The sequence below is a fragment of the Psychrobacter okhotskensis genome (assembly GCF_013248965.1).
In the GTDB taxonomy this organism is placed as follows: Bacteria; Pseudomonadota; Gammaproteobacteria; order Pseudomonadales; family Moraxellaceae; genus Psychrobacter; species Psychrobacter okhotskensis.
In genome coordinates this window covers 57672-173014 of record NZ_JABRVQ010000002.1, presented here as the reverse complement: position 1 = coordinate 173014, position 115343 = coordinate 57672, and the positions used below count along the sequence as shown (strand labels likewise).

General features: G+C 44.4%; 83 protein-coding genes, 3 tRNA genes and 1 pseudogene (1 of these 87 only partly in view). 63 read left to right on the top strand and 24 right to left on the bottom strand.

Features of this window, described 5'->3' with window-relative positions; all coding sequences use genetic code 11:
- From moaA to modB, 8 genes are all read left to right on the top strand, one after another.
- Positions 1-788: the 3' portion of a GTP 3',8-cyclase MoaA gene (gene moaA / locus HQR03_RS02110; RefSeq protein ID WP_173238964.1), read on the top strand. 325 nt of this gene lie to the left of the window's left edge; 788 of the gene's 1113 nt are visible here — the last part of the coding sequence; its start codon lies off the left edge, out of view; the stop codon is at positions 786-788.
- A gap of 57 nt (positions 789-845) precedes the next feature.
- Positions 846-1376 (top strand): molybdenum cofactor biosynthesis protein B, encoded by a 531-nt coding sequence (gene moaB / locus HQR03_RS02105; RefSeq protein WP_025650567.1) that lies wholly within the window; start codon positions 846-848, stop codon positions 1374-1376.
- A 6-nt stretch (positions 1377-1382) separates the two neighbouring features.
- A complete protein-coding gene (mobA, locus tag HQR03_RS02100; RefSeq protein ID WP_173238963.1) occupies positions 1383-2111 on the top strand; it encodes a molybdenum cofactor guanylyltransferase in 729 nt (242 codons plus the stop codon).
- An 88-nt stretch (positions 2112-2199) separates the two neighbouring features.
- Positions 2200-2706 carry a cyclic pyranopterin monophosphate synthase MoaC gene (gene moaC, locus HQR03_RS02095; RefSeq protein ID WP_025650565.1) on the top strand — a complete coding sequence of 169 codons (507 nt, stop codon included), beginning with the start codon at positions 2200-2202 and terminating at the stop codon, positions 2704-2706.
- Between the two features lie 239 nt (positions 2707-2945).
- Complete coding sequence (locus HQR03_RS02090) at positions 2946-3227, top strand: MoaD/ThiS family protein (protein ID WP_173238962.1); 282 nt, start codon at positions 2946-2948, stop codon at positions 3225-3227.
- 50 nt (positions 3228-3277) lie between these two features.
- Positions 3278-3769: a molybdenum cofactor biosynthesis protein MoaE gene (locus tag HQR03_RS02085; protein WP_025650562.1), complete on the top strand. Its 492-nt coding sequence runs from the start codon at positions 3278-3280 to the stop codon at positions 3767-3769.
- 18 nt (positions 3770-3787) lie between these two features.
- The gene (gene modA, locus HQR03_RS02080) at positions 3788-4630 is read left to right on the top strand and encodes a molybdate ABC transporter substrate-binding protein (protein ID WP_173238961.1); all 843 of its coding nucleotides are present in this window, start codon (positions 3788-3790) and stop codon (positions 4628-4630) included.
- 308 nt (positions 4631-4938) lie between these two features.
- A complete protein-coding gene (modB, locus tag HQR03_RS02075; protein WP_173238960.1) occupies positions 4939-5637 on the top strand; it encodes a molybdate ABC transporter permease subunit in 699 nt (232 codons plus the stop codon).
- A 57-nt stretch (positions 5638-5694) separates the two neighbouring features.
- Here the strand turns inward: modB and HQR03_RS02070 are convergent, their stop codons facing one another.
- Positions 5695-6165, bottom strand: a complete 471-nt coding sequence (locus HQR03_RS02070; RefSeq protein WP_173238959.1) for a hemerythrin domain-containing protein — start codon at positions 6163-6165, stop codon at positions 5695-5697.
- 463 nt (positions 6166-6628) lie between these two features.
- On the opposite strand from HQR03_RS02070, the gene HQR03_RS02065 reads away from it, so the two are divergent.
- On the top strand, positions 6629-7537 hold the full coding sequence (locus HQR03_RS02065; protein WP_025650558.1) for a pirin family protein: 909 nt from the start codon (positions 6629-6631) through the stop codon (positions 7535-7537).
- A 113-nt stretch (positions 7538-7650) separates the two neighbouring features.
- On the opposite strand, the gene HQR03_RS02060 is transcribed toward HQR03_RS02065, so the two are convergent.
- From HQR03_RS02060 to HQR03_RS02050, 3 genes are all read right to left on the bottom strand, one after another.
- Positions 7651-8616, bottom strand: a complete 966-nt coding sequence (locus tag HQR03_RS02060; RefSeq protein ID WP_173238958.1) for an acyltransferase — start codon at positions 8614-8616, stop codon at positions 7651-7653.
- Positions 8617-8857: 241 nt separating this feature from the next.
- On the bottom strand, positions 8858-9859 hold the full coding sequence (locus HQR03_RS02055) for a D-cysteine desulfhydrase family protein (RefSeq protein ID WP_173238957.1): 1002 nt from the start codon (positions 9857-9859) through the stop codon (positions 8858-8860).
- Between the two features lie 260 nt (positions 9860-10119).
- Positions 10120-10503, bottom strand: coding sequence for a TehB family protein (locus tag HQR03_RS02050; protein WP_025650555.1), 384 nt, complete (start codon positions 10501-10503; stop codon positions 10120-10122).
- 535 nt (positions 10504-11038) lie between these two features.
- Between HQR03_RS02050 and HQR03_RS02045 the strand changes: the two genes are divergently transcribed.
- Positions 11039-13312 carry a nitric-oxide reductase large subunit gene (locus HQR03_RS02045; protein ID WP_173238956.1) on the top strand — a complete coding sequence of 758 codons (2274 nt, stop codon included), beginning with the start codon at positions 11039-11041 and terminating at the stop codon, positions 13310-13312.
- Between the two features lie 436 nt (positions 13313-13748).
- Here HQR03_RS02045 and HQR03_RS02040 read toward each other — a convergent pair.
- Positions 13749-13825: transfer RNA gene (locus HQR03_RS02040), tRNA-Asp, on the bottom strand.
- A 52-nt stretch (positions 13826-13877) separates the two neighbouring features.
- Positions 13878-13953, bottom strand: a tRNA-Val gene (locus tag HQR03_RS02035).
- A 375-nt stretch (positions 13954-14328) separates the two neighbouring features.
- Here HQR03_RS02035 and HQR03_RS02030 point away from each other — a divergent pair.
- The 7 genes from HQR03_RS02030 to HQR03_RS02000 all read left to right on the top strand — a co-directional run bounded on the left by HQR03_RS02030 (position 14329) and on the right by HQR03_RS02000 (position 24933).
- Positions 14329-15966, top strand: a complete 1638-nt coding sequence (locus tag HQR03_RS02030) for a cardiolipin synthase (RefSeq protein ID WP_173238991.1) — start codon at positions 14329-14331, stop codon at positions 15964-15966.
- A gap of 112 nt (positions 15967-16078) precedes the next feature.
- Positions 16079-17632, top strand: coding sequence for a tetratricopeptide repeat protein (locus HQR03_RS02025; protein ID WP_173238955.1), 1554 nt, complete (start codon positions 16079-16081; stop codon positions 17630-17632).
- A gap of 131 nt (positions 17633-17763) precedes the next feature.
- Positions 17764-19458 (top strand): 3-deoxy-D-manno-octulosonic acid transferase, encoded by a 1695-nt coding sequence (locus tag HQR03_RS02020; RefSeq protein WP_173238954.1) that lies wholly within the window; start codon positions 17764-17766, stop codon positions 19456-19458.
- Complete coding sequence (locus tag HQR03_RS02015) at positions 19455-20231, top strand: 16S rRNA (uracil(1498)-N(3))-methyltransferase (RefSeq protein WP_101211683.1); 777 nt, start codon at positions 19455-19457, stop codon at positions 20229-20231. Before HQR03_RS02020 ends, HQR03_RS02015 begins: the two co-directional genes overlap by 4 nt.
- Positions 20232-20488: 257 nt before the next feature.
- A complete protein-coding gene (locus tag HQR03_RS02010) occupies positions 20489-21613 on the top strand; it encodes an extracellular solute-binding protein (protein WP_101211684.1) in 1125 nt (374 codons plus the stop codon).
- A 158-nt stretch (positions 21614-21771) separates the two neighbouring features.
- Entirely contained in the window at positions 21772-23466 is a 1695-nt protein-coding gene (locus tag HQR03_RS02005) for an ABC transporter permease (protein ID WP_025650548.1), read from the top strand.
- Positions 23467-23592: 126 nt separating this feature from the next.
- Complete coding sequence (locus tag HQR03_RS02000) at positions 23593-24933, top strand: ABC transporter ATP-binding protein (protein WP_025650547.1); 1341 nt, start codon at positions 23593-23595, stop codon at positions 24931-24933.
- A gap of 43 nt (positions 24934-24976) precedes the next feature.
- On the opposite strand, the gene HQR03_RS01995 is transcribed toward HQR03_RS02000, so the two are convergent.
- Positions 24977-25831, bottom strand: a complete 855-nt coding sequence (locus tag HQR03_RS01995) for a methyltransferase domain-containing protein (protein ID WP_413786418.1) — start codon at positions 25829-25831, stop codon at positions 24977-24979.
- A gap of 424 nt (positions 25832-26255) precedes the next feature.
- On the opposite strand from HQR03_RS01995, the gene HQR03_RS01990 reads away from it, so the two are divergent.
- The 8 genes from HQR03_RS01990 (at position 26256) to HQR03_RS01955 (ending at position 36382) form a co-directional block, all read left to right on the top strand.
- Positions 26256-27890 carry an alpha/beta hydrolase family protein gene (locus tag HQR03_RS01990; RefSeq protein WP_025650545.1) on the top strand — a complete coding sequence of 545 codons (1635 nt, stop codon included), beginning with the start codon at positions 26256-26258 and terminating at the stop codon, positions 27888-27890.
- A 79-nt stretch (positions 27891-27969) separates the two neighbouring features.
- The gene (locus tag HQR03_RS01985) at positions 27970-28185 is read left to right on the top strand and encodes a YdcA family protein (protein WP_227502410.1); all 216 of its coding nucleotides are present in this window, start codon (positions 27970-27972) and stop codon (positions 28183-28185) included.
- Between the two features lie 302 nt (positions 28186-28487).
- Positions 28488-31337: a DNA gyrase subunit A gene (gene gyrA, locus HQR03_RS01980; RefSeq protein ID WP_025650543.1), complete on the top strand. Its 2850-nt coding sequence runs from the start codon at positions 28488-28490 to the stop codon at positions 31335-31337.
- A 250-nt stretch (positions 31338-31587) separates the two neighbouring features.
- On the top strand, positions 31588-32658 hold the full coding sequence (rarD, locus tag HQR03_RS01975) for an EamA family transporter RarD (RefSeq protein ID WP_025650542.1): 1071 nt from the start codon (positions 31588-31590) through the stop codon (positions 32656-32658).
- A 273-nt stretch (positions 32659-32931) separates the two neighbouring features.
- Positions 32932-34002 (top strand): EamA family transporter RarD, encoded by a 1071-nt coding sequence (gene rarD / locus HQR03_RS01970; RefSeq protein WP_173238952.1) that lies wholly within the window; start codon positions 32932-32934, stop codon positions 34000-34002.
- A gap of 199 nt (positions 34003-34201) precedes the next feature.
- On the top strand, positions 34202-34870 hold the full coding sequence (locus tag HQR03_RS01965) for a glutathione S-transferase (RefSeq protein WP_025650540.1): 669 nt from the start codon (positions 34202-34204) through the stop codon (positions 34868-34870).
- Positions 34871-34962: 92 nt separating this feature from the next.
- Positions 34963-35226 (top strand): hypothetical protein, encoded by a 264-nt coding sequence (locus tag HQR03_RS01960; RefSeq protein ID WP_025650539.1) that lies wholly within the window; start codon positions 34963-34965, stop codon positions 35224-35226.
- A 43-nt stretch (positions 35227-35269) separates the two neighbouring features.
- Positions 35270-36382, top strand: a complete 1113-nt coding sequence (locus tag HQR03_RS01955) for a ribonuclease Z (protein ID WP_025650538.1) — start codon at positions 35270-35272, stop codon at positions 36380-36382.
- A gap of 26 nt (positions 36383-36408) precedes the next feature.
- Here HQR03_RS01955 and HQR03_RS01950 read toward each other — a convergent pair whose 3' ends face one another.
- The gene (locus HQR03_RS01950; RefSeq protein ID WP_227502409.1) at positions 36409-37407 is read right to left on the bottom strand and encodes an ATP-binding protein; all 999 of its coding nucleotides are present in this window, start codon (positions 37405-37407) and stop codon (positions 36409-36411) included.
- A gap of 67 nt (positions 37408-37474) precedes the next feature.
- On the opposite strand from HQR03_RS01950, the gene HQR03_RS01945 reads away from it, so the two are divergent.
- The gene (locus HQR03_RS01945; RefSeq protein WP_244951955.1) at positions 37475-38485 is read left to right on the top strand and encodes a serine/threonine protein kinase; all 1011 of its coding nucleotides are present in this window, start codon (positions 37475-37477) and stop codon (positions 38483-38485) included.
- An 82-nt stretch (positions 38486-38567) separates the two neighbouring features.
- On the opposite strand, the gene HQR03_RS01940 is transcribed toward HQR03_RS01945, so the two are convergent.
- The 3 genes from HQR03_RS01940 to HQR03_RS01930 form a co-directional block, all read right to left on the bottom strand.
- Positions 38568-38652, bottom strand: a tRNA-Leu gene (locus HQR03_RS01940).
- 218 nt (positions 38653-38870) lie between these two features.
- On the bottom strand, positions 38871-40778 hold the full coding sequence (locus HQR03_RS01935) for a sigma 54-interacting transcriptional regulator (protein ID WP_173238951.1): 1908 nt from the start codon (positions 40776-40778) through the stop codon (positions 38871-38873).
- 57 nt (positions 40779-40835) lie between these two features.
- Complete coding sequence (locus HQR03_RS01930) at positions 40836-42254, bottom strand: two-component system sensor histidine kinase NtrB (RefSeq protein ID WP_173238950.1); 1419 nt, start codon at positions 42252-42254, stop codon at positions 40836-40838.
- Between the two features lie 134 nt (positions 42255-42388).
- On the opposite strand from HQR03_RS01930, the gene rimO reads away from it, so the two are divergent.
- The 12 genes from rimO to HQR03_RS01870 all read left to right on the top strand — a co-directional run bounded on the left by rimO (position 42389) and on the right by HQR03_RS01870 (position 58064).
- The gene (gene rimO / locus HQR03_RS01925; protein WP_173238949.1) at positions 42389-43999 is read left to right on the top strand and encodes a 30S ribosomal protein S12 methylthiotransferase RimO; all 1611 of its coding nucleotides are present in this window, start codon (positions 42389-42391) and stop codon (positions 43997-43999) included.
- 257 nt (positions 44000-44256) lie between these two features.
- On the top strand, positions 44257-44982 hold the full coding sequence (pyrH, locus tag HQR03_RS01920; protein WP_010200240.1) for a UMP kinase: 726 nt from the start codon (positions 44257-44259) through the stop codon (positions 44980-44982).
- Positions 44983-45120: 138 nt separating this feature from the next.
- Positions 45121-45675 (top strand): ribosome recycling factor, encoded by a 555-nt coding sequence (gene frr / locus HQR03_RS01915; protein WP_025650532.1) that lies wholly within the window; start codon positions 45121-45123, stop codon positions 45673-45675.
- Positions 45676-45997: 322 nt separating this feature from the next.
- Positions 45998-46750, top strand: a complete 753-nt coding sequence (gene uppS / locus HQR03_RS01910; RefSeq protein ID WP_173238948.1) for a polyprenyl diphosphate synthase — start codon at positions 45998-46000, stop codon at positions 46748-46750.
- 267 nt (positions 46751-47017) lie between these two features.
- Positions 47018-47827, top strand: coding sequence for a phosphatidate cytidylyltransferase (locus HQR03_RS01905; RefSeq protein ID WP_101211693.1), 810 nt, complete (start codon positions 47018-47020; stop codon positions 47825-47827).
- A gap of 185 nt (positions 47828-48012) precedes the next feature.
- The gene (ispC, locus tag HQR03_RS01900; protein WP_173238947.1) at positions 48013-49221 is read left to right on the top strand and encodes a 1-deoxy-D-xylulose-5-phosphate reductoisomerase; all 1209 of its coding nucleotides are present in this window, start codon (positions 48013-48015) and stop codon (positions 49219-49221) included.
- Between the two features lie 351 nt (positions 49222-49572).
- Positions 49573-50949 (top strand): RIP metalloprotease RseP, encoded by a 1377-nt coding sequence (rseP, locus tag HQR03_RS01895; protein WP_173238946.1) that lies wholly within the window; start codon positions 49573-49575, stop codon positions 50947-50949.
- Between the two features lie 263 nt (positions 50950-51212).
- Complete coding sequence (gene bamA, locus HQR03_RS01890) at positions 51213-53636, top strand: outer membrane protein assembly factor BamA (protein ID WP_173238945.1); 2424 nt, start codon at positions 51213-51215, stop codon at positions 53634-53636.
- Between the two features lie 178 nt (positions 53637-53814).
- Positions 53815-54831: a UDP-3-O-(3-hydroxymyristoyl)glucosamine N-acyltransferase gene (gene lpxD, locus HQR03_RS01885; RefSeq protein WP_173238944.1), complete on the top strand. Its 1017-nt coding sequence runs from the start codon at positions 53815-53817 to the stop codon at positions 54829-54831.
- 98 nt (positions 54832-54929) lie between these two features.
- Positions 54930-55439: a 3-hydroxyacyl-ACP dehydratase FabZ gene (fabZ, locus tag HQR03_RS01880; RefSeq protein WP_173238943.1), complete on the top strand. Its 510-nt coding sequence runs from the start codon at positions 54930-54932 to the stop codon at positions 55437-55439.
- A 175-nt stretch (positions 55440-55614) separates the two neighbouring features.
- Entirely contained in the window at positions 55615-56394 is a 780-nt protein-coding gene (lpxA, locus tag HQR03_RS01875) for an acyl-ACP--UDP-N-acetylglucosamine O-acyltransferase (RefSeq protein ID WP_173238942.1), read from the top strand.
- Between the two features lie 317 nt (positions 56395-56711).
- Positions 56712-58064 carry a sodium-dependent transporter gene (locus tag HQR03_RS01870; RefSeq protein ID WP_025650522.1) on the top strand — a complete coding sequence of 451 codons (1353 nt, stop codon included), beginning with the start codon at positions 56712-56714 and terminating at the stop codon, positions 58062-58064.
- A gap of 231 nt (positions 58065-58295) precedes the next feature.
- On the opposite strand, the gene tgt is transcribed toward HQR03_RS01870, so the two are convergent.
- Positions 58296-59447, bottom strand: coding sequence for a tRNA guanosine(34) transglycosylase Tgt (gene tgt, locus HQR03_RS01865; protein WP_173238941.1), 1152 nt, complete (start codon positions 59445-59447; stop codon positions 58296-58298).
- A 440-nt stretch (positions 59448-59887) separates the two neighbouring features.
- On the opposite strand from tgt, the gene HQR03_RS01860 reads away from it, so the two are divergent.
- Positions 59888-60481: an SOUL family heme-binding protein gene (locus tag HQR03_RS01860; protein WP_173238940.1), complete on the top strand. Its 594-nt coding sequence runs from the start codon at positions 59888-59890 to the stop codon at positions 60479-60481.
- A 79-nt stretch (positions 60482-60560) separates the two neighbouring features.
- Here the strand turns inward: HQR03_RS01860 and asd are convergent, their stop codons facing one another.
- Positions 60561-61694, bottom strand: a complete 1134-nt coding sequence (gene asd, locus HQR03_RS01855; protein ID WP_173238939.1) for an aspartate-semialdehyde dehydrogenase — start codon at positions 61692-61694, stop codon at positions 60561-60563.
- Between the two features lie 437 nt (positions 61695-62131).
- Between asd and HQR03_RS01850 the strand changes: the two genes are divergently transcribed.
- Positions 62132-63253, top strand: coding sequence for an endonuclease/exonuclease/phosphatase family protein (locus HQR03_RS01850; protein ID WP_173238938.1), 1122 nt, complete (start codon positions 62132-62134; stop codon positions 63251-63253).
- Between the two features lie 589 nt (positions 63254-63842).
- Here HQR03_RS01850 and HQR03_RS01845 read toward each other — a convergent pair.
- Both HQR03_RS01845 and HQR03_RS01840 read right to left on the bottom strand, forming a co-directional pair.
- Complete coding sequence (locus tag HQR03_RS01845) at positions 63843-65252, bottom strand: peptidylprolyl isomerase (RefSeq protein ID WP_025650517.1); 1410 nt, start codon at positions 65250-65252, stop codon at positions 63843-63845.
- Between the two features lie 169 nt (positions 65253-65421).
- Positions 65422-68454, bottom strand: coding sequence for an LPS-assembly protein LptD (locus HQR03_RS01840; protein ID WP_173238937.1), 3033 nt, complete (start codon positions 68452-68454; stop codon positions 65422-65424).
- Positions 68455-68828: 374 nt separating this feature from the next.
- Between HQR03_RS01840 and HQR03_RS01835 the strand changes: the two genes are divergently transcribed.
- Positions 68829-69950, top strand: a complete 1122-nt coding sequence (locus HQR03_RS01835) for an aminoglycoside phosphotransferase family protein (protein ID WP_173238936.1) — start codon at positions 68829-68831, stop codon at positions 69948-69950.
- A gap of 56 nt (positions 69951-70006) precedes the next feature.
- On the top strand, positions 70007-70735 hold the full coding sequence (murU, locus tag HQR03_RS01830) for an N-acetylmuramate alpha-1-phosphate uridylyltransferase MurU (RefSeq protein WP_025650514.1): 729 nt from the start codon (positions 70007-70009) through the stop codon (positions 70733-70735).
- Positions 70736-70874: 139 nt separating this feature from the next.
- Here the strand turns inward: murU and HQR03_RS14360 are convergent, their stop codons facing one another.
- From HQR03_RS14360 to HQR03_RS01800, 7 genes are all read right to left on the bottom strand, one after another.
- Positions 70875-70991, bottom strand: coding sequence for a DUF2474 domain-containing protein (locus HQR03_RS14360; protein WP_373299586.1), 117 nt, complete (start codon positions 70989-70991; stop codon positions 70875-70877).
- A gap of 100 nt (positions 70992-71091) precedes the next feature.
- Complete coding sequence (cydB, locus tag HQR03_RS01825; RefSeq protein ID WP_173238935.1) at positions 71092-72108, bottom strand: cytochrome d ubiquinol oxidase subunit II; 1017 nt, start codon at positions 72106-72108, stop codon at positions 71092-71094.
- On the bottom strand, positions 72108-73586 hold the full coding sequence (locus tag HQR03_RS01820) for a cytochrome ubiquinol oxidase subunit I (RefSeq protein WP_227502413.1): 1479 nt from the start codon (positions 73584-73586) through the stop codon (positions 72108-72110). Before HQR03_RS01820 ends, cydB begins: the two co-directional genes overlap by 1 nt.
- A gap of 435 nt (positions 73587-74021) precedes the next feature.
- Positions 74022-76499 carry an esterase/lipase family protein gene (locus HQR03_RS01815; RefSeq protein ID WP_173238934.1) on the bottom strand — a complete coding sequence of 826 codons (2478 nt, stop codon included), beginning with the start codon at positions 76497-76499 and terminating at the stop codon, positions 74022-74024.
- 881 nt (positions 76500-77380) lie between these two features.
- Entirely contained in the window at positions 77381-78571 is a 1191-nt protein-coding gene (locus HQR03_RS01810; protein WP_173238933.1) for a tetratricopeptide repeat protein, read from the bottom strand.
- Between the two features lie 220 nt (positions 78572-78791).
- Positions 78792-79430 (bottom strand): 2-polyprenyl-3-methyl-6-methoxy-1,4-benzoquinone monooxygenase, encoded by a 639-nt coding sequence (gene coq7 / locus HQR03_RS01805; protein ID WP_201606986.1) that lies wholly within the window; start codon positions 79428-79430, stop codon positions 78792-78794.
- 202 nt (positions 79431-79632) lie between these two features.
- The gene (locus HQR03_RS01800) at positions 79633-80973 is read right to left on the bottom strand and encodes an MFS transporter (RefSeq protein ID WP_173238931.1); all 1341 of its coding nucleotides are present in this window, start codon (positions 80971-80973) and stop codon (positions 79633-79635) included.
- 462 nt (positions 80974-81435) lie between these two features.
- On the opposite strand from HQR03_RS01800, the gene HQR03_RS01795 reads away from it, so the two are divergent.
- A complete protein-coding gene (locus tag HQR03_RS01795) occupies positions 81436-85092 on the top strand; it encodes an autotransporter assembly complex protein TamA (RefSeq protein ID WP_173238930.1) in 3657 nt (1218 codons plus the stop codon).
- A gap of 61 nt (positions 85093-85153) precedes the next feature.
- Complete coding sequence (locus HQR03_RS01790; RefSeq protein ID WP_173238989.1) at positions 85154-90148, top strand: translocation/assembly module TamB domain-containing protein; 4995 nt, start codon at positions 85154-85156, stop codon at positions 90146-90148.
- A gap of 153 nt (positions 90149-90301) precedes the next feature.
- On the opposite strand, the gene hemP is transcribed toward HQR03_RS01790, so the two are convergent.
- Positions 90302-90460 carry a hemin uptake protein HemP gene (gene hemP / locus HQR03_RS01785; protein ID WP_227672156.1) on the bottom strand — a complete coding sequence of 53 codons (159 nt, stop codon included), beginning with the start codon at positions 90458-90460 and terminating at the stop codon, positions 90302-90304.
- Between the two features lie 300 nt (positions 90461-90760).
- On the opposite strand from hemP, the gene HQR03_RS01780 reads away from it, so the two are divergent.
- The 19 genes and pseudogenes from HQR03_RS01780 to HQR03_RS01690 all read left to right on the top strand — a co-directional run bounded on the left by HQR03_RS01780 (position 90761) and on the right by HQR03_RS01690 (position 114490).
- Complete coding sequence (locus HQR03_RS01780) at positions 90761-91828, top strand: NUDIX domain-containing protein (RefSeq protein WP_173238929.1); 1068 nt, start codon at positions 90761-90763, stop codon at positions 91826-91828.
- 473 nt (positions 91829-92301) lie between these two features.
- Positions 92302-93561, top strand: a complete 1260-nt coding sequence (locus HQR03_RS01775) for a lipocalin family protein (protein ID WP_173238928.1) — start codon at positions 92302-92304, stop codon at positions 93559-93561.
- Positions 93562-93932: 371 nt separating this feature from the next.
- The gene (locus tag HQR03_RS01770) at positions 93933-95378 is read left to right on the top strand and encodes a glyceraldehyde-3-phosphate dehydrogenase (RefSeq protein ID WP_173238927.1); all 1446 of its coding nucleotides are present in this window, start codon (positions 93933-93935) and stop codon (positions 95376-95378) included.
- Between the two features lie 319 nt (positions 95379-95697).
- On the top strand, positions 95698-96912 hold the full coding sequence (gene cgtA / locus HQR03_RS01765) for an Obg family GTPase CgtA (protein WP_025650501.1): 1215 nt from the start codon (positions 95698-95700) through the stop codon (positions 96910-96912).
- Between the two features lie 79 nt (positions 96913-96991).
- Complete coding sequence (gene proB, locus HQR03_RS01760; RefSeq protein WP_025650500.1) at positions 96992-98164, top strand: glutamate 5-kinase; 1173 nt, start codon at positions 96992-96994, stop codon at positions 98162-98164.
- A 402-nt stretch (positions 98165-98566) separates the two neighbouring features.
- The gene (gene hemE, locus HQR03_RS01755; protein WP_173238926.1) at positions 98567-99703 is read left to right on the top strand and encodes a uroporphyrinogen decarboxylase; all 1137 of its coding nucleotides are present in this window, start codon (positions 98567-98569) and stop codon (positions 99701-99703) included.
- A gap of 134 nt (positions 99704-99837) precedes the next feature.
- Positions 99838-100905 carry an N-acetyl-gamma-glutamyl-phosphate reductase gene (gene argC / locus HQR03_RS01750; protein WP_173238925.1) on the top strand — a complete coding sequence of 356 codons (1068 nt, stop codon included), beginning with the start codon at positions 99838-99840 and terminating at the stop codon, positions 100903-100905.
- A gap of 115 nt (positions 100906-101020) precedes the next feature.
- Positions 101021-101896 (top strand): hypothetical protein, encoded by an 876-nt coding sequence (locus HQR03_RS01745; RefSeq protein ID WP_173238924.1) that lies wholly within the window; start codon positions 101021-101023, stop codon positions 101894-101896.
- Between the two features lie 374 nt (positions 101897-102270).
- Complete coding sequence (locus HQR03_RS01740; RefSeq protein WP_101211709.1) at positions 102271-102666, top strand: ATP-dependent Clp protease adaptor ClpS; 396 nt, start codon at positions 102271-102273, stop codon at positions 102664-102666.
- Positions 102667-103377: 711 nt separating this feature from the next.
- Positions 103378-105781, top strand: a pseudogene (gene clpA / locus HQR03_RS01735) (ATP-dependent Clp protease ATP-binding subunit ClpA); the annotation flags it as partial.
- Between the two features lie 467 nt (positions 105782-106248).
- On the top strand, positions 106249-106986 hold the full coding sequence (locus HQR03_RS01730; protein ID WP_173238922.1) for a uracil-DNA glycosylase: 738 nt from the start codon (positions 106249-106251) through the stop codon (positions 106984-106986).
- Between the two features lie 15 nt (positions 106987-107001).
- Entirely contained in the window at positions 107002-107592 is a 591-nt protein-coding gene (gene tadA / locus HQR03_RS01725) for a tRNA adenosine(34) deaminase TadA (RefSeq protein ID WP_101211752.1), read from the top strand.
- A 226-nt stretch (positions 107593-107818) separates the two neighbouring features.
- Positions 107819-108571 carry a (d)CMP kinase gene (gene cmk / locus HQR03_RS01720; protein ID WP_025653007.1) on the top strand — a complete coding sequence of 251 codons (753 nt, stop codon included), beginning with the start codon at positions 107819-107821 and terminating at the stop codon, positions 108569-108571.
- 288 nt (positions 108572-108859) lie between these two features.
- The gene (gene rpsA, locus HQR03_RS01715) at positions 108860-110548 is read left to right on the top strand and encodes a 30S ribosomal protein S1 (protein WP_025653006.1); all 1689 of its coding nucleotides are present in this window, start codon (positions 108860-108862) and stop codon (positions 110546-110548) included.
- Positions 110549-110882: 334 nt separating this feature from the next.
- Complete coding sequence (locus tag HQR03_RS01710) at positions 110883-111188, top strand: integration host factor subunit beta (protein WP_025653005.1); 306 nt, start codon at positions 110883-110885, stop codon at positions 111186-111188.
- A 98-nt stretch (positions 111189-111286) separates the two neighbouring features.
- On the top strand, positions 111287-111691 hold the full coding sequence (locus HQR03_RS01705; RefSeq protein WP_101211713.1) for a lipopolysaccharide assembly protein LapA domain-containing protein: 405 nt from the start codon (positions 111287-111289) through the stop codon (positions 111689-111691).
- A 73-nt stretch (positions 111692-111764) separates the two neighbouring features.
- Positions 111765-112463 (top strand): orotidine-5'-phosphate decarboxylase, encoded by a 699-nt coding sequence (pyrF, locus tag HQR03_RS01700; RefSeq protein ID WP_025653003.1) that lies wholly within the window; start codon positions 111765-111767, stop codon positions 112461-112463.
- A 231-nt stretch (positions 112464-112694) separates the two neighbouring features.
- Positions 112695-113492: a metallophosphoesterase gene (locus HQR03_RS01695; RefSeq protein ID WP_173238921.1), complete on the top strand. Its 798-nt coding sequence runs from the start codon at positions 112695-112697 to the stop codon at positions 113490-113492.
- Positions 113493-113653: 161 nt separating this feature from the next.
- On the top strand, positions 113654-114490 hold the full coding sequence (locus tag HQR03_RS01690; protein WP_173238988.1) for a histidine phosphatase family protein: 837 nt from the start codon (positions 113654-113656) through the stop codon (positions 114488-114490).
- Positions 114491-114620: 130 nt separating this feature from the next.
- Here HQR03_RS01690 and rpsT read toward each other — a convergent pair whose 3' ends face one another.
- Entirely contained in the window at positions 114621-114887 is a 267-nt protein-coding gene (gene rpsT / locus HQR03_RS01685) for a 30S ribosomal protein S20 (RefSeq protein WP_010200097.1), read from the bottom strand.
- Positions 114888-115343: the final 456 nt, after the last annotated feature.

Below are 115343 nucleotides of genomic sequence, written 5' to 3'. Positions count from 1 at the left end.
TTAGAATCACTGGTGGTGAGCCCTCTATCCGTCGCGATGTCGTCGAGATTATTGAAACCATCAAACAAACTGATGGCATTGAAACGGTGGCGATGACCAGTAATGGTTATAAGCTGGGTAAGCATTTAACCAGTTGGCAAGCAGCTGGGCTCGACCAGTTAAATATCAGCATGGACAGCTTTGATGCCGCTACTTTTCACAAGATGACAGGCTTTGATAGCTTGCCACAACTACTTGCTGACATGGATACGTTGCTGCAAACCACGGATATTAAGCTTAAAATTAATAGTGTGTTGATGGCAGAAACTGCCTTTGAAAATCTGATAGATGCCATCGACTACGTCAAAGATAGGCGAGTGACTTATCGATTTATTGAATTCATGCAGACCAGCGACAATAGCGATCTGTTTTTTGCTCAGCATGCCCAGTCCGATATTATTACCGATTATTTATTAGAGCATGGCTGGCAGCCACATGAGCGCGGCAGTAGTGATGGTCCAGCGGTAGAGTACAGCCATCCTGATTATATGGGACGCATTGGTATGATTGCCCCTTACGCGGCGCATTTCTGTGATACCTGTAATCGCCTGCGGGTGAGCAGTCAAGGCAAAGTGCATCTGTGCTTATTCGATCAAGGCAACTATGATATTCGTCAGCATCTACAGACTAACGATGTGCAAGGTTTAGTCAATGATCTATATAGCTTTATGCCGATTAAACCTGAGCACCATCATTTGCATGATGCCAATAGCGGCATTATGCATAACCTGTCAATCATTGGCGGTTAAATTAATAAGCACGTTACGCTTTTTTAAACATTAACATCACCTTCTCGAGGAAACTCTATGAGCAAACCCGCTACAGCATTTACACCGCTTAATATTACCGTATTAACCGTCTCTGACAGTCGAACACTTGCAGAAGATACCTCAGGACAATACTTGGTAGACAGCTTAACCGAAGCAGGGCATCATTTAGCAGACCGTCAATTGATCTCTGATGATATCTACCAGATAAGAGCGGTGATCAGTGGTTGGATTGCAGATCCAAAGGTTCATGCAGTGATTACGACGGGCGGTACGGGATTTTTTATCAGAGATAGCATGCCAGAAGCGGTAAAAGTACTGTTTGATAAGTCGATCGATGGCTTTGGTGAAATGTTTCGTCTCATCTCAAAAGATGAAATTGGCATGTCTACGGTACAATCACGAGCGGTTGCTGGCATGGCAAATGGCACCGGTATATTTTGCTTACCGGGCTCATCAGGCGCGTGTCGTACTGGCTGGGAAAATATCTTAAAAGAGCAGTTCGATAGCCGTACTCGTCCATGCAATTTTGTGCCGCACTTTTTGGCACAAAATCCTAGCCATGACTGATATTCAATGATGGTTGATACTGCACCACATCTAAATAGCTTGGCAGGCGTAGTCATCTTAGCGGGTGGTGCGTCCAAGCGTATGGGCACGCCCAAAGCGGAGCTCACTCTGTCGACAGGTGAGCGGCTATTAGACTATCATGTGCGTCATGCCCTTGAACTAACAGCGGCTGATTCAAATGCCGCTGATTTCAATATACTGATTATGATTGCAGACAATGAGCGCGGTTTTACGGTTGATTTAGATTTAACTGTTAGTAATATACAATCTCCAATTATGCATATTACTGATTACACTCCTATGAAAGATGACAAACAGAGCGATAATGGCGGGGCTTTGGTTGCTATTGAATCAGCTCTGCAGACATTAGCTAAGCTCACTGATACAACGCCAAACCAAAAATCCGGCTCCTCATGGTTACTCGTTATTAGCTGCGATAGCTTAATACCGGCAACTGATTTGTGGCAAAAATTACAACCAGTGATTAGTCAAGCGGCCGATAAAAAAGTGGTTTGTCTAACCGATGATAGCCATCTATATCCATTATTGGGGCTGTATCAATTAAGTGTTGAGCCTGATCTGAAGGCTTATGTTGATAGCGGTCAACGCCGTGTCATGTCATTTATCAAGCCTCTTACGCAAGCGGTGCCTTTGACAGAAAATTGGCAGCATCTGACCAACTTTAATACCCCTGAAGATTTTCAACGTGCCTGCGCAGTGTTAAGCGATTTATAAAATTTTATCAAGAGACTTTATCAAGAGACTTTATCAAGAGACTTTATCAAGAGACCTTATCAAGAGACCTTATCAAGAGACATTAGCAATGAATAGCAATAATCAGGAAAGCAGACAATCTAGCTTATCGCATCTAGACGGCAACGGCGATATTACCATGGTTGATGTCAGTGGCAAGACGGCAACGACGCGAGAAGCCAATGCAGTCGGACAAGTGCGTTTCCCAAGCGAGATTTATGCGCAAATCAAAGCTGCTGATGGTATGACCAAAAAGGGTAGCATTACTCAGACGGCGCATATCGCCGGTATTATGGCCGCCAAGCGCACCCACGATTTGATTCCACTGTGTCATCCATTGCCGCTAGACAAGATTGGTCTAGCCTTTGCTTATGATGACGACCTAAATGCCATTATCGTCAGCGGCACTGTCAAAGTCACGCATAAAACTGGGGTCGAGATGGAAGCCTTAACCGCCGTTAGCATTGCTTGTTTGACCATCTACGATATGACCAAAGCGCTATCGCATGATATCGTTATTGATAATATTCATTTGGTGACAAAAACAGGTGGAAAATCAGACTATCGTCATGCTTAAAATCACACTTAGAATAATGAAGTTTTTTATAACGATGAGCATTACCAGATAAGCAGTAATATATAGTCAAAATATCCTAAAATCGCTACGGTACTGCTGATATCAATTTTTTGAAGCCTCTGTCTGCGCAGGCATAGCAAGCAAAAAAAATAGATATCAGCAGTGCGTGATGTGTCGATATTACTTTTAACTGACTATAGTTATAAAGCTCGATAGTTTGCACAGAATGGAAGGTTTTTATGAGTAATATTGACGTAGCACCAAACACTGAAGCAACGATGACTATCAACGTCTTGTATTTCGCCAGCTTAGCGGACGAAGCCAATTGCCAAGAGGAAACGGTCAGCGTTGAGCAGTCGACCTCATTGACTGAGCTATACGAACAACTCAGTCAAAAGCATCGCTTTAGTCGCCCGCAGGCAGAGCTACGCGTGGCGGTAAATGATTACTTTGCTAAATGGACAGACCAGATCTATGATGGTGATAGTGTGGTATTTATCACCCCAGTTGCGGGTGGTTAAATTTTAGTAGATCGCTTCCTAATTAAAAAGACAGCAAATAGAGACATCAAATGACAGATAACGTCCACAGCCACTCAATGAGTATCAAGCGTAGTATCGATGAAGCCTACCTAATCGCTGAGCGTGATGGCTTTGCGTTATTAGACGTAGCGATTGATGAAGGTCGACTAAAAAATACCCTCGATGATGATAGCTGCGGTGCTTTTGTTTGCTTTGAAGGCAGAGTGCGTAATCATAATAATGCCACTAGTGTTGAACGCTTGACCTATTATGGTTATGAAGACTTAGCGCTGAATCAAGGTCGCGCAATTATCGAAGAAGCCAAAAAGCGTTTTGAAATCACTCATGCCATTGCCATTCATCGTATCGGTGCTTTAGAGATAGGCGATGTCGCTGTGTGGGTTGGTGTGGTTTCTGCCCATCGTTATCCCGCTTTTGATGCTTGCCGCTGGATACTCGATACAATTAAGGCAGATATTCCGGTTTGGAAGCAAGAATACTACGACAATGATGTTTCCAAGTGGCTTAGTAACAATGGTTAAGAACGAGGATGGTTAGTAATGGCTAAGTTGATGGCGGTGACACCTATCTCTGCGTTTTTACTAGTAGCGTTAAGCGCTTGCACAGCAGAAAATACGGTTGACACGGATTCTGCTAGCCAGACACCTGAGCAAACCCAAACCCTACGTATTGCTGCTGCTGCCAATTTATCGGATGTGTTGCCTCAAATTGTTGATGGTTATAAAGCAGATAAAATCTTAACGGCGCAGGATATCGACGTCACTTATGCCTCGTCAGGCAAGTTATACGCGCAAATAAAAGCAGGCGCACCTTACGATATATTCTTATCTGCCAATCAAGAATTCCCTGCCAAACTGGCGGCTGAAAGAGTCGTAGACAACGATAAAAATAATGAGAGTTATACACCATTTACTTATACGCAAGGTCAATTGGCACTATATAGCGTCACTAAGTCATTGCATGGTCTTGAGCCAGCAGCGGTGAGTGACTTATTAATAAAAGACGCTAATGGTAAGATAGCCATCGCTAATCCTGAGCTTGCCCCTTATGGCGCATCGGCACAAGCCTATCTACAGTCGCAAACTCTATATAACACTTTAAATCAGCAAAAACGCCTGATACAAGCAGAAAATATCGGCCAAGCATTTCAATACGCACATACGGGCAGTGTGGATTATGGCTTTGTTGCACAGTCACAAATCATCGCTATCAAAGCCAAACCCGAACAATTTATCACGTTAGCGCCAGCCTCTTACCCAGCGATTTTGCAAGATGGAATCGTCATTAGTGATGCACTCATTGCCACAGATTTTACAGATTATTTGCGCTCAAAAGCAGGACAACACTATTTCTCGCAAGCGGGCTATTTAATGGTTAAATAACCAAGCATTATCCTTATACCAAACCCAAAAATACGATTAGCTGTGTCAAAATTGCTTGGCCTACAATGCGTAGTACTTATACTCTTTTTCCTTGCTACTCTAATTTTTGTGAATGAGATAGTCAGTGAAAAGTAATATCGAACCATCACGCACTGCTGATAGAAATTTTTCTTGCTTGCTGTGCCTGCGCAGACAGAGGATACAAAAAACTGATATCAGCAATAGCGTCGCGTTTTTAGGATATTTTGACTATATTACTTGTTACGATCAGTAACGGCTAGCAACGACCAAGAAAGAGCAATGACGTTATGATAGCCCAATCTCTTATGGCAGACATGCTCAGTCCATTGTGGGTGAGCATTAAGCTCGCTAGTGTGACTACCTTGTGCTTATTACTGTTTGCCACGCCTATTGCTTATTGGCTTGCCAAGCCCAGCCGTGGCCGCGTACTTGGTCGCTTTAAAGTCTTACTAATGGGCATTATCGCGTTGCCGTTGGTATTACCGCCTACCGTGATTGGTTTTTATTTATTACTGCTATTAAGCCCCAACGTTGGTATCGGTAGATGGCTTGCCGAGCATAACATCAGTCCATTCATTTTTACCTTTGAAGGGCTTGTCATCGGCTCTATTATTTACTCATTGCCTTTTTATATTCAGCCTGTCTACGCTCAGTTTTTGCGCATTCCACCTAGCGTCATTGAAGTTGCACATTTATTAGAAACCAGTCGTCTGAGGCGCTTTATGAAAGTGGCATTGCCACAAGCGCGCGTTGGTATCATTCTTGGCAGCTTAATTAGCTTTGCCCATACCATTGGCGAGTTCGGCGTGGTATTGATGATAGGTGGCAGTATCTCCGGTGAGACCAAAGTCGTCTCGATTGCTATCTATGAGCAAGTCGAGGCACTGAATTATGAAGCTGCACATATGATGTCCGGCATTCTTATTATCATTGGTGTGATCATGGTCGCCTTGATTGCCACTGTCAATAAGCTAAATCAACGCTGATGCTCGATTAACGTCGATAGAAGCGACGCAAACAGCCTTTTTAAAACACTATAATTTCTAGCGATTCTCATCTGAGCGCTTAATACTGTCTGGGCTTGTTTGATAAACAGCATCTAGCTCATCCTCTGTTAGATACTTTTCTACGATAGGATACAGTTCGCGCTCCTCAAAACGAATATGGTCGTATAGTAACGTGCCAAGCTCTCTAACTTGTTCTGTCGTTATAGACTGACTCGCTGTTTTTTGTCCCGTATCTATCAGGGTCTGCAAGCGTTTATGCTGACCAGTAAGCGTCTCTAATACCGATGCTACTTCAGGTTGAGATGCTCGATAAGGCTCTAGGGCGTTGGCAATTAAATTGTCTTCAATCTGAAAATGATATTGCATATCGTCGATATAAGCGGTGAGATTATGCCAGTGCTTGGCAATCTCTGTTGGCGCATCAGTACATTCTTTCGCATGACGAGACAAGTTGAGACCAAGATGATGCTGGCGTGATAATGGCTGTAGTTGATTGGCACGTTTCATAATTGAACCCCTTCATAAGTCTACAAACGATTAGGTAAAATACTTTTGAAACAAAAGCTTTTATTTCAAAAGCTTTTATTTTTAACACTGTCATTCTAAAAATCATGATGCTGTTACTATCAGCATACACAAACATCAAGGCAGGTTGTTATTTCATTTTTATCTCTACTTTTCAAATGAGGACACGCCCTAGAATTATATAAATATAATTGAATTACTATAAAACCAATAGCACTGGTAATATCAGCTTATCGATTTTATGTAAAATTGACTATAGAGTCGTCTTTGCATTGGCTCTATTTTAAAAAGGCCTAATAATTTTGAGAAACTGCTCCAAACGACAAGTATTGTTCTAAAAATAAGAACTTTAATTTGCGTTTACCCCTGTTTATTTGCGGGTCGTCAACACCTATAATAGTGTTATCGAATAAAGACAACCGAGCAAAAACATAGGAAGATGATTATGACTACTACAAATAAAATCAATGATAATCTTACCCCACTACAACACCGTACCGTGATGCATCAACTACCTGGCATGCCAACCTCTGATGGCGCTGGCGTGAAGCTCACGCGTATTATTGGCACGCCGCATCTGGATACGTTGGATCCGTTTTTGATGTTAGATTGCTTTGAGAGCGATGATGCTGATGATTATGTGGCAGGCTTTCCTACCCATCCGCATCGCGGCTTTGAGACCGTGACCTATCTGCTCAATGGTCGTATGCGTCATAAAGACAATGCAGGTAATGAAGGTGTCATCGAGCCGGGCGGTGTGCAGTGGATGAGCGCTGGGCGTGGCATCTTGCATTCAGAGATGCCAGAACAAGAAGAGGGCTTGTTAAAAGGCTTTCAGCTATGGGTCAACTTGCCTGCCAGCGCTAAAATGAGTGAGCCGAATTATCAAGAGTTTCCACCAGAGTCGACGCCACTTGAGCGCCGCGACAATGGCACCGAAATTCGCGTCATCGCTGGTGAGACTAGCGAAGGTACGGTTGGACCTGTTATCAATAACTATACTTATCCGACGTACTTGGATGTTACCTTACCGGCTAATACCAGCTTTGAGCAGGCTTTGGCAAGCGAGCACAATGCCTTTATCTACGTGGTAGAGGGTGAGTTACAAGTACGAGATGCTGAAGGAAATGTCAGCAAAAATAATACGGTACGTGCCAAAAACCTTGCTGTATTAACCAAAGGTGATACTGTTACTGTGGATAGCGCTAATGATGGCGCGCGGTTTTTGTTAATCGCAGGCCAGCCGCTTAACGAGCCAGTCGCTCGCATGGGGCCGTTTGTGATGAATACTGAAGCCGAGCTACATCAGGCGGTCAATGACTTTCACAATGGCAAGTTTGGACAACCTGCTTAAGCGTGATTGTGAGTATCAACGCGTTAATGATAAAGTAGCAAAGCCCGCTAAATTAATTTTAGCGGGCTTCTTTATTGAATACTAAGAATGATAGGGTGGATTATTTACGTTTTTTATTCAGCACTTCCACTAGCAGGAGTTGCTTCAAATTCAGCCAGCATAGCGCTAATGCGCTTGTCTTTTTGCTGCCACATCTCTTCTATCCAAGCAAACATCTGCGCCTTGATGGCCTCATCATTCTCATAACCGCCATTTTTGACCGCATCAAAGAGCGCATCAGGTATCTCGACATGTCGTACGTCGACACCCAAGCGTTTGATATTGCCTTTCCACAGATCACTGTAAGTCGGCACCCCATCAGGATATACGATGGTCATATCCAAGATGCCATCCATCTCTTTACCCAACGCATTAATTGCTAATGATAAACCGCCCGCACGTGGCTTGAGGAGATACTTGTAAGGTGACTGCTGTTTGTCATGCTTGTCTTGGGTAAAGCGCGTGCCTTCTAAATAGTTCAATAAGGTAAAAGGTTTGTCTTTGAGTAGGGCGCATGCGCGTTTGGCTTCTTCGATATCTTTGCCTTGTAAAGCTGGGTTTTTAGCAATTGCCTCTTTAGAATGGCGACGCATCATAGGAAAGTCTAAAAAATAAAACGCTTGACCGATAACAGGAATGTATATCAGCTCAAACTTGGTAAAAAAGCGCGTTAATGGCAAGCGGTTTTCACTAATGTATTGCACGATACTGGTATCTACCCATGACTGATGGTTGCTCATCAGTAGATACTTGCCTTGGGTATTGACGTCGTCAGGTAGGCTGATGCGCCAGTCTTTCTCCGGCAAGATATTATCGATTAAGGCGTTATTACTATTTATCCAATAGTTAGTCACTTTGATCATCGTGTCATCAGCGATCGCGGCACCGGTCACGACTTTAGTAGCACCCATTAGCCATACCGGTAGTGCAACGATTAGGCTGTTACCAGCAAGTACCCCTGTGGCCGTTGCAAGCGAGGCAACTTTGCCAAGTTTAGGGTTGCGTTTGTGCATTTTTTGCATGAATGATGACAGTCGCATATTAAATCCTTTTATTCTACTAACTGATAATGACTCCAGTTCACTGAACGCGCGTTAACCATAGTCGGTTAAATATAATTTGGATACAAGGAAGGCGGGTGAAAGCACTACAAATAGTAGACTAAACGAGCCTGAGACCATATCTGATTTATAGAGGACTGACTATATCTGGTTTTTATGAGCGTATAAACTGGACTTGAGAAGAATTGAGCTATCATTATCCACTTGCTGACGATATTTTCTAGCGTTTTTGAGTAATCTCTAACGCACTTGAGTAAGCGAACAAAGCGGGAGCACCGCCCGTATGCCAAAATAACACACGATCCGTTTGCTTAATTTTACCTGTGCGAATCATATCTATTAACCCGCCCATCGCACGACCCGTATAAACAGGATCTAACAAGATTCCCTCTGTTTGCGCAGTCATCTCAATGGCTTCGTTTTCCAAAGCACCAACCACGCCATAACCGCCGCCTACATAATCAGAGTTAAGTATTAAATCGCTCTCTGAAAATTGATGGTCGGCTGCGATAAGGGCAGCGGTGCTATTGGCAAGCGCGACGGTATACTGATCAAATGGCACTTTGTCTGTTTCGCCTTTATCGATATTGATACCCACGATTTGCGCAGGCGAGTTGAGCATTTTCTTGCCAAGCATCAAGCCGGCTTGTGTCGCACCAGAGCTAGAGGCAAAAACAATATGAGTAAATGAGACGTCCATGCTGGTACGTTGCGACTCTAACTCTTTAAAGGCTTCTACAAAGGCCAAAGCACCCAATTCATTGGAACCACCATAAGGGATGACGTAGGGTTTTTTGCCTTGTGTTTTTAACTGTTCGACGATTTTAGGAATGTCTTCCCCTTTGCGATGAGCGCCTGCCCAATGAATATGACACCCGAAAATCTTATCCAATAATAAATTGCCACTTGCTTGCTCAGGTTCTTCTCCACCTAATACTAAATGGCAGTCAAGTCCCAAGCTTGCAACGGCAGCAGCAGTTTGGCGACAATGATTAGATTGTGCAGCGCCTGCCGTAATCACGCAATCAGCACCCTGAGCAAGGGCGTCACCCATTATAAATTCAAGCTTACGGGTTTTGTTGCCACCCAATGCCAATCCTGTATTGTCATCTCGTTTCATAAAGATAGTAGGGCCGCCGAGTTTGTCACTCAATCTGGTGAGCTCTATCAAAGGGGTGGGGAAGAAGCCTAATGATTGTCTGGGTATGTGGTTATAGTCCATGTGTTATTCGCTTTATGGGTAGAGAAATTATGAGCTTGGAAGTTATCCTATGATAGTAATTATTGAATATTAATACCATACAATATTTAGCCATGAGAATAGCTATTTTTAGAGTATTAAATATATAATTTTGATAGATAAGTCTGCTCATTGATGACACGTCCTAGCCCAAGTTGCCCGTTTCAATCCATAGAGAATAGGCATTAAGTAAAAACACTGTCTTATCTTCAATTTCTAGAAAAATAGTTATCAGACCAATTTTATTCATTTGGCTTATCAAACAAGGCTTCGATAGGTTTGCTGTGAATCTTAGAGGCGTTAAACAGAGATTTATTAGCCGTATCGCCCTCTGTCCAAAAATTAATATTAAACTGAGCATCATCACTCAGCTCCACTCGGTGCCAATACTGTGGTGGACTAACCGCAAACTGTCCCGCTTTAATGACGATGGTTTGTTCTGGTTCGGTGGCTGCTTCATTGGCAAATCCGTAAAAAGTGACCTCTCCTTGCATGACACAAATCTGACCATACACGCCCTCCGCAGTATTGTGGTGAGTGAGTAGGGCTTTGGGTACTTTATCCTTGGTAAAGAAATGGGTAGAGCGTTTTACTTTCCAATGACTGGGGATGATTATATGGTTCATGAGAACTCCTTGATTGAGTAAACAAAGTGATTTTTATCAAATTTTAATAATCATTAAGCTTAGCATTAGCAGATGTAGCATTGACTTGTTTCAACAGTTATACGATCAGCTTGAATAGTTTTTAAAATTAAATCAAATGTTGTTGAGATAAATTATAACATTCATTTAAAATGAATGTTATAATTTATTTTTAAGGCTTTGGTGGACTGCGATTACTGAGACAGCAGTGTTGCTGATTATTGAAATAACCTTAGGTGTTAGCTATTTAACCGCATGACTTATTAGCAGTATAGGAATCATATAGTCAATTCGACATAAAATCGATACGCTAATATTACCAGTGCTACTGGTATAAATTTTACTTGCGTGCTGTGTCTGCGCTGACAGAGGCTGCGCAAAATTCATCCCAGCAGCACTGTATTTTTTTATAGTGATTCAACTATATTTTAAATAAGTGATGCCTTAAAACACTCTTAAACATTCATTATTAATATATTTTTAAGGGTTATGACCTATTTGCAAGGAGGAGCGAGACATGGGTGAGTACAAGAAGTATTGGTTCGGTTTACTGGCCGTGCTAATCGTGACATTTATATTTTTAGGGTGGGGCGGTGTTGAAATCTATCGCACAGCACCACCAATACCAGATCAGTATGTCGATACTACTGGTCAGGTTTTATTAACAGAAGAGGATATCTTAGATGGTCAATCTGCATGGCAGCGCACAGGCGGTCAGCAGCTTGGTTCGGTATTGGGCCATGGTGCTTATCAAGCGCCGGATTGGACCGCGGACTGGCTGCATAGAGAGCTGGTAGCATGGTTGGATATCAGATCACAAGAGCTATATGGCAGTAATTTTTCTGACGCATCTGATGATCAAAAAGCGGTATTGAACGCGCAGCTGAAAAAAGAATATCGTGGTAGCGTGGTCAATGATAGCGAGCAAGTCGTGCTATCAGACACGCGGATTGCCGCTATCAATCAGATAGCGCCTTATTATATGAGCTTGTATGGTGATGACCCTGCATTGCAAGAGTCTCGAGAGAACTTTGCGATGAAGAACAACACCATAATGGATGCTGCTGATAGACAAAAACTGACCAATTTTTTCTTTTGGACCGCGTGGATTGCTTCTGCTGAACGTCCCGGTACTGGTGCTACCTATACGAATAACTGGCCGCATGAGCCGCTTATCGATAACGTACCGACCTCAGAAAATATCATGTGGTCTATCGCCAGTATTGTCTTTTTAATCGCTGGGGTAGGGTTTCTGATTTGGGGCTGGTCTTTCTTACGTCAAGAAGAAGAGGTTAAACAAATCACGCCAGACGTTGATCCATTAACCAAAGTTGCTTTGACCCCTTCTCAAAAGGCACTCGCAAAATACGGCTTTTTAGTGGTGGCACTGTTTGTATTTCAGGTGTTTATCGGCGGTTTTGTCGCGCATTATACGGTCGAAGGTCAAGAGTTTTATGGTATTCCGGTTGCAGACTTTTTCCCCTATGCGCTAGTGCGTACTTGGCATATTCAGTCGGCCTTATTTTGGATTGCCACTGCGTTTTTGATGGCAGGGCTATTTTTGACACCGCTTATCAATGGCGGGAAAGATCCTAAATATCAAAAACTAGGTGTCGATATATTATGGTTTTCATTAATTATCGTGGTAGTGGGATCCTTCGCCGGTCAGTATTTTGCTTTAGCGGATATATTGCCCGCAAAATATAACTTTTGGTTTGGACATCAAGGCTATGAGTATATTGACCTAGGCAGATTTTGGCAGATTTTAAAATGGGTTGCCGTACTGTTTTGGCTGTTATTAATGACCCGTGGTTGTTTACCTGCCTTTAAAGAACAAGGTGATAAGAACTTACTCGCTATCTTTTTTGCCTCCGTTGTTTGTGTTGGCTTATTTTATGGTGCAGGCTTGTTCTATGGTGAGCGCACTCACTTAACGATCATGGAATACTGGCGCTGGTGGGTGGTGCATTTATGGGTAGAAGGTTTCTTTGAAGTATTCGCTACGGTCTCGCTTGCTTTTATTTTTTATAACTTGGGCTTGGTGAATAAGAAAATCGCCACAGCCAGCTCTATTGCCTCTGCCGCGCTATTTTTGCTGGGCGGTGTACCAGGCACATTCCATCATTTGTATTATTCCGGCACGACCACACCGGTGATGGCAATCGGTGCATCATTCAGTGCGTTAGAAGTGGTGCCATTAGTGGTCTTAGGTTATGAAGGCTATGAGCATTGGTCTATGCAGCGTCAAGCGCCATGGATGAATAAATTAAAATGGCCTATCATGTGCTTCGTCGCGGTCGCCTTCTGGAATATGTTAGGGGCTGGGGTGTTTGGCTTTATGATTAATCCACCGGTATCATTATTCTACCTACAAGGATTAAATACCACTGCCGTGCATTCACATGCTGCACTGTTCGGGGTATATGGATTTTTAGCGATTGGTTTTGTATTACTGGTAATGCGATATATTCGTCCAGACTATATTTTTAGTGAAAAGCTCATCAAAACTGGCTTTTGGGCATTAAATATAGGCTTGGTATTGATGATTGCGACCAGCTTGCTACCCATCGGTATCTTCCAAGCGCATGCTTCCATGACCGAAGGTTTATGGTACGCGCGTAGTGAGGGCTTCTTACAACAAGACTTGTTACAAACGTTACGTTGGGTCCGTACCTTTGCCGATGTCATCTTTATCATTGGTGCTATTTGTGTGGCATTGCAGGTGGTCAAACTGGCGTTTGCAAAACCGTCACACTCTAATTATCAGCCGAACAAACCAGTGAACGATTGATGATAGGGCGTAGGTATTGAAGATAGTGTTTGAGTAAAAATCCCTGCCTAGTAGCGGGGATTTTTATTATTTTGAAACTGGTTTTTAGAAGGGTTTTATCACGAAGTTATGGATTTTTCACTAAACCTCTTCATACATAGATTTGCTAAATTAAGGGTCACTACCACCAAACTTTAACCATCATGGTCACAAAATGGTCACCGTTTGGTCCCTGAGAAATTGGTCACCGACTTCCACAAGATAGAGTGGATGTGCAAAAACTTATCATTCATGCATTTTTGAAGAGTAGATTTTTTGGTAAAGGTGAAAAGAGAGAAAGCATCCAACCCTTATAAAGAAAAGGTTTAAGTGGAAATTCAGACACAAAAAAACCTCAAACAAAGTTATGTTTGAGGCGAAACTTGCTCAGATTTAACATCCGAATTCGTTTTAAATATGGCGCAGCGGACGGGACTCGAACCCGCGACCCCCGGCGTGACAGGCCGGTATTCTAACCAACTGAACTACCGCTGCTTAGGTCGTTTTTAGCATCTTCTCTTATTACAGAGACACTCGCTAAAAAGAGTGGTGGGTGATGACGGATTCGAACCGCCGACATTCTGCGTGTAAGGCAGACGCTCTACCAACTGAGCTAATCACCCTGAGAAGCGTATAAAAATTGCACTGCAATTTTAGCTTCGCAAGAGAAATCCTTTAAATAGGATTTCTTAAAAGTTCTACTATCTAAAGGTGTCACGCTCTAGAATCATAAAAACTTTCAATAACATAGAACTTAATTAAAGCCCCTTGCTGTGGGTGTGTATTATATAGATTTACACCTGCCTGTCAAATATTATTTTAAGTATTTTATAAATTGATGATTATCCTAGTTTTATGGTCGTCATTGTAGCGCTTGTTTAGCCCATATAGTGGCTACGCAGTTACCTATTGTGTGTGTGCTAAAAGCTATTATACTGATAATGCTTTGTGGCACGTGCATGTATTGAATTATTTGATTGGTATTAATTGATTGGTTGATGGAGGCGGGCATAGACACTTTTGCTATTGAAAAGTACTTTACGACATGGTCTTTTGGCGACTTTGCAGAATTGGGACTGATATTACATGTCGTGCTCATGATATTAATGACGCTACGGATTGTATCGGTACAGCGCAATATTGGTGTATCGATTGCTTGGGTTGCCGTGCTTTATACCTTGCCTGTGGTAGGATTTATTGCCTATATATTGCTGGGTGAGCCAATGATCGGACGCCGCTATCGTGAACGCGTGGATCAAGCCAGCCTGCTGATGAATGATATGGCAAAGCGGGAGCATTTGGTCTTTGACAAAGGGCAAGATTTGTTGCCCGACAACTATCGCGGTGTCAGCCAAATAGGGACGCGCTGGACAGGCTTTGGGGTGTTCCCCGATCATCAGATGCAGCTATTAACCGCGCCCAATGCTATTTTTAAGCGTTTGATCGATGATATTGAGTCAGCAAAGAGCATCATCTTGATGGAGTTTTATATTATCTATCCGAAGGGGCAGGTGGTAGAGGTGATAGAGGCATTGGTCGCTGCCGTACAGCGCGGGGTCGAGTGTCATATATTGGCGGATAGTGTTGGCAGTTTCAGCTTTTTTAACAGCAATGAGCACCGAATGTTAGAGCGCGTGGGTGCCTTTGTCCATCAGTCGCTACCAGTAGGCTTGTTCAAGACCTTATTTAAACGTTCAGATCTGCGTAACCACCGCAAGATGGTGGTCATTGATGAATACATTGGTTATATCGGCAGCTTTAATTTAGTCGATCCTAAGTTTTTTAAACAAAACAAAAACGTCGGACAGTGGATCGATGTGGCGATACGTAGCGTTAGCCATCGTACCATTAGTATAGCGACGGCGATGGCCAAGGTGGTGGTTACCGATATCGGTGCTGAAAACAAAAACAATCTAGACGAGCTAAACCAGCGGATAAATAACTATACCCGTAAACTATATGTGATGGATCCGACCATCAATGACATCAATAGCCGGGTGAAGTTCTTAGGTGATAGTATCGCCGCTGATGAGCCGCTACATACGGGCTCAACGTCGATAGTCATACCTCAGATGCCTATAATAGAAGGCGTGGTCGCGCAGTTGATACCTTCTGCACCACAGGTGACGGCGCATGTTATTTACAATACATTGGTGACGGTTATTCATCGCGCCAACAAACGTATTTGTATTACCACGCCGTACTTTGTGCCTGATGAGGCGCTATCAAGTGCGCTGACGATCGCGGCTAAGCGCGGGGTAGAGGTGACGATTATCGTTCCCGAAAAGGTTGATTCGTTTTTAGTACAGCATGCATCCCAAGCGTATTATGAGGAGTTACTAGAGGCAGGTGTGACCATTGCGCTATTTAAAGGCGGGCTGCTGCATGCTAAAACTGTGGTCATCGATGATGATTACTGTTTGTTCGGTACGGTAAATATCGATATGCGCAGCTTTTATCTCAATATGGAAGTCAGCTTGGCGATTTATACCCCAGAAATGGTCGCTCAAATCACTGACTGCCAAGAGACTTATCTGCAAAGCTGTCATTTTTTGACTTTAGCCGAATGGCAGCAGCGTGCAGGTTATGAGCGTTTGTTCGATAATGTGGTACGCTTGTTTAGTCCTTTATTGTAGCGCCTTAACTTTTAGGTTAAGGTAAACTATCTACACATTGCATTACTGTCGCCATCATAACGATGTCATCCTATTCATGACCTATTGAACTGTAAAAGGACACGCTTGCCTTATGTCTGCATCGCCTTTAACGCCACTTGATTATATCGCCGCAGGCTATTGGCAAGATTTCTTAGCGAATCGTCCGGTCGCAGGCGGCATTGCCTACGAAACTCAGCTACGTGATTGCGTTTTGGATGAGTCGCTGGCAAGCTTGCAACGGATAGACACCTTGCTGTCGCAGATACGTCGCGATTTGATTAAAGCGGGTCATTGGGATGAAGAGACGCTGCTAACGGATGAACGTTATCGCAATTTCATGATGTTTTTAGCGTTTTATGCAGGCCAAGTATTGGCACGGCACTGGCAAACCACAGCGCATTGGTATGGTCAGTTCGAGCTGCGCAAACGCTATCCAACATGGTCACTGAGCGCCGATGACTTTTATCAGCATATGGCAGTACTGTATGGCGACAATAACAATGCCAATATTAATGACAGTGTCAACTCACCGATATTTTTTGCCCTAGAACCAGTAGGGTTGCGTTTGTTCGGTCATATTGACCGGCCGTTTGTCGCTGTACAAGGCGGGCAAGTTGCTAGTGGCTTGTATCAAGCGGTCAGTGCCAGATTGCCAAGCGCTGGCAATAATCACACGTCTGCAACGAGCCATCAGAATAATAAAGCTGATATTACGTCCCATACAGCTTCGAATCCCAATACAAATTTAAAAGCAGGTTTAAGCCCGATTCGCATGAAGAGTAGTTCTCAGACAGTCGCTACTAGTGAACACTCTTTAGTAAAGCAGAATATAACGGCTACATCAGCAGATGCTTTAAATAGAGCTGATTTGAATAAAAATGCTTTGAATGAAGCTACTGCTCCACAAATATTGGATCGACTAAGCAATAAAGACTTATCGAATGAACAACAAGGTGAGATAAAGCCTGAGCTGTCTAAATTGGAACCGGCATTAACGCAAACCAAGTCAGATCGCTCGCCGTCAGTCCCTGTCAAACCTTCGCCAACCCCAGAAATTTTTAGCCAGTTATTGATAGAATTAGATGAGATTGAACAGCCACAAACTGCTGGTAATGCTGAATACCAGCAAGCTTGTAAAGTGCTAGAGCAGTTTGAACAGCACATTGCCAAGCAAAGCAAACCACGTGCACAAGTTAGTTTTTCAGAGCGTCATTTGGCAGCAAAAGAGCAAGCGTTGTTAAAACTACGAGAAGCCGCGCATGCTGGTAATACCGCTGCTATGCTACGTCTAGCGATGTATGAGCTACTCGGTGAAGGGTTAGCTACGGATAAAATCACTGGCACAGAGACAGGTGTTGAATGGGTTAAGCAGGCCGCCAGCAAAGACGACAGCCGAGCGCAGCGCTTACTCAGTAGGATGTATTACCAGGGGGTTGGTATAGTGCAAGATATCAATAATGGTAAGTATTGGCTAGAGCAAGCTGCCCAAAATGGTCACGTAGAAGCAGCCAGCTTGGTGGCGCAGTGGCAGCAAGCGCAAGCGTTGATAACGACACAAAAGCAAGAACAACACAGTATCAAGCGCTATCAGCTGTTGCTGGCGATAGTCACAATAATGGCAGTGCTAATATTAATTATTGTCTAAACGATTTTTGTTAGCTCATACTGCGTAAAAGCTTATTATTAAGCAGAAAATTCAGGTAGAATTGTCGCGTTTTTTACCATCAGTTTTTTGAGAATGGTATTATCTGATTCATTACTAATCTGGGCTGTTCTATGCCATCTTCTCCTACGCCATCCAAGCCTTCTACTACCGCGTCTCCATCTAACGCGTTATCCAGTCGAGCTGTGTATCAACCACCCTTTTATTATCAATGTATCATTGGCTTACTCAAGCCGCTATATCGTCTGCAAGTCTGGCGACGCTCACACAAGCGCGATAACTATCAGCAAGAAGTGGCGCAGCGTTTTGGCAAGCACTATCCTGCAGCGCCAACAGCGGATATCAAAGCTGAAATGCACCATAAAGCTGAGATGGATAATAACGTTATCTGGTGCCACGCGGTGTCTTTAGGTGAAACCAATACAGTAGCGCCGTTGCTTGACATGCTGTTGGCGCAGGGTTATCAGATTTGGCTGACCAATACCACGCAGACAGGTTTTGCCCGCGGTGCCAGCCGTTTCGCTGCTGACATTGCTCAAGGTCGGCTTAGCCATAGCTATGTACCTGTAGATAGCCCTGCTGTTATTGAGACGTTTTTAGCGCATGTGCAGCCAGTCGCGGCCTTATTTGTAGAGACCGAACTGTGGGCGAATATTTTAGCCAAGCTATCCGAGCATTGTATTCCGAGCATCTTAGTCAATGGTCGTCTATCAGCCAGTTCATTTACAAGCTATCAAAAAATCGCTGCTGTCAGCGCCAGTATGATGAAAAATCTGACGTTAATTATTGCGCAAGACAATGAGTCTGCCAAACGCTTTCGCCAGCTGGGTGCTCATAGTGCGCAAATTCGGGTGGCGGGCTCACTCAAGTGGGTCATTAATAGACCAATGCTTAATAATGAAACGATTGATAGCAAAACTGATGATGTACAAGCGATTGATAGCAGCGCTGCTAAGAAAGAACATGAGCGTGCCACTATACAAAAGCAAAAGAGCGGTATTGCCGTCGAGTTGGGCATAGCTGATCGTCCTATTTGGGTCGCGGCCAGCACCCATAGCGGTGAAGAAAGCATCGCTCTGTCATTACAGCAGCAGCTATTGTCCAACCCAGCGCTGGCAGATACGCTATTGATTATCGTGCCCAGACATCCTGAACGCTTCGATGAAGTAGCGACACTTATCCAAAACAGCACGTTGATAATGGCACGGCGCAGTAACGAAGAAGTAATCAATGCGGACACGCAAGTCTATTTGGCAGATAGCATGAGCGAGCTGATGACATGGTATGCATTGGCGGATGTGGCGTTGGTGGGCGGTTCTTTGGTCGATGTAGGCGGACACAACCCAGTTGAGCCAGCGAGTGTGGCAACGCCAGTGCTAATGGGACGCCAAACCCAATCGTGTCAAAGTGTGGTCGATAAGCTGGCGAGTGTCGGCGCGTTATATCAGCCAAACAATGCGTTTTATCGTCCAATTACGATAAAGCCAACGACGATAGAGGATGTTGCTGCCAATGATGTTGCTACCAATAATGAAAATATCGCCAATTCAGCTATCAGTAGCTCAGATATCAGTAGTTCAGAGATAAAGGGTAAGCAAAAATCCTCGCGCAAAAAATCCTCATTGGCTGCTAACGATACGGCGCTCATTTATGATCAACTACAGTCTTGGCTTAGCCATCCGCTATTAGCCAAACAGGCAGGGCAAGCTGGCGAGCAGATGACCGTACAGCAGCAAGCAGTATTAACGCGCCAGTTTGCCATGATTGAAAAGGTAATTGAGCAGCATGCAAGCCAAGAGACGCTATGAACTGTCTATTACTACCTACCGAACATTTTTCGCAAGATTCTGCGATAATCAATAATCTGTTGCAAATCAACCATGTCAATCATGTATTGGCAGCAAAAGTGGGCGACACGCTGAAAATCGGGCAACTCGGTGGTAATCTTGGTACGGCGATTATTGAGGAGATTGCTGCTCGCTGTATTCAGCTAGGTGATGTCCAATTGTCAGTTGTGCCACCTGCTAAGTTAAATCTGACTGTTATCTTGGCATTGCCACGTCCAAAAGTGCTGCGCCGCTTGATAATGGATATGACGGCGCTTGGTGTGCGTGATATTATCCTTATCAATAGCTACCGTACACAAAAGAGCTATTGGCAAAGTCCGATGTTGAGTCGCCTCGATGAGTTCGTATTAGAGGGCTTACAACAAGGGGTGGATAGCATTGCCCCGCGCATTACTTTGCAAAAGCGCTTTAAACCCTTTGTCGAGGATGAGCTGGCAAGTCTAATCACTAACCGCGCTATTGTCGCGCATCCTTACAGCGATCTGTCATTTTCGCAGTATGTACAGCAGCACAGACTAGCAAAGCCACGTCAAGATAAAACATTGCTTGCAGACACCAACTTATCTAATAGCGCCTCATTACCCAGTCTCGTCTGTATCGGCGCAGAAGGGGGCTGGATTGACTATGAGGTTGAGCTACTTACCGCGCAAGGCTGTCAGGCAGTGCATATAGGTCCACGCATATTACGTACTGAAGCAGCAGTCAATGCAATTTTAGGTCAGTGGTTATTATAAGTTTGGGGCAATAGCAGCGATAAAGATGGATTAAATAAACAACTGCTGAGCAGAAATTAAGTCAAAAATTGCGTTGTAAAAGCAAGGGCTTAGCCAAATAAATACCAGTTTATCCAGTTAAATAAATGTATTGATAATTAATCTCATTTCTATTAGTATGTTGTTTTCAGATATTATGCGGTTATTAATCTTGATTATTAGTAATTGATAACGATTTTTTATCTCAATTATCTGTAGCACCATTAATGGGGAAAACTATGTCATTGAAAGCTTTCAGCGCAAATTTACCTTCTACCAAGCTTACTTTACCTATTGCCGTATTTGGCATGATGTTAGGACTTGCAGGTTGTAGCAATTCCTCTACGACGGAAGAGAGCGTTGAGGCGGAAGGCTCAGCAGCGAGTAGCGAGCAAGAAGTGGCGAATGATGGCGCGACGAGTGCTGAGGGACAGACGATTACGATCTACTCATCACGTAACGAGCAGCTGATCAAGCCCTTGCTAGACCGCTATACGAAAGAGACGGGCGTCAATATTGAACTGGTGACCGATAAGAGTGGTCCGCTGATGGCACGTTTGCAAGCGGAAGGCAAAAATACGCCAGCGGATATGCTATTGACTGTAGATGCAGGTAATTTATGGCAAGCGGCTGAGCAAGGTTTGCTCCAACCAGTGGCATCGACGGTTTTAGAGGCCAATGTGCCTGCAAAATATCGTGATCCAAAAGGTCAGTGGACGGGTCTGTCATTACGTGCGCGTACTATCATGTATGACCCAAGTAAAGTCAGCGCCGACCAGTTATCCACTTATGCAGATTTGGCCGACCCAAAATGGAAAGGCAAGCTTTGTTTGCGCACCTCGAACTCTGTATATAACCAGTCATTGGTTGCCAGTATGATTGAAAACTTAGGCGAAGAAAAAACCGAAGCCGTCATTCGTGGTTGGGTAGATAATTTGGCTACTGACGTCTTCAGTGATGACACTAGCATGCTAAAAGCTATCGCTGCCGGTCAGTGTGAAGTGGGCCTGTCTAACAGTTATTACTACGGTCGCTTGCTCGATGAGCAGCCGAATTTCCCTGTCAAAGTCTTTTGGGCAAACCAAGGCACTACTGGTACTCACGTGAATATCTCTGGGGCGGGTGTGGTCACAGACTCAGACAATCCTGATGGCGCGCTTAAATTGATGGAATGGTTGTCGTCGGATAAAGCCCAAGGTCTCTACGCCAGCTCTGATAAAGAATATCCAGTCAAAGAAGGCGTCGATGAGTCAGATATGCTCAGATCATGGGGCGAATTCAAAAAAGACGACATCAGCGTGCAAAAGTTTGGCGAGCTGCAAACCCAAGCGATTCAAATGATGGACAAAGCAGGTTATAAATAGAGCCTCTTAAACCCTGCCATACCTAAAAAGCACAGTAGCCAAAAGACAAATGCAGCACTACGTTTAGTAGGCTAAATGAGTTTGACAGTGTGAACGTGCTATTTGGGTATGCGCTGGCTAAGTTAGGATCTCTATGCGTATGACACGGTAATAATGATATGATCACAACGCCAGACGCGTCTGTTCGTCAAGATGAAACAGTCAACGACAATAACAATAGCAATAATGGTAACCATAGTAACCAAGCTGTTAGTCAAGACCATGCCGTTCGCAAACGTATCCTCTCAAAATCAGTCCTAGGACTGATTTCGTTGTTTATGCTGGTACCAATTCTCATCGTCCTGCTGTCATGGACGCAGCCAGTGGCAGACATCTGGACGCATATGCGCGAGTATGTATTGCCGCAAGTTTTCAAAAATACCGCGATTTTATTGGTCATGGTGACGGTCATTTCTGGCAGTATCGGCACTGCACTTGCTTGGCTCACCAGCATGTATCGCTTTCCCGGACAGCGCTTTTTTTCGTGGGCTCTGATGCTACCGCTCGCGATACCGGCTTATGTGCTGGCATTTGTCACCGTTGGTATTGTTGATTTTAGTGGACCGCTACAGACAGGTTTGCGAGAACTGGGTATCGATACAGCTATTCCGTCGGTACGCAATGTCTGGGGCGCAGGCTTGGTGTTGTCACTGGCTTTTTATCCCTACGTTTATTTGCTGGCGCGTCAGGCCTTTTTATCACAAGGCAGGCGGGCGATTGAAGCGGGTCAAATGCTTGGTTTAAGCCGCAGTCGCGTGTTTTTTCGCTTGGCATTACCACAGGCCTTGCCGTGGGTCATTGGCGGCTTGTTACTTGCCAGTATGGAAACGCTTGCAGATTTTGGCGCGGTTTCAGTCTTCAATGTTGATACCTTTACGACGGCTATTTATAAGGCTTGGTTTGGCTTCTTTAGTCTAACGACAGCCGCCCAGTTGGCCGCTTTGTTAATCGGTGTGGTATTTATCGTGGTATTGTTTGAGCAGTATTGGCAAGGCAAACGCGGCAATACAGTGACTCAAGGCAATAATCAACGTTTTGAAGCCAGCACGTCTGCTAAATTGGCTATGACGTTACTGTGCACACTGGTGTTTTTGCTGGCCTTTTTAATACCGTTCTTGCAGCTCATCTACTGGACGGCGTTAAACTTCCGCCAAGATTTTGACGCTCGTTATATTGATTTTGTCACCAACAGTCTCATGATTGCGAGCATGACCACCATTTTTATTGCTTGCTTGGCAGTCATCATTGCGTGGATTAAGCGCCAATATCCTGATAAATCAACCAAGCTCATGACCACTTTATCCAATCTAGGCTATGTGGTGCCGGGAACAGTATTAGCTGTTGGCATATTTATTCCGATTGCTTGGCTTGACAATCAGCTGATTGCTTTTGGTATAACCTCGCAACAAGTGCTGTCTGGTAGTGTGATTGTAATGCTCCTTGCTTTATCGACGCGCTTTATGACTGTAAGCTTTCAGCCAGTCGATCGGCAGTTACAACGACTGACTGTCAATCAAGAAGCGGCGGCTAAATTGCTCAGTGACAGCCCTTATCAGCGCTGGCGACAAGTGATGTTGCCCGTACTCAGCCCTGGGGTGCTAACGGCATTACTGATGGGCTTTGTCGAAGTGATGAAAGAGATGCCAATCACCTTGATGACAAGGCGGCAGGGCTGGGATACGCTAGCAGTGCGGGTGTTTGAGATGACCAGCGAAGGCATGTGGGGCAGGGCAGCATTGCCAAGCTTACTGATTGTGCTGGTCGGTCTTATCCCTGTTTGGATATTGCTACGTCAAAGTGATAAGCAAAGGTAAGTTGAGCGCAGTTTATTATTTAATAAGTTAAAGACAGAGTTGCTCGCGCTCAAGGATTCATTAGCACCATAATTTTTACCGTTTTATTTATTGGTTTTATTCACTAATAGCTTACTGGTACCGTCTATGTATACTGACTTGATTAAAGACTCAACAGACCCAGCCAATCCTAAGTCGGCTACGGCTAAAATGGAAGTGCGTGCTGGCAATGTAAAAAAATCACCAGTATCAACAGATGAAGCCTATCAAGTACAGCATAATAATATCGCTAAGCATGATGGTCATTCTAGCGCACATACTGAGACCAATATCGCCACCAATCCTTACTTTAGCGTCCAAGATTTAATTGTCGGTTATGACGATACCATCATCGTTAATGGACTATCGCTAAGCTTGCAGCAAGGTGAGATTGGCTGCTTTTTGGGTTATAGCGGCTGCGGCAAGACCACAGCATTACGAGCCATTGCAGGGCTAGAGCAAAGTCGGCGCGGCACGATTGGCTTAAATAACCAACGCTTGACAGAACAGACACCGACGACCTCGTTCGCCGTCGCGCCAGCCAAGCGTGGCATGGGCATGGTGTTTCAAGATTATGCGTTATTCGGGCATTTAAGCGTGGCAAAAAACATCGCTTTTGGTCTCAATAAATGGTCAGCAGCCGACAAAAAAGCCCGCGTGGCTGAGATGCTAAGCCTCGTTGAATTGACGGAGCATGCTAATAAACGCCCCAATGAGCTCTCAGGTGGTCAGCAACAACGCGTTGCTTTGGCACGCGCGTTAGCACCGAAGCCCAAGCTTTTGCTACTCGATGAGCCGTTTTCTAATTTGGATGTGGTGCTTCGCGAGTCATTGGCCATGAATGTCCGCGATATTCTCAAACGTACCAATACTACCGCTATTTTGGTGACTCATGATCAAAACGAGGCTTTTGCGCTGGCAGATAAAGTAGGGGTCATGGATAAAGGTCGACTGGTACAATGGGCGACACCAAGCGAGCTATATCATGAGCCAGTCAGTCCGTTCGTTGCTGAGTTCGTCGGCGAAGGCGCAATGATAGACGGCATCATCAAGGAAGGTCACGTTGAGACTGCACTTGGTGATATCTATCGTCGTATGGAAGTCTATGATGAGTCGGGACAGCCGCAGTATTGCGAGTACGACTATCCCAACGGCACACCGATTAAGGTGCTGGTCCGTCCTGACGATATTATTCATGATGATGACAGTCCCCGAACCGCTTTAGTAGTGGGGCGTGTCTTTCGCGGTGCTAATTATCTGTATCGCTTGCAACTCGATGATGGGCAGACGGTTTTGTCCTTGGTCGCCAGTCATCATAATCATGAGATTGGCTCGCAAATTGGGATTTTGCCCATACTTGAGCATGTCGTTGTCTTTGATGAAAAAGACATCAATGCGACGACGTGGTCAGAGTACGATCGGTCCGAGCGCGTGGCAGAAGCCAGATAGTCGCTTTAACAAACGCTACTTTAGATGCTCGTTATCATTCCACTTAAGCAACTTGCCGAGTTGCCATGATATGCAGGTAACGACCCAGCCATTTATACGGCTCTCGTTGTGAGTAGCGTAGCTCCATGCGTATGACTGCATCAGGATCGTTGTGACCGCCGCGTTTGAGCGGCGCATAATCATGAAACACGCGCAAGCCACTGGTTAGAATCGTTTGGTAATGATGAGCTTCTAACCAAGACTCGACTTCTTCCTTGGCGACTGGATGATTAGGGGTCAGGCTTTTTTTATTGTCAGCCTTATAATCCGTGTTATCGAGCAGATTAAAATTACCCATAATCAGATTACGATAGTCAAAGCTCGCTGGATTATAAAAGCAGAGCGACAGTGCGCCATGCTCAGCCAATTGGCGGTCAAAAAAGTCCATGATAGCGGCTGGTTCTGCGAGCCATTCGAGTAGGGCGTGTGACATTATCAAATCAAACTTAGCTGCGTTTTCAGTATTATCAGCCCCACTGCCTTTATTTTGCCAGTTGTCTATTGCCAGTTTATCTATCGCCAATTTGTCCTCAAGCTCTTGATACGGGCAAACATACCAGCGTATATGTAGATTCTTATCGATTTCTGCGGTGCTCGCTTTTGCTTTCTCTAACATATTGGCAGAGATGTCATTGATGACCACGCTATGGCCTTGAGCGGCAAGCTCAATCGCAATCTGAGCCAGCCCCGCACCCACATCTAAAATCCGTAAAGGCCGCCCAAGCTCTTTGCTCATCTGCGCCGTATAGTCAAAGATATCACGGCGCAATACTGCCAGCCGAATGTCGCCTTTAAGACCACCGTAGACCTTTTTTTCAAAATGATCGGCAATCGCATCGAAGCTACGATCACTGCGCATCTCTTCTGCTTGGATAGAGTGTTGCAGAGATTCTGTTATTGCTTGCTTGTCGTTTGTACTGTTTTTCATATCACTTGGCATAAGGGTTTACACTGTCTAAGGAGTAGGGGTTGGGTGGATAGTATCAAGGCAAAATCATGTAAACAAAGCCTATGACATGTAAGCAGGAGTGCTGACCTCTCTGGTATCGTGAACCTCATGGCTAAAAGTATTAGCGTTGCGAGGACAATTGTGATGTTCAAGAGCATGTTTTCCGGTAGCTTTTGCTCACTTTTTACGGTATATATAGTAAGGTATCAGACACATTGCTGATGCATTAACTGTCATCAAATACTCTGATTAAATCAACACTGTCAAACGACTTCTATCTACTGCCAAGGACGCTTGGCACTCTTCTGTTTTATTACTGCTAAGGATAGCAATTATGATTATCGCCTCTTCCTCTATTATAAATAAGCCTGTCATGTCACGTTGTTTGCTCTCAGTTGCCATTGCGAGTAGTTTATTACTCGTCGGTTGTGGCGACGATAACGATTTTGACGCTGTTGATTCAGATACCTCGTCAGCCACGTCAAAGTTTGTAAAAAGTTTTAGTACGAGCCAAATAGACAGTGGCTTTGGTAATAGCGCAACGCCAGCGGCCAAATGCGGCGTGACTATAGAAAAGGTCAGCTATGATACCAAAGGTGCTGCCGATGAAGATACCACAGCGACAGCGGCATTGATGGTACCGACTGGCGATGCGGCTGAATGCCAAGGCGACCGTCCAGTATTATTATATGCCCATGGTACGACCACTGAGAAGTCTTATGACTTTAATCAAGTAGGCAACCTAAACAATCCGGCGGTTGGCGAATCGACGTTAATCGCTGCGAACTTTGCTGCCCAAGGTTATATCGTCGTAGCGCCAAACTATGCAGGCTACGATGAATCAGAGCTTGATTATCACCCTTATCTGGTTGCCCAGCAACAGTCTACGGATATGGTCGACGCCTTAGACAGCGCCCGCTCAATCATTGACAGAAAAAAACGTGCCAACGATGCCAATTACCTCAAGATTGATGACTCAGGTAAATTGTTTCTCGCTGGTTACTCGCAGGGTGGCTATGTGGTTATGGCAACCGCTAGATTGCTAGAGTCACAAAACAAACCTATTACGGCGATAGCACCATCTTCCGGCCCTTATGCCTTGGCGGCCTTTGGTGATGACATCTTTAGAGGCAATGTCAATATTGGCGCTTCTCGGTTTGCGCCCTTGCTTGGTATTGGCTTGCAAGAAAAGTACGGCAATATCTATCAAGATAAATCCGATATCTTTTTGGATAAGTATGCCAGTGCGCAATTACCAAGTGATTCACCATTTGGCGAATTGGTAGCGGCTGGTAAATTACCAAACAATGCGTTGTTTCAAAAGACGCCGACGAATCCAGTATTGGATGGTTTGTCCAAAGGTTCTATATTCTCATTTTTGGGTGGTTATGATGACAATGATTACTTGATAAAATCTGATTTCCGCGCGGCTTATGTGACGGATACCATCAACAATCCTGATGGGCTATTTGCAGAAAATGGCAATGATTTACCTGCTGCCAATCCGCAGAATAATCTGCGTAAAGCGCTAAAAGACAACGACCTACGTGGCTATGTGCCAAAAATGCCAACACTCATCTGCGGTGGTAATCAAGATCCGACCGTCTATTATGATATAAACACCGGCTCTATGGCAAAATTATTGCAAGCAGCCAGTACCAACAATCCTGCAGTTAAACTTAATGTGACGGTATTAGATGTAGATACCGATAATGCGGATAGTCGTCCAGACCAGCCGAGCCTTACAATGATTGGTCAGGCATCAATGAACAAGTGGAATGCCAACACTGTGGTCACCAGTGTGCAAACCAACTTTAGTAGTAGTGTGGCTAAAGTGAAGGCAGATGCCGAAGCACAAGGTCAAAACAGCTTACTGGCTTTTTATAGCAACTATCATGGTGGCTTAGTCAGTCCTGCCTGTACGCAAGCTACCCGTGAGTTCTTTGCGCAAAATTTTAACCAATCTTAAGAATATTTGGGCATAAAGGGTTTAAGCGTAAAGACATACCATAGACTAAAAGACTGCATCCTAGTGGGTGCAGTTTTTTATGGGTAAACCAATGAGCTTTTGGAAGAATAAAACGATGAAATCAATGATGCTATCTTTGCTGGCCTTGACCTTTGTACTGTCTTCTATGAGCCAAGCACAAGCAAAAAATACCCCTTGCTCTGGTAAGATGGGCGGCATCTCGCATTGCTCAAAAGAGGGCAAGTTTGTATGCAAAAATGGCAAAATTAGCCAGTCTAAACAAGTATGTCGTTAAAGTCGTTTTGGTAGATATTACCAGATTAAAAAATTAGCGCTAATGAGCTGTTTTGCTTGATTTTTATGACAGTCAGAACCCCCTAAATCAACAAATTTGTGCTAAAATGGCTTCTTTTATTAAACATTACTTTTAACAAAAACCGTATCGCCATTTTCCTATGGTTTTGCCCGTCTGATGGTGCTTTTCAGCGTTGATAAAGCAATCATAGTTGCGCGTTTGTGCCGCTATATTTTTGTATCAGCGTAAGCACTTTTGAGGCGTGCAACCTATAGCGAAAGTATGTGAGTGAAGGAGTGTATATGAGCGACTCGATCAGTCCTATTGCCATCGTGGATGAATTAAAGCAATCCTATTTGGATTATGCGATGAGCGTGATCGTCTCGCGCGCGCTGCCTGATGTGCGTGATGGGTTCAAGCCAGTGCATCGCCGTGTGATGTATGCGATGCACGTATTGTCTAATGACTATAATAAAGCTTATAAGAAGTCGGCGCGTGTGGTCGGTGATGTCATCGGTAAATATCACCCGCATGGCGATAGTGCGGTCTATGATGCGATTGTACGGATGGCGCAGGACTTTAGCTTGCGTTACCCGATGGTTGATGGTCAAGGTAACTTTGGCTCGATTGATGATGATCCACCGGCTGCCATGCGTTATACCGAAGTACGTATGACCAAGCTGACCCATCAGATGCTGGCTGACTTGGACAAAGATACCGTCGATTGGGAAGACAACTACGATGGCTCTGAGCGTATGCCAAGCGTGTTGCCAGCGCGTGTTCCTAACTTGCTGGTCAATGGTGCGACTGGTATTGCGGTCGGGATGGCGACCAATATGGCGCCGCATAACCTAACCGAGGTCATTAATGCCTGCTTAGCGTATGCCGAAAACCCACAAATATCAGCCGAAGAGCTGATGACGCATATCTCTGGTCCTGACTTTCCTACGGGCGGTATCATCTATGGTCGCGCTGGTATTTTAGATGCTTACCGCACTGGTAAAGGCCGCCTGCATGTGCGCGGCCGCTATATTATTGAAGCGATGAGTGATACTGGTGTCAACCGTGACCGTGAGCGTATTGTCTTTACCGAAGTGCCTTATCAGACCAATAAAGCCAAGCTGATTGAGCGTATCGCCGAGCTGGTACGTGACAAAAAAATCGAAGGTATTACTGAGATTCGTGATGAGTCTGATAAAGACGGTATGCGTATCGCCATTGATTTACGTCGCGGTGAAACAGCCGAAGTAATCGTCAATAATTTGTTCCTGCAGACACCGCTTGAATCTAGCTTTAGTATCAATATGGTGGCATTGGATAACGGCCAGCCTAAGCTATTGACCTTACGTCAGTTAATTGCCGCCTTTGTCCGCCATCGTCAAGAAGTGGTCACGCGTCGTACCATTTATGAGCTTAATAAAGCACGCGTTCGTGGTCATTTGCTTGAAGGCTTAACCGTTGCACTTGCGAATATTGATGAGATTATTGCGACGATTAAATCCTCTGCAAACCGTGGCTTGGCACGTGAAAACCTGCTAAATAATACATGGGGTTCAGGTAGCGTCGTGGCGATGTTGACCGCTGCTGGTAGCCAGTCAGTACGTCCAGACTTTATCGAAGGCGAAGATCCAAAAGCACCGTTTGGTCTGATTGATAATCAAGAAAGCTATCGTTTGTCACTTGAGCAGGTCAATGCCATTTTAGACATGCAGCTGCATCGTTTGACGGGTCTTGAGCAGGACAAATTAACTGAAGAATACCAAGACTTATTGCGTGAAATCGCGCACTTAGAATCTATTCTTGGTGATTTCGATAAGCTGATGTCCATTATTTCAAATGAGATGATTGAGATTCGTGAAAACTTTGGTGATGAGCGTCGTACCGATATTATTGACTCACGTATGGACTTTAATCGTGAAGACCTTATCCCTGAGCAAACCGTGGTAATGACGGTTTCTCGTACCGGTTATGCAAAAACGCAGCCAATTGATGATTATGTGGCACAAAAACGTGGTGGTAAAGGCAAGTCAGCCACTGCAATGAAAGAAGACGATGTGATTGATCACTTAGTTGTGACCTCAACGCATGCCACCGTACTTTGCTTTACGGATACCGGTCGCGTCTTTAGCCTACGTGGGTTTGAAGTGCCGATTGCCAGTCGCGGTGCCCGTGGTCGTCCATTAGTGAATTTAATCGGATTAAATCCTGATGAAACCGTGACAACCATCTTGCCTATTCCAAAAATCGTAGAAGAATTGTCGGTAAAAGATGAGATGTCATTAACAAGCGCTCTAGTAGACGGCGATGACAGCTTATCAGAAGATAATAATTTAGAGGATAGCACGCAAGCAGAGCCACCTTTTGTATTCTTTGCAACGGCCAATGGCACAGTGAAGCGTGTCGAGCTTAAGCAATTTGCCAATATTCGCTCGAATGGCTTGATTGCCGTTGGTTTAGAAGACGGTGATAAGTTGGTAAGCGCGCGTATCACTAGCGGTAGCCAAGAAGTCATGCTATTTGCTTCAAGTGGTAAAGCCATTCGTTTTGATGAAAATGATGCTCGCGCTATGGGCCGTACCGCTAAAGGTGTCCGTGGTATGCGTCTGGCTGCTGATGAATTTATCAAATCATTGGTTGTCATTGAAGATGATGTACTCGAAATCTTAATTGCTTGTGAAAATGGCTTTGGTAAGCGTACCTTGATCGATGAGTTCAATACGCAAAATCGTGGCGGTGGCGGTGTTATCGCTATCAAAACTAGCACGCGTAATGGGGCATTAGTACGGGCGACCAAGGTTGATCCTGAAGACGACATTATCTTAATCTCTGACAAAGGCACATTAGTGCGCACGCCAGTCCAGCATGTGGCCAGCTCTGGTCGTAATACGCAAGGTGTCACGCTGATTCGTCTGTCAAAAGATGAAAAACTGGTGGCGATGGCGCGTGTTGATCACGAAGAAAGTGACGACGAGCTAATCGATGCCATGAGAGAAGACGGTACGTTTGATGTGGAAGGTCAAGAGCAGATAGATATTGATGCGGCAACTGGCGACACAGCGACGACTGATGTCAACGATGTTATCGATATTGCCAATGATCCTACCTTGGATAATGACAGTACTGACAACGAAAACACAGACGATGACGAATAAATGTTTCAGTGCCTAGCTTTTTAGTTTAGTTTTCATAACTGTTCTATCAAAAAGCCTCTGACGTTATCGTTGGAGGCTTTTTTTTGTTGCTTCGTTTAATTCGTCATTCTGATTTATTCGTTTTGCAATTCTATTTTTTGAGATTCTATTTTTTGAAATGTGTTGCACAACTCTATTTTTAACTCTTAATAACTCTACGTGGTTTTATAAATAATGCCAACAAAGTGTTTTATTTTCTAAGGCTGTTGTTATGCTTACGACCAATCAAACCTTTCAGGGAACCCTAGCATCGGTATCATCCAGCTTCTTATTCTCCATGATGTTCTTGTTTGGGCTGTTTATGCTGCCCTTGTCAGGCACACAGGTAGCCTCATGGCGTGTGCTCATGATGCTGCTCAGTTTGGTATTATTGGTCAGTTTCACAAAGCAATGGCAGCACGTTTTTGATTATTTAAAGACTTTGAAAACCCCAAAAGAGTGGCTGTTATTTGTATTGCCAACCCCGATTTTGGGTGGGCAAATCTGGCTATTTATGTGGGCGCCGGTCAACGGCTTTGGTCTTGATATCACCTTGGGCTATTTTTTATTGCCGCTGGTGATGATAGTAGTCGGACGCTTCTTTTACCATGAGCATATGAGCGCGCTGCAGTGGGCCGCAGCGTTATTTGCCGCAATGGGTATCGGCTATGACATAGTGCAATATGGCACGATATCTTGGGTGACTTTGTTTGTATGTTTGGGCTATCCACCTTACTATCTACTGCGGCGCAAGCTTGCCGTGCCACCGATTACTGGCTTATTGTCTGACTTGACCTTACTGACGCCAGTGGTGCTCATCATGCTTTATGTCAGCGGTGGTTTTAGTATGGCTGCTCAGGAGGCTAAGTTCTGGTATTTATTGCCGCTACTGGGTGCTTTTAGTGCGCTTGCAATGTCGCTGACGATGATTGCCAGTAGTAAGTTGCCGGTCTCGTTATTTGGGGCATTGAGCTATGTAGAGCCGATGCTGTTGTTTGTATTATCCGTCACGGTATTGAGTCAAAGTCTCGATGAAGGCGGCTCGCTGTTTATGTATGGCATGATTACGCTGGCATTACTGGTCATGCTGTTAGACAGTGCTATGGGCTATGTGACCCGTAAGCGTGACAATCATTTGCATGGTTACCGAGAGCCGCAAGTGGTCAGCTTTCCACCGCGCCGCCGTTTGATAGAGCGCCGTATCGATGGGGTGCTACAGGCGCATCGCTTCCGCAAAATTCGTCGTTACCAACATAAGATGAATAAGCTTAAGCAAAAAATTGAGCAGCTAGACTCGATGTAAGTATGTATGATATAAAAATCAGTGAAGTGGGCGGTTGTTATGAGCATCTTTATGTCGATAATTGGCTTAACTGAATCACACGTTTGATAGACTAGTCTTACAGTTGTATTGCTTATCCAGAATGACTTTGACATAATGCTGCTCATTATATAAGCACGATAAAGTTATCGTAGCTCTTAGCAACAAAAGCCTCCGACGTTCGCGTCTGGGGCTTTTGTTTTTTTTTCAAAATTGCCAAGGAAGTGCGCCAATCTGTACAGGCTGTCGTTAATTATGCTCACTAAAAATCAAACGTCGCAGGGCGCTATCGCTGCGGTGGCGGCAAATTTTTTATACTCGTTGTTATTTTTGTTTGGTCTGTTGATGCAACCATTGTCAGGTACGCAGGTGGCGTCATGGCGCGTGCTAATGATGCTGCTAAGTCTGCTATTGTTAATCAGTGTCTTAAAGCAATGGCAACATATTTTTGACTATTTAAAGACCTTAAAAACCCCAAAAGAGTGGTTTTTGTTTGTATTGCCAACCCCGATTTTGGGCGCGCAAATTTGGATATTTATGTGGGCGCCCGTCAATGATTTGGGTCTTGAGGTAACGCTAGGTTATTTCTTATACCCGCTTATCATGATTATGGTGGGTCGGTTTTTTTATAATGAAGACATGAGTGTGTTGCAGTGGCTAGCGACTTTATGCGCAGGCGCTGGTATCGCTTATGATGTTTTCCAGTATGGCACCATATCTTGGGCGACGTTATTTGTCTGCTTGGGTTATCCGCCTTATTATCTATTACGTCGTAAATTAGCGGTACCGCCGATTACTGGTTTGGTCTCTGATCTGATCTTGCTGTCACCCGTTGTCATTATTGCTCTGTATATGAGCGGTGGGTTTGAAGTAGCCTTTGATACCAGTAAGCTGTGGTATTTCTTACCGTTATTAGGGATTATCAGCGCCGCAGCCATGTCGCTGACCATGGTCGCCAGTCAAAAATTGCCGGTCTCTTTGTTTGGCACTTTATGCTACCTTGAGCCGATATTTTTATTCGTATTTTCTATTACTATTTTGCATCAAAGCGTGGATGAGGGCGGCTCCTTATTTATGTACGGTATGATTTTTGCCGCCTTGATGATTATGATTGTCGATAGTGCCTTGGGGTATTGGGGACGTAAACGTGATGACCGTCTGCATGGCTACAATGAGCCACAAGTGGGCAGCTTTCCGCCGCGCCGTCGCCTAAAAAATCGCCGTATCAAAGGGGTGTTGGCCGCGCACCGTTTTCGCAAAATCAGAAAGTATCAGCAAAAAATAGACAAAATGAATCGAAAAATAGACGTACTGCACGCCAAATAAGCAGGGGTCGTCGTAAACCCCAAAGTTGACTTGATAGACACTGTTTTTCGTAACCGCTCTACACAGTTGTGGTGTCAAAGCCGAGTTAAGTGCGCTATTATCAATAGCAGTATTATCACGCTCGACCTAATTTGGCACATGATATCTAAAATAGTATAGCGGACTCACAATCATTTATTACCAATTACTAGGATGGTTTATGTTACATCTTCATCATTTAGCAAACTCACGCTCGTTTCGTATCTTATGGTTACTAGAGGAGCTCAAAGCCGATTATCAACTGACGTGCTACGAGCGCAATAAAGCTTATCGTGCGCCTGATAGCTTAAAAGAAGTGCATCCACTCGGTCATGCACCGATATTGGAAGTTGACGGTCGCCCGCTGATTGAGTCAGGGTTTATCATCGAGTATCTGCTCAAGCATTATGATAAAGCGCATCAATTCAAGCCTGCGGATGATAATGAAGCCGCATGGGAAGCTTATACATTTTGGTTACACTTTGCTGAAGCGTCAGTGATGCCGCCGCTGGTCATGCGCTTAGTATTCACCAAAGTGGTTGAGCAATCGCCGATGCTGATTAAGCCGGTTAGCAAAAGCATCAGAACCCAAGTCGAAAAAAGCATGATCACCAATAGCTTAAATAAGATACTCGACATGATGGAGCAGCATCTACAAGACAATCATTGGTTTGCCGGTGAAGACTTTAGCGCCGCTGACATTCAGATGCATCTAGCAGTCGTAGGTGCCAATGCTGGCCCAGGATTGGATAAGAGTAAATATACCAACATCTTAAATTGGCTCAAGCATTGTGAAGAACGTGATGCCTTTAAGCGCGCAGAAGAAAAGGGTGGTCGTCTGACGTTTTAATTGCCAGCGTTTATACTTCTATAAATGCTTGATTTGATATTTTGCCCAAAGGTTTTGTTTATTCGTAAACAAAACCTTTTTAGGATACAGTAATGACTGACTTGAATAAATCTGATAACAAAAATATCGATGCCAATACCGATGGCAATGCTAACCCATCGCTTGCTCGTCAAGAAATCAACCGCCAGCAGGTGTCGATAAAAGCCTGGTCACAAAAACTGCTGGTCGTTTTGTTGTGTGTAGCGAGCTTTTATGGTGGTTGGAAATCCTACGAGTCCAACATGGTTAATGAATGCAGTGCTAATGGTGGACAGATGGTAGCAGGCGACCGAACCATGATGTGCCAATTGTCATAAGCCGTATCATTTATTAATAATTTTGTACTATGAGTGCTAAATCATGCTCAAACTGACTTTTTTAGGTACCTCAGCAGGAGTGCCAACCAAACAGCGCAATGTCACGGCGCTGGCAATTGAGTGCCTGAATCCTTATCTATCTGGCGCTAGCCCGCAGCCTAACAAATCGCGTCCTTGGGTTTTGATTGATTGCGGTGAAGGCACGCAGCAACAATTGCTGCAGACCAAGCTCTCCTTACATCAATTAACCGCCATTTGTATTACCCATGTGCATGGCGACCATTGCTATGGTTTGCCAGGATTGCTGGCGAGCGCGGCTATGTCTGGACGCCACGAACCACTAATGCTTATTGCACCAAAAGCCATCGCCAAACTCCTCGATGCCATTACTTTGACGACCGAGCTATACTTTCCCTTTGCCATCAACTTTATGGCGATAGAAGATGTATTATCAAAAGACAGTGAAGATGAGGGCAAGGTCAGTTTCAGTTTCGGCAGCCAGCATCAGCTTGATATTGATATCACCCCGCTATCACATCGTGTCGCCTCATACGGCTTTGGTATCACGCAAAACATCAGTCAGCGCACGCTTAATACGGACAAGTTGACCGCAGACGGCATTCCAGCAAGTGCACTGTGGGGCAAACTGCAGCAAGGTACAGATGTCATGACCGAAGATGGTCGCCAGCTTCGTTCAGCAGATTATGTCGATAATGCGGTGAAGCGTACACGGGTGGTAGTAGCAGGGGACAATGGTACGCCAGCTTGTCTCAGCGCTGCGCTGGTCGATACTGATTTGTTGGTGCATGAAGCCACTTATACTCAAGAAGTCTTAACCAAGATTCAAACCAAAAATCCAGACTTTGATCCTATGCATAGTAGTGCGCAATTGGTGGGCAAGTTTGCCCAAGATGTCGGACTTAAGAATCTAATTTTGACCCATTTTAGCGCGCGTTATCAAAGCTTTGATAACCCAAATAGCAATACGGCAAACATGGGACATATTCGCTTAGATGCGCAACGTGCGTATCAAGGTAATCTATGGCTGGCAGCGGATTTCGCTCAATATACAGTCGATGGTGCTGCTGATTTGGCAAGCAGTCAAGAGGATAACAGCGTGCAGTATCTAGGCTCTGCACGCGATAATGAAACGTGATTTATAGCTTGTTATTTGCCAGATTATTAGTCGTCAATTGAATCTACGATAGCCAATTGCGTTTTTCCGCTCCAATAGCGACTGAATTGATAAGCGACCCGTCCCGAGCGCCCACCACGTTCCGATGCCCAGCGCAAGGCATCGGCCCTGATAGTATCAGGCAGATTTTCACCTGCCAAATCAAGGGCAGTATCAGTATCATCAAGACTGGCTGAAATTTTCTGTTGCTCTAAATTCAGATAATGCTGAACAATATGTAAATAAGTCGTCTGATCCATGGGATGAAAGGTCAATGATAAGCCAAATCGATCCGATAACGACACGGTTTCATCAATCGTTTCATAGGGATTGACTTCATCTGTCTGCCCATTATAAATGTCAAGATTGTCTTTCATCATCTGCGGTAGGAGACGACGGCGATTACTGGTGGCATAGACCAGCAGTTTGTCTTGCTCAGAGTCGAGCGCGCCATCAAGCACACTTTTTAGCGCCCGATAACTCTCGTCTTGACCGTTAAACGCCAAGTCGTCACAGTACACCACATAGCGACAACTACAATCTGCGGGCAGCTCATTGATCGCTGCACGAATCTTGTCTAGCACTTGTAGGTCATCCCGAGCAATCTCAATAATGCGCAAGCCTTCGCTATGATAAGCTTGTAGCAATGCGCGAATCAGTGATGATTTACCCGCACCGCGTGTACCCGTCATCAGCACATGATTGGCGGGATAACCTTTTAAGAACTGGCGCGTGTTTTGTACCAATTTTGCCTTTTGCGTATCGATACCATGCAAGTCGTCCAAGCTCAAAAACAGATTGACTGCCAACGGCTTTAAATGTCCGGTGCGGCCACCAACCCAGCGATAAGCGAGCTGAGCAGGATCAATCTCGATAGCTGGCGTGACTTGCTCTTGCAGATATTGACTGAGCAGCGCTAACAAAGGCGCGGGCAGGGCGTAATGAGCAGACGGATCAGAGGCTTCAGATGAAGGAAAAGGCTGAGATGTATTGGCTGATTGCGGCATAATGACTCTAACGGTTAAAGGTGCGTTTACATTAGGAATAGCGGTTTGATAAAGGTATCACCATATCATGAGAAACTGGTCAGATGAAAAAAATACTATGGAAAATAGTGCCAGTAATCTGTCGAATATACAAGCGTTGCAAGCGCACGCTCAGCAAGTATTGCCACTAATTACCCAAGCGTTGTCAGCAAAGCATTATCGTGAAATAGTGCATCAGCGTATTAGTAGCCAGCAAAGTAAGGGTAGCGAGACGGACTATCAAGGCTTAACGCGCGCTCAGCATTCAGAGTTCGGTAGGGTGATGATTAAATGGCAGTTAAATGAGGGTTCTGATCAAAATTTCGCTGATTTAAATCATGAAGCTAAGGTTTTGACATCTTTAGCTTCTTTAACAAAAAATAATCTGACCGCTATTGCTCCGCCCATCCTAGCCTATGACAACTCAACCATTCCCGTATTAAACCACTCTCAGCAGCTAACGATAATTGTCATGCCTTATTATCTCAATGCTAGCTTAGCAAGGCGGATCAATGCTAATAATCATTCGTTATTGACCGTTCAACAAAAGCATCATTTTATCGTGCAGTCTGCTCATCTCATCACTAATTTACATAACGTTGGCTGGCTACATAATGATATTAAACCCAGTAATATTCTGCTAGATGGTCTGTTGCCAAATAGTGCGGATAATAGCAGGGTAATGCCTGATTTGTTATTGACAGATTTTGCCTTAGCGCAGCGTTTTCATGCCGCCAAAAAGTTACATCATCTTGCAGGCACGCCAGCGTATCTTGCACCTGAGTGTTGGCAGGGGCAGGGCGCAACGGTGCAAAGCGATATTTATGCGTTTGGCATAATGCTGTATGAGATATTAATGGGCGAGCGACCGTTTAAGATAAATACTCAAAGTAGCGATGTATTAAACGAGTGGGCGACACAACATTGTCAACAACCGATTCCAAGACTGCCACTAGAGTATAGTTATTATCAATGTATTGTTGATAGAGCATTGGCGAAGCGGGTGGAGAAAAGGTATCAGATTATGGATGAGATGTTGAAGGGTTTAGAGCGTTTGTGATAATAAATACCATATTTCAGACACAAAAAAACCTGCTAAAAAGCAGGCTTTAATATTTGGTCTAAGATGTACTATCCGAAAATGGTGGGGCTGGAGAGACTCGAACTCTCACACCTTGCGGCGCCAGAACCTAAATCTGGTGCGTCTACCAATTCCGCCACAGCCCCATTTTCGTTACTCTATCATTATTGGCGTTTAAATTCAAACACAACATAGATAGTTAACTGATTCGGTAGTGCGTCTCAGTGGTTGGCTATTATATAGAGTTTGAATGGTTTGACAAGCCCTTTTCGCAATTATTTTTAATTATTTAACGATTATTTTTGCTTGCTATGATAAATAACTGATTTTACTAAATTTTTAATTTAATGATTTTGCATTTTTATTACTCTTTGGTCTGTGTGTCTGCTGCTGACATATCAAGTTGCTGTAATTTGCGAGTCAGCGTATTACGTCCCCAGCCGAGTAAGTTGGCAGCCGCTATCTTTTTACCACCGCTGTGATTGAGTGCCGCTGTGAGCAACACTCGTTCAAATTCAGGCGTTGCCGTTTGCAAGATGTCAGTTTCGCCTGTTTGCAGTGCGTGCTGAGCCCACTCTGCTAGTGCTTGCTGCCAGCTTGGGTTTTTAGCACCATTCTGAGTTTGATTGCTCTGAATATAGTTGTCTTGAATAGAGTTATTTTGATGACGGCTATGCAGGCTAGCACTGTGTTGCTGATGATTGTTTTGAGCAAATTCAGACGAGGACAACGTTTGTTGTGTCTGCAGCTCTGTGTTCGCTGGCATCCCTTCAAGCAGCTCTGGCGGTAAGTCATCAATCATGACCGTATCACCAGTCGCCATGACCGTCAGCCATAAGCAGACGTTTTCAAGTTGGCGGACATTGCCGCGCCAGTCGAAGGCTTGCATAATCTGTAGCGCGGCAGGTTGTAGCTGCTTGGATGCGGTATTCATTTGCTCAGCCGCGCGTTGCATAAAATAACGGGTTAAGGCAGGAATGTCTTCGCGGCGCGTCCGTAGCGGTGGCAGCGGTAGGCGAATGACGTTGAGGCGATAAAACAAATCTTCACGGAATCGGCCTTGTTTGACCAGCTCTTCCAAGTTTTGATGGGTGGCGGCAATGATGCGCACGTTCACTTTGACTGGCTGCTGTCCGCCCACACGGAAAAACTCTCCGTTGGCCAATACCCGTAGCAGCCGCGTTTGGGTGCTAAACGGCATGTCGCCGATTTCATCCAAAAATAATGTACCGCCATCCGCTTGCTCAAAACGACCTTGCCGCGTCGTCGTGGCCCCAGTGAACGCGCCTTTTTCGTGACCGAATAATTCCGACTCAATCAAATCGTGTGGAATAGCCGCCATATTTAGGGCGATAAAAGGATGCTGGCTACGCGGTGAATGCTGATGTAAAGCACTAGCGACCAGCTCTTTCCCTGTGCCTGATTCACCAGTAATCAAAACGGTAATAGGTGAGTGCGCCAATCTGCCAATGGCACGAAACACTGTTTGCATCGCTTGTGATTGACCGATGATACCGCTGGGGTTGTCATTGGCTGGTGTCTCAGCTTTAATCTCAGCCTTATTTTTAGCGGTCTTATTGGTTTTGTCTGTCGTGTTAACTTTGCGTGCAGATTTGGTTTGCGGCTTTGCGTCAGTATTGGGCTTGAAATGAATATCAGACTTTGCTTGAGTAGCATCGGCTGTCTCAGTGGCTCTGTTAGTCACAGACGCGGTTGCGTGAGTGGCTATCGGCATATTCGGTTGAAAATTAATCGCTTTATAAATCGTAGCGACGGCATCATCTAGATCAAATGGCTTCGGCAGATATTCAAACGCCCCTGTCTGATAGCTATTAATAGCAGAGGTCAAGTCTGAATGAGCGGTCATGATGACAATCGGTAGCTTAGGAAAGTGCTTATGCACCCAGTCACTAAAGGACAAGCCATCCATCATTGGCATCCGGATATCGGTCAATATCACATCCGGTAGCTGCGAGGCTGACTCGCGTTGTTGCAAAATATCATTGAGGCGAGTCCAGGCGGCCTGTGCTTGGGTAAAGCTGATAACCGTTAGCCCTGCATCTTCAAAAGTATCTGCCAACACCAAGCGCAGCGCTGAATCATCATCGATGAGCCATAAGGTCGCAGGGTTTTCAGCAGGCGCGTTATTGACCGTTACTTTTATGGTCTGACTGTTAAGTGCTTGGCTATCAGATATTTGGTTGTCAGAGATTTTATCATTCGAGCCTTGATTGTCACTGTTAGCTTTGAAGTTGTCGTTATATGCAGTCATGTATCAGGCCTAATGAGCAAGTGATTCAGGGTTGTTGTTTGATAGATTCAGTCGTATTTACGCATCGGTTGCGGGCTGATTAAAAGGCAAGTACAGCGTAAAGCGTGTCTGACTGTTATTGTCATTATAACTGGGATTATAGTTTGCATTGGCGCCTTGTGTTTGATTCGAGCTGACGTCAATCATACCATGATGACAGCTGATGATATCTTGCACAATCGATAGGCCAAGACCAGTACCGGCGGCACGGCTGGTCACCATCGGGAAAAATATCTGTCCAATCAGCGCAGGATCTATCCCTGAGCCATTATCGGTAATGCTGACTTGCAACGCTTGTTTGTGCTGTTGGCTGCCAATCGTATGCTGAAAAGCAATGCGCGTTTGAATATGCAGTTTTGGTTGATACTTGGCCTCAATATCAAGATGACTATGCAAAGTATCTAAGGGCAATTGATGAGCGGCGGCTGGCGCGCTTTGTTGCAGCGCTTGCTCAAGCTCAGTCATCGATTCACAGGCATTATTAATGAGGTTTAAAAACACTTGAATCAATTGATCTCTATCAGCGCATAGCTCGGGCAACGACAAATCATAGTCGCGCTGTAGCAGCACTTGCGGATATTGATTAACCACTAACGCTAGAACATGCTCTAACGGCTCATGAATATTCAGCATTTGCCAGTTTGGCAGCTGATTGGAGCCAAGAAATTGACCGATAAGATGGGTCAAGCGATCGGTCTCTGAAATGATAATGTCGGTATAGCTGCGGAGCTTCTGCGCCGTCTTTTGCAACTGTGTATCGCTATTCGAAGCTGAGTTCGTGCCAGAGCTTATGTCGCTAATAACAGCAGACAGAGGATGATGCAAAGTAGTCGCTTCACTGAACTTGATAAATTGTCGCTGTAATAACTGCGCCGCGCCGCGTATACCTGCCAATGGATTTTTGATTTCATGGGCAACCGAACGCAGCATATGGCGGGCAACGTTGTATTGTTGCTGCTGACGTTGCTCCTCTGAGATGCGACTCTGGCGGTCTTTACCCCACATCTCGATAATAAAATAAGGTTGCTGCTCATAGATGACAGGCGTCACGCTATAATCGATTGAGAGTGGTAAATTGCCATTGAGTGGGGTATTGATGATGTGATCGTGGTCGATAAAGGGCTGTTGATATTGCTTTGCCTGATGAAATCGCTCGGTCAAGGCGCAGTGATTGTCTGGCTTGTCACGGTCATTGTTATCAATACTGTCATTATCAAGAACAGCGCGCTCATCCCTCTTTAATTTTTCGGACGCAAGCAAGGTCAATATAGACTGATTGAGCAAGCGTCCACTACTGATGGCCAGTAGCTGCTCAGCTTGGGCATTTAGCCACGTAATGACCAGCTCATCATTGACCCACAAGATAGCGGTGAATAAATGCTGAGATATAAATGCTAAGTTCGGGGTTGGTTTTTTGGTGGTTAAATCAGCTGTCATGACTAAAGCCTAGAATAAAGAGGTGCTAGATTTAATATTTAACCATAAATCAACACACTAGAGCGGCAAAACTGGCGGTTTTTGCAAAAAAAACGTACAATGCGCACAGCCATTTTTCTCTAGCAAGGTCAGCCATGCCTAAAACTTCTACCGAGTCGCTTAATACGACTATTACCACCCCACAGCCAGCTTCCACGCTAACAGCTTCTATGTCCAAAGACACTGCCACTATTTTTAATCCTGCCAAGCCGCCAGCAACGCCTGCGCAAAGCTCAACGGATAGTAGTGAACCTTACCACCATAAAGCCAATCACAATCAAAACCGTAGCATTGAACAAAGCAGCAATGTGGTTTCATCGACATCAAATAAAACAACAGCAGCGACTGCTAATGCACCCGTTAGCACAGCACCAAAGATTGGCTTTGTGTCACTGGGTTGTCCAAAAGCCTTGGTGGATAGTGAGCGCATCATCACAGAACTTAGCCGTGATGGTTATCAGGTTGCCAGTGATTATGAAGGCGCAGACTTGGTCGTGGTCAATACTTGCGGCTTTATTGAATCTGCAGTGCAAGAGTCACTGGACGCCATCGGTGAAGCGATTAGCAAAAACGGCAAGGTGATCGTTACTGGTTGCTTGGGTAAAGAGGCGGACAAAATCCGCGCCATGCACCCAGCCGTGCTAGCCGTGACCGGTGCGCATGCGTATGATGAAGTGATTACGGCAGTGGCGCAGCATGTACCCAAGCCGAACCGCAGTTTGGACGCAAACTATGATCCAAAGATAAATTTAATCAATGAAGCGGGTATCAAATTAACCCCAAGTCATTATGCTTATCTAAAAATATCGGAAGGCTGTAACCATCGTTGTACCTTCTGCATTATTCCAAGCTTGCGCGGAGATTTGGTCTCGCGTCCGATTGATAATGTCATGAATGAAGCCATGGCACTGAAAAATGCTGGCGTGAAAGAGTTGCTGATTATCTCGCAAGATACCTCTGCTTATGGGCTGGATTTGAAGTATAAGACTAGCTTTTGGAACGGTATGCCGCTTAAGTCGAAGTTTTATGACTTATGCCAAGCCTTGAACGATTTGGGTATTTGGGTACGTCTGCATTATGTCTATCCGTATCCGCACGTCGATAAAGTCGTTGAACTCATGGGCGAGAAGAAGCTGCTGCCTTATTTGGATATTCCTTTTCAACATGCCAGCCATCGCATCCTAAAGGCAATGAAGCGTCCGGCGCACAGCGAAAACACCTTGGCGCGTATCAAAGCGTGGCGTGAGATTTGTCCAGATATCGTCATTCGTTCGACCTTTGTCGTTGGCTTCCCTGGTGAGACGGAAGAAGATTTCCAGTGCCTGCTTGATTGGTTGGTTGAAGCGCGCCTTGATCGCGTGGGTGCCTTTACCTATTCAGAAGTCGAAGGCGCAGTCGCCAATGATTTGCCAGACCACGTCCCTGAAGCCGTCAAGCAAGAACGCTATGAGCGTTTTATGGCACTACAACAAGACATCTCAGCGCAAAAGCTACAAGAGAAAATCGGCAAAACCTTGATGGTGTTGGTCGATGAAATTGATAGTGAAGAAGGGATTGCGATTTGTCGCAGCTACGCTGACGCCCCTGAGATTGACGGTCATGTCTATGTGGACGATATCAATGCGCAAGTTAAAGTCGGCCAATTCCTAACCGTAACGATTGACGATGCTAGCGAATACGATTTGTTTGCCAGTTATAAAGGTTAGATGACTGTTATTTAACTGACTGCTAAAAAGATTAGGTGACTAATATAAAAGTTAGACAACCGCTATACAGGTTAAATGACTACGATAATAGGTGAGTGAAAATTGCCCAATGATAGGCAGTTTTTGCTACAATTAGCGCAATTTAGCCTTTTTACACACTGATCACCCAGTATGGGGCGGTAGGTAAATTGCAAGGCTAACTGTATTTGTGTTTTACCGATAATTTTAATTATAATTTAACGAAATAAGGTGACCTCATGTCTGACAAAAACCCGCGTTACTCTCGTATCTTGCTGAAACTCTCTGGTGAAGCCTTAGCCGGTAGCAAAGACATGGGTATTGATACCGAAGTGCTCGATAAGATGAGCTTGTCTATCGCGCATTTGCGAGGGCTTGGGGTGCAAGTCGGTATCGTGGTCGGTGGTGGTAACTTATATCGCGGTGCCCAGCTGCAAAAAGAAGGCTTAGTTGGCCGCGTCACTGGCGATCAAATGGGTATGCTAGCGACGGTTATGAACGGTCTAGCAATGCGTGATGCGCTTGAGCGTCGCAATATTAAAACACGCTTGATGTCAGCCTTACCTATTGGTGAAGTTACTGAAAGCTATAGCAGCCGTAATGCGATTCGCTACCTAAAAAATGGCGAAGTGTGTATCTTTGTCGCAGGTACGGGCAATCCCTTCTTTACCACTGATACGGCTGCTTGCCTGCGCGGTATTGAAATCGAAGCAGGTTTGATTTTAAAAGCCACCAAAGTAGATGGGGTTTATGATAAAGACCCAAGCTTACATGACGACGCGGTTAAGTATGATGGCCTGACCTTTGATGAAGTGTTAGAACAAAAGCTTGGCGTTATGGATTTAACTGCCATTGCCTTATGCCGTGAGCACAACGTGCCGCTACAAGTGTTCGATATGACCAAGCCTAATGCGTTATTAAATGTCATTATGGGCGAAAACGAAGGCACACGCGTTTTTCATTAATATAGCAAGCGTTGGCATGACTGCTATATGAAGTGATAATTCATATAACAGCAAACACCTTAATAATTTTTACCTTAATAAATTTTTATAACTAACAATAATGAATGATTTGTCGATAGCGATAAATAAGGATACATGATGATCAAAGAGATTAAGCAAGACGGCGAAGCGCGTATGCAAAAGACCTTGGAAGCGCTTGAGAGCACTTTTAGTAAAGTTCGTACTGGTCGTGCGCATCCAGGTATGTTGTCAGGGGTGATGGTCAGCTACTATGGTGCTCCTACACCGCTTAACCAAGTTGCTAGTGTCAACGTTGAAGACTCGCGCACGTTATTGGTACAGCCGTTTGACCGTACCATGGTACAAGCGATTGATAAAGCCATTCGTGAAGCTGATTTGGGTCTGAACCCAATGACGGCCGATGTGATTCGTGTACCGATGCCGGCATTGACCGAAGACACGCGCCGCGATATGCAAAAGCTTGCGCGCGGAGAAGCTGAGAACAGCCGTGTTTCTATCCGTAATATCCGCCGCGATATGATGAATGACATCAAAGAGCTGGCCAAAGAAAAAGAAATCTCGGAAGATGACGAGCGCCGCGCCAGTGATGATATTCAAAAAATCACTGACAAGTACATCGAAACTATCGATGGTCGCCTGAGCAAAAAAGAAAGCGATTTGATGGACGTTTAAGTACCGTCTTTGGTTTATTTTTTTTATAAAAATAAACCAAGCGCTTAAAAATTAAGTCTTTTAATGCAGACAATATCATAATAATAGACAGCTAATGGTCAATCACTATTGGCTGTCTATTGCTATATAGACTGTGATGATAAAAACACTAAGCATTACAGAGTTGTTTTAATTATTTCCCAATCGTCATTAGCCCAATTGCTAGACTGGTTTATGATAAGTTTATGAATATTTGGCATTATGCTTTTTTAATGCGATAGAGCGCGTTATGATTGTTTTACTTCAGCACATTATTCTACCTCAACAATAAGTCGTATCGCCCATGTCTACTCCCACCGTTTTGGCTCCTGCCCTCATTCCTCGCCATATCGCCATCATTATGGATGGTAATAATCGCTATGGTAAAGCCAATGCGCTCGGCAAAGGTCAAGGACATGTGGCGGGTAAAGATGCGCTAGATCCTATCGTGGAGTATTGTGTCGATGCGGGTATTGAGGTGCTAACGGTATTTGCTTTTTCTAGCGAAAACTGGCAACGCCCACCCAGTGAGGTGGCGCTATTGATGCAACTATTAACATCGACCATTCATGAGCAAATGCCGCGTATGAACGAGTACCGCATTCGCTTACGTTTCATCGGTGATCGTAGCCAGTTGAGTCATGATTTACAGACATTGATGGCAGATGCAGAAGCCGAAACGGCTCATTTTGATGCTATGACACTGGTAATTGCCATCAGTTATGGTGGTCAGTGGGACATTGCCAATGCGGCAAAACAACTGGCGCAGCAAGTAGCAGCAGGGGAGTTGCGTGCTGAAAATATCAGTAAAGAAATGCTTGGCGAATATGTGCAATTAGCGGATGCACCCGCAGTCGATATGCTGGTGCGGACGGGCGGTGAATATCGAATTTCTAACTTTTTATTGTGGCAATCAGCTTATGCTGAGCTGTTCTTTACTCAAACCCTATGGCCAGACTTTGCCGCCGATGAGTTGGCAGCGATGGTTGCAGAGTTCGCTCAGCGCCAACGGCGCTTTGGCAAAACCAGCGAGCAGATATTGACAGAGCAGCGCTAGCGTTATTCATTTATCAGTATTACATTGCTCACTGTCAAGTGGCTCATGATTAAATCAGTAGAATACTCGCTGGCATTTATTGATTCAGATAATTACTGTGTTCAAAGAATAGATGCTCAAAAATCTACCAAGCCATTAGTATTACTTGCTTGTGAAATGACAAAGCGCTTTAATTAGCCTCGATCGCGATTAGTAGGCTAATGTAGATTAGCTGCTATAATGCACTTTTTGACCAGACATTTTTCATTATTATAAGGTTCGACAAGTATGTGGCAACGAATTAAGACGGCAATTGTTCTCGTTATTATCGTTGGTATTGCAATGTTTGCGAGCCAAACTCCTATTTTGTTTGCTCCACTATTGGCCATTGGTGTGATTATCGCGGCGCATGAGTGGACCAAGCTGATGCCAAAGTGGCGCCAGCCTGCGGTGTTTGTGGTATTGGTATTGGTACTGACTTTAGTGTCGCTGATGTTCAAAGTCACTTGGTTATTTTGGTGGGTAGCTTCACTGGCTATATGGCTGATGGCACTATCTTGGGTGCGGGTATTTCCAACCCATACCAATTGGTATGGTAGGAAGCTAGCACTGATGGGCGCTGTGATTCTGACAGCATCTATCACTGCTATGTTTTATTTGTGGCAGCTATCAGCATGGTGGCTACTCTACGTATTCTTGCTGGTATGGTGTGCCGATAGTGGTGCTTATTTTGTTGGACGTAAGCTCGGTCGCCGCAAAATGGCACCGAACGTCTCTCCCAATAAGAGTATGGAAGGGCTGGCTGGCGGTCTTGTGACTGGTCTGCTCGTGGTTGTTGTTATTAGTGTCTTCAAACTACAATTAACTGGTGTACCGTTAATCGCATTTGTGTCGCTATCAGCCATCACTATTCTCGCCTCTGTACTCGGTGATTTGTTTGAATCAATGCTCAAGCGCCGCGCTGATGTAAAAGACTCAGGAACGATATTACCGGGGCATGGCGGGATACTTGACCGTATTGATTCGCTATTATCTGCGACGCCAATATTTGCGCTTGGCTTTTGGTCGATACAGCAGCTGGGCTTCATCGTCGTTTAAGAAACTAATGCAGGCTAATTGGTACACGTGAATGAATTGGTTTTTGCCAATAGCTCAGTCTTATTAATTATTATTATAATAAAGCATCGACATAATCTAGCATCGATGCTTTGCTATCATTCATACCTTATTAACTTTCCTGATTTTTTATTTAAATTTTAACAGTAACAATATTGTGGGCACTGATGGTTATGACGCAACGCATCGCCGTATTAGGCGCAACAGGCTCGATTGGCGATAGCACGCTAGCAATTTTGGCGGCGCAACCGCTTAATTATCAAGTCTATGCGCTATCAGGCTATCACCGCTTAGACAAATTGTTTGCGCTTTGCCAACAGTTTTTGCCCAAGCGTGTCAGCGTGCCGACAGCCGCAGTCGATGATTTTGCTGAGCGTCTTAGCGCGGCAGGTCTTGATATCGATGTGGTAGGCGGGGCAGCAGGGCTGGTCGATATTGCTACCGATTTGCAGACGGATACCATTGTCGCTGCTATTGTTGGCGCAGCAGGATTGCCTTCTACCTTAGCCGCCGCACGGGCAGGTAAGCGTATTTTACTGGCAAATAAAGAAGCGCTGGTAATGGCCGGTCAGGTAATGATTAATGCCGTTAAAATGCACAATGCTACCTTGCTACCGCTCGATTCTGAGCATAATGCGATTTTTCAGTGTTTGCCGCTCGCTATCCAACAAGATAATACCCAAATCCATCAGCCAAACCATGGTGTTCGTAAGCTATGGTTAACCGCATCAGGCGGGCCATTTTTGCAGCAGTCATTTGCCCAGATGCAGCAAGCCAGCGTCGCTGAAGCGGTCAAACACCCCAACTGGTCGATGGGCCAAAAGATATCGGTCGACTCAGCAACGATGATGAATAAGGGGCTTGAGTTGATAGAGGCTTGTCATTTATTTGATCTACCAGAAAATAAGATAAATGTCGTCATTCATCCACAAAGTATCATCCACTCAATGGTAGAATATAGCGATGGCAGCTTTTTAGCGCAGCTCGGCAGCCCAGATATGAAAACCCCGATTGCCCATGCGCTCAGTTACCCTGATCGTATCGAGAGCGGCTCGCAGCCTTTAGACTTGTTTGCGTTAAGTGCTCTAGAGTTTATTCAGCCTGATTTGCAGAAGTTTGCGTGTTTGCGTCTTGCCCGTCAAGCTATGCAAGCAGGCACACAGGCAACGATTGTACTCAATGCTGCTAATGAGATTGCCGTCGCTGCATTTTTGGACGGTCAGATTCGTTTGACGGATATTGCCGATATTAATGAGCAAGCCTTAAATGACATACAGGTGCCACCATTAAACGAAACGGCTGACATAGAAGATATACTAACAATTGATAAGATAGCGCGCCATCTTACTGACAAACTTGTGGCAAAGTTGGCATAATCGTAGCAAGAGTTTCTTAGGGTCTGTTGAACATTCAAATATTAGGACTGCTGATTGCTAAAATCGTCCCAAACGTTTTATCAAATCAGGCGTAAACCGACGATAATGTCGAGACCTTAGCTAGGTTTACAACAACGTTTGGGGTGATTTTAGTATCAGCCTTTCAGGGCAGGGCTATTTTTTGCCAATACATGGCGAAATTGTCTACCCTAGAACGACTAGGCGTCAAAAATTTCACTGCGTATTGTCTAAAAAATAGACGCTGCCAGTACCACATTTGAATGTTCAACAGACCCTAGTTTAAAAACGATATTAATAGAAGATGCTAAGAGAAAACACTGAGAAAAGATCATGACGTTTTTATTAACGCTCCTTGCGGCAATATTTGTCTTAGGTCCGCTTATTGCCTTACACGAATGGGGTCATTACATTGTCGCACGGCTCTGCGGCGTCAAGGTGCTGACATACTCTATCGGCTTTGGCCCCAAGCTTTTTGGCTGGACGAGCAAAAAGAGCGGTATTGATTATCGTATCTCAGCGCTGCCGTTGGGTGGTTATGTCAAGATGCTGGATGAGCGTGAAGGCGCGGTAGCCAAAGATGAGCTACATTTGGCCTTTAATCGTCAACATCCACTAAAAAAGATTGCCATCGTTGCCGCTGGCCCTATCATGAACTTTGTTATCGCGATTGCGTTGTTTTGGGTGTTATTTATGACGCCATCAGAGCAGTTGGCGACGAAGATTGGTGAAGTATTACCCGATACACCAGCGGCTATGGCGCAGTTACCCGTTGGTGATAAAATCGTCGCGATTGACGGCCATGAGGTACAAACGTGGGAAGGTATCAATTATCGCCTTGCTGGACGAATGGGCGAGACTGATAATGTCAGCGTTACCTTGCAATCAGAGTCACAGGCTCCCAACGCAACGAAGACTTATCAAGCACCTGTTAAAGCATTTATGCAAGGCGACGCGCAAGGTAAGGACGCGCTAACCAGCTTTGGCATGCTACCATGGCAGCCGCAGATTGAACCAATCGTTAGCGATTTGAGTGCTGATGGTGCTGCCAGTCGTCAAGGTCTGCAAGTTGGTGATCTCATTACGGCTATCAATGATACAGAAATCAAAGATTGGATCAGTGTCACCCGTATCATCCGTGACAATCCTGAGACCTTGCTTAATTTCACCGTATTGCGTGAGGGTAAACCCGTACAGCTTCAGATTATGCCGCAAGGTAAAAAAGACAATCTAGGTAATGACTTTGGACAGATTGGTGCTATGGTGGCGAAGTCTGAGATTATCGTTCCCGATGCCTATAAAACCACCATCGTATATGGCCCGAGTGAGTCATTGGTTAAGTCGTTTGAAAAGACGGAACAATTGGCAGTGATGACGGTTAGCTCAATGGGCAAGATGATCTCAGGTATGATTGGTCTAGACAATTTATCAGGGCCGATTACGATTGCTAAAGTCGCCAAACAAAGCTTTGATATCAGTTGGCAGATGGTATTGTCCACCGCGGCTTTGATTAGCCTGAGCCTCGCCGTACTCAATCTTTTACCGATTCCAGTGTTAGATGGTGGTCATATTGTGTATTATCTCATAGAGCTGATACGCGGTAAGCCTCTGTCGGAAGGGGTACAAATGGTAGGGCTAAATATCGGCTTACTCTTGCTGGCAGGTTTCATGGTGTTAGCAATTGGTAATGATATCAGTCGGCTGTTTTGATGAATCGCAGGGCAACCTAAAGGGTAAGCCGCGATACACTAATGGTTTTGCGCGTATCGTGCGCTGATTCTTGGTAGGCGTGCTGCGCTCTTTTGTATCGCTGTCTCTGTACTAATCGTAATTTTTAGTTTATTTTATGATGCGTTTTATATAAAGTGTCCTGAGTCTCCCGCGAGTGAGTGAATCACTTTACTCGAATTGGGCTAGACAACATGCGCTTTTTAACTTAACTTAAGCAAGTTTTTTATTGACGGATAGTGTTTATGCGTACGCCTTTATTTATGAGCGCGGCTGGGTTGCCGTTAGTTGTAGCGATGATGAGTATGCCGGTACAGGCTGCAGAATTTGTGGTCACTGACATCGGTTTCAATGGTCTACAACGACTAACTCCTGATAGTCTCTATCCGGTTCTACCTATTTCGGTAGGTGATACGGTAAATGACAGTAATCTGGCAGCCAGTATTAAGGCGCTATATGCGACTGATAACTTTGCCGATATTCAAAGCCGTGTCGAAGGCGGTCAGCTACGATTTGACGTCGTCGAGCGTCCAATTATTGCTGAGGTCAATTTTGAAGGCAATAAGCTCATTCCAAAAGAAGGTCTAGAGCAAGGACTTGGCAACGCTGGTCTGTCAGTCGGTGATGTGCTTAAGCAAGCAACATTGCAAGGCGTCGCCAACGAGCTGCAGCAGCAGTATATTAGCCAAGGATATTACAACAGTAATATCGAAGTTGATCAGACGCTGCTAGATGGCAACCGCGTCAAGCTTGACGTGCGCTTTATCGAAGGTAAGCCGGCCAAAGTTGTCGATATCAATGTCATTGGTAACACGCACTTTAGTGATGAAGAAATTAAAGACGTTTTTGCTGTCAAAGAATCGTCATGGACGCGTTTGCTGTCTAAGTCTGACCGCTACGCTAAAGAAAAGCTGGCCGCCAGCTTAGAGAATTTAAAAGCCTTATATCAAAATGATGGTTATGTGCGTTTTAACGTTGACAATGCAGTCCTTAATATCAGTGAAGACAAGCGCAGCGTCTTTATCGAAGTCAGCTTGAGTGAAGGCGAGCAATATCAGTTTGGGGAAGTGAATTTCCTAGGCAAGCCGACATTTGAGACCAATGAGCTTAAAGAACTGGTTACTTTTGCACCCAATGAAAAATATTCACAAGCCAAGCTTGATGCAACGACTGCCTCTTTAAAGAGCCGTTATGGTAACGAAGGTTACTATTTAGCACAAATTCGACCGGTACCACGTATCAATGACGAGACGAGAATGGTCGATGTCGATTATTATATCGATCCAGCACGCCCTATCTACGTACGCCGTATCAACTTCACGGGTAACACCAAAACTCAGGATGTCGTGCTGCGTCGTGAAATGCGTCAGTTAGAAGGCGCGCTTGCCTCTAGCGAAAAAATTCAGTTGTCACGTACGCGTCTGATGCGTACAGGCTTCTTTAAAGCAGTCAATGTCGATGTCAAGCCAGTACCCAATCAGCCAGATCAAATGGATGTGAATTTTACGGTTGAAGAGCAGCCTTCTGGTAGCTCAACGATTGCCGCCGGTTACTCACAGAGTGGCGGTGTCACGTTCCAGTTAGACTTGACGCAAAATAACTTCATGGGTACCGGTAACCGTGTTAAAGCAGCGCTATCGCGTTCAGAAACCCGCGACTCTTATAGCTTGGGCTATACTGATCCGTACTTTACAGAAAACGGTGTTTCGCAGGGTTTAAGCGCCTATTATCGCGAAACCAAGTATGATGACAGAAACGTCAGTAACTATGTCACCGACTCTTATGGTGCCACGCTGAACTATAGCTATCCTGTTGATGAAACCAAGCGGGTTAGTGCCGGTCTAAACGTCGATAAAACTTCAGTACGTGGCGGTCGCTTCCTTGGGGTATCAAACGTTCAGCAGATCATCGATGATGGTGGTTCGTTTGAAAACTTCGTCAATGATGAGGGGGCTGACTCTGGTCGTACTGGCTTCAAAAACGATTATCAAACCTATAACTTACTATTTGGCTGGGACTATAGCACCCTAGATCGTCCCGTATTCCCGACCAAGGGTATGAGTCATACGGTTGATGCAACGATTGGTCTGGGTGATGCCAGTTACCAAAAGCTTATCTATCGCGGCAACATATACTATCCTCTTTATAAGGATGTAGTAGCGCGCGGTTATACCAAGCTTGGTTATGGTAATGACTTGCCATTCTACGAAAACTTCTATGCCGGCGGTTATGGTTCGGTACGTGGTTATGAAGCATCGACATTGGGTCCTAAGTCGCAAAGCTATTTTGATGCGATCAACGATGACAGACGCTTTAGAGATGAAGAAATTGGTGGTAATGCGCTAGTCAGCTTCGGTACTGAATTGATTTTACCTGTACCCTTTAAAGGTGATTGGGCAGATCAAGTGCGCCCTGTACTGTTCGCAGAAGGTGGTCAAGTATTTGATACCACTGATAAAGAAGATCGTACCTTTATCAACCCTAATGACGGCACTGATACCGGCGTACCATTGCTGACCCAAGATGACAGCTTACGCTTTAGTGCGGGTGCAGGTATAACATGGTACACCCCAATTGGTCCAATTTCATTGAGTTATGCTGTACCGTTCGGTGACAAAGAAGGCGATGAGACTGAGAAGGTACAGTTCCAGATTGGTAGCACGTTCTAAATAGCTTAGTATACTCTGAATTATCTAGCACCCCTTAAGTTACCGGTATTTTTTAAATTGGTTGATGGCTTCTATTGAATCAATACCATAAACCAATAAAAAATCAAATCTTCATAGGTCGTTGAGTTGATACTTTAACTTGACGACCCTTTTATTAATCCTAATATTAATGCCAACTATGATAACGATTGAGCAACTTATCACGCGGATTGAGCAGCGTCAGCCTATTGCTAATAAAGCCGAGCTTAGCGCTGAACAGTTACAGCTAACACTCGATAGTGTTGGTAGCTTAACCACTGCTAACGATGCCCAATTAAGCTTTTTGGCAGACCCTCATTATATCTCTAGTTTGACCAATACTCAGGCAGCAGCCGTGTTCGTCACCGCTGAATACCGTGACCAAGTACCAGCAGCATCTATAGCGCTGATAGTGGCAGCGCCTTATTTGGCTTATGCCAGTGCCAGCCAGTTATTTGCCCGTCAAATCCCCTGTGCTGGTATCCACTCTAGCGCGGTCATTGCGGATAGTGCGGTCATTGGTGAAGAGGTCACTATTGGTCCGTTTTGTGTGATTGGCGACAATGTGAGCATTGGCGCTCGTAGTCGTCTTGATGCTCATGTGGTCGTCGAACCCTATAGTCGTATTGGTACTGATTGCCTTATTCAGTCGCAAGTCGTCATTGGTCATGATTGTATTATTGGTAGTCATGTTAGGCTGCATGCTGGTGTTAGCATAGGCTCTGAAGGTTTTGGCTTTGCCCCGACCAGCAATCCTAGCGTAAAGGGTTGGGAGCGTATTGCTCAGCTTGGTCGGGTAATCATCGGTGACCATGTGCGCATTGGCAGCCAAACTTGTATTGATCGCGGCGCCATTGATGACACAGTAATTGGCAATCATGTTATTATTGATAATCTCGTACAAGTTGCCCATAACGTCCGTATCGGTGATGGTACCGCCATCGCTGCTCAAACGGCTATCGCGGGCAGTACGAGTATTGGTAAACGCTGCATTATCGGCGGGGCAGTCGGTATCACTGGTCATATCAATATCACCGACGATGTGACGTTATCAGGAATGACTATGGTGACCAAGTCCATTAAGGTCGCTGGATCGTACTCCTCTGGAACAGCAGCAATGCCAACAGCTAAATGGCGCCGTGCCGCGGTGCGCTTTCGTCAGCTTGGTAATGAGTAGCGTTCATGCAAGTCCTTTAGCCATAAATTTTCAAACAGATCATCTTTAAACACAGCTTTTTAAATAGAGTTTTTTAAATAGAGCAAGGAAGCGTCATTATGAGCAGCAGCCATATCGATATACCGACGGATGAAGACATTAAAAGCTTGGCAGAGCAAGGTCTCACGTTGCCGTTAACTTATCATACGCTTAAGCATTATTTGCCGCATCGTTATCCTTTTATGTTGGTAGATAAGATTATTGCCTGCCAGCCTGGCGAATGCATTACCGGTATCAAAAACGTGACCATTAATGAAGAGTTTTTTAATGGTCATTTTCCGGATGAGCCGATTATGCCAGGGGTATTGATGGTAGAATGTATGGCGCAAGTTTCAGGTGTATTGGGCTTTATTAGCGCGGGATTGACCGCCGAAGATGGTTATTTATATCTGTTTGCAGGGGTGGATAAGGTTCGTTTTAAACGTCGCGTCATTCCTGGCGATCAGCTTATTATCCGGGCCAAAACAGTTATGCAAAAGCGTGGTATCTATAAGTTTGATTGTACGGTTCATGTCGAAAATGAGCTTGCAGCGAGTGCTCAGGTAATGATTGCCCGTCAAGAGCAGTAGCTTATCGTTATTATTTCGAGATAACCACTGGCTAAACTGCGTAAAGATTGCCGCCCATATTGTTAATAGCAAAACTCACTTATAATCTGAACGGGTATTGGCTTAATTTATAACGCTACATTAGTGGTATTTGTTTTACTATTTACTTGCATCAGATGATACAAAGGCCCAAATTATGAGTCAGATCCATCCAACAGCACTCATCTCACCGTCCGCTCAGATTGATGAGACTGCTATCATTGGTCCTTATTGTATTGTCGGTGACGAAGTAACGATTGGTGCACATACCACGCTGCATCGCCATGTCGTCGTGGCAAAACTGACGCGTATTGGCAGCCATAATCAATTTTATCAGTTTGCTAGCATTGGTGAGGATCCACAGGATTTAAAGTATGCTGGTGAGCGTACTTGGCTTGAAATTGGCGATCATAATACCATTCGTGAGGCTTGTAGTTTGCATCGTGGTACTGCGCAGGATGGTGAGCTTACCAAAATTGGTAGTCACAACTTGCTGATGGTAAATACGCATGTGGCTCACGACTGTGTGATTGGCGATCACAATGTATTGGCCAATAACGTCGGCGTAGCTGGTCATGTAACCATTGGCGATCATACGATAATTGGTGGTAACTCAGGTATTCATCAGTTTTGTACCGTTGATGACTATAGCTTGGTCGGTGGTGCCAGTTTGATTTTGAAGGATGTGGCCGCTTTTACCATGGTATCAGGCAATCCAGCAAAGGCACATGGTCTCAATGTCGAAGGAATGCGCCGAAAAGACTGGTCTAAGCACACGATTGATACCTTGCGCCAAGCGTATCGCACGATTTTTAGATCCGGGTTAACGACCGCTCAAGCGCTTGAAGTCTTAAAGCAAGAGCTATTGCCAAAAGAGCCAAAGATTCAATTGCTCATTGATTCCTTACAAAAAAGCCGTCGCGGCGTCGTTCGCTAACCAAACACGAGCTATTGTAGAAACAGCAATTTGTGGTGTTTCAATCTCGAACAGTCGATATACCAAACTGTTGTTAATTAGCGTCAAACTGTCAAAAAGCCATAACCAATTGTTATGGCTTTTTATGTTTATGACTACTTGACTTTTTTGGTCGCTTAGCAGAAACTGAGCGTTTACGATATTGTAAACAATTCTTTCATAATGTTGCTAGGCGCGTCACATTGAGGCGTTAATTAAGTAGCCTGTTATATCAGCAGCTAATTATAATAATCACGGATGATTATAAGCAGCATTAATTGAAGCATGAGGACGGCAAAATGGCTATCAATAAACAAGAACATGCGCAGTGGAGCTCAAGTTTTGGCTTCGTACTGGCGGCAGTAGGCTCGGCAGTTGGTTTAGGAAACATATGGAAGTTCCCATATATGGTTGGTGAAAGCGGTGGTTCAGCTTTCGTTATTGCGTATTTATTCTGTATCGCGCTGGTTGGTTTTCCAATATTAGTCGCAGAATGGTTGGTCGGTCGCCGTGGGCAAAAAAACCCTATTAATACTTTCGCTGATGTCGCCGCAAGCGAAGGCAAGTCACGCAGTTGGGGTATTGTTGGTGCCACTGGTATTTTAGGCGGCTTTTTGATCCTATCTTTTTATAGTGTGATTGGTGGCTGGGCGCTGAATTATATTACTAAAGTCGCAAGCGGTAGCTTCGCTGGTCAAGACAGCGATTCTGTTGCTGCAACCTTTGATGCGATGCTCGCCTCAGCTGGTACGCTGACTGTTTGGCATACCGTATTTATGGCGCTGACTGCTTTAATCGTTGGAATTGGTGTCACCAAAGGTATTGAAGGAACTGCTAAGATTTTGATGCCATTGTTGGGCTTGATTTTGTTCATCATGGTTGGTTATAACGTGATCAATGGTGGCTTTGGTGAGGCAGTGGCTTACTTGTTCACACCAGATCTTAGCAAGCTCACCGCTGACGTTATGCTCGCAGCCTTGGGCCATGCTTTCTTCACCCTGTCCATTGGTATGGGTATTATGGTGGCTTATGGCTCTTATTTGGGCCGCGAAGTAAACTTGCTCAAAACAGCACGAACCGTGGTTATTTTGGATACAGTCATTGCACTAGCTGCAGGTCTGGCTATCTTCCCAATTATCTTTAGTCATGGTCTCGATCCGGCTTCAGGTCCTGGCCTTATTTTTGTCAGTTTACCGATTGCTTTTGGTAGTATGGGCGCAGGCACAATTCTTGGAACCTTATTCTTCTTATTGATTACCTTCGCTGCTATTACTTCATCTGTCTCTTTACTTGAACCGACGGTTGAGTTCTTGGAAGAGCGGACATCGATGAATCGTATGATGGCCACAGTCGTTGCTAGTACGGTGATTTGGCTACTGGGTGTTGCGGCATTGTTATCGTTTAATCTATGGTCTGAATTTACCATTATGGGTAATGGTATCTTTGATGCTTTAGATAAGCTTACCAGTAAATTCCTATTACCGCTGACAGGTCTTGCGGGTATTATTTTCGTTGGCTGGAAAATGGATCAGCGTACGATTCAACAGGAGCTGGGTCTATCTAATGGAATGTGGCAGCTTTGGCAAATCGTTGCTAAGTTCGTCGCGCCAATCGCCGTTATCGTGGTCTTTATTACTACGTTAATGGGCTAGGATTTATACGAATTCAAAGTATTTAAATCACTAGCTTTAAAGATGATAAGCAACAAAAAGGGCTTAAGATAATTCTTAAGCCCTTTCTGTATGTATAGTCAGTGAAAAGTAGTATCGAACCATCACGAATTGCTGATATCCGTTTTTCTTGCTTGCTGTGCTTATGCAGACCCTAGCAATACCATTGCGTTTTTAGGATATTTTGACTATATAACTGTTCCAAAAATACGATTAGCGTAAGTTTAGCTCAGGAACCGTTTGTCCACGCTTGCTATAGAATTCGATGACGAACTCATCGAAGGCGTCTTGTTCGATAGCATCTCTAATACCTTGCATAAGGCGTTGGTAATAACGCAAGTTATGAATAGTCGCCAACTGCGCGCCTAGCATCTCTTTACATTTATTAAGATGGTATAAATAAGCACGGCTAAAGTTTTGACAAGTATAGCAGTCGCACTCTGGGTCTAATGTGCCTTCATCATTGCGATATTGGCTGTTACGGATACGGACGACACCTGCATTGTCTAAGTCGCCTGTCACGAAGTAATGACCGTTACGCGCGTTACGAGTCGGCATGACGCAGTCAAACATATCTACGCCGCGACGGACTGCTTCGACGATATCTTCAGGCTTGCCCACGCCCATTAGGTAGCGCGGCTTGTCTGCTGGCATGGCGTCTGGGATATAATCTAAGACATCCATCATCTCGTCCTTTGGCTCACCAACAGACAGACCACCGATGGCATAACCATCAAAGCCGATATCGAGCAAGCCTTCGAGTGATTGCTGACGCAAATCGGCATACATACTGCCTTGGATGATGCCAAATAGGGCATTGGTGCTGCCTAGCCTATTATGCTCATCAACGCAGCGCTGTCCCCAACGTAGTGAGAGCTCTAACGATTTTTTGGCTTCATCATGGGTGGCTGGGTAGGGCGTGCATTCATCGAATTGCATGACGATGTCTGAGTTCAAGCTATATTGAATCTGCATCGATTTTTCTGGCGAGAGAAACACTTTCGCGCCATCGATAGGGGATTTGAAGTCGACCCCTTCTTCGGTGATTTTACGCATCGCACCCAAACTAAATACTTGGAAGCCGCCTGAATCGGTCAAGATAGGCTTATCCCAATGCATAAATTTATGCAAGCCGCCGAACTTATCGATGACTTCAGTGCCCGGGCGTAACCATAAGTGGAAGGTATTGCCTAGCACGATATCAGCGCCAATGGCTTCGATATCACGTGGTAGCATACCTTTGACCGTACCATAAGTACCGACAGGCATAAACGCTGGCGTTTGCACATCGCCATGATTGAGGTGAACCGTACCACGGCGGGCACGCGTTGTGCCGCTGGCTGTTTTATGTAAGACAAATTGCATATGATAACCGCTATTTACACTATGAAAATGGCGCTAATTATAGCATTGTTAGCGATTTTTTTGGACATCGATGTTTGCGGGTCATTAATATATAGTCAGTGAAAAGTAATATCGAGACATCACGCACTGCTAATATCTATTTTTTTTGCTTGCTGTGCCTGCGCAGACAGAGGCGACAAAAAATTAATATCAGCAATAGCGTAGATTTTTTTAGGATATTTTGACTCTATATCCATTGGTACGTGTGTTACGACAACAACCAAAAGACACAGACAGTGTCGTTCAGTGCTTGTTAAAGTAAAGAATAAATATTAAAACCACTAAACATTGCTGATGAATGGCGGATAAAGAACATGATCGAAGCAACTTATTTTTTACCTAATCGCTCGCTATTTAGTAGCTCATTGTTCAGTAGCCTATTACTAATATCAGGAGCAGCTATGGCGACCGAAGAGCCTACCTATACCGTTTTGACAAAAACGAAGAGTTTTGAATTGCGTCATTATGATGCCCAGTTGGTGGCACAGACTTGGGTAATGGGTGATCAAGATGCTGCCAGTCGTGCAGGATTTAAGATTTTAGCAGATTATATTTTTGGCAATAATACTGCCCCAACTGGTGGCAGTCGTAAGATTAGCATGACAGCGCCTGTTACGATGCAGCCTAATAACAAAAAGAGTGATGGTGATTCGCAGAAAATTGCTATGACGGCACCAGTGAGTATGCAACAAGCCGATGGCAAATGGCGCGTACAATTTACGATGCCAAGCCAATATACGCTGCAAACGTTGCCCAAACCCAATAATCCAAATATTGAGATTAAAAAAGTACCGGCACAGACTTATGGCGTTATTAAATTCTCCGGATTGGCAGGCAGCAAAAAAGTAGCAGAAAAAACCGATGAGCTGCAGACGTGGATGCAATCCCAAAATTTAAAAGTTACTGGCGTGCCGGAACTTGCCCGCTATAATCCGCCATGGACGTTACCTTTTATGCGTCGCAATGAAGTGATGATTGCTTATCAGACAAAATGATCCTTTATCATCAAAAATGACGCCAAAAAAAGACAGCAAGCGCTGTCTTTTTTTGAGCTTAAATTTCAGGAAATAAATTTTAGCTTTTTTGCTCACGAATGATATTTAGCATACGGCGTAATGGTTCGGCCGCACCCCATAACAGTTGGTCACCGACGGTAAATGCACCTAGGTATTCTGGCCCCATATTCAGCTTACGCAAGCGACCCAAAGCTACTGTCAAAGTACCTGTCACTGCCACTGGCGTTAAGCGGTTCATAGCGGCTTCTTTATCGTCTTCAACCAAGTCTAACCACTCATTGCCACTGTTTTTTAGTGCCGCCTCGATTTCCTCTAATGGGATATCTTTCTTAAGCTTAATGGTTAAGCCTTGCGCATGACAGCGCATGGCGCCCACACGGACACACATACCGTCGATAGCAATTTTATCTGCTTCAGAGTTACCAAGGATTTTATTGGTTTCGACGCCGCCTTTCCACTCTTCTTTTGACTGTTTGTTTTCTAGCTGTGCGTCGATATAGGGGATTAGACTACCAGCCAATGGCACACCAAAGTATTGCTTAGGAAAGTCATCTGAGCGTTGAGTCTGGGCGATTTTTTTATCAATCTCAAGGATAGCGCTAGCAGGATCAGCCAACTCATCTTTGACCGCATCGTGTAGTACACCCATGCCGTTGATGAGCTCGCGCATGTTGTTGGCGCCAGAGCCACTCGCTGCTTGATAAGTCATCGCGCTGACCCATTCTACCCAGCCTCTATTAAACAACTCGCCGATGGCCATCAGCATAAGTGATACTGTACAGTTGCCGCCGATAAAGTCTTTTTGACCGTTGGCTAGGGCGCTATCAATAACGCTGCGATTGACCGGATCAAGAACGATGATGCTGTCATCTTCCATACGCAGAGTGCTTGCCGCATCAATCCAATAGCCGCTCCAACTGCTGGCACGCAATGGTTGATGGACTTTTGAAGTGTAGTCGCCACCTTGGCAGGTGATAATCACATCACAAGCAGCGAGTGCATCAATATCATGAGCGTCTTTTAGTTGGCTGGTCTGAATACCATCGAAACTTGGCGCATCACCACCCGCGTTACTGGTTGAAAAAAATACCGGCGTGATACCGTCAAAATCTTTTTCTTCCTGCATACGTTGTATCAATACTGAGCCAACCATACCGCGCCAGCCTACCAAACCTACTGTTAAATCACTCATGAATCTTAATCCTTTTTTACCGTTATTTGTTGCATCGCCAGCCGATAACAATGCCGTGAATAGCCTTAAAAAGCAAGGCGTTTTCGCAGATTTTGGCTGTTTTTCATACACTAATAACTATGCTCACTATAACTTTACGTTATTATTATAAAACCGCTATTATATCGGTTGTACTCATGTTGCATACAGGAGCAGTAAGAGTGATGAAAAATATAACAAGCTCACTGTTTTATATCAGTTGAAATTGTAACGTTTTATGCTCAGCTGCGCATAATTAAGGCTCAATAGTAGGCGATAGTGTTATGAAATGCTAAAGTAAGCACCTACGATTGACTTAGATAATCATACAAGCGTTAGTCATTAACGAACGATGAGTATAAGAATCATTGGTTTGATCATCCACTTAATAAACGGTTACTACACATTATGGATCTTTCATGGATCTTTCCCTCTTATATTATGGCGCGCAGTGTTTAGCTGGTTTCATCGCGTTTGTGACGATTTGGGGTTGGTTGCCCCTTGATAACTGGTGGGTGCGCGGCGTTGAGTTTCCCCGTATTCAAATAATGGTGCTGGGCGTCGTTGCTTGGGTTGGCATGCTGGTATTTTGGCCAGAATGGCAGTTAGGGCAGTGGCTATTGTTTGTTATATTAAGCCTGATGTTAGCTTTTCAGTTAAGAATGGTACTGCCTTATACTAAATTATGGAAAAAAGAAGTTCAACAGGCTAAAGATAAGCCAGAAGATCAAGATCACCAACTCAAAATTATGGTGTCAAATGTCTTAACCCCTAATGACGAAACGCAAAAACTGGTCGATTTAGTCAAGCAAAGACAGCCGGATATTTTAATTACCCTAGAAAGTGATAATAAGTGGGAAAAAGCCCTGCAGCAAATTGAGCCAGACTATCCGTATACCGTAAAAGTACCGCTGGATAACATGTACGGCATGCATCTGTATTCTAAGCTTGAGCTGATAGATCCTAAAGTCAAATATTTAATGATTGATGATATTCCCTCTATCCACACGCAGCTGCGCTTACAAAGCGGACGAGTGATTTGGTTATATTGTTTGCATCCTATGCCGCCAAGCCCGACGGAAGCGGATAAATCAACGACTCGTGATGCAGAGCTGCTTATGGTTGGCAAACATATCAAAGAAAATGAGCAAACGGCGATACTTGCTGGCGATCTTAATGATGTGGCTTGGTCAAAGACAACGCGCCGCTTCCAACGTATCTCAGGTCTACTAGATCCTCGTATTGGTCGTCACTTTATCAATACCTTCCATGTCAATTATCCGTTTTTACGTTGGGCCCTGGATCATATCTTCCATAGTGCTTGCTTTACCGTGGTTGATATCAGACGTTTGCCCTCTATTGGCTCCGATCATTTTCCGGTCATGACGACCTTGCAATATGAGCCAGAAGAAGCCAGCAATCAAGAGCAAAATGCTCCTACTGCTAATGCAGAAGATGTTAAAGAAACAGAAAATAAAATCGAAGCTGGCAAAAAAGAAGGTTGTAAAGTCTCAAAAGAGCATGCAGCAGAGCAGTCGTAGTTAGAGAATGTCCTAGTATTTTCGCTAAACCTTTATAGTCGTAAGGGCTACGCCAATAGGCTTCCTTAAAACGTAAGCAAATGCTTACGTCAAATAAGGTCTTTAGCCTCTAGTGGTCTCTAACCAATTGCCCTACAATACAATCATCAACACAAGGATAGGCAAGGATGCAGTGTTGAGGCAGTGACAATCCAAGCACAGGTCAGCCCGCTGTCTTATAAGTTACTGTTTACGACTTAGGATAAGTCAGAATGGAAGAAATAATAATAATAACATGAAGCGCCATAGCCCCGAACCAATCGCCCTAGGTTCGGGGCTTTTCTTTGTGTATTATTATGAGCTGATAAATAAAGTAGCAGTTTCTAGCATATCAAATGATATCAGCAGTGCATAATGTATCAATATTACTTTTCACTCACTATATCCAACTTTCTAAGTAATTTACTAAGAACAAAAACAGGCTTTCCTAGGTAAGAAGAAAAAACACCTATGAGTTATTAATACAAAAAGGGGTACATGCATTGGCATATACCCCTTTTTATTCAACTATTTTTACTAAGGTGCCACTTATTAGCGTATTGCTAAGATATTAACCAAGTACTTGGATGTAAGCACCGGCGCGTAGCTCTTGTAGCCAGTCTTCTTTGGCTTGCGGTGCTAGACGTTGATATAACGCTTGACGTGCCATGCTACGGCGATATTGTTCACTAACATCTTCTTGGCGCTGACCTTCTACTTTTAGGATATGCCAGCCAAACTGGGTTTTAAAAGGCGCAGAATAATCACCGACCGCTGTGTTTTTCATCACTGCTTCAAACGGTCCAACCATATCGTCTGCACTTACCCAATTTAGATCGCCACCACGTCCTGCAGAACCTGGGTCGTCTGAATAGGTCGATGCCAGACCAGCAAAGTCAGCACCGCTGCGCAGTTGCTCATAGAGATCATTAATCTTTTGCTCAGCAAGCGCATCCGTTTGTAGCTCATCTACTTTGATTAAGATATGACGCGTATGCCACTGCGGCACAAGCATTTTATCACTGTCTTTTTTATCAGCGAGCTTAATGATATCAATGCCTTCTGGCGTCACTAATGGGGCACTTACTGCGCCGACATCAAGCTTGGTAATCTCGCTCGATAGCTCGGTCGGGAGAGCGGCGGCTTTATGAAAGCCCATATCGCCACCTTGTATTGGAATAGGGTAGCTACCTTGGCTGGCAGTAACGGCTGCAGCCACGTCGACATTGGGCTCTAGCAAGCGCGCACGTAGTGCTTGTGCTACTTTGAGTGCTTCTTCACGCTGAGCTTCTGACAGTCGGCTGTAGTCATCCATATAAGGCACGCGTACATGGACGGTCTGGTATTCGCTTTGGTTTAGGCGCTTGGCTTCTGGAGAGGCCAAAAATGCATCGATATCCTGCTCGCTAATACGTACACGATTGCTGATTTGACGTTGTTGTAGAGACTGAATCGCAGCATCTTCAATCAGCTTAGCACGCAGGGTCGCATAGCTTCCGGGCTGCGCGGCATCTAGGCGTTGCTGCAAAGCGGCGATACTACCAAGCCCTTCAGCTTGAGCGATTTGACCAAGACGCTGATTAATCTCAGCTTCATCAGGATTTAGACCGACGCGTTTAACCAATGACAGTTGTAGTTCACGCAAGATGAGAGCATTTAATACTTCAGACTGTAGCTGTGCTGAATTGGCAATCGGCTCACCAGCCGCTTGGGCGCGTGCTTGGGTCTGGGTGATTGCGTCCATCAAGTCGCTTTTTAAGATAGCGTTTTCATTGACTAAAGCAATGATACCATCGGTACTGTTGGCTGGGGTCAAGCGATTGACGTTACTTTGCTCAGCAGCAGCGTTTGCTTTAGGCGTTGGTGCTTTTGCAGCATTAACGGTAGCAGCTTGGGCACTGAAACTAAGTACAAGGCCTGCACTCATACTCATAGAAAGCAGTACGGCTCGGCTGGTCTGACGTAAAGAAAAAAATCTCATGATGCTCCTCATCAATGTCATCGCATCGGATGGTAGTCGGTCAACGCTATCCAATACTTTTAATAAGCAAATATTGTATAAAGTCGTCCATAATAGGGTTACGAACAAGGTTATGTAATAGGTAAGTAGTGACGCAAATAATGCCTCAATATAGCATTGTTTGCGTTTTTTAGTCTTTCCATGCAGTTTGCACAGGTTCAAAGCCTAAGATCTTATCAGCGAGCAATCGTGTCAAACGGCTGCTACTACTACCAAGACCATTCAATCTAATCTCTGCCATAATCGCTTGTGTTGGTTTGTCTCTAACGTTCAAGTCATTATAGTAACGACGACCATAAACTGCAAAACCGAAACAGCAATCTTCATAATCAATACCGACCAACGAGTCTAGCATTTTATTACGATTATAATCATATTGACCTTGAGCCAATACTCGCCAAGTGTTATTAATTGGGAAAACGGCTGAGGCAGTAAAGGCCGACAGCGGCAACTGATTGGTGTTTTCATCGCGCTGGCGTTTAACAAAACCAACATTAAACAAGCTGTTATCTGATGGCTGATAACGCAGCTCAGTCGTAATATAGTTCAAGTCATAATCATCGGTAAGTGCGCCGCTGACATCTACCCAAAAATTATTATAAGGTTGTGTACTGGTATCCCAGACCATTCCAGAGGAGGACGAGCTAAACACAGGTTGCTGATTTTCAAGGGTCACGCGACCGTCATCGATATAAAACTGCTCAGCAATGCTACCATCAAAACGTGTCACACCCGTTGCGTCGATGTAACGATAATTAATCCCAGGAGTAATAGAATGCAAATCTTGCAAGCGATCGTGCCCTAAGAACCAACTGTCCGAAAACAACTGCTCATAGTTGATAGAGGCAATACGAGTGTTAAAGTTAGGGATGTCATTTTGGTTTTCAAACGGTGAATAGGTATATTTTAAGCGCGGACTTAGTAAGCGATAGCCACCCATGGTATCGTCAAAAGCGCCGAAAGGTGAGCCTGCTTGATAGAAGTGCAACCCTGCATCAATACTGGCTTGCGGTACAAATACCGATTGGCTACCATCTTCTTCACTAAGTTGGTTGTCTGCCAAGCTGTCCTCGTCATAAGAGGTATATAGATGTTGTAAGCTCAGCTTGGGCTTAATATAACCCCATGATTTTTCCATGGGATAGACGGCACTGATTTTATTATAAATACGCGCACCGCTTTTTTCATTTTCAGAACCGTCATCGATAGACTTTTTGAAATAAGCAGAATCATGCACACCCGTGATATCAAAACGCTCTGCCCACGGTAATCGGTAGTCAAGTTTGAGCTGCGGCAAACGTGAATAAGGCTTGTCTTTGTCTTCTAATGGCTGACCATTATCAGTAAAAGCGTTGAGCGTTTGAAAGGTCTCAACCTTTAACTCACCATTGACATAGTCATTATAATAATTCAGTCGAGCACGGCGCGGTAAGTTTATAGTATTGTCTGATAAACCTAGGGTGTCAAAGTCGTTAATATAATCTTCATCCGACACATAGCTGTACTTAGCATCGCCACTTAAGCGCGGAATACTGCTAGATGACCAGTAATGATCATAAAAAAAGCTGCTGCGATCTTCGTCGTTATACTCTTTGTCGTTCGGCAAATATGAGCCGTTAAAAATTCCTTCGCCATAATTTTCAGTCAAATAGCGAAACTCACCTGCGAGCATTGGGTTACGATCGCTGTAGATATGAGTATTGATCGTCGCATCATAATTGGGTGCTAAATTGAGATAGTAGGGGATATCGACCTCAAGCCCGCTTTCACTACTAATGCTCGCATTCGGCAATAAAAACCCAGTACTGCGACGACTATCTATAGGGAAGTTAAAATAGGGCAGATAGAACACCGGAACATCGGCGATACGGAAAGTCGTATTGTAGGCTTCACCGCGACCCGTGTCGGTGTTTAAATCAATGCTTTTGGCATCAAACTGCCATTTGCGGTCAGTCGGTGGGCAGGTGCTGAACATGACTTGGTCAAGCTCGTATTGACTGTCATTAGGTCGATTAAGGCGTTTAGCATAGCCATGCGCTTGTAGTTCTACGCTCGCAAATGCCACGTCATTGGCTGTTGACTGCCCTGTTTCGGTATTGTAGGCCAGACTGTCTGCGACACCAATAAGGCCGCCTTTGCTTGCCTGCTTAGAGAGACTGCCGGTAGCAGTTCGGGTATTGGCACGCGTTACTTGCGCACCAGTCGCTTGATCGGTGAACATTACTTTGCCTTGCGCTGCGGTAACACCACTGCTTAAGTCCAGCACGATTTTATCGGCTTCAATATGCTGAGTCCCTTGATCGACAATCACATTACCAGAGAGCTCGGCATAGTCGACATTGTCATAATATCCATAATCAGACTCTGCAAATAAAGGCGCCTGATTATTAGCCACACCATTTAGATTGGTTGCCGTCTGGCCACTATCCATTGCCGCTTCATTGACGGCGCGCTGATAATTAGCGTTTTGCTGTGGGTAGACCCATTGACCTTCACAGCGTTGGGCACTATCGACAGCATTCGGCAGTAGGCGCAAGTTTTTGCCTACTTTTGGGATGGTTTGCGTGGCAGGTGTTAGGGTGTTCTGGATAGTGTCATCTTCAGACTCTACGGGTTTGTCACTAGCGTTTTGCGTTGATAAGTCAGTATCAGGGGTGAGCTCATAAAATTCTGCCAAACGCCGTAAACTGTCTTGAATACTCTCGTCACTGGTATCGATTGCATCATTGTCGCTGACAGCCGCTAAGGGTTTTTTCTGCGTTTGTGCCTGAGCTTGTGCATCGTCATCACTATTGTTAGCGATTTCAGTGATGCCTAAATTGCCATTATCGAGGGTGCTGCCAGTATCTAAGTCAAGATTACTGCTCTCAGAGGCAGCATTTACAGTCTCTTCGCCTGCTTCATAAGCACTATTCTGCGCAGCGGCACGCTGGTAACTAATGTCTTGATTGATGGCGTTGACATTGGCGTTGACATTGGTATTGGCGTCGGTATTGATATCGCCGGTTAGGTCAGAGACATAACTGCTGGTAGTATCAGCGGGCAAAGATGCGGTCGTCTGTGCGTCAGCATTGGTAAGTGCTGCGCTGACGGTCAAACTTGATAAGCCTAAGGCACCAAATAAAACCAAACGGATGCTTTGGTAAAGCGGAGAATATAACAAGGGCACACCTATGATTGCAGAGCCTATTGAATGACGATATTTAGTTTAGTAGCCGTATTTTAGCTATATTTAGCGGCTCATTAATGATTAAAAAATCAGGAACTAATCATATAATCTCAAAAATTTGGGTGTTTTACATATAATGACGACTAATCATAGTCAAAAAAAACCAAATCAGCTACACTATTTACCAAAATTTATAACATCGCCAAGCCGTTTTTTAGATTATTGCTTAGCGCGTTGATAAAACTATGTGTCAATACCTATATTACAACAGATACTGTCAATCAAGCTGCCACTATTTTAGCAAGGTTTTGCCTGACTTATCACTACTTTAATGATTTATGACTTATATTTAACCTGCGATGCCCTCTATGACTGATACCATGCCTTTAAATACCCCTCTGAATGCCACTCTGAATGCTACTCTGAATGATAGGAATAACCGCCAACAGCAGCTAGAGAATTGGTTGCAACAAGTGTTCATCGACCGAGAGTTTGTGCTCGACAGTTTGCCTGGTGACGCAAGTGCCCGCCAATATCACCGTATCCAATTGACTGATAACGGTGCTGACACCGCGCGTTATATTGTCATGGATTCTGCTGACGAGCAAGACGCCTTGCAGCAGTTTATTAATGTTGCGAAGCTAATGACACCCGCCATCAATGTGCCAACGCTGGTTGCGCAAGACGTGGCAAAAGGCTTTTTGGTGTTACAAGACTTTGGTACGATTGAGTTTGCCCATTTACTCGTCGAGGCGACGCCTGAACAGATCAACGATTATTATCAATTGGCCATGCAGACCTTGGTTTCCCTACAGACTGTGCCAGTAGAGACTGCCAGAGTGCAGCACCAATTGCCCGATTATGACACAGCATTACTGAACCGCGAGATGGATTTATTTAGCGATTGGTTTATCCCCTATATTGATGTAGAGCTGAATCAGGACTTATGGAATAACGTAAAAACGGTATTGATACAAGAGATTTTACAGCAGCCTGCAGTGATTGTGCATCGTGATTATCACAGCCGCAATCTTATGCAAGACCAAGCCGACCCCACGCGTTTGGGCGTGATAGATTTTCAAGATGCGGTGATCGGCTCTTACACTTATGATTTGGTGTCATTGTTGCGTGATGCTTATGTTGAGTGGTCAGAGCATCAAATATCTGACTGGATTCGTGACTTTTGGCAATTGCAGCAGCAAGTAGCGCTCACCACCGCCGATAGTGTTGAGCAGCTTGAGAATGATATGAATGTGATGGGCGTGCAGCGGCATCTCAAAGTATTAGGGATTTTTATCCGTTTGTCTAAGCGCGATGGTAAAGACCGTTATTTGGCTGATATTCCCAAAGTCATGCGCGATCTAGTACTTGAGCTAAATTGGCTTGCTGAGCATGGTAATGAATCGATGAAGCAAGCGCTACTGCCATTTAATCAATGGCTAAAAGACACGGTATTACCGGCTTATAAAGATAAGTTTGACTCGTTATAAAAAGGGATAATAAGTTGCGTCTATTACTATCATTATAAATTGAATAAGGAGCATGCATGTCTACCATTACGCAAGCCATGATTTTAGCTGCTGGCAAGGGAACGCGCTTGCGTCCGTTGACACTTGAGACGCCCAAACCATTAGTCGAGGTAGGCGGTCAGCCGCTGATTGTCTGGCATATTAAGGCACTGCAAGCAGCGGGGATTACTGATATTACGATTAATGCCTCGTGGCTTGCTGACAAGCTTATGGATACCTTGGGTGATGGTAGCGATTACGGGGTCAAGTTGCACTGGTCACGAGAAGATGACGAACCTTTAGAGACCGCTGGTGGAATTTTTCAAGCGTTACAAACAGGTAAGTTACAAGACGAGCCATTTATCTTAGTCAACTCCGATGTCTGGACGACGTATAATTTTGCTCAGTTGCAGGATTATGAGCTGGGTGCTGATCAACGGGCGCATCTATTGTTGATTGACAATCCAGAGCATAATAACGGTGGTGATTTTGCGCTCAATAATGGTCTGGCTAGTGAGCAGCCAATTGGTGATGCAGACAAATATACCTTTGCTGGTATTAGTGTAATGTCGCCACGATTGGTCGATGGGCTGGTAAGCGGGCAACCCGCTGCGCTAGCGCCTCTGCTTAAGCAAGCGATGCTTAAGTTCCAGATTACGGCGGAAGTTATTCGTGATAATTGGATAGACGTGGGCACACCTGAGCGCTTAACGCAGGTCAACGAATTTATTGACAGTCATGGCGTGGCTAACCACCGCGGTGCATAACTTTAGGGGATATTAATATTAATTAATAATTCTTTAATAGATCTTACTTCAATCAATCTTACTTTAACGAAGATCATAAAAAGCGCCGCATTGATTTACAATCAATGCGGCGCTTTTGTTTAGCGAAATAGGGCAGGTTTTACACGCCCATTGCCAACTTTATTAATTGGGCAATGGTAAAAATAACGGCAAATCCTGCTATATATAGACCAATGAACCATGCCCATTGTGATTGTTTTTTGCTGAGTTTTTTCATAATCGTCTCCCAGTGACGTATTAAGGCGCTAATGATCTTAAGCGTTCGCTACCAAGAATAGTGATAGTAGCGAAGGCTGATTCTCCTTAACATATAGCCGTTAATACATATGCTCGTGATCCGTTTTACCTTTAAATGTGTAATAGGCAAAAGCAGTATAGCTTAAGATAATCGGCAACATAATACCCGCACCAATGAGCATAAAGGACAGCGATGTATCAGCAGCGGCCGCTTCATAGATAGTCATTTGGTACGGTACGATATAAGGAAACAACGCTGTACAGACGCCAATATAACCCATCAAGAACAGCGCAACGGTCATTAAGAAGGGGCGATATTCACGCTCAGTCCGTAAATCCTTACGCATGAGAAAGAACAGCAGCAGCACGATAACTGGCATTGGTGCCAGATATAACGCACCCGGCAAACTAAACCAACCTTCGAGGGCCTCGATATCTGAAAAATACATAAACACGGTAACGACAATCATTGCCAATACCAATGCTGATAATATCCAACCAGACACTTTACGTGCCCATACTTGCAGCTTATGTTCAGTTTTAATGATTAACCACGTAGAACCAAGCAAAGCATAACCAACTATCATGGCAAAGCCGCAGACGATAGAGAAGGGAGTGAACCAGTCAAATGGGCCACCAGTGTACAGACGATTGCTCGCCTCTAAGCCTTGCACCAACGCCCCGAGCATAATACCCTGTGAGAATGTCGCCACTACTGAGCCAACAAAAAAGAAGGTATCCCATACATGACGACGTGAAGAGGCTTTGAAACGGAACTCAAACGCCACTCCGCGCATAATAAGACCAAATAGCATGGCAGTCACAGGCAGGTATAGACCGGTCATGATGATGCCATAAGCAACTGGGAAAGCGGCGAACAAACCACCACCACCCAATACCAACCAAGTCTCATTACCGTCCCAAAAGGGAGCAATAGAGTTCATCATACGGCTACGGTTTTTGTCTGAGCCAGCAAAGGGGAACAAAATACCACAACCTAAATCAAAACCATCCAGCAGGACATAGATGAAGACGGATAGGGCGATTAATCCGCCCCAAATTAAAGGTAAATCTAATACATCACCGTAGTTAAACATTAGCGTAACCCTCCATCATCGACGTCATCGGCAGGTTTATCCAAATCTTCTACTTTCTCACTGACGTTACTATCACCACTTAACGTGCGACCTTGACCTTCAGTGATAGAATGCTCATAGAAGTTGTCATCTGCTGGATCTTCATAAGGTTGTGGACCTTTAGCAATCAGGCGTAAGATATAAAAACTGCCTGCACCAAATACAAAGACGTACAGCACAATAAATCCTATAAGTGTCGTTGCGACTTGCTGGGCTGCAACCGGTGACATGCTCTCAGCAGTACGAATCACCCCATATACTGTCCATGGCTGACGACCAGTTTCGGTCACAAACCAACCGGCGAGTATCGCGATAAAACCAAGCGGCGTCATCATCATCCACGCACGGTGGAACCATTTGCTTTCAGGATCGAATTGTTGTTTTTTAAAGTATTTATAAAGGCTAAATAGACCAACAAGCAGCATTAATGTACCGATAGCCACCATAACGCGGAATGACCAAAAGACGATAGGAACGTAGGGCCGATCTTCTGGCGCCCAGTTTTTAAGGCCTTTAACTTCGCCGTCTAATGAATGCGTTAAAATTAAGCCCGAGACATAAGGGATTTTAATTTCATAATGGTTTTTTTCTGCTTTTTGATCTGGAATACCGAATAAGACAAGCGGTGCACCGCGCTCATTTTCCCACAGACCTTCCATCGCTGCGACTTTAGCAGGTTGATGTTCTAGCGTATTTAGACCATGCATATCGCCAATAAATATTTGTGCTGGCGCAACAAAGATGGCCATGACCATCGCCATGCCGAGCATGACACGACCATGTTTGCGATGTTCAACATGCTTTTTGGATTGCAGATAATACGCACCGATACCACCGATAACGAAAGCTGTGGTCAAAAATGCCGCAGTCATCATATGCGCGTAACGGTAAGGGAATGAGGGGTTAAAGATAATTTCAAGCCAATTGGTTGGATAGAGCAAACCATCAGCACCGACCATAAAGCCCTGCGGCGTCTGCATAAAGCTGTTGGCAGCCAAAATCCAAAAACCAGATATTAGCGTACCAATAGCGACGATCGCTGTTGAAGCAAGGTGCATGCGTTTACTGACGCGACCCCAACCAAACAGCATAATGCCTAAGAACGACGCTTCTAAGAAAAAGGCGGTCAATACTTCGTAGGCAAGTAGTGGGCCTATGACGTTACCGGCTTTATCAGAAAATACGGCCCAGTTAGTACCGAATTGGTAAGACATTACCACGCCCGATACCACACCCATCCCAAATACCACGGCAAATATCTTGACCCAGTGCTTATAAACTTCGGCATAAATAGGCTCACCAGTTTTGAGCCAGCGGAACTCTAAGACCGTTAGAAAGCTGGCAAGACCGATGGAAAAAGCTGGAAAGACAATATGCCATGAGATAACAAAAGCAAATTGAATTCGCGCGAGCATCAGCGCATCAAGCTGGTCAATCATAAATGTAGCGAACATAAACGGTTACCTTTATCTGTTAGCTGAATAGCGCTGGCTTCCATGACACGCTCAAGTAACTGTCCGTAAAGCAGGATGACAAGTGTTACGGGCAATGGCTCAGTATTAGTTAGCAACCACTATCAATTTATCAAATGCGGCTGAGCTAAGACTGTCTAGCTGAATGAAGTAATTTATATCCCTATAAATTAATATATTACTGTCATTTACAATGAATATAGTATGCGCCACCCTAAGTGCACACGCAAGTCACCTACGGGACTGGTCGCACACCTACCAGTCACCAAAACTCCCTTGAAGAGATACCCTGTCGATTAATGAACATAGCCCAAAAGCCTAGAGGGTGTTTAGTATTTATTATCAATACCATTTTTAAAATGAGGACACGCCCTAGTCAGTATCTTGTCAATTAGACGAGCCTCATTGCTGCAATTGTTGATGCAAAATCCGTCGCAGGGTCAACACGGTCTGCGGATTTTCTTGAATACTATGACCACCTGTGATGATGGTTTCTGAGGTGGCGCCTTCGAGATGGGCGCTGGTGTAAGGAACGATACCATCTGATAAGCGCTCGGTCAGTGCTTGGCTAATATCTTCATCGACAGTCACCGCAGCGACGAGGGGCTTATTGGTTGACTCAGATGCAGGTTTGGGGCCATCATTTGTGCGCGCACTCTCGCTGTTGTCTTCTAATATCTCTTGAGATAAGTCAATTCTTGCACCGCCGGGCTGCATTTGCGCCAAGCCTCTAGTGATGTCGGCATCATTGTTAGCGATGATCGAATGATAAGTAATGTCGTCATTGATCTTGATATCTTTGGTCAGCTGAATAAAAGACGATTTATCGCTTAACTGACTGGCACCGTTCTGTAGGTACAGTGCACCTAAAGGATTTTGTGCCAAATCCCCTTGAATGGCGAGAGTAGCCAAGTTATCAGTGACGGTCTTTACCAAGCCAACCGGTAAATAAACGATGCGGCGTAGTGCTCGAGTAAACCAGCGATCAGCGTAGTCGGTACCTTGAAAGGGCGAGGATAAAAAGATAGCAGTGTCGACCTGTGGCAGCCTATGTAGCTCAAAACGGTTGCGCAGCTCATCATTAGCAAAGGCTTGTTTTAGCATCTCATCGACTTGGCGTTTACTGCTGTTTTCGAGCAAGTCTTTATCCTCTAAAGCGTCTAAGTTATTGGCAAGATTATCATCAGACAGCATCATGCGAGAGATGACACCGCCCATACTGTGACTGATAATGACGCTGTTTTTGCTGGCGCGGTTGCCTCCTTGAGGATCGGTCTGCTGATAAGTGCTCTTGATCAGCTCCTGAATTTGATAGCGGTTCTCTAAAATAGGTAAATTGGTCGGATAAAAAACCTGCCACACTTGATAATTATCGCGCAACTTATCATCATTAAAAATATCGTTGGTCAAATTTACCCAGGTGGCGGGGCTAGACGCCAAGCCATGCACCATAATGATGACCCGTTTATCAGGATCGTAAGGCTCTAGCATAAACAGTTTGGGTAAGCTGGCTTTTTTCTGGCGAGTGATTAGATTTAAGTAACCGACGCCATCGAGTTGGTTTTCTGCCAGCCATAGTCCATAACCGGCAGAGAAGTTCGCCGCCAGTGGATAGTTATCACCCAAGATAGTGGCGCTCTCGCTACGATAAGGGTTGTATAAGTGGATATCGAGTTGATGACTGCTGAGCGTATCCAGTATGCTATCGCCAGCGGGCTTAATCAAGCCAGTCACCAATAAATGACCCGTAGGGTAAATGCGTGAGCTGGGCGCGCTATCATCCTTTTTGCCATCGACCGTGTCTTTATTCAGTCGTCCCGACAGCGATGAAACCAAGAGCTGACGCACAGTGGTGGTATAGCGATCATTCAGTGACGCGACTAAGCTAATCCCCAGTCCTGGGCGCTTACTGATTGAGTTAAGACCCGAGAGACGTAGATCATAAGTGGACACCAAATCGGCGAGCGCTGAGGTTTGCTTTTGCGCATTTTGAAGGTAGTTACTTTCGTTAGGCAGAAAAATATTGAGATCATAGCGGTCTACTTGTACCTTCATGACCTTGACTTGGTCAGTAGGCTTACCCTTTAAAGATGCACGGTTTGCGATAGCGCCTTGGTTGCCAGTATCGGGCACAGTGGTGCTCATCGGTAGATAGTCTACTTTGGTATTGCCCATCAGTTTGTTTGCGCCATCTACCGACTGATATAGCTGGGTAATGACGTCATTGCTGGCTGAGTTATAAATGTCTTGAGTTTGGATATCGATGTCACTTGGAATACGGTTTTTGGCCTGAGCTTGGCTTTTTGCTTTATCTGCCCCTTCAAAATCATGCGCTAAACTGTCATAAAACAGATAGGTATAGCTGGACTTGATGGCGTCAAATAGTCGACCTTGATAGCTAATCAAGCAGGCATCTGTATTTTTCTGCTGCTCTTTATCCTCATCATCGCTCAGAGGTGCATTGGCATAATAAGGATCAAGCGGTGGACGGGCGAGCGCATCTTGACACTCTTTAGAGTCGGCAAGCTGGCGAGCTTTGGCGTAATGTAACTCGGCAAAAACGGCCAGCGCTGGACGATAATGTTCGTTAAGCATGCTGTCAGTAAGCTGCGTCAAGCACAAGTCAAACTGCTGAAAACAGGCCTGCTCATTAAGTCCTGCTGACAATAAAGCCGATGCTGTGTCGCTACTGAGCTCATCGTCTGTAACGATATTGCCACGCTGTGCAGAAATGGTCTTCGCTGAGGCTTGTTGTGTCACAGAAACCGTACTACAGGCAGGTAGTAGCGCTACTGTTGCTATTAACCCTAATAGAATAGCGGGCTTTATGTTCTTAGTAGCGTGTGTGACCGTATTGCTGACAGAGCGAGCGAAAGTCATAGGGGGTTCCAGTAAATAATAGTCAAGCCTATAAGATGAATATAATGAGTGAAACATAATATCGAACCATTATGCACTGTTGATATCCATTTTTCTTGCTTGCTGTGCCTACGCAGACAGAGGCCACCAGACAGAGCCTATAAAAAATTGATATCAGCAATACCGTCGCGCTTTTAGGATGTTTTGACCATAGGTCGTCAATATAACAGGATGAGTGTAGCGTAACTTTTTGGATTTCACTAGGGCGTGTTGAACATTCATAAATGGACACTGCTGATCGCTAAAATTGTTCCAGACACGGCGCAAGTCGAAGATTATGTTGATATCTTAGCTAGACTTGCAACACAGTATGGGGCAATTTTAGCATCAGCCTAAAAGGACAGGACTATTTTTTGCTGATTCTTTGATAAAAAGAGGCGCTTAGAATGACTAAACTTACTATTTTTATCTTTGAATCGCCTAAAAAACAGTCTCTGTCAGTGCCATGATCGAATGTTCAACACGCCCTACTATATTTGAAACTTCACAGTCAAATGCCGTCGCTAATGGACAAGATAAAATAAGCGTAATGGGGTATCAAACTTTTAACCTAAAATGAGGACACGCCCTAGATTATCGAACAGATTTGGGGCTAAGGGGATATTGATAGTGAATGGCAGTGATTGATAGGGAGCGACAATAATTGGCAACGACTTTGGCGAAGTTAATTAAATAAGACTGGCTGAACGAGAAATCATCTGCAAAAAAAGCCTTCTTTTCCTATTGATACTAAACCAATATAAAAAGAAGGCACTATATACTTTACTCTCAAATCATTTTTTAATAAGTCAATAATAACACTATAAGTCACTATTACTAATGAATAATGTTTACAACTGAATTTATGCCCCTGGTTTTACATCGATGTCAGGTGCTGGGATATCCCAAATATAAAACTTACCATCTTCAACGAGCTTAATTTGTTGACGAATAACGGTATTATTAGGCACTTGTTGCTCAAGACGACGCAAACGTTCTAGAGCGTTGTCGCGGCGATCGCTCAATAAATCTGACTGCGCCAAGCTTTGTTCTGCTTCGGTATAGCCCAATGAGACGGCTCGGTCTAGATATTTTTGACCTTCTTTAAAGCCGCCACCTTCTGACAGCATCATGCCGTATAAGAAGTTGGCTTCACCACTGTCAGGTTTGATTTTGATAGCACGGTCGACATATTTGCCGCCACGTACCGTATAGTCTGAACCTAAATCTAAGTTACGACCCATACCATTGAGCTTAGCCGCTCGAATCAGCACGTCATAAGAGGCGTTTGGCGATTGGGCATAAGGCTCAATCCATTCAGTCAATACTTTGATTTTTTCACGAGTATAGTGACGTTGTGAGCGGTTAGGGAAGTTCGGTGGATAGTGACGGGCGTTAGGAGAGACATCTTCGATAAAGTCATCTAGCAAGCTAACGTCGAGCTTATCAGTACCCAAGCCTTGCTGCTGTGGAACCAAAACTGTCGGTACAAAGCTAACGCTTGAAAGTTGTACTTGCGGTGTTGGGATATTGGGCAACTGACCACCACGAAGATCAATGCCAGTAGCAGTCATTGGACCACGCTCATATACTCGAGTAGTACCTGTTAGCTCAGGGGTCGCTGCTGTTGGTGCTTGCGGTACTGCTGCTGAGGGCTGTGCATTACTTAAAGGCGCCTGACTTTGTTGAGCACTGTTGTTCTGCGGAGCTCGGTTTTGCTGAGCATTGACTGACGCAGGGTTCGTTGGTAGGACGTTGCTTGACTGAGTGCTATTTGCGGACGCCATATTTGATGGTACATCAGTTTGAGCCGTGCTAGTAGCCGCAGTAGCGTTTGGTTTAGCGAGACGAATGACACGTCTGCTTGAATCCATGGCACTAGGGACAGCAGGGTTCGTAGCAGTTATGCTAGCGTTAGCGCTGCTATCCGCTTCGGCAGCGTTGACAGGGGCAGACAACATCAGTGCACAGGCAGCGGCTAATGCGGTTAGGGTCGCAAATGTAGGCGCTTTGGTAGCATTGCTAGACAAGCTGGATTGGTTGATAGCTTTCATAAAAGTCGTTACCTTGTTTATTAAGTCGTTATTTACAATCGATTGATAGTTGTTTTGTATTATCGACGCTATTTTGTATGCTTAGAAATTTTCTATATTATTGAAGCAAAATCGAACAAATTTTTAATACCCTAGCAAATTAAGCTCAATGCTATCAGTAGTAGGATTGTTAAATTACCTGATTCAATAAACCCGATGAGAGGCGCTACTCGCTATTCATTTATAGATGATAAGCCGTGGCTTTCATCCGATTGGCCATCCAGCGCATGGTCTGACGCACCGGTGGTGAAAGAGCTGCGCCGCCACTTGCTAGCGCCAGCTCGCGATGGTGACATTCTTCAGTATCCATTTGTGCCAGTATTTCTCTTGAGCGTTGATCATGCACGGGTAATTGTCCAATGTGATCTTGCAGATGCTCGCTGACTTGTGCTTCGGTTTCAGCGACAAATCCCAAACTAAACTCGTTAGAGATAGCCCCTGCGACCGCGCCAAGACCGAAAGACATGCCATACCACAATGGGGTGAATAGGCTAGCATGACTGCCCAATTCCTTTAACCGTGTTTCGCACCACACCAGATGATCGACTTCTTCTTCGGCTGAATGCTGCATGGCTTGTTTGACGCCAGTGTCTTTAGCAGTAAAGGCTTGACCATGATACAGGCCTTGCGCACATACTTCACCAGTATGATTGATGCGCATCAATCCTGCCACGTGACGCGCTTCGGTAATGGTCAGCTCAGGAATCTCGTCATTACTGACGGGCAATGGGCGAGTACTGGGATTAGAATGCGGAACAACCGCTCGCAGTGCCTTGTCAACCCCAAGTAATAGCTGGTCAATTTTGGATAAAGGACGCAGGGCCATGATTCACTCCTGATGGCTTTAATTGTTATCAAAAAACTTCTTATTAAGATATTGCTGATATTTGCTTTTTAAAGCAGCAATATTCTGTTCATGCACATTACTATAGCAAACAATATAAATTATCGGCACCACTATTATCGGCTGCATGATTTAGTGAACACCAACGCTACTCATAATCGCTAGATCTTTTAGGCATTTAGTCTTGTCGGCTAAGCTCGTCATCATTAGTATGTATGACCGCATGCTGCACGTGTTTATTAAGCTTAATATATAAAAACGCGCCAAAAGCAATGTTTAGCACACCCGTAACCAAAAATAATTGCGGTAGCGTCAATCCTAAGGTGTTGAGCACCACAATCGCAAAAATCGCTGAGCTGACCATAAATATGGCATTAAAAATATTGTTGGCACCGACGATACGCGCGCGATGACTTTTGGGTGCATAAGCCTGCATAGACGCATATAAAGGCACGATATATAAACCGCCACTAAAGCCTAAAAAGAACAAGTCGGCAAATACGCGCCAACTGCCGCTCATACCAAACAAATCACTAATGCCTAATAATGTTTCAGTATTAACGTCTATGTTGAGACCTGACAAGGAAAAATACAAATCAATAGCAAAAATACTTAAACCAGCAATACCAAAGGGCAGTAAGCGTAAACTGACTTGGTTTTTGGTCAAGGTTTTACATAACAAAGACCCAATCGATACGCCAACAGAAAATAGCGTTAATAGGAAAATAACCACCGACTCATCGCCATGCAAAATGACCTTGCTGAATTCTGGTGTTTGTGTCAAAAACGTCGCACCATAAAACCAAAACCAGCTGTTGCCAAGAATGACGAAGAATAAAAACGGCAGCGAGTACAAATAGCGTACCGTCGACCAACTGGTGGTAAAAATATTCCAATTAATTTTGAGCGTCGGCTGCATGGCTGGCATGGTAGGGATGTAACGAGCCGCCAGATAACCTAAAACAGCGACCGCCAATACAGTGACGCTAATCCAATACAACGACTGTGATAGCTGGGTCAAGACACCAGCGATAATCATACCAAGGAGGATGGCTAGCGACGTGCCCATCTGAAACAGACCGTTGGCACCGACGAGCTCATCTTCCTTCATCGCTTGCGGTAAGTAAGCGTATTTAATCGGTCCAAAAAAGGTCGAATGCGTGCCCATCAAAAACAATGCCACAAACAACAAGCCGTACCATTCAAAAACAAAGCCGACGGCGGCAATCGCCATAATCACCAGCTCAAGCACCTTAATAAAGCGCGTGAGCTTTGATTTTTCAAACTTATCGGCAATTTGTCCCGCCAGTGCCGAAAATAGGAAGTAGGGCAATATAAATAGCATTGCCGCTAAGTTATTTAAGATACTGACTTCCATACCCAACTGACTGGCAGCGGTATAAGTCAGTACTAATATGAGTGCTTGTTTAAAAATATTGTCATTAAACGCCCCCAAAAACTGGGTAAAAAACATGGCGCTAAAACGGCGGCGCTTAAATAACTGAAACTGATTGGCCATGAAAATTCCTACAGATGGATCGCGGCTGATAGATGAGAGGTAAGGGCTGAGCACAGCTTTCGGGTGCCATTAATTATCAACAGTATCAAAAACTTATCGAAATATAGCATAGGTTTTATCAATATTAAGCCGTATAATAGCAAGGCTTTGGCAAAAATACATGCGCCCGAAGCTATGATTTCATAATTAACTAAGTTATGATTTGTAAATTTTACATGGTTGTCTTTTGAAAAGTTACTTTTTGAAAATTTGAGCGAGATTAAAGCCTCGGCATCACTCAAAGTTACCTATCTTATGTCATTAAGTTCAGATGAGATAGGCTCAGCGCTAAAACTAGCACTAAAAAAGTACGGTCGCCATAGAAAATCTCAGTTAACTGCTCTACGTTTATTCACCGGTAAAACCTGGCGACTGCTATCGTCATTCCCTTGTGCCGCGTGAGGTGATAGGAAATAAGTATACATGGAACATCAGCCTTCAACTCTAGCGCGCCACTTGTCGGTTACGCAGCACAAAGCCTCAAACACTCATGCTGGTAATCGTGCCAGCGCTGCTACCAATACTGTTAAATGTGCCGTGATGGACGATTTACAGCAGACTGCGCCGCGTATTCATTTTACGCGCTCAGCGCTTTTTAGTGCCTTGGCGAGCAGTTTGGTGGGTTTTGGTATCGCGCCTGCAGCATTGGCTGACACCACGACCAATGCCAATACGAACAGTCAAATTATTGATAGTCAGAACCTTAATAGTCAGAACCGTGATACGCAAAATACAGCCAACCAACCATTTTTCAATACTGTAACGCCACCGCAACCGCCAACCCCTAAACAGCCTCGCACAGACCCTCAGTTCTCCTCTACTGAGGATACACAGCTTGATATCGCCTTAGATGCCTTGCGCCTAAAGAAAGCAGTGGAACAAGGCATCATCGATAAGTCAGTATTGGATGACTATAGCGAACAAAACCTAGGTATTAAGCAGTCTGGTACTAAAGAAAAAGACCTACAAAATTCGCCATCTCAAAGAGTAAATGGCAATGCCAACGCTCAGCAAGATGATGATAATGTCGATGATGCCAGTGATTTGGATAACGACCTTTATGATGTAGGCGAGTTGAGTGACGCGCAGGCGAATGTGGCAAATAAAGATTTGGAGCAGCAAGCGGCAACAGTGCAACAGCAGGGCTATCAGATGATGACGCCTGATGAGATTGATCGCGAGCTGGCAGCGCTGGATAGACAGAATGCGCAAGACATTGACAGCATTAATAATGGTAACGACGTTAACAACACCAATGTCAGTAACATGAATGGCATCAGTAATAACGACCGCGACTTTGATGCGCCTATCGCGACTTTAAATGATATCACCCCGCCTATTGGCTTAGACGTGAGTCTTGATGCGACCAATTTGCCAGCACCGAGCAATCTCGATACGCTGGGCAAAAGCGAGACAGCGGCTGAACAGGCTGAGACTGCTGAAATCATGGCACGGCCCATCAATGTCAGCGATGCTGTCAGTAGTGGAAGCGCTGATAACGACGATGATAGTATGATCGATGATGAGAGGTCAGTAAGTGCAGGCAATGTGACAGGAGGAGAGGGCACGCAGTCAGATATTATCAATCCAGAAGATTATTTGCCTGATTATCAGTCCGAAACCCAAGCCGTCAATCAAAGTATCGAGCAAGCCAAAAAGCCAAAAACCATGGCTCGTAACAAAACCAATATCGTTAAGCGACTCTACAATCGATTTTTTAATGACGGTGCTCAAGCGTTACCGCACGTCGAGACGACGGTTTACTTGCAGCAAGTTGCCGCTGACGATGCGACTAATACGCCGCAAAAACTCATCGAAGCAGACGAAGACACGCAACCGATTAAAAACATCAAAGCTGCGCTTGATGACACCACTGTCCAATCTGTCGTTGACTTTACCGCAGCCTTACCGCGTCTGCGCCAAACTGCACAAGATGCCGCACAAGCTGTTGGTTATTATGATGTGACCATGCGCTTACGTCAGCCTTATAGTGACGTCATTGAGGTGGTCATTGAAGATCTAGGTGAGCCGGTCATTGTCGACAGTCGTATTATCGAAATTCGCGGTGAAGGTCGCGAGCAAGAAGAATACCAAGCGTTGGAAAAAGAGCTACCACCGCAAGAAGGCGATGTATTCAATCATCGCGTTTACAAAAACAGTAAAGCGGCGCTAGAGTCACTCAGCAACACTTATGGTTATTTTGACCAGTATTGGCTGAACAAATCAGTCGATATCATTTTGCCAGACAATACCGCCGATGTATCGCTGGTTTATAATACTGGTGACCGCTACGAGTACGACGAAGTGGTGTTCTTTACTTATGATGCAGCGACCAATACGCTGACCCGCGACCCTGATAAGCTACCTGTCGAATTGTCATTGTTGCAGCAGTTGTTTGACTTCAAACCCGGCGAGCCGTTCTATCGCCCTGATGTTACTAAGTTTAGTAACGACTTATCAGCGACACGTTATTTTAATACTGTCAATGTCGAGTCTATTTTGCCACCCAATGACAGCAGTGAAAGCAGTACCTTAGCGTTCGATAATGCGCCTGGCAATGCGGCTGGTAATACTGGCAACGACGATGTTGACAGTGAGGTCAATGCTTCAGAAATTATTGATGATGTAGCCGCAGCAAATAATGGGGCAGAAAGTAGCAGTAATACGAATGGCACTGTTCAAAATGACACTGCGCAAAACAGTGATGCAGCAAATAGTAGTGATGGCGATGCTAATAGTGGCAATAGTGGGGAGAAAGTTAATCCCGCAGATATCGCTGCCATCGAATTTGAAGCAGATGAGCAAACACTGGATAAACTCCAAGCCATCAAACAAAAAGCCAATCGCTTAAGCCGCTTACCAGATGATCGGGTGTTAGATGAAAAAGACCAAGAGACCGACACGATTTTAGGTAAAATCAGTGACTCTATCAGCAACGTGGCACAAAAAATCTTCCCAGACGAAAAGAGTATTCTTGCGGATGAAAACTTTGTACCACCGACGCTAGCAGGACGTAAAACGCCGCAACAAGTGCAAGAGAGTAAAAAAGTCCCACTATATGTCTTTGTCTCTTCCAGTAAGCCACGCGACGCCCAAGTAGGTATTGGTTATGGTACCGATACCGGCGTACGCGCCACAGCTAAGATAGATTACAACCTGCTCAATCGTCAAGGCTATCAAGCTGGCGCAGAAACGGAGGTTTCTAGAATTACTAAGAATGTCTCGGTCTATGGCAGCCGGCCGTGGAAGCATCCGCTTAATGATAAGCTAGATGCGCGCCTCACCTATGAAGAGGAGGTCATCGATCAAGGCAAAGGTAACTTTGATTTGTCTACCCGAACGCTAAAAGCTTCATTGGCACGTAATATTCGCCGTGACAGTGGCTGGAATCGTAGCTACTCTGTACGTTATCGCTTAGACGAGCTAGAGACAGGGGTTGATGAGGCGGACTTAGAAGATCTGCCGATACGCTTTACGTCTTCTAGACCAAAGCAACAAGCGCTGTTATTGGGCTATGGTATCAATAAAACGGACGTGGATAGTGCGACCAATCCGACTCGTGGTATCCGTCAGTATTACTCTGTAGAAGCAGGCGCTGAAAAGGCGTTGAGCGATACAGATTTAGCGATTGTACGGGCGGGTGTCAGCGGTATTTATAGTTTTGGCGACGACAAAAAGCACCAAGTACTTGGTAGTCTCAATGCAGGCTATATTTGGGCCGATGATTTCTATGAAGTGCCTTATAAGCTGCGCTTCTTTGCGGGCGGTGATCAAAGTATTCGTGGTTATGATTATGAGAGCTTATCGCCTATCGACAATGGCTATCTGACTGGTGGGCAAGTGCTCGCCGTCGGTAGTGCGGAATATAACTATGAGTTTAAACCTGGCTTTCGCGCCGCCGTTTTTACCGACGTGGGTAATGCCTATGACAAAGACTTCGAGACTGAAACAAAGGTTGGCGTTGGTGTTGGTATTCGCTGGGCATCACCTGTTGGTGTGGTGCGGGTCGATGTTGCCGCTGGTGTCACAGAAGAAAGTGTTCCTGTCAGGTTGAGTTTCTTTATCGGATCGCCTTTATAAGAGCCTCGTCAATCGTTTTTAGCGATTGTTGGCAATCATTTTTCTAACGTAGTTGAGTGTGATGTTGACCAAAAATACCCCGCCTAATAATTCACCGGATGAAGATCCGGCGCAACGTGATGCCCGTGCTGTAAGGCGTTGGTATCCGCTGTCTTTTTTGCTCAAGCTACTGGTACTCATGCTCATCGTACTGGCGATTATGTTCGCCATCTTTTTTTATGCGGCTGGTACTGAGTCAGGCACCAAGTTCTTATTAGAAAAGATTAGCGCTGAGACGGGTATTAAGTTTAAATATGGGCGCGGTAATTTACGTGATGGTCTGTTGGTCACAGATATCGATATCGAGGCGACCGAAGACCTTGAGATCTTGGTAGACAAAGCCTACGTTAAAATAGGCTGGCGTGCGGTATTTGCTAAAGAAGTCCATCTGCGCGATGCCGACATTCAGCGTATTGAGATTATCAATAAAAAACCGCCAACGGGTGAGCCATTTGATTATAAAACGCTCAAGCTACCGGTGAATCTGCGTTTTGATCAAGCCAAAATAAAAACGATTGTCTATAAACAAGTGACCAAAGATCCTATTGTCATTCATGATATCAGCGCTCGTGATTTGACGTGGGTTGGCAGCATGGTCACGGTAGGTCGCGGCAATTTACAGTATGCAGATATCGTCAAGGTTAGTGCTTTGCAAGGTGAGATTGATTTGCAAGGTGACTATCCGTTGGACTTAAGTGCTATTGCTGAGGTCAGTGCCTTAGAAAAAGCCTACATTGATCCCCTTAATATTACCGCTACCGGCAGCTTAAAACGTACCGTTGGTAAGGTGCGTAGCCGCTACAATGATAACGATGTCAGCGGTGATTTTGTAGTGCAAGGACTCGATAAGGATTCACCGTTTCAGGCAAAACTGCAATGGGACGACATTCTGATTCCTTATGCCGAAAGCCAAGCCATTCGCCTAAAAAGCGGCACAGCCACTGCCTCAGGGGTCATCTCTGAGATACGTTTGCGTATCAATACTGAGCTGACTGCCAAAGATATTCCTTCAGGGCATTATCAAGGGCGGGCAGTGATTGCCAATAGTCAACTGCGCATTGATCGTTTGGATGCTCAGGTTCCAGCTGGAAACCTAATATTACAAGGTATTTTAGACTGGAAAAATAGCTTCGATGCAAAGGTGCGTGCGACTGGTAGCAATTTTGACATTCGCCGCGCGATTCCTGACGACTATGCTGATTTTAAAGCCTACGCTCCGCAAAAACTCAACGGTCGATTGTCGCTACATTATCAACAAAAAAACAGTGCAGGTAACTTAGAGATTGACGCGGATCTACGTCAGCGTGATGGCGAACATGTTAATGCCAATATTGCACGTGGTAAAACCTCTGCGAAGGTTAAACAGGTAGCGCCTTGGTATATCGATGCCACTTGGCAAAATCTGATCCGTCGTAATGTCCCGAATATCGGTAATATCGATAGTCCTAGTGGTCAAGCTGATGTCATCGTGCGCGGTTCGACCCTCTCTGTCGATGCCAATGCAGTCATCAATGAGCTTAATGCTGCTCCCAAAGGCAACTATGATGTGCGCGTCCGCAAAGCTGGCAATGTCATTGACATCAATCGTCTCAAATATAATGGTATCATCGGTGATTTATCAGGTACTGGGCAGATTCAACTGGCGACCAAGAAGCGCCCATTAACGTGGCAAATTGATGCCCGTACTAATGGTTTATTACCCAAAAAGTATCGTAGTGATCTACCGCTTGAGCGTCTAACGGGCAGTATTAGTGCCAGTGGCCGCTTAGTGAATATCAGCAAAAGCGGGGTTAAAGGTCAGCGTCATATTATTAATTTAAACAATACCGATTTGCAGGCGCAGCTTGATGCCACGCAAGACGGCCGTGCTATCGGCATCACTGGTGGCGGTGATGCCAAAGTCGATATCGTTGGCGGCGAGCTTTCTATGTTCGATGCGCGTTTTGATGGTCAGGTCGATACGGCGGATGTGCCAAAGGGTCGTCTGTCTATCAATGCGGCTGGCACGCCAAGGCTGATCAGTATTCGTAAGCTCAATTATAAGGGTGAGGCTGGCGCAGTGAATGCGAAGGGTGTCATCGATTTGCGAAAAAATATTGGTTGGACAGTGGATGGTCGCTTTGATGACTTCAACTTGGGTTATTTTTTACCCAACAATCCGGCCATTATTACTGGTGATTTAAAAACCAGTGGCGAGTGGCAAACAGCACCAAAAAACAAAGCGAATGCCAAGGGTAAGCTAAATAGATTTGCAGTAAATTTTGACGGTGTATTAGATGCCGAGCAGTTACCAGCAGGCAAACTGACTATCGATGCCAGTGGCGATGCCCAGCTCATCCGTATCAAACGCTTCCGTCATGTCGGCGCTGCAGGTAGTATCGATGCCAGTGGCACCGTCGATGTGCGTCAAGGTATCGCTTGGGATATCAAAGCAGTAATGAATCGCTTTAATTTGGGTTACTTCCTCAAAAGTACGCCAAGCGCTATCACCGGTACTATCGATACTGATGGTCGCTGGAGTGATGCTCAGCAAACCATTAATATCAAGCAGATCAACTTGACTGGCATGTTAAAAGGTCAGCCGCTCAGTGCCAAAGGCAGCTTAGCCGCAAAAATGCGATTGCCAAAAGACTTGGCGAGCTATTTTAAACGTTTACAAAAGCAAGATGCACAGGCGCAATATAAGCAAGTGAACGCCTTAATCGAGAGTTTAAATGCCAATAACCTCGTCTTACGCTGGGGCGATAACTACATCACTGCCAATGGCAATGCCAAGCAATTACAAGCCAAGATTAATATCACCAGTCTCGATCAGCTCTCTAGTAAGCTGACCGGCAAAGTGACTGGCGGTGCGACCTTATCGCAGCCTGCGGGACAAGCGTTACCCACTATCTATATTGATTTGGTCGGTGAGCGACTTGCGCTGCCGGGCTTTATCTTGCGTCAAGGTCGTATTCGCGGCAAAATCGTGAATTTAGCAAACAGCCCAAGTCAGCTTATTATCAGTGCTGAAGGCTTAGATGCTGGCGGGCAAAGCTTCAAAAGCGTTAATGCGTCTTTTAATGGTACTGAGCAGGCACATGTGGTCGATCTCAATGTCGCTAACGAGCAGCTCGATATTGCAGCAAGACTCAAAGGTGGTTTTAATCGTAATACACTCAGTTGGTCTGGGGTGATTGGTAAAGGTCGTGTTAAGTCCAGATATGCCACCTTGAACCAGTTGCAGCCAGCGCAGTTGATTGTCAATTTGCCTAACAAGCAAAACGGCAGTGACCGCGAGCTTAAGGTGCAACTTGCCGCGCATTGCTGGCAGGCGGCCGATCAAACCGGCAAGCTGTGTTTACGTGAAAACCTAATCGCTTCACCGTCTGGTGGTCAGGTCGATTTGGCATTGCAAAAGCTAGACGCCTCGCTATTTTCAGTGTTTTTACCCAAAGATATTGATTGGCAAGGGCAGATTAATGGTAAGGCGATTGTCGGCTGGCAACGTGGTCGTCCACCGACTATCAATACCACTTTATATTCTGATAATGGCAAAATCGGCTTGCTTCAAGATGGTGACAGCGCTCCTGTAAGCTTGTCATACAAGCGTGTGTCACTGATTGCCTTGTCAGTACCTGAAGGTCTTAAACTACGGACAGATATCAATACTGGTCGCGGCGCGCGTGGTTACGCGGAAGTCATCGTCGATCCTTATAAAAACCCCAAACCCATTTCGGGCGCGTTGGTACTCAATGAGCTTAATTTAGCGATTTTTAAACCTTTCTTCCCCGGTATGCGTGTGCTTGAAGGCAATATCACTATGGCGGGCGGACTTGGTGGCACGCTAGAAAAACCACAGTTCTATGGTGATGTGAAATTGGCCAACGGTCGTATCGCGATGCTTGACTTGCCAGTCAATTTAAGAAAAGTTAATGTCGATGCCAAGATTCGTGGAACGCAAGCAACTATCGACGGCACCTTTAATAGTGGTACGGGCAGCGGCACGCTAACGGGAACAGTAAACTGGCAGCAAAAACTACAAGCCAAATTGAGTATCGTTGGTGAGCGCTTAGTATTGACCCAGCCACCCTTGCTATTGGCTGAGATTAATCCTGATATCGATATTATCGTGCGTCCTGGCGACCGTTACGTCAACATTACAGGGGCCATCAGCGTGCCATCGGCGACCATTCGTCCGCCAGAGGCTAGTGAAGACATCATTACGCAAACAGAAGATGCGGTCGTCCTAGATCGTCGTCTCATTGGTAATATCGACGAAGTCTTAGCTATCTCAAAACCGTGGTCGATCAATGCTGATATCGGTGTTGATTTGGGTGATGACATTAACTTCCGTGGCTTTGGAGCGGTTATTCCGTTGGCAGGTGCGATTAATATCACTCAAAACGGCACGGGCATTATGCGTGCCACAGGGGTGGTGCAAGTATCACGTCGTACCAATATCAATGCTTTCGGTCAGAGTCTAGAGCTTAACTATGGGCAGGTGCGCTTCAATGGGGATGTGATGAAGCCTAACCTGAGTATTGAAGCTGTCAAAGTCATTAGCGGAAAAACAGTTGGCGTGCGTGTTAAAGGCAGTACTGAGAGTCCAAACATTATCGTCTTTAATAATGCTGGTCTGACCCAGCAGCAAGCAATGAATGCGTTGGTCACTGGTCGTATCGATAATAAGAGCGCCACGCAAATCAGTGAGCAGGGCTTTAAGTCGCAAGTGACGAATAACTTAGCGGCCGCTGGGCTGAGCTTCGGGCTGAGCGGGACACGCAACTTAACCAACCAGATTGGTCAAGCCTTTGGTCTACAGAGCTTGACTGTCGATGCCTCTGGCGGAAGTGAAGACACTAACGTCAATGTCACCGGTTACGTGACCCCTGACTTATACATTCGCTACGGGGTAGGTGTCTTTAATGCGCAGAACAGCCTATCTGTTCGTTACCAGTTGACCCGTCGAATTTATGTCGAGGCAACGTCGGCGGCAGAAAACGCGGTTGATGTGGTTTATAGTTGGCAATTTTAGAAGGCAATTTTGGATAATACTGTTATCAGCTAATGGTTGATTTATTAACTCTAATATTGCCCAAATAGTATTTACTGTACTTTAATCAACTGTACTTTAATCAATAAAAAACGCCTTTCGATGAAGGCGTTTTTTTGTGAGGTGTAATTTTAACTATTTGGTCAAAATTAAGCGGTTATTGCGAGTTAAGCGTAAGCGATATTCCTCACCTTCGTGCTCAATACGTACCTCTTTGGTCAAAGCAAACAGATGCTGTGATTGCAAAGTCGGTAGACGGTTTTCGCGGCAGTTTAAGTAACGAGAGATAACCATGCTCATAATAAATTCCTTTTGATAAAACAGTTGAGTAGTCGACATCAGAGAGTAATAGCCATTAACGATAATAATTATCATTTAGATTGGATTGTTTTGCAAGGTAATTGATAAAATAAAATGCAGTCATTATGTAAACTTATATAAACCTACGATGATAAAGTCAGATTGAATTTATTTTTTATTTTTTATATCAATGACTTAATTTAATATCAGTTTATTATCGCAAGTGACTATTCATAACAAACAAAGCAAGCATTCAAGTCATAACAAATAAAACAAGCATTTGAGGACAGTATTATGGTGAACGCCGCAATAATTCAACAAACTAGCCATCAAAAAATCGTAAACGTCGCTGTCGCTGTTATTCATTATCAGGCACAGTATTTGCTCGGATTTCGAGATGCGGCTCAACATCAGGGCAACCGTTATGAGTTTGTAGGTGGAAAGATAGAGGCGAATGAAACCGCAAAACAGGCATTAATACGCGAAGTCGCTGAAGAAACTGGAATCGATATTCACGACAATACTGTCGTCAAACTTGGACGGCTGCATCATGATTATGGGGATAAGCAAGTGAGCTTGCAGGTCTATAATATTGAGCTAACAGCAGAGCAATATGAGCAACATCGACATCTCAGCCATGGCTTAGAAGGGCAGGCGCTGGCATGGGTCAATAAATCTGCGCTATTGGCAGGGAAGTATCATTTGCCTGCTGCCAATAAAACGATTTTAGAATGGTTGCGTCTACCCGCACAGATAGCGATTAGCTATCCTTTGGCACATTTTAATGATCTGCCCAATCCAGCAACAGAATGGTTGACCTATCACAAGGAAAAAGTAGGGACCCATGCTTGGCTATACATTCGAGTTAAGGACTCAGACTTTGATAATAGCGTAAAGCAATTGATGGCTTTGCGTCCAGACATTCAAGTGATTCTGCCATTTGAGCGTCGCCTTCATTCATTACAAGCCGATTATCAGATCGTTGCTCATCAAATCTCTCAGACTGCGCTCATGAAATGGTTTGATAATGAGCAAGACAGTTCCGTAGGTGAGCAGGCGTTACCTCTCGATCGACCATTAATAATCAGCTGTCACGATGCAGCCAGTATCCATGCCGCTAATCAGCTTGCTAGTGTTCGTTTACAGCAGCAGCAAGCACCAGTGATCGGTGTGTTTTTATCACCAGTACTAGCGACCCAAACGCATCCCGATACTGCGCCATTAGGTTGGGCAGCGTGGTCAGCTTTGGCACAGTTGGCTGACATGCCAGTCATTGGTTTGGGTGGCTTGTCACCAGCTATGATTGAGCAAGCTGTCCAGTACGGTGGTATCAGCGTGGCCGGTATCAGCCAGTTCGTTTAGGCGTTTTTTTAGCAAGTTTTTATTAATAAATACCAAGTTAACTATGCTCATCAAGTGCTTGTACAAGGCCTATCACGTCAAGCACAGTAGCTACCATTTATCAAAGTAAATTCTTAATAATAATAAGCTTCCCTTATATTTATCCAATCGGTAACTATGTGTTTATTCTCTAATCTAAATACAGAATTACTTACAAACCGTTGCGTTTTCCTACATTGCGACACTGTTTTAATCATAGCACTGCCATTAAGATAGGCTATCAAATTAGAGAGTCTTCAAGCTGTTTTTATAGATGACGTTTTTGGCTTTTAATAAACCAATTGTCTGGTCAAGCGACTCTCACTACTCATAATAATATTTGATTTTTCTCACATTATCTTTATTAGTAACAATATTTTTGTGTAGAAAATCAAATAATATTTATTTGATAATGAATAAGTTTTTAACCATCACCAATAATTAATGGTATCCCTATGAAAACCAATAAGTTACCTCAGTCATCATGGTCTGATGCACAGGCAGCCGGTTCTCAATCACAGCAAACCAGTCAGTTAAAGAACCATTATCAGGATAATGGGCAACACGTAAATAGTGCCAGCAATGATGCAAGCTATAACCATGCTATCAATGGTAATAAAAGTCTCAATGCTAGTAATGACAGCGACAGTTATAATGGCGAACATTCAAACCATTTGGCAAAAACATCGTCTTTGCAAGACAGCTATTTTGGATACAAAAGCATCGACAAAAGCCTTACACAGGCAAAAGAGTTTGCTATGATTGAAAACGGTAATATCAACAGTAACGATTCAAAAAATAGCGATATAGAGGATTTTGACACGGCTAATGGCTTCAAAAAAGCTAGCGGCTCTCAAAAAATCCGTGGCTACAAAAAAGCGCAGAAGAAGCAAGCACAGGAATCTAACAAAGTAGATGTACTGATGTCAGAGGAACAAGCGAATATTTCAATAGAAAAACCTCAAAACATAGATGATTTATCATTGACGACGACCTCATATAAAGAAATACCGGAGCGCATATTTATGAATGGGCTTATTAAGCATACTGGCATTGCCCTAGCGATTATTATACCGTTGGCGGCGTTTTCGGCTTATGCTGCGCCGTTACCAGCGACTAGCGCGTCCACTAGTAAAACTTCTGCCACGGCGACGACTGATAAAACCACAACGCAAACCTTGTCTGTGAAGCCCAGCGACATCATCCATAAGTCTGCGAACACACCGACCACCGTCGACAGTGTGGATCTCAAAAAGTATGCAGGCACGTGGTATGAGATAGGTCGGTTACCAATGTACTTTCAGCGCAACTGTGCTAGTGATGTAACCGCAAACTATGCCCAAAAAACAGACGGCTCCGGAGTGGTAGTCACCAATAAATGTAAAGCTGAAGACGGTTCAGATATTACTGCTGAGGGATTGGCAAAACCTGCCGACGATACCGGTAGCAAGCTAAAAGTGACGTTCTTGCCTTCATGGATTCGCTGGTTACCAGTCGGTCGTGCCGATTATTGGGTATTGGCGCGCGATGCTGATTATCAGACAGCGCTAGTTGGTACGCCAGACAAAGACTATTTATGGTTACTAGCACGTTCGCCCAATGTCAGTCAGGAAACCTATGCGAAATATCGCCAAATTGCCCAGCAACAAGGCTACGACTTGAAAGAATTTAAACTGACCGCACAAAGCAATCAAACAGTTACTTTAGTACCCTAATTGTTTAGTGACTTAATTGTTTAGTGCGCTAGTTGTTTATCGATTTAGTTGTTTAACAGCATCGTTGTTTAAGGCGTTCGAATTTAACAAAGGCAGCGTAATAGGCTGCCTTTATTTTTATAATCAAGTCAATATAGCCCCAAAATAGGTTATAAGTGCGCGCTGATCGGTTATCACTGGCAAAATTGACCGTTTTAGGCTAAAATCTAGGCGATCTAAATACACTGATGAAAATGAAAAATGATTGGCATGGATGTTTTGCCCTCATCGTATTTGACCTCACCGTATTTGAATAGTCACTTAGACTAAATACAATCTATCTGTTTGATACTTCTTCATACTTTACTGATCATACATTACTGACCATAAGGATGTTTCTCGTGAGCAACGCTGATACCTTACGCCACCTACATCAAGAGCACTTGAGCAATTATAACAACCAAGAGCAACAAGCGATTGAGCTGATGGGGCTATTGAATAAGCTCTATAACGAGCAAGATGTCCAAGTGACCTTGTTCGGTGAAACGCTAGATACGACCTCAGTCGGTCGCATATTGGCACTACATCAAAAAGTAGCAATGCGTGATCAAGGCGCAAAAGCCATCGCTATCGCTGATACGCTAGCCATGGTTAAAGTGCTAGCAGACAATAAGGCTATCCAAGCTGCGCGTATCGATGTCGGTCAATTGATTGCTAATGACAGTGATGTACAAGCGGCTCTGCAATCTATTAGCAGTGACAACAATGCTATCAATGGTGCGACTGATGTCGTGCTATACGGTTTTGGTCGTATTGGTCGTATCTTAACGCGTCTATTGTTATCGCAAGCGTCAAGCGCGAAAGGCGTACAACTTAAAGCCATCGTCGTACGTCCGGCTGCTGCTGGTGATTTGGCCAAGCGTGCATCATTACTAGAGCGTGATTCGATTCATGGTAGCTTCGCTGGTGGCGTGGTGGTTGATGATGAAAATAACGGTCTGATTATCAATGGTCGCTTTGTGCAAGTTATTTATGCTAAAGACCCAAGCGAGATTGATTATACGGCTTATGGTATCAACGATGCATTGATTATTGATAACACAGGCATCTGGAAAGACGAAGCTGGTCTTGGCAAGCATCTACAGTCTCAAGGCGTCAAAAAAGTATTGTTAACCGCACCTGCTGGCGGTGAGATTAAAAACGTCGTCTATGGTGTGAACAATGATACAGTCGGTGATGATACGATTGTCAGCGCGGCGAGCTGTACGACCAACGCGATTACACCAACGCTAAAAGTACTGAACGATGAGTACGGTATCGAAAATGGTCACGTGGAAACGATTCATTCGTTCACCAACGACCAAAACCTAATCGATAACTACCACAAGGCCGATCGCCGTGGCCGTAGTGCAGTGTTGAATATGGTTATCACTAGTACTGGTGCGGCAAAAGCAGTTGGTAAGGCACTACCAGAGCTTAGCGGTAAATTGACCGGTAATGCTATTCGTGTTCCCACGCCAAATGTCAGCTTAGCAATTTTAAACTTAAACCTCAAAACTGCACCTACCAGTGCTGATGCGTTAAATGAGTTTATGCGTAAAATCTCTAATAGCAGCCAGTGGCAAACACAGATTGCTTATACGGACTCTACCGAAGCGGTCTCGACTGATTTCGTCGGCGATACGCACGTCGGTATCGTTGATGCACAAGCGACGATTCTCACAGACAATCATGCCATCGTTTATATCTGGTATGACAACGAAGTGGGCTATAGTACGCAAGTATTACGTTTGGCGACACAAATGGCCGGCATCAGCTATACTCAGATTCCAGCGTAAAAATTCTAAGTCTATAGCAGTGATACGCTAATGCATTAAGTTTCGTATAGAAGCCATGTTTTTTAGATGTGATACTCAAGCACCCGATAGTCCGATTGGTTATCGGGTGTTGTTGTCATACTTGTTGCTAAGTATCATGTTTGTTGCTAAGTATTTTGGCACACTAGGATTATAATTATTTTTAAACCAGTTTTTTACAAGCACTAATTTTTTATAAGCATTAAGTTTTTACAACTACACAAACACATAGCTATACCCTAAAATACAGTCGTTGGCTGTAACCAGTTTATAAACTGGATGGTAAATTAAGGAACGTAAGATGCGATTTATTGATGAAGCCGTCGTAACGGTAAAAGCAGGTGACGGTGGTAACGGAATCGCCAGTTTTCGCCGAGAAAAGTATGTCCCACGTGGTGGACCTGATGGTGGCGATGGTGGCAAGGGCGGAGATGTTTATGCCATTGCGGAGGATAACACCAACACCCTAGTTGACTATCGCTATACGCGTCGCTATGACGCCATGCGAGCTGAGAATGGTCATAGTAGAAACTGTTCAGGTAAGGGCTCTGACGATCTATTTTTGCCAGTGCCTATCGGTACGACGATAGTCGATACCGAAACCGATGAAGTGTTGGGTGATTTGATTGAAATTGGTCAGACTTTGCTCATTGCCAAAGGCGGTGATGGCGGTTTGGGTAATACTCACTTCAAAAGCTCGACTAACCAAGCACCGCGCAAGGCTACTTCAGGCTTTGAAGGTGAGCTAAAAGTGCTTAAGTTTGAGCTAAAAGTTGTGGCTGATGTTGGCTTGATTGGTTTACCTAATGCGGGTAAATCGACCTTTATCCGCCAAGTCTCTGCTGCTAGACCAAAAGTTGCTGATTATCCGTTTACCACGTTGGTTCCAAATCTGGGCGTGGTCGATATTGGTCGTCATCGCTCGTTCGTCATGGCGGATATTCCGGGTTTAATCGAAGGTGCCTCAGAAGGTGCAGGACTTGGCATTCGCTTTTTAAAGCATGTTGCTCGTACGCGCCGTCTGTTACATGTGGTTGATGTAAAGCCAATTGATGGCAGCGATCCGGTAAAAAATGCTCGTGTTATCTTGAATGAGCTTGAACGTTTTTCGCCTGAATTATCCAACCTACCCCAAATTTTGGTATTAAACAAAATTGATCAGGTGCCTGAAGAAGAGTTAAATGAGCTCTGTACCCATATTGTCGCTGAGCTTGGTTGGACAGGAGATGTATTTCGCACGTCAACTCTAATGGGTGAAGGGACTGATGCTGTTAAATATCATTTGATGAATGAGATTGAACGTGAGCGCGAACGCGAAATAGAGGACCCCATCTTCGCTGAAGCACAAAGAACACGTTTTGAGCGCTTAGAAGTAGAAGTACGTCTGAATACTGAAGCCCAGCGTGAGGCTTATCGTGCGGCTCGAAAAGCGGCACGTGAAGGGTTGGACTTAAACGACGATGATGATTTAGATGATGACGATGAAGATGGCGTTGAAGTCGTTTATGTTCCTTAAATGATGGTGCTTAAACTGATATACTTGAATTTTTTAGATCAATCCCCGTAATTAATTGACATAAGACACAGGAGTTTATATGGCAGGTGACATAGAAAACACGACCGAAGAAGCAAGGTTTATTAAGCAAACTCGCAACTTTGATATTCAGCGCGTTATTGTCAAGATTGGCTCATCGTTATTAACCAATAACGGTCGAGGGCTAGATCGAACTGCCATTTACGAATGGGCAAAGCAAATTGCTAAGCTGCACAAGCAAGGCGTGGAAGTACTGCTCGTGTCGTCAGGGGCAGTTGCTGAAGGCGTGGTACGCATGAACCTAGAGGAGCGTCCCAAAAAATTAGCGGCGCTGCAAGCTTGTGCTTCTATTGGTCAAATGGGCTTGATTGAAACCTGGTGGTCAGCGTTGATTCAGCACGGTATTCAAAGCTCTCAGCTACTACTAACCCATGATGACTTGTCTAACCGTAGTCGTTATCTGAATACCACAGGCGCACTGACACAGTTATTAGAATGGAACGTGCTACCGGTCATTAATGAAAACGACACCATCACCATTGATGAGATCAAATTTGGCGACAACGATACGTTAGGTGCGATGGCAGCAGCGATGGTCAATGCTGATTTGTACATTATCTTAACGGATCAAGACGGCGTGTTCACTGATAATCCGCGTGATAACCCTGATGCCAAAATGATTCGTCAAGAGCGTGCCATGGCTGATTACTTGTTTGATATTGCAGGTGATGGTGGCAAACTCGGACGTGGTGGAATGCTAACCAAGATTCGTGCTGGTCGCCTTGCCGCCATGGGTGGTTGTCCTACCGTAATTGTGAGCGGCGCTATCGATGACGTTATTACCCGTGTGGTATCTGGTGAAGCGGTTGGTACGTTGCTAACGACTAATGACGAAGATAAAATCATTGCTCGTAAACAATGGCTAGCAGCGCATCTACGTATGTCAGGCTCTTTGATTGTTGATGCTGGTGCCGCAAAAGCCGTCGTTGAACATCATAAGAGCTTGCTACCAGTCGGCGTAGCAGAAGTACGCGGTGATTTTGATGAAGGTGATGTGGTCGAAATTGTGCACCAAGATACAGGCGAGCGTCTCGCCGTTGGCCAAGTCAACTTCTCCTCTCGTGACGCGCGCCGTGTGGCTCGTGAGCGTACTGAGCAATTCGATAGAATTCTTGGTAATAATGAAGAGCGCGTGGTCATGGTACATCGTGATAACCTAGCATTGACGATGTAGTGGTATCGATTTTCTATGTACTTGACTTTCTATGTATAAGTATAAAGGTGTCTTATCTATAAGTATAAATAAGGCATCAAATGACTTTGGTCAATAGATTGTTTTTGTCATACGATTACTTATACTCATCGAGGTTGGAAATTTATGCGCGACGAAAAGCTTGTTAACACCCCCTAATATTTAAAAGTAACCGGCACTCAAAAATTTGAAAACCAGTATTATTTTGTGATACCAGACGTTTTTGGCTTAAAAGGCGATTTTGATTAAAACCCGTCTTTGCAAAAAACCTGATGATTTAATGTGTGCCGCGTTCTATATTCTTTATATTTAACTTATTTTATCCAGCACGGTATTCATTGTTATCATTATCAATGAATACCGTGTTGTTTTGGAGATTTGTACATGAGTGCTTCAGACAATAACAACTCGCTTCAGCATGAGTTTGCCCCTCTAAAAAACGACAGATTACTACGTGCCTTTCGTTTTGAGACGATCGACACCACACCCGTGTGGATGATGCGCCAAGCTGGTCGTTATTTACCAGAGTATAAAGCCACCCGTGCTGAAGCAGGTGATTTTATGAGCTTGTGCCGCGATACCGATCGCGCGACAGAAGTCACTTTACAGCCACTACGTCGTTATGATTTGGACGCAGCTATCCTATTTAGTGATATTTTGACTATCCCTGATGCCATGGGCTTGGGTTTGTATTTCGAGACGGGAGAAGGGCCGAAGTTCAAACACCCTATTCGTACGCAAGCTGATTTAGATAGACTGCCTGTGCTTGATGTCAATGACTCTCTGGATTACGTCATGCGTGCGGTGACCAGCATTCGTAAAGCATTAAATGGGCAAGTGCCCTTATTCGGTTTTTCTGGTAGTCCGTGGACACTAGCGACCTATATGATTGAAGGCGGCAGCTCAAAAGATTATCGTTATACCAAAGGCTTTTTGTATAGCAATCCGGCTTTTTTACATCAATTATTAGATAAGCTTGCCACGTCTGTTATTGACTATTTAGATGCACAAGTCGTTGCTGGTGCTCAAGTATTGCAGATATTTGACAGCTGGGGCGGCGCGCTGGGTCATCGTCAGTTTATCGATTTCTCACACGCTTATAATAAGCGCATCGTCGCTGAGCTAAAAGTGCGTCACCCTGATATACCAGTGGTACTATTTACCAAGGGCGGCGGACTATGGCTAGATATCCAAGCGGATAGTGAGGCGGATGCCTTAGGTCTAGATTGGACGATGCCGCTTGATCGCGCGCGTCAAGCATTGACTGAGAGTCAGCGTCAGTTGACCAAACAGCATAAGAAGTTACAGAGCAGCAAAGCGCTTCAAGGTAATTTGGATCCAGCAACTCTGTACGGTTCTCCTGAAACCATCCGCTCAGAAGTAAAACTAATGCTAGATAGCGCGTATGCTAATGGCGAAAAAACTGGCTACGTGGCGAATTTGGGTCATGGTATTACGCAGTGGGTCAATCCTGACAATGCCAAAGTGTTTATCGATGCCGTGCATGATTATAAAATCTAGCCACTGTTTTATTTAATCACTGTGCTATTTAGCCACTGGGGTATTTAAATGCTATGATAAATTGGACTTATAAATTTAACATCCAGTGATAGCGATAGCTAGCAATTACATTACTGAGTAAAAGGGGATATCTTATGATTTCAGCAGCAATCGTCGGTGGCACAGGATATACAGGTATTGAGCTGATTCGCTTACTATCCGCTCATCCTGAGGTTTCTATTGATTTGCTAACGTCACGTAGTGAAGCGGGTACACGTGCTGATGAGATATTCCCAAGCTTACGCGGTATCTCGGATATTGTCTTTAGTGACTTGGGTGATGATACGCTTGCCACCTTACAAAAATGTGATGTGGTGTTTTTTGCCACGCCACACGGTGTCGCGATGAAACAAGCACAAGCGTTGACTCAAGCAGGTGTACGAGTCATCGATTTGGCGTCTGATTTTCGTCTCCAGTCATTGACGGAGTTTGAGCATTGGTATAAACAGTCGCATGCCTGTCCTGAGCTGCTGAAAACGGCTGTTTATGGCTTACCTGAAGTCAATCGCGACAAACTTGCAAATGCTTTGGTCGTAGGAAATCCTGGCTGTTATCCAACCACCGCTATTTTGGGTTTAAAACCCATTATCGACGCGCAAAATCAGCAAGCCACCCGATTGATCGATGCTCGTATTGTTATTGATGCGAAGTCTGGCGTTTCAGGGGCGGGACGTCAGGCGAGTCTGGCGCTTAATTATGCGGAAACAACGGACAATTTTAAAGCTTATAGCGTTACAGGTCATCGTCATCTGCCAGAAATTGAGCAGGGGGTGGCGCAGTTATTAGACAGTCAGTTTAGCCATCGTATTCGCTTTTTACCGCATCTAGTGCCAATGATTCGTGGCATGTTAAGCTCTATCCATATGGAGTTGACAGAAGAAGGCGCTGCCATCGATTGGCAACAAGCATTTGAACAATGCTATGCGTCAGAGTTGTTTATTGATGTCATGCCAAAAGGTATTTATCCTGATACGCGCAGTGTGCGAGCCAGCAACCGTCTGCGGATTTCGGTACATCAGGACAATGAGCGTGCCGAACTGACGGTTATTGTGGTACAAGACAATTTAGTAAAAGGCGCGGCTGGGCAGGCGGTACAGAATATGAATGTGATGTTTGGGTTTGATGAGTCACAGGGGTTGAATTTTGCGCCGATTGTCCCTTAATCTTACTATCCAACATTGTATTTTTACTGTTAAATCATTCATATTGATGGTGCTAGGTATTGATTATAAATTCCGCTATAATAACCTGCCCTTACTGTTAAGAGATACTGTCTAAATGCGTGTTAAGATTGTACTACGCTTTTGCTCACAGCCAGCACGTTTATCGTGCCAAGACTCTGTTCCATATCAAGTGGAGCGTAGACCGCATTCTTTACAAAGCAGTGACCGCTTTATCGACAACCATCACAATCTCATTGCTGGTCAAAAAGGGGCATCGACACTGGTGCTGGCACTCTTTGTTGTGGCCATATTAGTGACCGCTACTGTTGGATTGTTATTTGGTCATAAGCTTGGCTATCAGCGCGGCTTTCATTCGATGCAAACCGAGACCAAGCAAGCAATTATCAATAGCACTGAGGCGACCAAAGAGCTAAAAGACTTGCGGATTAGCAACAAAATAGCCACCAGTGAGGCTGCGACTGCCAAGCAAGAGCTGGCGATTAGTTTGGCAAACTTGAAAGAGTTACGCGAAACGCAAAAATCACTAACTGTTGAAAACAAACAAGTTGCCCAGCTTAATGAGCTCTATACTGAGGTGATTGCTGATAATGGTGGCATGCCACTACAGATAATTGGTGCTAATATTAAGCCGCTACCTGAGAATGCTTTTGAGTATGGTTTTGACATCGGTATGCTCAGTGAAGATGGTAATGCCAAGCGTTTAACGCCAACGTTGACATTGCTTGATGATGATGACTTCGTGGAAGTGCCGCTAGATCCTGCCAGTTATTCGATTAAGGGTATTGTGCGCATTCGTGGTCGTTTTATGATGCCGTCTGGCTTTAAGCCATTACAAGCTAAACTGACCTTGCGAGCAGGCGGGCAACAAAAAGAACAGCTGTATGATTGGAAGCTTGGTGATAGGGTCGACAATATGCCGCTATCGCTTTTAGATTTGCCAGAAGTAGATGAAAGTCCTATCGAGCCTTGATTATAGTCAATTCATATAAATCCGTTACATCGTCATTCACGCTAACCATGCTGATGTATCGCTTGCACTCGGTTTCATTGTATTGAAATATCAAAGCATCGAAATATCGAAATTATTTGAATTTAACTATAGTGCTTAAAATTTAATTAATATCTAAAACCTAACAAGTACTTGAAATTTAATGGTATAAGCCAAAGTTAGTTAAACGTAATGGCTGTTCATAACCATTATTTTATAACAATGACACTTTTTGATAATTAACGATATTTTCTGATAACTAATGATACTTTGCGCTATGCCTGATAGCCTTTCTGTATAACCTCTTCTTTATTTCAAACTTACCTTATAATTATACTTTGATTATGATAAAACCTATGACTCTACAAGCTAGGCCGACCGTTTTTGATTGGCACTTTCCTAATATACCTGCGCAACGCGCTCAAGATAGTGAGCCAGACGGTGAGACATCGCCGCAAGCAGACGTGCTCGTGGCCGAGCCAGAAGTGGCGAAGCCACCGATGTATGCGGTCGTGATGTACAATGACAATTACACGCCGATGGAGTTTGTTGTCTACGTTTTGCAGTCAGAATTTCGCCACAGCGTTGATTCTGCCGTTGAAATCATGTTGACGATTCATAACAGCAGTAAAGGTATTGCCGGTATTTATCCCAAAGATATCGCCGAAACCAAAGCTAAAAAGGTGAATAGCCTTGCTCATCGCGAAGGTTACCCGTTACTGACTCAAATCGAACCGCATCAAGGTGAATAGCCATCGCGACTGTTTTATTTTGTCGCAGTTTTTCGCTTTGTTTAGCATTCCCTAAATCAGCCATTCAGTAAGACCACTGGCAGGCTTTATATTGATAAACCTATATAAAGCTTTATTGTCATAAAGTTCTGCTAATTGCTTTACAGCAAAACAGCGCAATTGCCCTTCCCAAATAAGTAGACATCTTTCTGTGTTGATCTTGATTTTCAGGTTAAGTAGCCCTATATATTAAACATAGCGTTGTATAGTAGCTCGATGTTTCAGGCCTAGTCGTTTTAGCACTTTGCTACGCCACTGAAACCATTATTCAGACAAATACTATTCAATATTCTGATTATTTACGTCCTCGTTCTTATATGATCTTTTTTATCATCAACTTCTCATTCATTTAATTCATTATTTTGACTTTTTCTCATGTTGACCATGACCTCATACAGTGTGCTTAGATACATTTTAGTATGCGTTAATAGATTGACTATGATTGAGTATCATGTTGAGATAAAGAAAAGCGAATATGAATTATTACAATCATTGCTAGATAGGTCGAAACATCGGCTAAATGATACGCGATACGCATCAATCATCATTTAGGCAGGTTTCTTAATAATACTAACATTGCCCTTGAACAATCCATCTATCGCCCTGATTTACTACCTAACTCATTCATAAAGCTATCAATTTATAAGATAGGTACAACCGTAGGAAGTCCTTATGTTAAGTCGTCATCTTGAAGTTTCTTTGCGTTTAGCAATGACACTTGCGCGTCAAAAATCGCATGAGTATCTCACTGTTGAACATTTATTGTTGGCACTGTTAGAAAACACTCATGCTGCCAATACATTAACGGCGTGTAATGCGAATGTTTCTACGCTGCGTACCGAGCTCGAGGCTTATATCAATAAGCATACGCCAACGGTAGACGCAGAAACGGAGCAATCACCACAGCCGACTCAAAGCTTTGATCGCATTCTACAACGCGCCATTTTTCATGTGCAGTCTATCGGTGGCGGTCGTTTGGTCGAAGGCTCAGATATTTTGGTATCTATGTTTTCTGAGCACGATACTTACGCGGTTTATTTGCTTAAAAAACAAGGCATCAGTCGCCTTGAGCTTACCCAGTATCTATCACACGGTCAGGACAAAGACGAGCCATCTGAGCCACGTGCCTCTATGACTGGTGAGCGCCGTAGTGCTTCTGAAAAGACCAGTAAAGATCCCTTGGTTGAGTTCGCTACTAACCTCAATCAGCGTGCCGCAGAAGGCAAAACGGATCCATTAATTGGCCGTGCTTCTGAGATTGAACGAGCGGCACAAGTACTTTGCCGTCGCCGCAAAAACAACCCATTGTTGGTTGGTGAGCCAGGGGTTGGTAAAACCTCTATTGCCGAAGGGCTAGCATGGTTAATTATCAATGATAAAGCACCTAAGCCACTCAATGGCTGTGTGATTTATAGCTTAGATATCGGCTCGCTCATCGCAGGCACTAAGTATCGTGGTGACTTTGAAAAACGTATGAAGTCACTGCTTGATGCCCTAAAGAATAAGCCCAACGCGATCTTGTTTATCGATGAGATTCACATGATTATTGGTGCAGGCTCTTCAATGAGTAGCAATATGGACGTGTCGAATTTAATCAAGCCAGCACTTGCTAACGGTGAGCTGCGTTGCATTGGTTCAACGACCTTTACTGAGTATCGTCAGGTCTTTGAAAAAGACCATGCGCTGTCACGTCGTTTCCAAAAGATCGATGTTAAAGAGCCAAGTGTCGATGACAGTATCGATATCTTACGCGGTCTAAAGCCGCGCTATGAAGAGTTTCATAATGTTGAATATACTGATGAAGCGTTGGTTACCGCTGTACAGTTATCTGCCAAGCACATTCACGAGCGCTTTTTACCTGATAAGGCAATCGACGTCATTGATGAAGCCGGTGCGTATAAGCGCCTAGGTGTGATTCCAGATGCCGACGACATTGAAGCAGAAGAGAGCTTCATTGCGGATTTAGAGCAGGACTTTGATGCTCAGATCGATGCCGATACTGAGGGTTTAGATGGCGACCTGAGCAGTGACGATGATAACGAGATGCAGGATGAAGCCAATGCGGCAAAAGCCAATGATCGTTCTAAATCATCTGACGATTCAAAAGCGGTGAAAGCCAAGAAAAAACCACCGATGAAAATCGATGTGGCAGACATTGAGGCTATCGTTGCCAAGCTTGCGCGTATTCCGCCCAAGTCGGTATCCAGTGATGATAAGAGTATTCTGGAGCATTTAGATCGAGATCTTAAGCACTTAGTGTTTGGGCAAGACGAAGCGATCGAGACGTTAGCAGATGCGATTAAACTGTCTCGTGCGGGTTTAAAAGCACCAGATAAGCCAATTGGTTCGTTTATGTTCGCCGGTCCTACAGGGGTTGGTAAAACAGAAGTATCGCGTCAGTTGGCAAAATTATTAGGCGTAGAGTTGGTGCGCTTCGATATGTCAGAGTATATGGAAGCCCATACGGCCTCACGTCTGATAGGTGCGCCTCCAGGCTACGTCGGTTTTGATCAGGGTGGATTATTGACTGAAAAGATCAATCAGCATCCGCACTGCGTCTTATTGCTTGATGAGATTGAAAAAGCGCATCCTGATGTCTTTAACTTGCTGTTGCAAGTCATGGATCATGGTACTTTGACAGATAATAATGGTCGTGTTGCTATCTTTAAGCAGGTGATTGTCATTATGACGACCAACGTCGGTGCTGATAGTATTAGCCGCTCTTCGATGGGCTTTACTCAGCAAGATCATAGCCGTGATAATACAGAATCGCTCAAGCGCGTCTTTACCCCAGAGTTCCGCAACCGCTTGGATGCTATCATCCAGTTCAACCCATTAGATACCTCAGTGGTGGTTTCAGTGGTCGATAAGTTCTTGGTTGAGCTACAAGTGCAGCTTGATGATAAAAAAGTCACGCTAGAGATCGATGATGAAGTACGTGATTACTTGGCCAATAAAGGCTATGATCGTTTGATGGGTGCACGTCCGATGCAGCGTTTGATTCAGGACGAGATCAAAAAACCATTGGCCAGTATGATCTTGTTTGGAGACTTGGTTAACGGTGGGGTTGTCCATCTAACCTTAGAGCCTGAAGCAGGTGATGAGAAAGATGACGCTACTGTGAAACTAGACAAAAATAGTAACAAGTCTTCTGATAAGGGCTCAGCCGATAGTCGTATTATATTGACGGTCGTTGAGACCCATGAGCCGCATCCTGACTCTGAGTCACTAGCCAGCTAAGCGGTTTTACATTAGCTTTATAAAAACGGCTACCATATTTCTGTGGTAGCCGTTTTTTTTATTGCTATAATTTATTAACAAACCTCACAGCATTTTTTGTTACCATCAATCTTTAAACCGCGCTATAGTCAGTGAAAAGTAATATCGAACCATCACGCCCTGCTGATATCCATTTTTCTTGCTTGCTGTACCTGCGCAGACAGAGATTAAAAAAATTGATATTAGCAATACCATCGCGTTTCTAGGATATTGTGACTGTAGTTGCGAAGTAATTATTCATAACAAATATAATAAGGATGTATCATGGAATTGTTCGACGAGCAAGCGACGAAAACCCCAGAGCAAAGGCAGGCAATTTTAGATAATGTCCGTCTACCAGCAGATTGGAAAGCGGCCCTAGCAGAGGAATTAACCTCTAACAATATGGACAATCTACGAGCGTTTTTAAAGGAAGCGTATCAATCAGATGAGAGCATTTATCCACCGGCTCCTTTGATGTTTAATGCGTTTAACCTAACCCCTTTATCAAAGGTTAAAGTCGTTATCTTAGGACAAGACCCTTATCATCGTCCAGGGCAGGCAATGGGCTTATCGTTTTCGGTGCCCAAAGCGATTCCCAAGCCACCATCACTCAATAATTTACTCAAAGAGATGGCCGATGACATTGGTAGCAGCTATTCTGCACATGGGGATTTGACCTATTGGGCGCAGCAAGGGGTTTTATTATTAAATAGCTCATTAACCGTGCGAGAAGGTGAGCCGAACAGTCATCAAAACAAAGGCTGGGAGCAGTTTACCGATGCAGTGATTGATGTGGTCAATGAACAAACGGAGCACACCGTATTTATATTGTGGGGCAGTAAGGCACAAAAGAAAGGCAAGTATATCGATACAGAAAAACATCTGATTTTAACGGCGGTGCATCCATCACCACTTGCTGCCAATCGTGGTGGGTTTTTTGGTTCCAAGCCATTTTCTAAAACCAATGATTACTTGGTACAGTATGGACAGACGCCCATTGACTGGCAATTACCACAATAAATGCCAAATAATTCGATGATAAATTTACAACTTCATCCGTTAACAGCTAACCAACTCGCCACTATTGAAGTAGACGCTTCATTCGCAAGCAGTACGTTTTGGTCGCTAGAAGACGTGAAATGGATGCAAGAAGCACTGCTGCTGGCTAAACAAGGGGCTGCGCTCGGAGAGGTGCCAGTAGGCGCTATATTGGTTCACAATCAGCAGATTATTGGCCAAGGGTTCAATCAGCCAATTGGGCGCCATGACGCAACTGCTCATGCTGAAATTGTTGCACTAAGGGATGCGTGCGCGCGTTTAGAGAACTACCGTCTGCCATTACAGACAACGCTATACGTGACTTTAGAGCCCTGTACGATGTGTATTGGCGCACTCATTCATGGGCGTGTGGAAAGACTGATCTATGCGGCGAGTGAGCCTAGAGCGGGGATGGTAGGCAGTCAAATGAACTTAGCTGCACAATCTTTTTATAATCATATTATCGAAGTACATAAAGGCTTATGCTGCGAGCATAGCAGTCAAATGTTAAAGCATTTTTTTCGTGAGCGTCGCCAAGCTGCGAAAAAGAACAAGCTCAGCGACCATACCATCATCAGTAACAAATAAAATAGACATTCAACAAGATATCAGTCTTGTGGCTAGTGATAGCGTGGTTTTTTTGCTATAATATCGCCCTATTTGGTTGCTAATAAGTTAGTAGTCTAACAAGCAGTTGATAATTAAGTAAATATTGCGTAGTTACTGTTGCATCAAGTCGCTTTTGTTTGATGAGGTTTTTAGTATAAAAGCCGCCATATACGCAGTGCCTACTATAAAGTGATAAGTGAATCCTATGACCGTCTCTACACCTGCTAATGATAATAGCCAAGCGCAGCCAATGCGTTATCCTGTTATCTGTATTGATGGGCCAAGTGGCGCAGGCAAGGGCACGGTAACTTGGCGTCTGGCACAAGCATTGAATTATCAGCTGTTAGATTCAGGCGCTTTATATCGTATCGTTGGTTTAAAGGCATTTGAAGCAGGATTGATTACTGCCGATGCCAGTCAGTCGATTGATGAGACGGCTGTATTACAGTTAACGCAAAGTTTAGAGATTGCCTTTGTACCTAACAATGAGTCAGGGCGTGTCGATATCATCGTGAATGGTGAGGCAGTGGGTGAGCAGGTGCGTAACGAAACGATTGGTGGTTATGCCTCACAAGTGGCTGTCTATCCGACAGTTCGTCACGCTTTACTAAAGCTACAACAAGATATGGCAACCCGCTCAGGACTGGTAGCTGATGGTCGTGATATGGGTACAGTTGTATTTCCAAATGCTGACGTTAAAGTGTTTTTGACTGCTAGCGCGGCAGCCCGTGCCAAGCGCCGTGTTACACAGTTAACAGAAGCAGGTCAAGCGGCAGATTTTGAGGCAATATTAACGACGATTAAAGCCCGTGATGATCGTGATGAAAATCGTACGACAGCACCGTCAAAGCCCGCAGAAGACGCTTTAGTATTAGACAGCTCAACGCTTGATGCTGATGCGGTTTATGAACAGATAAAAAAACATTGCCAGAATCAGGGTATTTGCTTTAATAGTTAATAGAAACAACATATTAAGCACTAAAAAGTTTCCTATATCTTTGATTTTAGTATAAAATTATAGTATGTCAGGTAAGGAATGACTAGAACGACATTGCAGCTTTATTATGATAAGACAATTGTTGTTAATGAGTTTAGTAAACATTGAGTTTATTAATAGTGCGCTTATTAACAACAACCGTTTTTTTATATGACTATATAGGATATAAAACCAGTATTCCGTTTTATATAGTCATAAATTTGATCCGTACTGTGCTGGACAGGATACGGCTATACAAAGGTAGACATAATGGAATCATTTGCTGAACTATTTGAAGCGAGCATCGAAGAAACAGGTCTGGATATCGAGCGTGGCTCGGTTATCACAGGTACTGTTGTAGCCATCGATAATGATTGGATTACAGTAGATACTGGTCTTAAGTCTGAAGGTATCGTCGCTCGTGAAGAGTTTTTAAGCGAAGAAGGCGAACTTGAAGTTGAAGTTGGCGATAGTGTCGATGTTGTGGTTGAAGCGGTTGATAACGGTATGGGTCAAACCTTACTGTCACGTGAAAAAGCCAAACGCGTTGAGACTTGGAATTTCCTTGAGAAAATCTCTGACAACGATGAGATCGTTAAAGGTATTATTTCTAGCAAAGTTAAAGGCGGCTTTACCGTAGATATCGGTTCAGTACGCGCGTTTTTGCCAGGTTCATTGGTTGACGTTCGCCCTATCCGTGATACCACGCATCTTGAAGGCAAAGAGCTAGAATTCAAAGTCATCAAACTTGATCAAAAACGCAACAACGTTGTGGTTAGCCGTCGTGCAGTTATGGAAGCTGAAAACTCAGCTGAGCGCGAAGAGCTATTGAACAAGCTTGAAGAAGGTATCGAGATCGAAGGTATCGTTAAGAACCTTACTGATTACGGTGCATTCGTTGACCTAGGTGGTATCGATGGTCTATTGCACATCACTGACATGGCGTGGCGCCGTATCAAGCATCCATCTGAAGTTGTTGAAGTTGGCCAAGACCTAAAAGTTAAAGTATTGAAGTTTGACCGTGAACGCAACCGCGTTAGCCTAGGTCTAAAACAACTTGGTACTGATCCTTGGGATAACGTTGGCGGCACTTACCCAGTGGGTAGTGTAGTAAAAGCACGTGTAACCAACTTGACTGATTATGGTTGTTTTGCTGAGATTTCTGAAGGTATTGAAGGTCTAGTACACGTATCAGAGATGGATCATACCAACAAAAACATCCACCCATCTAAAGTGGTTCAAGTGGGCGATGAAGTTGAAGTAATGATTCTTGATATCGATGAAGAGCGTCGCCGTATCAGCCTAGGTATCAAACAAACTCTAGCTAACCCATGGGATGAGTTTGATAAGAAACATGAGCGCGGTGATAAAATCACTGGTACTATCAAATCAATCACTGACTTCGGTATCTTTATCGGTCTAGACGGTGGTATTGATGGTCTTGTTCATCTATCTGATATCTCTTGGAACGAAACTGGTGAAGATGCTATCCGTAACTACAACAAAGGCGACACCGTTGAAGCAATGGTATTGTCAGTAGATGCAGAAGCCAATCGTATCAGCCTAGGCGTGAAGCAGTTAAGCTCTGATCCATTCAACGAATACCTAGTCAACAATGACCGCGGTGCTATCGTTAATGGTAAAGTAAAAGAAGTAGACGCTAAAGGTGCTACTATCGAGCTTGCTGACGAAGTTGAAGCGTACCTACGTGCCTCTGAGATCCAACGTGACCGCGTTGAAGATGCGACTAAGCATCTAACGGTTGGTGATGACGTTGAAGCGAAAATCATTAGTGTAGATCGTAAAACACGCAACATCAACTTGTCTATCAAAGCGAAAGACGAAGCTGAAGAGCGTCAAGCGATTAAAGATCTTGGTAGCACTAGCACGACTGCTGCTCCAGGTTCTGATGCACAGCCAAAAACCATTGGTGACTTGATTAAAGAACAAATGCAGTAAGCGACAAGCTATTAATATAGTAGTAACAAAAAAAAGCGACTCCGGTCGCTTTTTTTTATGATCAAATTTACCTAAGTAGTATGAATGATTGAGGTTTTTGCTAAAACAGGCAAACTCTTATTTCCATTTATCCCAATATCCGCTATCATTTGCAACATTGAGTAACAAGACACCAGTCAAATCAAGATTCAAGCGACATTACGGCTTTATGGTAACAGCGGTAAGTTTAAGTGTTTATGAGTTAACTCATTAGTTAGCCAAAAAATAAGCCATCGTAAAAACAGATTTTGACAGACAGTCATTTTATCCATTAATCAACAGGGCAAGCGTCATAATGCAGCAAGCGATTAACAAATCCGAATTTATTAGTAATTTGAGTGCGAATTGTGAAAATATAACTGATACAGTTGTAGATGATGCAGTACGTGAAATATTAAATTTGATGACCCATACTTTAGCCAATGACGGTCGGGTAGAGGTTCGTGGGTTTGGTAGTTTTTGTCTCCATCATCGCCGCGCCCGTATGGGGCGCAACCCAAAAACAGGTGAGAGCGTACCGGTACCCGCCAAAGCGATACCGCATTTTAAGCCTGGTAAAGCACTACGTGAAGCCGTCAATGATAAAGTAGCCAATAAATAGTACAGTAGCAGCTATGCTATAGATGTGTTTATTAATGACACACTTTAGACTGCTATCATTAAACTATGAACTCTATTCAAAACCGAGGTATACGTCTCATGCGCATCTTACTGCTGATATTACTGTTCTTAAGCTTTGCTTATTCGCTAGGTTTAGTATTAGCCAATAATACTGAGGTCGGTGTCAATTTATTGTTCTCACAAGCACCGACGATGAATTTAGGACTGCTACTGATACTTTGTTTGATACTCGGTATTATCATTGGTATTTTGTTAGCGTTGCTTATCTTCCGTGTGCTGCAAAATAAGTGGGAAATCTCACGCTTGCAAAAGGCCAATATACATCTACAAGAGCAATTGACGCAAGCCAATATCGCTATCGATCGTCAAGCGAATGCGCCTACGGTAGAAGATGCAGTTTACGGGACAACTGAGACCCATGTACAAGACACAGCGGTTAATATAGATGAAGCCTCTACTTTGGCTAAGCATAGGCGAGATTAAATCGCTGAATGAGATGAATGATTAAGCTGCACCTATAGTGCTTTGAATACTCTGATATAAATATGGCAAAACCATGAATAATGTAATTAAGTCTCCCGTCATCGTCGCCTTAGATAATATGACCATGGTGGCATCTTTAGCGCTGGCTGATCAATTAGATCCAGCGTTATGTCGCTTAAAGGTAGGCAAAGAGTTATTTACCCGCTGCGGGCCTGATATCGTCAAGAACTTGCAGCAGCGCCAGTTTGATGTGTTTCTAGACTTAAAATTCCATGATATTCCTAATACCACAGCGCAAGCCGTACTGGCTGCCGCTGAGCTTGGTGTATGGATGGTCAACGTCCATGCCAGTGCTGGCCTCGAGGCGATGTCATTAGCAAAACAGCGCTTATTGGATAATAACCTTAATACCCTGCTAATCGCCGTCACCGTACTGACCTCTATGGATAATCAAGCATTGACGCAAACGGGTATTACTGATGGCCTGGATGTGCAAGTGAGTCGATTAGCACAGTTGACCAAACAAGCGGGGCTTGATGGTGTCGTTTGTTCAGCACAGGAGGCAAAAGTACTTAAAGCATTATGCGGTCAAGACTTTAAGCTAGTAACCCCTGGTATTCGCTTGTTAGATGATAATGCGGATGATCAAAAACGCATCTGTACCCCGAAACAAGCATTGAATGAGGGCTCTGATTATCTGGTCATAGGGCGCTCGATTACTCAAGCTAAAGATCCTGCTACTAAGCTACAGACGATACTTCAAAGTATTTGATCTTTTTATGGTAACAGAATAATAAAAAAAGGCGGCCTAAATGGCTGTCTTTTTTACTTTTTGCTGGTCGATGAAAAGGTGCTACACTAGTTAAATTTATACTGATACCTACCTTAAACATATGATAGGCAATTACAAATTCGCATCGTCTATTAACAGACAGCACGCGGCCTCTAGTTTTGCTTGCTGCTCAATTTTGAGAAGTGGTATTATCAAATAATATTGGATAGTATGAAATTACAGATTTTAAGCGACTTACATATTGACAGCTATGCGCGTCAATCGCATCCCATGGGACATATTCCCAAAACCGACGCAGATGTGTTGTTAGTAGCGGGAGACACCGCTAACAGCGATAACGGCATGCCATGGTTGCAGGAGCAAGCAGCGCGTCTACAAATACCGCTACTTACTATTGCAGGCAACCACGAGTACTTTGATGAAGATGTGTTGCATTTTGATAAGAAGCTTGCCACTTGGGACAATTATAATGCCCACTTGCAGCAAGGCGTTCGGGTTTTACAATGCCAACATTTTGATATCGGCGAGGTACGAATCTTAGGCTGTACATTGTGGACGGATTATCAATATCAGGCCAATGAAGACACGATGGCCGCTGCCAGACGTTTTATGCGTGACTATAAGCAAATCTATGCTGGCAACGATCTTTTCTCTCCTGAGGTATCGATGCAAATCCATGCTGAGCAGCGGCAATGGCTAAAAAAAGCCTTAATAACCTCTAAAGGGTTGGGCAAAACAACTGTTGTCATGAGTCATCATAGTGTCAGCGCCTTATCGGTGTCTGAAAAGTACGCTAGCCTACCGAGTAATGCGGCATTCGTTAGTGATTTTTCTAGCTGGATGCATGAAGACTGGGCGCCGACGCTGTGGGTGCATGGGCATACGCATGAGGCATTTGATTACCGTATTGGTAATACTCGCGTGATCGTCAATCCGCGTGCTTATCCTAATGAAGTCAGTAGTACTGAGATAGCGTTCGCATGGGATAAGGTCATTGATATTGGGTGAGTAGCGTGTCTCATAACAACCTTATGTCGCAAACAGCAGCAGGTTTGATTTTGCAATCATGATAATAATCTGTCTTAAACTCTAATCATTATTACTGCTTATATTGCAACTGGATTTATATTTTGTTCATTCCTGATAAAAAATCTGCTACGCTTGCTGGCATGAGTAAATATCCTATTGATACCCCGTCAAAACTATCCGCTGATAAGCTTGCGAGCCACACGCCGAGTGCCCCAGCACCGTCACACTTACCGGATAGCATGATCTCGTCGGTCCGCCTTTTGCCCGAAGATAAACGACTGATTTTATTTACCAGACACTCCTTGCGCGAGCGTTCTGATGGTAATGGTTTTGCCAGCTACCAGTTGCCACTGACACCAAAAGGCCGTGTACTGGCCAAATCTTGGGGGCGTTGGTTGGCAGGACATTTGCCATACTCGCTCGATGTCGATAGCATCTCAAGCCCGATTGGTCGCTGTATTGATACTGCGCAGCTGATGCAAGAAGGCGCGGGACTACAGCGCAATATCGCTCATCAGTCTTTGCTAGTAGAGCCTGGCAGCCTAGTCACTGAGCCTGAGATTGCCAACGTGGTATTTAAAGAGATTGGGGTGCTTAACTTTATCAATCGTTTCCTCCAAGGCAACCTCGAAGGCACTAAAAATGCCTATCAGGGTGGTCTCGATATCTTGTCGATTTTTTATCAACATCAACCGCAGCACGGGCATTTAATGCTCGCTGTTAGTCACGATACTTTATTGTCTGCTTTTTTAGCGGTCATGCTTGATGTGACCGAAATCGATTGGAATGATTGGCCTAAGATGATGGAAGGGGTGTTTTTGTGGTTTGATGATAAGCCCTTTGAGCAAGCCAATGCTTATTTTGTTTGGCGCGGTGAGGTTTATATCCGCCCGATTAGCGCTTTATTAGAGGGCTACCGTGCTGCTGGTTTTCATCTGAATAAATTGCTATTGCCACCTGAAATAAAGTGGACTTAATTGTTTTTTTTGCCAAATGATGAATAATTTCTAAACAGGCATAAAAAAACCTTGCTCCAGTATTAGAACTGGTAACAAGGTTTTAGTCATCACGCTATAAAGGCGAGATGCGGTCTAAACGCTAGCAATCTTAAGCTTGTAGGCCTTTGATTGTTTTGTTTAGGCGGCTCTTACGACGAGCAGCTTTATTCTTATGAATAATACCTTTGTCAGCCATACGATCAAGAACCGGTACCGCTTTTTTGTAAGCTTCGGTAGCCGCGTCATAATCTTTAGCAGCGATTGCCGCATCAACACGTTTTAAGTAAGTACGAACCATAGAGCGTTGTGACGCAGAGTTCTGACGACGTTTGGTGTTTTGACGGGCGCGTTTACGAGCTTGTGCAGTATTAGCCACGCGTATCTCCTTGATAAAGACAGATAAAAATATGAATGTTGATTGCAATAATGGGTTTAACAATCATCGGTGACGAGCAGCCTCTCGCCAAACATGATGTCGATGTCTGATATTAAGACCTCTAATATCGATAGAACATCGCAAGCGCCAGAACTGTTTGGAATAATTAAACAGCGTTGACGTGTAAAGCCGGTTATCTTAGCAAATTATTGCGCTTAGGACAATATATTTGATAGTTAATGCACAAAGTAGTTAAACTATCTGCTAATATTTTGCTGTATTTGGCTATTAAGAGCAAAGTTGGTCGCCAAGCGATGCCTATTACTGACAAAATCTCTTACAATAAACTGTGTCTAACTGTGCCTAATAACCCTCAGTGATGCGTTAATTTAGGTATGATACATGAGCGATCTGTTTTTACGGATATGTCTTCTCATCATCATGGATTTTCTAACA

What these genes read in the sequence shown, in the direction of transcription:
- moaB (WP_025650567.1), top strand. Translation starts at nt 846, where the DNA reads ATGAGCAAACCCGCTACAGCATTTACACCGCTTAATATTACCGTATTA.
- mobA (WP_173238963.1), top strand. Translation starts at nt 1,383, where the DNA reads ATGATGGTTGATACTGCACCACATCTAAATAGCTTGGCAGGCGTAGTC.
- moaC (WP_025650565.1), top strand. Translation starts at nt 2,200, where the DNA reads ATGAATAGCAATAATCAGGAAAGCAGACAATCTAGCTTATCGCATCTA.
- HQR03_RS02090 (WP_173238962.1), top strand. Translation starts at nt 2,946, where the DNA reads ATGAGTAATATTGACGTAGCACCAAACACTGAAGCAACGATGACTATC.
- HQR03_RS02085 (WP_025650562.1), top strand. Translation starts at nt 3,278, where the DNA reads ATGACAGATAACGTCCACAGCCACTCAATGAGTATCAAGCGTAGTATC.
- modA (WP_173238961.1), top strand. Translation starts at nt 3,788, where the DNA reads ATGGCTAAGTTGATGGCGGTGACACCTATCTCTGCGTTTTTACTAGTA.
- modB (WP_173238960.1), top strand. Translation starts at nt 4,939, where the DNA reads ATGATAGCCCAATCTCTTATGGCAGACATGCTCAGTCCATTGTGGGTG.
- HQR03_RS02070 (WP_173238959.1), bottom strand. Translation starts at nt 6,165, where the DNA reads ATGAAACGTGCCAATCAACTACAGCCATTATCACGCCAGCATCATCTT.
- HQR03_RS02065 (WP_025650558.1), top strand. Translation starts at nt 6,629, where the DNA reads ATGACTACTACAAATAAAATCAATGATAATCTTACCCCACTACAACAC.
- HQR03_RS02060 (WP_173238958.1), bottom strand. Translation starts at nt 8,616, where the DNA reads ATGCGACTGTCATCATTCATGCAAAAAATGCACAAACGCAACCCTAAA.
- HQR03_RS02055 (WP_173238957.1), bottom strand. Translation starts at nt 9,859, where the DNA reads ATGGACTATAACCACATACCCAGACAATCATTAGGCTTCTTCCCCACC.
- HQR03_RS02050 (WP_025650555.1), bottom strand. Translation starts at nt 10,503, where the DNA reads ATGAACCATATAATCATCCCCAGTCATTGGAAAGTAAAACGCTCTACC.
- HQR03_RS02045 (WP_173238956.1), top strand. Translation starts at nt 11,039, where the DNA reads ATGGGTGAGTACAAGAAGTATTGGTTCGGTTTACTGGCCGTGCTAATC.
- HQR03_RS02030 (WP_173238991.1), top strand. Translation starts at nt 14,329, where the DNA reads ATGGAGGCGGGCATAGACACTTTTGCTATTGAAAAGTACTTTACGACA.
- HQR03_RS02025 (WP_173238955.1), top strand. Translation starts at nt 16,079, where the DNA reads ATGTCTGCATCGCCTTTAACGCCACTTGATTATATCGCCGCAGGCTAT.
- HQR03_RS02020 (WP_173238954.1), top strand. Translation starts at nt 17,764, where the DNA reads ATGCCATCTTCTCCTACGCCATCCAAGCCTTCTACTACCGCGTCTCCA.
- HQR03_RS02015 (WP_101211683.1), top strand. Translation starts at nt 19,455, where the DNA reads ATGAACTGTCTATTACTACCTACCGAACATTTTTCGCAAGATTCTGCG.
- HQR03_RS02010 (WP_101211684.1), top strand. Translation starts at nt 20,489, where the DNA reads ATGTCATTGAAAGCTTTCAGCGCAAATTTACCTTCTACCAAGCTTACT.
- HQR03_RS02005 (WP_025650548.1), top strand. Translation starts at nt 21,772, where the DNA reads ATGATCACAACGCCAGACGCGTCTGTTCGTCAAGATGAAACAGTCAAC.
- HQR03_RS02000 (WP_025650547.1), top strand. Translation starts at nt 23,593, where the DNA reads ATGTATACTGACTTGATTAAAGACTCAACAGACCCAGCCAATCCTAAG.
- HQR03_RS01995 (WP_413786418.1), bottom strand. Translation starts at nt 25,831, where the DNA reads ATGCGCAGTGATCGTAGCTTCGATGCGATTGCCGATCATTTTGAAAAA.
- HQR03_RS01990 (WP_025650545.1), top strand. Translation starts at nt 26,256, where the DNA reads ATGATTATCGCCTCTTCCTCTATTATAAATAAGCCTGTCATGTCACGT.
- HQR03_RS01985 (WP_227502410.1), top strand. Translation starts at nt 27,970, where the DNA reads ATGGGTAAACCAATGAGCTTTTGGAAGAATAAAACGATGAAATCAATG.
- gyrA (WP_025650543.1), top strand. Translation starts at nt 28,488, where the DNA reads ATGAGCGACTCGATCAGTCCTATTGCCATCGTGGATGAATTAAAGCAA.
- rarD (WP_025650542.1), top strand. Translation starts at nt 31,588, where the DNA reads ATGCTTACGACCAATCAAACCTTTCAGGGAACCCTAGCATCGGTATCA.
- rarD (WP_173238952.1), top strand. Translation starts at nt 32,932, where the DNA reads ATGCTCACTAAAAATCAAACGTCGCAGGGCGCTATCGCTGCGGTGGCG.
- HQR03_RS01965 (WP_025650540.1), top strand. Translation starts at nt 34,202, where the DNA reads ATGTTACATCTTCATCATTTAGCAAACTCACGCTCGTTTCGTATCTTA.
- HQR03_RS01960 (WP_025650539.1), top strand. Translation starts at nt 34,963, where the DNA reads ATGACTGACTTGAATAAATCTGATAACAAAAATATCGATGCCAATACC.
- HQR03_RS01955 (WP_025650538.1), top strand. Translation starts at nt 35,270, where the DNA reads ATGCTCAAACTGACTTTTTTAGGTACCTCAGCAGGAGTGCCAACCAAA.
- HQR03_RS01950 (WP_227502409.1), bottom strand. Translation starts at nt 37,407, where the DNA reads ATGCCGCAATCAGCCAATACATCTCAGCCTTTTCCTTCATCTGAAGCC.
- HQR03_RS01945 (WP_244951955.1), top strand. Translation starts at nt 37,475, where the DNA reads ATGAGAAACTGGTCAGATGAAAAAAATACTATGGAAAATAGTGCCAGT.
- HQR03_RS01935 (WP_173238951.1), bottom strand. Translation starts at nt 40,778, where the DNA reads ATGACTGCATATAACGACAACTTCAAAGCTAACAGTGACAATCAAGGC.
- HQR03_RS01930 (WP_173238950.1), bottom strand. Translation starts at nt 42,254, where the DNA reads ATGACAGCTGATTTAACCACCAAAAAACCAACCCCGAACTTAGCATTT.
- rimO (WP_173238949.1), top strand. Translation starts at nt 42,389, where the DNA reads ATGCCTAAAACTTCTACCGAGTCGCTTAATACGACTATTACCACCCCA.
- pyrH (WP_010200240.1), top strand. Translation starts at nt 44,257, where the DNA reads ATGTCTGACAAAAACCCGCGTTACTCTCGTATCTTGCTGAAACTCTCT.
- frr (WP_025650532.1), top strand. Translation starts at nt 45,121, where the DNA reads ATGATCAAAGAGATTAAGCAAGACGGCGAAGCGCGTATGCAAAAGACC.
- uppS (WP_173238948.1), top strand. Translation starts at nt 45,998, where the DNA reads ATGTCTACTCCCACCGTTTTGGCTCCTGCCCTCATTCCTCGCCATATC.
- HQR03_RS01905 (WP_101211693.1), top strand. Translation starts at nt 47,018, where the DNA reads ATGTGGCAACGAATTAAGACGGCAATTGTTCTCGTTATTATCGTTGGT.
- ispC (WP_173238947.1), top strand. Translation starts at nt 48,013, where the DNA reads ATGGTTATGACGCAACGCATCGCCGTATTAGGCGCAACAGGCTCGATT.
- rseP (WP_173238946.1), top strand. Translation starts at nt 49,573, where the DNA reads ATGACGTTTTTATTAACGCTCCTTGCGGCAATATTTGTCTTAGGTCCG.
- bamA (WP_173238945.1), top strand. Translation starts at nt 51,213, where the DNA reads ATGCGTACGCCTTTATTTATGAGCGCGGCTGGGTTGCCGTTAGTTGTA.
- lpxD (WP_173238944.1), top strand. Translation starts at nt 53,815, where the DNA reads ATGATAACGATTGAGCAACTTATCACGCGGATTGAGCAGCGTCAGCCT.
- fabZ (WP_173238943.1), top strand. Translation starts at nt 54,930, where the DNA reads ATGAGCAGCAGCCATATCGATATACCGACGGATGAAGACATTAAAAGC.
- lpxA (WP_173238942.1), top strand. Translation starts at nt 55,615, where the DNA reads ATGAGTCAGATCCATCCAACAGCACTCATCTCACCGTCCGCTCAGATT.
- HQR03_RS01870 (WP_025650522.1), top strand. Translation starts at nt 56,712, where the DNA reads ATGGCTATCAATAAACAAGAACATGCGCAGTGGAGCTCAAGTTTTGGC.
- tgt (WP_173238941.1), bottom strand. Translation starts at nt 59,447, where the DNA reads ATGCAATTTGTCTTACATAAAACAGCCAGCGGCACAACGCGTGCCCGC.
- HQR03_RS01860 (WP_173238940.1), top strand. Translation starts at nt 59,888, where the DNA reads ATGGCGACCGAAGAGCCTACCTATACCGTTTTGACAAAAACGAAGAGT.
- asd (WP_173238939.1), bottom strand. Translation starts at nt 61,694, where the DNA reads ATGAGTGATTTAACAGTAGGTTTGGTAGGCTGGCGCGGTATGGTTGGC.
- HQR03_RS01850 (WP_173238938.1), top strand. Translation starts at nt 62,132, where the DNA reads ATGGATCTTTCCCTCTTATATTATGGCGCGCAGTGTTTAGCTGGTTTC.
- HQR03_RS01845 (WP_025650517.1), bottom strand. Translation starts at nt 65,252, where the DNA reads ATGAGATTTTTTTCTTTACGTCAGACCAGCCGAGCCGTACTGCTTTCT.
- HQR03_RS01835 (WP_173238936.1), top strand. Translation starts at nt 68,829, where the DNA reads ATGACTGATACCATGCCTTTAAATACCCCTCTGAATGCCACTCTGAAT.
- murU (WP_025650514.1), top strand. Translation starts at nt 70,007, where the DNA reads ATGTCTACCATTACGCAAGCCATGATTTTAGCTGCTGGCAAGGGAACG.
- HQR03_RS14360 (WP_373299586.1), bottom strand. Translation starts at nt 70,991, where the DNA reads ATGAAAAAACTCAGCAAAAAACAATCACAATGGGCATGGTTCATTGGT.
- cydB (WP_173238935.1), bottom strand. Translation starts at nt 72,108, where the DNA reads ATGTTTAACTACGGTGATGTATTAGATTTACCTTTAATTTGGGGCGGA.
- HQR03_RS01820 (WP_227502413.1), bottom strand. Translation starts at nt 73,586, where the DNA reads ATGATTGACCAGCTTGATGCGCTGATGCTCGCGCGAATTCAATTTGCT.
- HQR03_RS01815 (WP_173238934.1), bottom strand. Translation starts at nt 76,499, where the DNA reads ATGACTTTCGCTCGCTCTGTCAGCAATACGGTCACACACGCTACTAAG.
- HQR03_RS01810 (WP_173238933.1), bottom strand. Translation starts at nt 78,571, where the DNA reads ATGAAAGCTATCAACCAATCCAGCTTGTCTAGCAATGCTACCAAAGCG.
- HQR03_RS01800 (WP_173238931.1), bottom strand. Translation starts at nt 80,973, where the DNA reads ATGGCCAATCAGTTTCAGTTATTTAAGCGCCGCCGTTTTAGCGCCATG.
- HQR03_RS01795 (WP_173238930.1), top strand. Translation starts at nt 81,436, where the DNA reads ATGGAACATCAGCCTTCAACTCTAGCGCGCCACTTGTCGGTTACGCAG.
- HQR03_RS01790 (WP_173238989.1), top strand. Translation starts at nt 85,154, where the DNA reads ATGTTGACCAAAAATACCCCGCCTAATAATTCACCGGATGAAGATCCG.
- hemP (WP_227672156.1), bottom strand. Translation starts at nt 90,460, where the DNA reads ATGGTTATCTCTCGTTACTTAAACTGCCGCGAAAACCGTCTACCGACT.
- HQR03_RS01780 (WP_173238929.1), top strand. Translation starts at nt 90,761, where the DNA reads ATGGTGAACGCCGCAATAATTCAACAAACTAGCCATCAAAAAATCGTA.
- HQR03_RS01775 (WP_173238928.1), top strand. Translation starts at nt 92,302, where the DNA reads ATGAAAACCAATAAGTTACCTCAGTCATCATGGTCTGATGCACAGGCA.
- HQR03_RS01770 (WP_173238927.1), top strand. Translation starts at nt 93,933, where the DNA reads ATGTTTCTCGTGAGCAACGCTGATACCTTACGCCACCTACATCAAGAG.
- cgtA (WP_025650501.1), top strand. Translation starts at nt 95,698, where the DNA reads ATGCGATTTATTGATGAAGCCGTCGTAACGGTAAAAGCAGGTGACGGT.
- proB (WP_025650500.1), top strand. Translation starts at nt 96,992, where the DNA reads ATGGCAGGTGACATAGAAAACACGACCGAAGAAGCAAGGTTTATTAAG.
- hemE (WP_173238926.1), top strand. Translation starts at nt 98,567, where the DNA reads ATGAGTGCTTCAGACAATAACAACTCGCTTCAGCATGAGTTTGCCCCT.
- argC (WP_173238925.1), top strand. Translation starts at nt 99,838, where the DNA reads ATGATTTCAGCAGCAATCGTCGGTGGCACAGGATATACAGGTATTGAG.
- HQR03_RS01745 (WP_173238924.1), top strand. Translation starts at nt 101,021, where the DNA reads ATGCGTGTTAAGATTGTACTACGCTTTTGCTCACAGCCAGCACGTTTA.
- HQR03_RS01740 (WP_101211709.1), top strand. Translation starts at nt 102,271, where the DNA reads ATGACTCTACAAGCTAGGCCGACCGTTTTTGATTGGCACTTTCCTAAT.
- HQR03_RS01730 (WP_173238922.1), top strand. Translation starts at nt 106,249, where the DNA reads ATGGAATTGTTCGACGAGCAAGCGACGAAAACCCCAGAGCAAAGGCAG.
- tadA (WP_101211752.1), top strand. Translation starts at nt 107,002, where the DNA reads ATGATAAATTTACAACTTCATCCGTTAACAGCTAACCAACTCGCCACT.
- cmk (WP_025653007.1), top strand. Translation starts at nt 107,819, where the DNA reads ATGACCGTCTCTACACCTGCTAATGATAATAGCCAAGCGCAGCCAATG.
- rpsA (WP_025653006.1), top strand. Translation starts at nt 108,860, where the DNA reads ATGGAATCATTTGCTGAACTATTTGAAGCGAGCATCGAAGAAACAGGT.
- HQR03_RS01710 (WP_025653005.1), top strand. Translation starts at nt 110,883, where the DNA reads ATGCAGCAAGCGATTAACAAATCCGAATTTATTAGTAATTTGAGTGCG.
- HQR03_RS01705 (WP_101211713.1), top strand. Translation starts at nt 111,287, where the DNA reads ATGCGCATCTTACTGCTGATATTACTGTTCTTAAGCTTTGCTTATTCG.
- pyrF (WP_025653003.1), top strand. Translation starts at nt 111,765, where the DNA reads ATGAATAATGTAATTAAGTCTCCCGTCATCGTCGCCTTAGATAATATG.
- HQR03_RS01695 (WP_173238921.1), top strand. Translation starts at nt 112,695, where the DNA reads ATGAAATTACAGATTTTAAGCGACTTACATATTGACAGCTATGCGCGT.
- HQR03_RS01690 (WP_173238988.1), top strand. Translation starts at nt 113,654, where the DNA reads ATGAGTAAATATCCTATTGATACCCCGTCAAAACTATCCGCTGATAAG.